This window comes from Larkinella rosea (assembly GCF_003858635.1).
GTDB classification, from domain to species: Bacteria; Bacteroidota; Bacteroidia; order Cytophagales; family Spirosomataceae; genus Larkinella; species Larkinella rosea.
Genome location: NZ_RQJO01000008.1, coordinates 1499459 through 1614801, shown reverse-complemented (window position 1 = coordinate 1614801; position 115343 = coordinate 1499459). Strand labels below are relative to the sequence as shown.

The 115343-nt window shown below is 53.3% G+C and carries 94 protein-coding genes (2 of these 94 running past the window's edge); 36 read left to right on the top strand and 58 right to left on the bottom strand.

Annotated features, from left to right (window positions below; all coding sequences use genetic code 11):
* From EHT25_RS15295 to EHT25_RS15205, 19 genes are all read right to left on the bottom strand, one after another.
* Window positions 1-202: the beginning of a DMT family transporter gene (locus tag EHT25_RS15295; protein ID WP_124875928.1), read on the bottom strand. Its footprint begins 662 nt before the window's first position; 202 of the gene's 864 nt are visible here — the first part of the coding sequence; its start codon is at window positions 200-202; the stop codon falls past the left edge of the window.
* A gap of 69 nt (window positions 203-271) precedes the next feature.
* A complete protein-coding gene (locus EHT25_RS15290) occupies window positions 272-2470 on the bottom strand; it encodes a PepSY domain-containing protein (protein WP_124875926.1) in 2199 nt (732 codons plus the stop codon).
* A 14-nt stretch (window positions 2471-2484) separates the two neighbouring features.
* On the bottom strand, window positions 2485-2976 hold the full coding sequence (locus tag EHT25_RS15285; RefSeq protein WP_124875924.1) for a DUF2271 domain-containing protein: 492 nt from the start codon (window positions 2974-2976) through the stop codon (window positions 2485-2487).
* Between the two features lies 1 nt (window position 2977).
* Window positions 2978-4450: an ankyrin repeat domain-containing protein gene (locus EHT25_RS15280; RefSeq protein ID WP_124875922.1), complete on the bottom strand. Its 1473-nt coding sequence runs from the start codon at window positions 4448-4450 to the stop codon at window positions 2978-2980.
* A gap of 273 nt (window positions 4451-4723) precedes the next feature.
* Window positions 4724-6199 (bottom strand): DUF1593 domain-containing protein, encoded by a 1476-nt coding sequence (locus EHT25_RS15275; RefSeq protein ID WP_124875920.1) that lies wholly within the window; start codon window positions 6197-6199, stop codon window positions 4724-4726.
* 291 nt (window positions 6200-6490) lie between these two features.
* The gene (locus EHT25_RS15270) at window positions 6491-8062 is read right to left on the bottom strand and encodes a DUF1593 domain-containing protein (RefSeq protein WP_229311551.1); all 1572 of its coding nucleotides are present in this window, start codon (window positions 8060-8062) and stop codon (window positions 6491-6493) included.
* The gene (locus EHT25_RS15265; RefSeq protein ID WP_124875918.1) at window positions 8007-9494 is read right to left on the bottom strand and encodes an FGGY family carbohydrate kinase; all 1488 of its coding nucleotides are present in this window, start codon (window positions 9492-9494) and stop codon (window positions 8007-8009) included. The genes EHT25_RS15270 and EHT25_RS15265 overlap by 56 nt, the downstream gene beginning before the upstream one ends.
* Window positions 9495-9498: 4 nt before the next feature.
* A complete protein-coding gene (locus EHT25_RS15260) occupies window positions 9499-10491 on the bottom strand; it encodes an ABC transporter permease (RefSeq protein WP_229311550.1) in 993 nt (330 codons plus the stop codon).
* Window positions 10491-11993, bottom strand: a complete 1503-nt coding sequence (locus EHT25_RS15255) for a sugar ABC transporter ATP-binding protein (protein ID WP_124875916.1) — start codon at window positions 11991-11993, stop codon at window positions 10491-10493. Before EHT25_RS15255 ends, EHT25_RS15260 begins: the two co-directional genes overlap by 1 nt.
* Before the next feature lie 2 nt (window positions 11994-11995).
* Window positions 11996-12610, bottom strand: coding sequence for a DUF2291 domain-containing protein (locus EHT25_RS15250; RefSeq protein WP_124875914.1), 615 nt, complete (start codon window positions 12608-12610; stop codon window positions 11996-11998).
* A gap of 1 nt (window position 12611) precedes the next feature.
* Window positions 12612-13577, bottom strand: coding sequence for a D-ribose ABC transporter substrate-binding protein (locus EHT25_RS15245; protein WP_124875912.1), 966 nt, complete (start codon window positions 13575-13577; stop codon window positions 12612-12614).
* A 47-nt stretch (window positions 13578-13624) separates the two neighbouring features.
* The gene (locus tag EHT25_RS15240; protein WP_374756163.1) at window positions 13625-14986 is read right to left on the bottom strand and encodes a nucleoside hydrolase-like domain-containing protein; all 1362 of its coding nucleotides are present in this window, start codon (window positions 14984-14986) and stop codon (window positions 13625-13627) included.
* A 68-nt stretch (window positions 14987-15054) separates the two neighbouring features.
* The gene (locus tag EHT25_RS15235; RefSeq protein WP_124875908.1) at window positions 15055-16029 is read right to left on the bottom strand and encodes a transketolase family protein; all 975 of its coding nucleotides are present in this window, start codon (window positions 16027-16029) and stop codon (window positions 15055-15057) included.
* 21 nt (window positions 16030-16050) lie between these two features.
* Entirely contained in the window at window positions 16051-16878 is an 828-nt protein-coding gene (locus EHT25_RS15230) for a transketolase (RefSeq protein ID WP_124875906.1), read from the bottom strand.
* A gap of 5 nt (window positions 16879-16883) precedes the next feature.
* On the bottom strand, window positions 16884-18302 hold the full coding sequence (locus EHT25_RS15225) for an L-fucose/L-arabinose isomerase family protein (protein WP_124875904.1): 1419 nt from the start codon (window positions 18300-18302) through the stop codon (window positions 16884-16886).
* A 6-nt stretch (window positions 18303-18308) separates the two neighbouring features.
* Window positions 18309-19073, bottom strand: coding sequence for a DeoR/GlpR family DNA-binding transcription regulator (locus EHT25_RS15220; protein WP_124875902.1), 765 nt, complete (start codon window positions 19071-19073; stop codon window positions 18309-18311).
* A gap of 521 nt (window positions 19074-19594) precedes the next feature.
* Window positions 19595-21706 carry a tetratricopeptide repeat-containing sensor histidine kinase gene (locus EHT25_RS15215; RefSeq protein WP_124875900.1) on the bottom strand — a complete coding sequence of 704 codons (2112 nt, stop codon included), beginning with the start codon at window positions 21704-21706 and terminating at the stop codon, window positions 19595-19597.
* 365 nt (window positions 21707-22071) lie between these two features.
* Window positions 22072-23133 carry a response regulator gene (locus tag EHT25_RS15210; protein ID WP_124875898.1) on the bottom strand — a complete coding sequence of 354 codons (1062 nt, stop codon included), beginning with the start codon at window positions 23131-23133 and terminating at the stop codon, window positions 22072-22074.
* Window positions 23130-23771 (bottom strand): ATP-binding protein, encoded by a 642-nt coding sequence (locus EHT25_RS15205; RefSeq protein WP_124875896.1) that lies wholly within the window; start codon window positions 23769-23771, stop codon window positions 23130-23132. Before EHT25_RS15205 ends, EHT25_RS15210 begins: the two co-directional genes overlap by 4 nt.
* 183 nt (window positions 23772-23954) lie before the next feature.
* Between EHT25_RS15205 and EHT25_RS15200 the strand changes: the two genes are divergently transcribed.
* From EHT25_RS15200 to EHT25_RS15185, 4 genes are all read left to right on the top strand, one after another.
* Window positions 23955-25121, top strand: coding sequence for a PAS domain-containing sensor histidine kinase (locus tag EHT25_RS15200; protein ID WP_124875894.1), 1167 nt, complete (start codon window positions 23955-23957; stop codon window positions 25119-25121).
* Between the two features lie 165 nt (window positions 25122-25286).
* A complete protein-coding gene (locus tag EHT25_RS15195; RefSeq protein ID WP_124875892.1) occupies window positions 25287-25844 on the top strand; it encodes a hypothetical protein in 558 nt (185 codons plus the stop codon).
* A gap of 98 nt (window positions 25845-25942) precedes the next feature.
* Window positions 25943-27337 carry a hypothetical protein gene (locus tag EHT25_RS15190; protein ID WP_124875890.1) on the top strand — a complete coding sequence of 465 codons (1395 nt, stop codon included), beginning with the start codon at window positions 25943-25945 and terminating at the stop codon, window positions 27335-27337.
* 184 nt (window positions 27338-27521) lie between these two features.
* Entirely contained in the window at window positions 27522-28769 is a 1248-nt protein-coding gene (locus tag EHT25_RS15185) for a BamA/TamA family outer membrane protein (RefSeq protein ID WP_185731374.1), read from the top strand.
* 12 nt (window positions 28770-28781) lie between these two features.
* Here the strand turns inward: EHT25_RS15185 and EHT25_RS32690 are convergent, their stop codons facing one another.
* A complete protein-coding gene (locus EHT25_RS32690; protein ID WP_185731373.1) occupies window positions 28782-28934 on the bottom strand; it encodes a hypothetical protein in 153 nt (50 codons plus the stop codon).
* Window positions 28935-28958: 24 nt separating this feature from the next.
* Window positions 28959-29999 carry an Atu2307/SP_0267 family LLM class monooxygenase gene (locus EHT25_RS15180; protein WP_124875886.1) on the bottom strand — a complete coding sequence of 347 codons (1041 nt, stop codon included), beginning with the start codon at window positions 29997-29999 and terminating at the stop codon, window positions 28959-28961.
* 243 nt (window positions 30000-30242) lie between these two features.
* Between EHT25_RS15180 and EHT25_RS15175 the strand changes: the two genes are divergently transcribed.
* The 12 genes from EHT25_RS15175 to EHT25_RS15120 all read left to right on the top strand — a co-directional run bounded on the left by EHT25_RS15175 (window position 30243) and on the right by EHT25_RS15120 (window position 47129).
* Complete coding sequence (locus tag EHT25_RS15175) at window positions 30243-30890, top strand: FadR/GntR family transcriptional regulator (RefSeq protein WP_221622280.1); 648 nt, start codon at window positions 30243-30245, stop codon at window positions 30888-30890.
* A 241-nt stretch (window positions 30891-31131) separates the two neighbouring features.
* A complete protein-coding gene (locus EHT25_RS15170) occupies window positions 31132-34488 on the top strand; it encodes a SusC/RagA family TonB-linked outer membrane protein (RefSeq protein WP_124875882.1) in 3357 nt (1118 codons plus the stop codon).
* 24 nt (window positions 34489-34512) lie between these two features.
* Window positions 34513-35949 carry a RagB/SusD family nutrient uptake outer membrane protein gene (locus tag EHT25_RS15165; protein ID WP_124875880.1) on the top strand — a complete coding sequence of 479 codons (1437 nt, stop codon included), beginning with the start codon at window positions 34513-34515 and terminating at the stop codon, window positions 35947-35949.
* A gap of 129 nt (window positions 35950-36078) precedes the next feature.
* On the top strand, window positions 36079-37278 hold the full coding sequence (locus EHT25_RS15160; RefSeq protein WP_124875878.1) for a sialidase family protein: 1200 nt from the start codon (window positions 36079-36081) through the stop codon (window positions 37276-37278).
* Window positions 37279-37325: 47 nt separating this feature from the next.
* A complete protein-coding gene (locus EHT25_RS15155) occupies window positions 37326-38408 on the top strand; it encodes a sialidase family protein (RefSeq protein ID WP_124875876.1) in 1083 nt (360 codons plus the stop codon).
* A gap of 28 nt (window positions 38409-38436) precedes the next feature.
* Window positions 38437-39384 carry a dihydrodipicolinate synthase family protein gene (locus tag EHT25_RS15150; RefSeq protein ID WP_124875874.1) on the top strand — a complete coding sequence of 316 codons (948 nt, stop codon included), beginning with the start codon at window positions 38437-38439 and terminating at the stop codon, window positions 39382-39384.
* A 12-nt stretch (window positions 39385-39396) separates the two neighbouring features.
* Window positions 39397-41976 (top strand): sodium:solute symporter family protein, encoded by a 2580-nt coding sequence (locus EHT25_RS15145; protein WP_124875872.1) that lies wholly within the window; start codon window positions 39397-39399, stop codon window positions 41974-41976.
* An 11-nt stretch (window positions 41977-41987) separates the two neighbouring features.
* Entirely contained in the window at window positions 41988-42761 is a 774-nt protein-coding gene (locus tag EHT25_RS15140) for a phytanoyl-CoA dioxygenase family protein (protein WP_124875870.1), read from the top strand.
* A complete protein-coding gene (locus EHT25_RS15135; protein WP_229311549.1) occupies window positions 42758-43753 on the top strand; it encodes a dihydrodipicolinate synthase family protein in 996 nt (331 codons plus the stop codon). Before EHT25_RS15140 ends, EHT25_RS15135 begins: the two co-directional genes overlap by 4 nt.
* Complete coding sequence (locus tag EHT25_RS15130) at window positions 43743-44696, top strand: D-2-hydroxyacid dehydrogenase (RefSeq protein ID WP_185731372.1); 954 nt, start codon at window positions 43743-43745, stop codon at window positions 44694-44696. Before EHT25_RS15135 ends, EHT25_RS15130 begins: the two co-directional genes overlap by 11 nt.
* Entirely contained in the window at window positions 44686-46002 is a 1317-nt protein-coding gene (locus EHT25_RS15125) for a sialidase family protein (RefSeq protein WP_124875866.1), read from the top strand. The genes EHT25_RS15130 and EHT25_RS15125 overlap by 11 nt, the downstream gene beginning before the upstream one ends.
* The gene (locus EHT25_RS15120; protein WP_185731371.1) at window positions 45999-47129 is read left to right on the top strand and encodes a mandelate racemase/muconate lactonizing enzyme family protein; all 1131 of its coding nucleotides are present in this window, start codon (window positions 45999-46001) and stop codon (window positions 47127-47129) included. Before EHT25_RS15125 ends, EHT25_RS15120 begins: the two co-directional genes overlap by 4 nt.
* Before the next feature lie 45 nt (window positions 47130-47174).
* Here EHT25_RS15120 and EHT25_RS15115 read toward each other — a convergent pair whose 3' ends face one another.
* Window positions 47175-47639 carry a cupin domain-containing protein gene (locus tag EHT25_RS15115; RefSeq protein ID WP_185731370.1) on the bottom strand — a complete coding sequence of 155 codons (465 nt, stop codon included), beginning with the start codon at window positions 47637-47639 and terminating at the stop codon, window positions 47175-47177.
* 213 nt (window positions 47640-47852) lie between these two features.
* On the opposite strand from EHT25_RS15115, the gene EHT25_RS15110 reads away from it, so the two are divergent.
* Both EHT25_RS15110 and EHT25_RS15105 read left to right on the top strand, forming a co-directional pair.
* Entirely contained in the window at window positions 47853-48437 is a 585-nt protein-coding gene (locus tag EHT25_RS15110; protein ID WP_124875860.1) for a TetR/AcrR family transcriptional regulator, read from the top strand.
* On the top strand, window positions 48434-49105 hold the full coding sequence (locus EHT25_RS15105) for an NAD-dependent epimerase/dehydratase family protein (protein ID WP_124875858.1): 672 nt from the start codon (window positions 48434-48436) through the stop codon (window positions 49103-49105). The genes EHT25_RS15110 and EHT25_RS15105 overlap by 4 nt, the downstream gene beginning before the upstream one ends.
* A gap of 26 nt (window positions 49106-49131) precedes the next feature.
* Here the strand turns inward: EHT25_RS15105 and EHT25_RS15100 are convergent, their stop codons facing one another.
* From EHT25_RS15100 to EHT25_RS15075, 6 genes are all read right to left on the bottom strand, one after another.
* The gene (locus tag EHT25_RS15100) at window positions 49132-50508 is read right to left on the bottom strand and encodes a sensor histidine kinase (protein ID WP_124875856.1); all 1377 of its coding nucleotides are present in this window, start codon (window positions 50506-50508) and stop codon (window positions 49132-49134) included.
* Between the two features lie 8 nt (window positions 50509-50516).
* Window positions 50517-50711: a hypothetical protein gene (locus tag EHT25_RS15095; RefSeq protein ID WP_124875854.1), complete on the bottom strand. Its 195-nt coding sequence runs from the start codon at window positions 50709-50711 to the stop codon at window positions 50517-50519.
* Window positions 50712-50822: 111 nt separating this feature from the next.
* Window positions 50823-51500, bottom strand: coding sequence for a response regulator (locus tag EHT25_RS15090; protein ID WP_124875852.1), 678 nt, complete (start codon window positions 51498-51500; stop codon window positions 50823-50825).
* Between the two features lie 74 nt (window positions 51501-51574).
* Window positions 51575-52186, bottom strand: a complete 612-nt coding sequence (locus EHT25_RS15085; protein WP_229311548.1) for an RNA polymerase sigma factor — start codon at window positions 52184-52186, stop codon at window positions 51575-51577.
* A gap of 212 nt (window positions 52187-52398) precedes the next feature.
* Window positions 52399-55848, bottom strand: a complete 3450-nt coding sequence (locus EHT25_RS15080; protein ID WP_124875850.1) for a ThuA domain-containing protein — start codon at window positions 55846-55848, stop codon at window positions 52399-52401.
* Window positions 55849-55949: 101 nt separating this feature from the next.
* The gene (locus tag EHT25_RS15075; RefSeq protein ID WP_124875848.1) at window positions 55950-56192 is read right to left on the bottom strand and encodes a hypothetical protein; all 243 of its coding nucleotides are present in this window, start codon (window positions 56190-56192) and stop codon (window positions 55950-55952) included.
* 235 nt (window positions 56193-56427) lie between these two features.
* Here EHT25_RS15075 and EHT25_RS15070 point away from each other — a divergent pair, with 235 nt between their 5' ends.
* Genes EHT25_RS15070 through gloA2 form a run of 3 tightly spaced genes read left to right on the top strand, consistent with a single transcriptional unit; the run spans window position 56428 to window position 58947 of the window.
* Entirely contained in the window at window positions 56428-58020 is a 1593-nt protein-coding gene (locus EHT25_RS15070; protein ID WP_124875846.1) for a Na+/H+ antiporter, read from the top strand.
* A gap of 35 nt (window positions 58021-58055) precedes the next feature.
* Entirely contained in the window at window positions 58056-58535 is a 480-nt protein-coding gene (locus tag EHT25_RS15065; protein WP_124875844.1) for an FKBP-type peptidyl-prolyl cis-trans isomerase, read from the top strand.
* 22 nt (window positions 58536-58557) lie between these two features.
* Window positions 58558-58947, top strand: a complete 390-nt coding sequence (gloA2, locus tag EHT25_RS15060; RefSeq protein ID WP_124875842.1) for an SMU1112c/YaeR family gloxylase I-like metalloprotein — start codon at window positions 58558-58560, stop codon at window positions 58945-58947.
* A gap of 88 nt (window positions 58948-59035) precedes the next feature.
* Here gloA2 and EHT25_RS15055 read toward each other — a convergent pair whose 3' ends face one another.
* From EHT25_RS15055 to EHT25_RS15040, 4 genes are all read right to left on the bottom strand, one after another.
* On the bottom strand, window positions 59036-60172 hold the full coding sequence (locus tag EHT25_RS15055; RefSeq protein ID WP_124875840.1) for an efflux RND transporter periplasmic adaptor subunit: 1137 nt from the start codon (window positions 60170-60172) through the stop codon (window positions 59036-59038).
* Window positions 60169-63396: an efflux RND transporter permease subunit gene (locus EHT25_RS15050; protein ID WP_124875838.1), complete on the bottom strand. Its 3228-nt coding sequence runs from the start codon at window positions 63394-63396 to the stop codon at window positions 60169-60171. Before EHT25_RS15050 ends, EHT25_RS15055 begins: the two co-directional genes overlap by 4 nt.
* 132 nt (window positions 63397-63528) lie before the next feature.
* On the bottom strand, window positions 63529-64941 hold the full coding sequence (locus EHT25_RS15045) for a TolC family protein (protein ID WP_124875836.1): 1413 nt from the start codon (window positions 64939-64941) through the stop codon (window positions 63529-63531).
* Window positions 64942-65122: 181 nt separating this feature from the next.
* Window positions 65123-65719 (bottom strand): Crp/Fnr family transcriptional regulator, encoded by a 597-nt coding sequence (locus EHT25_RS15040; RefSeq protein ID WP_124875834.1) that lies wholly within the window; start codon window positions 65717-65719, stop codon window positions 65123-65125.
* Window positions 65720-65873: 154 nt separating this feature from the next.
* Between EHT25_RS15040 and EHT25_RS15035 the strand changes: the two genes are divergently transcribed.
* The 3 genes from EHT25_RS15035 (at window position 65874) to EHT25_RS15025 (ending at window position 68533) form a co-directional block, all read left to right on the top strand.
* Window positions 65874-66290, top strand: coding sequence for an OsmC family protein (locus EHT25_RS15035; protein ID WP_124875832.1), 417 nt, complete (start codon window positions 65874-65876; stop codon window positions 66288-66290).
* Between the two features lie 294 nt (window positions 66291-66584).
* The gene (locus EHT25_RS15030) at window positions 66585-67262 is read left to right on the top strand and encodes a response regulator transcription factor (RefSeq protein WP_124875830.1); all 678 of its coding nucleotides are present in this window, start codon (window positions 66585-66587) and stop codon (window positions 67260-67262) included.
* Window positions 67259-68533 (top strand): sensor histidine kinase, encoded by a 1275-nt coding sequence (locus tag EHT25_RS15025; protein WP_124875828.1) that lies wholly within the window; start codon window positions 67259-67261, stop codon window positions 68531-68533. The genes EHT25_RS15030 and EHT25_RS15025 overlap by 4 nt, the downstream gene beginning before the upstream one ends.
* Window positions 68534-68563: 30 nt before the next feature.
* On the opposite strand, the gene EHT25_RS15020 is transcribed toward EHT25_RS15025, so the two are convergent.
* From EHT25_RS15020 to EHT25_RS14980, 9 genes are all read right to left on the bottom strand, one after another.
* Window positions 68564-70147, bottom strand: coding sequence for a Na+/H+ antiporter (locus EHT25_RS15020; protein ID WP_124875826.1), 1584 nt, complete (start codon window positions 70145-70147; stop codon window positions 68564-68566).
* Between the two features lie 214 nt (window positions 70148-70361).
* Entirely contained in the window at window positions 70362-70928 is a 567-nt protein-coding gene (locus tag EHT25_RS15015; RefSeq protein ID WP_124875824.1) for a DUF4256 domain-containing protein, read from the bottom strand.
* 18 nt (window positions 70929-70946) lie between these two features.
* Window positions 70947-71408 (bottom strand): SRPBCC family protein, encoded by a 462-nt coding sequence (locus EHT25_RS15010; RefSeq protein ID WP_124875822.1) that lies wholly within the window; start codon window positions 71406-71408, stop codon window positions 70947-70949.
* A gap of 11 nt (window positions 71409-71419) precedes the next feature.
* Entirely contained in the window at window positions 71420-71998 is a 579-nt protein-coding gene (locus EHT25_RS15005) for a YdeI/OmpD-associated family protein (protein WP_124875820.1), read from the bottom strand.
* A gap of 9 nt (window positions 71999-72007) precedes the next feature.
* Window positions 72008-72391 (bottom strand): DoxX family protein, encoded by a 384-nt coding sequence (locus EHT25_RS15000; protein WP_124875818.1) that lies wholly within the window; start codon window positions 72389-72391, stop codon window positions 72008-72010.
* Between the two features lie 7 nt (window positions 72392-72398).
* Complete coding sequence (locus EHT25_RS14995) at window positions 72399-72881, bottom strand: SRPBCC family protein (protein ID WP_124875816.1); 483 nt, start codon at window positions 72879-72881, stop codon at window positions 72399-72401.
* A 74-nt stretch (window positions 72882-72955) separates the two neighbouring features.
* Window positions 72956-73291 (bottom strand): ArsR/SmtB family transcription factor, encoded by a 336-nt coding sequence (locus EHT25_RS14990; RefSeq protein ID WP_124875814.1) that lies wholly within the window; start codon window positions 73289-73291, stop codon window positions 72956-72958.
* 242 nt (window positions 73292-73533) lie between these two features.
* The gene (locus EHT25_RS14985) at window positions 73534-74598 is read right to left on the bottom strand and encodes a winged helix DNA-binding domain-containing protein (protein WP_124875812.1); all 1065 of its coding nucleotides are present in this window, start codon (window positions 74596-74598) and stop codon (window positions 73534-73536) included.
* Window positions 74599-74694: 96 nt separating this feature from the next.
* A complete protein-coding gene (locus tag EHT25_RS14980; protein WP_124875810.1) occupies window positions 74695-75222 on the bottom strand; it encodes a DinB family protein in 528 nt (175 codons plus the stop codon).
* A 135-nt stretch (window positions 75223-75357) separates the two neighbouring features.
* Between EHT25_RS14980 and EHT25_RS14975 the strand changes: the two genes are divergently transcribed.
* From EHT25_RS14975 to EHT25_RS14965, 3 genes are all read left to right on the top strand, one after another.
* Complete coding sequence (locus tag EHT25_RS14975; RefSeq protein WP_124875808.1) at window positions 75358-76239, top strand: arylamine N-acetyltransferase family protein; 882 nt, start codon at window positions 75358-75360, stop codon at window positions 76237-76239.
* A gap of 90 nt (window positions 76240-76329) precedes the next feature.
* Window positions 76330-76851, top strand: coding sequence for a nuclear transport factor 2 family protein (locus EHT25_RS14970; protein WP_229311547.1), 522 nt, complete (start codon window positions 76330-76332; stop codon window positions 76849-76851).
* A gap of 122 nt (window positions 76852-76973) precedes the next feature.
* Entirely contained in the window at window positions 76974-77612 is a 639-nt protein-coding gene (locus EHT25_RS14965) for a carbonic anhydrase (RefSeq protein ID WP_124875806.1), read from the top strand.
* Between the two features lie 55 nt (window positions 77613-77667).
* On the opposite strand, the gene EHT25_RS14960 is transcribed toward EHT25_RS14965, so the two are convergent.
* Window positions 77668-78372 carry a hypothetical protein gene (locus EHT25_RS14960; protein WP_124875804.1) on the bottom strand — a complete coding sequence of 235 codons (705 nt, stop codon included), beginning with the start codon at window positions 78370-78372 and terminating at the stop codon, window positions 77668-77670.
* A gap of 415 nt (window positions 78373-78787) precedes the next feature.
* Between EHT25_RS14960 and EHT25_RS14955 the strand changes: the two genes are divergently transcribed.
* The 3 genes from EHT25_RS14955 to EHT25_RS14945 all read left to right on the top strand — a co-directional run bounded on the left by EHT25_RS14955 (window position 78788) and on the right by EHT25_RS14945 (window position 86994).
* Window positions 78788-83017, top strand: a complete 4230-nt coding sequence (locus EHT25_RS14955; protein WP_124875802.1) for a hybrid sensor histidine kinase/response regulator — start codon at window positions 78788-78790, stop codon at window positions 83015-83017.
* Window positions 83018-83380: 363 nt separating this feature from the next.
* The gene (locus tag EHT25_RS14950; RefSeq protein ID WP_124875800.1) at window positions 83381-85693 is read left to right on the top strand and encodes a DUF7133 domain-containing protein; all 2313 of its coding nucleotides are present in this window, start codon (window positions 83381-83383) and stop codon (window positions 85691-85693) included.
* A gap of 596 nt (window positions 85694-86289) precedes the next feature.
* Entirely contained in the window at window positions 86290-86994 is a 705-nt protein-coding gene (locus EHT25_RS14945; protein ID WP_124875798.1) for a LytR/AlgR family response regulator transcription factor, read from the top strand.
* A gap of 42 nt (window positions 86995-87036) precedes the next feature.
* On the opposite strand, the gene EHT25_RS14940 is transcribed toward EHT25_RS14945, so the two are convergent.
* On the bottom strand, window positions 87037-87921 hold the full coding sequence (locus EHT25_RS14940; protein WP_124875796.1) for a T9SS type B sorting domain-containing protein: 885 nt from the start codon (window positions 87919-87921) through the stop codon (window positions 87037-87039).
* A 148-nt stretch (window positions 87922-88069) separates the two neighbouring features.
* A complete protein-coding gene (locus EHT25_RS14935) occupies window positions 88070-88639 on the bottom strand; it encodes a hypothetical protein (protein WP_124875794.1) in 570 nt (189 codons plus the stop codon).
* A 411-nt stretch (window positions 88640-89050) separates the two neighbouring features.
* Between EHT25_RS14935 and EHT25_RS14930 the strand changes: the two genes are divergently transcribed.
* Window positions 89051-90016, top strand: a complete 966-nt coding sequence (locus EHT25_RS14930) for a ParA family protein (protein WP_124875792.1) — start codon at window positions 89051-89053, stop codon at window positions 90014-90016.
* On the top strand, window positions 90013-90918 hold the full coding sequence (locus EHT25_RS14925) for a hypothetical protein (RefSeq protein ID WP_124875790.1): 906 nt from the start codon (window positions 90013-90015) through the stop codon (window positions 90916-90918). The genes EHT25_RS14930 and EHT25_RS14925 overlap by 4 nt, the downstream gene beginning before the upstream one ends.
* A gap of 60 nt (window positions 90919-90978) precedes the next feature.
* Here the strand turns inward: EHT25_RS14925 and EHT25_RS14920 are convergent, their stop codons facing one another.
* From EHT25_RS14920 to EHT25_RS14905, 4 genes are all read right to left on the bottom strand, one after another.
* Window positions 90979-91563: a LutC/YkgG family protein gene (locus EHT25_RS14920; RefSeq protein ID WP_124875788.1), complete on the bottom strand. Its 585-nt coding sequence runs from the start codon at window positions 91561-91563 to the stop codon at window positions 90979-90981.
* Between the two features lie 31 nt (window positions 91564-91594).
* Window positions 91595-92989 carry a lactate utilization protein B gene (locus EHT25_RS14915; RefSeq protein ID WP_124875786.1) on the bottom strand — a complete coding sequence of 465 codons (1395 nt, stop codon included), beginning with the start codon at window positions 92987-92989 and terminating at the stop codon, window positions 91595-91597.
* Window positions 92989-93726: a (Fe-S)-binding protein gene (locus tag EHT25_RS14910; RefSeq protein ID WP_124875784.1), complete on the bottom strand. Its 738-nt coding sequence runs from the start codon at window positions 93724-93726 to the stop codon at window positions 92989-92991. Before EHT25_RS14910 ends, EHT25_RS14915 begins: the two co-directional genes overlap by 1 nt.
* 230 nt (window positions 93727-93956) lie before the next feature.
* Window positions 93957-96623, bottom strand: coding sequence for a PQQ-dependent sugar dehydrogenase (locus EHT25_RS14905; protein ID WP_124875782.1), 2667 nt, complete (start codon window positions 96621-96623; stop codon window positions 93957-93959).
* 265 nt (window positions 96624-96888) lie between these two features.
* Between EHT25_RS14905 and EHT25_RS14900 the strand changes: the two genes are divergently transcribed.
* Both EHT25_RS14900 and EHT25_RS14895 read left to right on the top strand, forming a co-directional pair.
* On the top strand, window positions 96889-98847 hold the full coding sequence (locus tag EHT25_RS14900; protein WP_221622279.1) for a sialate O-acetylesterase: 1959 nt from the start codon (window positions 96889-96891) through the stop codon (window positions 98845-98847).
* Window positions 98848-98885: 38 nt separating this feature from the next.
* Window positions 98886-100265: a glucuronyl esterase domain-containing protein gene (locus EHT25_RS14895; RefSeq protein WP_124875780.1), complete on the top strand. Its 1380-nt coding sequence runs from the start codon at window positions 98886-98888 to the stop codon at window positions 100263-100265.
* Between the two features lie 77 nt (window positions 100266-100342).
* On the opposite strand, the gene EHT25_RS14890 is transcribed toward EHT25_RS14895, so the two are convergent.
* The 3 genes from EHT25_RS14890 to EHT25_RS14880 form a co-directional block, all read right to left on the bottom strand.
* Window positions 100343-102367: an alpha/beta hydrolase domain-containing protein gene (locus EHT25_RS14890; protein WP_221622278.1), complete on the bottom strand. Its 2025-nt coding sequence runs from the start codon at window positions 102365-102367 to the stop codon at window positions 100343-100345.
* Between the two features lie 112 nt (window positions 102368-102479).
* Entirely contained in the window at window positions 102480-103904 is a 1425-nt protein-coding gene (locus EHT25_RS14885; protein WP_124875778.1) for a sulfatase family protein, read from the bottom strand.
* Between the two features lie 385 nt (window positions 103905-104289).
* Complete coding sequence (locus EHT25_RS14880; protein ID WP_185731368.1) at window positions 104290-104613, bottom strand: thioredoxin domain-containing protein; 324 nt, start codon at window positions 104611-104613, stop codon at window positions 104290-104292.
* A gap of 231 nt (window positions 104614-104844) precedes the next feature.
* On the opposite strand from EHT25_RS14880, the gene EHT25_RS14875 reads away from it, so the two are divergent.
* Both EHT25_RS14875 and EHT25_RS14870 read left to right on the top strand, forming a co-directional pair.
* On the top strand, window positions 104845-106062 hold the full coding sequence (locus EHT25_RS14875; RefSeq protein ID WP_124875774.1) for a PAS domain-containing sensor histidine kinase: 1218 nt from the start codon (window positions 104845-104847) through the stop codon (window positions 106060-106062).
* Window positions 106040-107095, top strand: a complete 1056-nt coding sequence (locus EHT25_RS14870) for a response regulator (RefSeq protein ID WP_124875772.1) — start codon at window positions 106040-106042, stop codon at window positions 107093-107095. The genes EHT25_RS14875 and EHT25_RS14870 overlap by 23 nt, the downstream gene beginning before the upstream one ends.
* A gap of 13 nt (window positions 107096-107108) precedes the next feature.
* On the opposite strand, the gene EHT25_RS14865 is transcribed toward EHT25_RS14870, so the two are convergent.
* The 7 genes from EHT25_RS14865 to EHT25_RS14835 form a co-directional block, all read right to left on the bottom strand.
* Window positions 107109-108017, bottom strand: a complete 909-nt coding sequence (locus EHT25_RS14865; RefSeq protein ID WP_124875770.1) for an SMP-30/gluconolactonase/LRE family protein — start codon at window positions 108015-108017, stop codon at window positions 107109-107111.
* 83 nt (window positions 108018-108100) lie between these two features.
* Window positions 108101-109213: a bile acid:sodium symporter family protein gene (locus tag EHT25_RS14860; RefSeq protein WP_185731367.1), complete on the bottom strand. Its 1113-nt coding sequence runs from the start codon at window positions 109211-109213 to the stop codon at window positions 108101-108103.
* A 149-nt stretch (window positions 109214-109362) separates the two neighbouring features.
* Window positions 109363-110643 (bottom strand): amidohydrolase/deacetylase family metallohydrolase, encoded by a 1281-nt coding sequence (locus EHT25_RS14855; protein WP_124875766.1) that lies wholly within the window; start codon window positions 110641-110643, stop codon window positions 109363-109365.
* Between the two features lie 47 nt (window positions 110644-110690).
* The gene (locus tag EHT25_RS14850; protein ID WP_124875764.1) at window positions 110691-111908 is read right to left on the bottom strand and encodes an aminotransferase class V-fold PLP-dependent enzyme; all 1218 of its coding nucleotides are present in this window, start codon (window positions 111906-111908) and stop codon (window positions 110691-110693) included.
* A 24-nt stretch (window positions 111909-111932) separates the two neighbouring features.
* Entirely contained in the window at window positions 111933-113387 is a 1455-nt protein-coding gene (locus EHT25_RS14845) for a PQQ-dependent sugar dehydrogenase (RefSeq protein ID WP_124875762.1), read from the bottom strand.
* Window positions 113384-113767 (bottom strand): c-type cytochrome, encoded by a 384-nt coding sequence (locus tag EHT25_RS14840; protein ID WP_229311545.1) that lies wholly within the window; start codon window positions 113765-113767, stop codon window positions 113384-113386. The genes EHT25_RS14845 and EHT25_RS14840 overlap by 4 nt, the downstream gene beginning before the upstream one ends.
* Before the next feature lie 274 nt (window positions 113768-114041).
* Window positions 114042-115343: the 3' portion of a PQQ-dependent sugar dehydrogenase gene (locus EHT25_RS14835; RefSeq protein WP_124875758.1), read on the bottom strand. Its footprint extends 456 nt past the window's final position; 1302 of the gene's 1758 nt are visible here — the last part of the coding sequence; its start codon lies off the right edge, out of view — the gene reads right to left on this strand; it ends in the stop codon at window positions 114042-114044.

The following is a 115343-nucleotide window of genomic DNA, read 5'->3' as shown; positions in this document are numbered from 1 at the left end:
ACGAAAACCAGACGAGCGGTTGTGAATAGATCGGATCGCCCTGCTTTAGTTGAACGAACAATACCGGTAAATACAAAAGCGTACTGGCGATGTACATCAACCAGATAAACGGCGCTTTTCCCTGTGTTTTTTTGGAAAGCAGGTTCCAGGAAGCGTGTAAAACCGCAGCGGTAAGGACCAGGGCTAAAACGTATAAACTCATTTCCGGCGATAAAGGGGCTGATTTATAGGTGGCATTCGTCGGAAGTTAGCAAAAAGTACGATCACGTCCTTAATAACAATCCATCAGAATCTGCCCGTGCGACTGGTAGAAACTGACGCTTTTGCCCAGCTTCGTCTGGCAAATGGTTTCGAGCAGCGCAATGACGTCTTTCTGCATCGAAAGCGAGCCGCAAATCATGATGACGCCCTTCGTCGCCAGCACTTTGGCGATAAAATCGGCATCGCGGGCGATCAGTTGGCTGACGTATTGCTTTTCGCCTTCGCGTGAATACGCTACGTGGAGGTTCGTGAGTTGTTGCGCCGACCGGTTTTCTTCCAGAAAAGCCCGATATAGGTCAAACGATACACTTTCCCGAAAACCGCTGTACAGATGACAAGGCGTTTTCTGCGTATTCCGGTCAATCATCCCCAGAAAGGGCGCTATGCCCGTTCCATTGGCAATCATGACCACGGTCGGGGCGGTTTTCGGGAAATGAAAATGATCGTTGTTGACGATCCGGGCCTGAATCGTTTCGCCGGGCGATTGCCGGTGTAAAAAGCCGGACCCCAGACCATTCGGGTGCAATCGGATGCTCAACTGAAGTTCGTTGTTTACAACGCCAATCGAATAGAGCCGTTCGCGGTGGTCGTTAGCCGGATAAATTGCGAGCAAATCGCCCGAGGTAACGCGCTGATTGTGACTGTTCTGTAACCGAATTAAAAACGTGCCGTCGGGCTGAGCGGTTTTAGTGGTACTGGTGACAACCAGTGTTTCAAGGTCAGGGGTTGGCGCTTTCAGCAACTCCAGCGAAACCGGCATCGGCAGATCGGTTTGCTGCGACCAGGCTTCGGCCCATAAGCCAAAATCGGTCGGCGACTTGTCATTCACCGTATGAATATCCACCAGCGGAACCGCCCACGATTGCCGCGCCAGCAACTGATTTACCTCGAAAGCGAACTTACAGAAATCAGGATAAGCATGTGATCCAAAACCGAGCACCGAAAACCGCACCGGTTGCGGCTGCGGGTATTTTTCAACCAGATCGACAAACCGGGTCGCATTCGTCGGCGCGTCGCCCAGCCCGTAGGTAGCGGTTAAGGCAATCAGATGCTCGGCTTTGGGAAAAACCGCATACTTATTCAATTCAGTCAGGAATGATTTCTCACCCAACGTAAGTAACTGTTGATGAATGAATTGCGCATACCGAAACGTGCTACCGTTCTCCGAACCAACCAGGATGATAAACCGGCTTTCGTCGGCCGAATACGTATTTTTTTTCACCCGGTTTTTCAGGCGTTTCCAGGAAATGGCAAAACCGGAATAGATGAAAAAGAGAATATTCGCGGAAGCCACGGCCAGAATGAGCGCCCAGATGGCACTCGTCCGACCGGTATGCAAATCCAGGCTCAGGTTCGTCAGCAAAACGGCGGTTGGGTAGTGGTTTTCGCTGAGAATGTCGCCCGTTAGCTGGTTCACGGTCAGTTCGCGGTCCTTGAGTTTCAGCGTGTAGTAATCCTCGACGTCTTCCGAAAACGGAAATTCGATGGTTTGTACGTCCGCCAGTCGGGTGTTCTGAAAAACCGCAAAATCGGCCAGGGTTCGTTCCGGTTTTGACCGAATGGCGTCGAAATCGATTTTAGGAGACACTTTCTCCGTTGCCACCAGTCCAAACCGGGCCAGGGAGAGGTAGGTCCCCGAAAGCGCCATGATGAAAATCGGAATCAGCGACAAGCGCCCCAGCACGACGTGGTAATACGGGGCAAAATTTTCCCGGACAATCCGGGTAAAAAACCGCTTCACACCGCGTTGACGCTGGATGATCAGCAGGGTGCCGGAAACCGTAATCAGCAGCAGCAGAAACGCCGTCAGCCCGATAAAAAACCGCCCGGCTTCGTGCAAAAACAGCGAGCGGTGCAGCGCCGTTACCCACTGAAAAAATTCAGTTTGCGGAGTGGGAACGCCCAGCATTTTACCCGTCTGCGGATCAATGTAAGCGGTCAGGTTTTTGCCGTTGGCATCGCTGCCTTTGATTTGCACAAACTGGTTGGCGTCGACGCTCAGTTCACTGATTTCTGCATCGTTTTTTTTCAAAACCGGCAGCGTCTGGGCCAGGGTAAGCTCGTTAAACTTGTCGGAACGATACGGCTGGCTTTTCTGCAATACCGGTTCAAACGCCAGAATAATTCCCGTTACCGACGCCAGTACCAATAAAAGAAAAGAAGATACCGCCAACGCCAGGTGGCTGTATCTCCATACCGAAATGGTCATAAATCCGGTTGCGATTAATTGGGGCTGAACCGTACGTACCGAATGAAACCGGTGCCTTCGCTCCTGGCGGAAAGTCCTGCCGTCGTGAGCGGAATTTCGATGTCTTTGGCGTGATCCTCTTTATCTTCCACCGCACTTTCGAACCGCAGTTTGTAATCCTTGTTGAGCTTCGCATTGTCGATCTCCAGCACGATCACGCTGCGATCACCCCCCGCCACCGACGCCCCGGAAATGGCGCTGATGTTGGGCGTTTTTTTACCCAGCGCCCTGTACCAGGCCTTGACGTCCTTGTACCATTTTTTATCGGAACCGAGTACGTACAACGTTTTCTCATAAGCGCCCTGTCCATCCATCAGCGAAACGGCGATGTATGCTTTTTCGCCCATGTAATTGGTCATCTGAATCATGCACTTGTACTGGGTAGTACCCGACTGCGCCACCGAAACCGATGATCCGAACAACGTCAGGGCCAGAACCAGCCAGCCTATTTTACGCAAACAAGTCATACTATTTCAGGAAGTTAACGGATACATTGCTTTTCGAAAGCGATTCATTTTCGCTCGCCAGATCGTAAGCGGTTTCTTTAAAGTTGGTCGCAATGTCCTTCTTGGCCCCGATGGACAACAGGTATTTCAGCATGGCATCGTCCTTCGATAGCATGGCCGCTTTGTGCAGCGCCGTAATGCCTTCCTTGTTTTTGCTGTTCACATCGATCTGGAGGGGTTCCAGCCGTTTCACCAGCGACAGGTCGTTTTTGGCAACCGCCAGATGATACAGCGTGTTGCCGTTTTTCTGCGCAGCTTTGCTATCCAGCCCTTTGTCCTGTAGCAGTTTCAATTTCGCATCAAACTCTTCGGCCCGTGCCGGATTATAGGACTGAACCAGGTAAGCGATCAGGTTATCACCGGTTTTGTCCGTCACCTTCACATCGGCTCCTTTGCTCAACAGAAACCCCACGACTTCGGGCGAATTGCCCCGAACTGCCAGCGCCAGTGCCGTTGCGCCCTTCTCGTTGCGCTGGTTGACGTTTTTCACGTTCGGTTGCAGCATTTCCAAAACAGCAAGGTCCCGGTTGGAAGCGGCCGCGTACATAAAAACCGTATTGCCTTCGTCGTCGGCCTGATTGACATCGACGCCTTTGTTCAGAAAATACCGAATGATTTCGTTCTGCTTGGGTCGGCGAACCAGCGCGTGCAGGACGTTTTCACCGGCTTTATTAACCGCCGTCGGTTTGAGTTTCAGGCTTTCCAGGTATTGAAAGAACTCGAGGCTATTCGCACCCTGGCGCCCGCCCTGGCTGGCCATGATCAGGGCATTGTCGGTAGCCGGAACGCCCCGTTGCAGCAGTGCTTTCAGGAGGTCGATGTTGCCACTCCGGGCCGCATAACTGAACGCGTTGTTGCCAACCGCATCCGTGCTTTTCAGATCCAGTCCTTTCGATATAAAATAATCGGTCAACTTGAAATCCTTGTCATTCGCAATCGCAATCAGTAAGGCATTGGCGCCGTCCGGATTGAGGTCCTTTTTCAGGTCAGCCCCGTTCCTGAGGCACAAGTCATAGACCTGCGTGTTCGGCTGACCGGCACCGGCCGCAAAATTCAGAACCGTCATGCCGTGGCTGTCGACGACGTTGGTTTTGGAGCCTTTCGCGAGCAGGTACTCCATCAGCTCCACATTGCCCCGGATGGCCGCCCAGTGCAGGTAGATCCGGCTGTCGTGGGTGATTTTGTTCACGTCATTGCCCGGTTGAGTCAGCAGATATTGGATCGTTTCGTTGGGCGCCTGAGCGTTGATCGCCATCACAACGGGATCAAAACTGGCGGGATTGAACTGCGATGGACTATTTCCCTTTTCGATTTCCGCCTTCACCTGATTCACGTCCGGTTTTCCCTGCCAGAACGACGGTTCCAGCAGCACGTTTTTCTGGGCCTGAGCGGAGACTGCGATGCCGACCAGAAGGACAATGAGTAGTTTTCTCATCCGATATTTTTGAGTTAAAATGCTGAGACAATGGGTTTCGGGTTTTCATAATCCCGAAACAGGGTGCAAATTAATAAGATTCAGTCTAAATAAGCAGCATCTGTGGTTACTAAATTTGATATTTAGCCGAATCAGTCCGGGCAATTCAATGTGCGGGAACAACTCCGGGTCGACGCAGGAGCAGCCCGGTTTGTAGTTCTGACGACAGAAACCGTCATCCGCTGGCTTCAAGTACCGGAATCGGAGCGATTTTGCCTGACCCGGTACGCGAACCTATTTCGGTGAAACCTCGACAATCACCCGTTTGTAGCGCGTCAGTGCGGGCGAGCCTTTATCAGTCACTTCCAGGATAAAATGAACGGTTTGAGGGCTGGAAACTTCCGGTGCTTTGACGGTGTGCAGGTTCGCCAGATTGGGCGAAAACGGAGCAAACGAAACCCGTTCTTTATACGTTCCGGCTTCGGGGTACTGGAACCAGTAATAACTCAGCGCATCGCCGTCGGGATCATACGTCCCCGTTGCGTTCAGACCAAAAATGTCCCCCGATTTCACTTTCAGCCCCTCCGGGTGGGCCACTTTCGGAACCGGCGGGTGGTTGGCGTTCCTGTATTCGCTCACCATCCAGTCCATCCGGGCGGCAAAATCGTGCTGAAAATCCTCCCGCCAGCGCCACAACGTCACCTGACTACTTTTGTATTTAGCGGTATCCGTCACAAAAGGCCGTCCCCAGCGCGACGCCACCAGTGGCGAATACGTATCCTCGGCATTCGTCCAGATCGGACGGGTTTCCGGGTCTGAAACCGGGCCGGTCACCAGTTGTCCACCCTGCGTCCGAACCGGGGTGGGGGCTGCCGTCGGCCGGGGTTCGGCCTTCGGCGTATACAATTCATACCGACCGCCCCAACCGCCATATTCCGGGTGTTCCGGCACATTCAAGCCATTGGGAATCAGATTCATGAACGAGGGCGTATCGCCTTCCATTCCGTAAGCGACATCCGGGTATTCCGTGCCCAGCGGCCCGTGGCCCTGCTGAATGTTCCGGGCAATCCAGTCGTTGCTATTGACCTCGTTATTGGCACCGGGAAAGTTGCGGGTAATCCCCGACCAGGTCGCATTCCGGTAGCTGCCGGGACTCACAATGAAGAAAATTCCGGGAAACGTTTTCCGAATCCACGGCCCGGAATCATCCTGATCGGAAATGGTGTACACACGCAGTTTGGCGTACAGCCGGGCGGCATCCGCAGCGGTTTTGGTTTTCTGTATTTTCCACAACGCCTGCGCCAGGCAGTTCGGACCGCCCCAAACCGGTATCCACAACGGGCGCGCATCCGGTTTTTCCAGCGTCTTGATAATCCACTCCGACCCTTCCGAATCCTGGCCTCCGCCAACACCTTCCATGCCGTAAACCGCCCGCCCTTTTTTGACTTTCGTTTTCAGTTCCGCTGCCGTTGGATAGCCTTTCGCGTGTTTCAGCAAATTGGGCTGCACTTTGCCGTACGCCGTCAGAATCCGGTGAATCGTTTCGGGCGCGACCCGGTTTCGCTGGTGCGTCGAGGTGGTGGCAATCAGTCCTTCCACCTCAAATTCGTTGGCATACGCCAGAAACCGCACCAGCGATTGCGCATCGTCGGGGTCGGCTTCGATGTCCGTCAACACCAGCACCCGAACCTTGGGCTCCGGCTGGGCCAGGAGAAATAGAGGGCTGAAAAGCAGAAGTTGCAGAGGAATCAGAAGACGCCATTTTTTCATTTCAAGTGCTAGTTTATCGTCAAATTTGGGATTCAATGACCGATGTTGGAAAAGCCGATTAAGTGCCATCGGCACGCAATGTTTGTAGCAATAATGTATTGATAGACGCGGACGGCGTGCCTTTAGGTACGCAATGAACCAACTGTTGCGTACCTAAAGGCACGCATATACCCTAAAATTCGCCTTTTCTACAAACATTCGGTCGCTACGCGACCAAACAGTCCATCGGTTTCCTATTTAATCATTGTTGTCGCTCGCGACACGCAAGCGACAACGTTCATTGAGATCGGATCACTCCGCAACCGTCGCAATCACCCGCTGGTAGCGCGTCAAACGGGGCGCTTTGGCATCCGTCACCTCCAGAATCAGGTGAATCTTGTTCCCGGATTTCGCATCTTTCGGAACCGTAAAAGCCGATTTAGCCTGATTCCCGTTCTGAATTGCCACTTTTCCCGAATACGAGCCCACTTCTTCGTACTGCCACCAGCGGTAGCTCAACGCATCACCATCCGGATCGGTGGCCGAACCGCTGAGCGTCACGTTCTGACCCGGTTTGACCCGAAGATTCGGCGCGTGATTGAGCTTCACGACGGGCGGATGATTGGCTTCGTTGTAGGGCTTGACGCACCAATCGGCGCGGGCGGCAAAATCGCTCTGCAACACCGGAATCCAGCGCGTCTGCGGGTAGGCCGCATCGGCTTTTTGGGTGTACGGATTGTAGTCGGTAACGGTTTTCCCATCCTCCCAGCGGTACGGATTCGTGGGCGATTTCACCATGCGGCCACCCCAACCGCCGTAGGCCACGTCTTCCATGCTCCGCAATCCAACGTCGATGAGGTAAAAAAAGGCGGGCGAATCGCCTTCCGAGATGAAATCATACTGGCTCAATCCGTACTTTTTAGCTTCTTCCGGGTCGCCGTGCGTGTGTTCGGGGTCGCCGGGGAGCTTCTTGCCATCACCCCACAAATAATAAGATTCCAGCAAGGGGCCGTGCCCAAACCGGATGTTTTCGGCAAACCATTTTCCGCCCAGGTACGGTTTTAGCTCCGCCGGAACCACGCGGGGCCACAGATACGCAAAGCTCCAGAACTGATCCGAATTATACAGCACCTTGATCTGCGGCCAGTTGGGAGCAATGTATTTCTGATAGGTCGCATCCTGATCCAGAACCGCATAAATGATGGCTTTGTCGGAGACTTTCTTAGCAATTTTCGCCCAGTCGGCTGAGTTTTTGTACTGATCCTCAATGGATTTCAAAGCGCGGGCGACGGTGTTCGTTCCTCCCCAGATTTGCAGATAAACCGGACTGCTGGTGTTATCTAGCAGAATCTTCTTGATGAAATCGGAACCTTCGGTATCGCGGCTCATTTCGCCCTCAAAATCAATATTTCCGACCCGTACCAGACTCTTCAGATAGTCGGGCGTCGGGTAGCCTTTGGCGTGTTTGATCAGGTTCGGATAGACGTTGGCGTATTTGTCAATGTATTCCTCCATCCAGGTGGTGCCGGGCCAGCGAAGTTCGGTGCGTTCGCCGTATCGTTTGGCCGTATTAGGCATTTCGGAGGTAAATTTGGTCCCTTTCCCATCGCCCTTGTAGTGCCACTGCGAACTGCTGTAGACCAACCCGACAATGTCGAACTCGTTGCTGTAGAGCAACATCCGGATAAACGTATCGACATCGTCCACTTCGCCATCGGTCGTCACGATGGTGCGCGGTTTGGTCGAGGGAAACTGGGCGATGGCTGATGCCGAAATTCCCAACGCCAGTACCACCAGTGACCCTGATTTTCGCATCGATTGGGATTGCTTAAGGCGTTTGAAGAGCGGTTTTCCAGCCTGCATACCCGGTTTGAACAGTGTCATTTTCCTTTTCAGGCTGGATGAATAACTTTCCTACGTTCAGGCTTTTCAGGTAATCCAGGTCGCGGTAAATACCGGCTTTTAAACCGGCAAGGTAAGCGGCACCCAATGCCGAGACGTCCGGCATGCCGCCGTTAACGACGGTTTTCCCAAGTAAATCCGCCAGAAATTGCAGGATAAAACCGTTGGCGGTCATTCCTCCGTTCACCATGAGTTCCTGTAAATTAATCCCGGTATCGCTTTCCATCGCCACGATAACATCTTTGATCTGGTACGGGATGGATTCGAGCGCGGCCCGAACGAGGTGGTTCTTACTGGACCCGAACGTTAAACCGGAGATCGTCGCCTTCCGCGACATTTGCCAGTGGGGCGCACCCAACCCGCTGAATGCCGGAACGATATACACCCCGCCGTTGTCGGAAACCGCCGTTGCCATCGCTTCGGTTTCCCAGCTTTCAGCGAATAGATTCAGCGTATTTTTCAGCCATTCGATGGTCGCTCCGCAGGTCACAATCACACCTTCCAGCGCGTAATCGACCCGGTTTTCGGTGCTCCAGCAAACGGTCGTCACCATGCCCTGCTTCGACTCTTTCAGCTCCGGACCAATGTTCATGATGATCGAGCAGCCGGTTCCCAGCGTCGCTTTGGCCGTGCCGGGCGTGAAACAGCCCTCCCCAAAAGCAGCCGCGTGCGAATCGCCGATCAGACTTGTAATTGGCAGGTTATGATCGAACAATCCGTTGAAATTCGATTCGCCAAACCCAAAAGCCGACGGCCCGGGTTGCGGCAGATTCAGCCGGGACAATCCGAAAACGGTCAGTAAATCCGGGTCCCAATCCAGCGTTTTCAGGTTGAAAAACAGCGTTCGGGATGCGTTGGTGTAATCGGTCAAATAGCGTTGTCCGTTCGTTAGCTTATACAGCAGCCACGTATCGACCGTGCCGAAATACGCCTTCCCGGCATCGACGGCCTGCCGGACTTTTTCGTTGTTTTCATACAGCCAGATCAGCTTAGTGCCGGAAAAATACGGATCGATGAACAAACCGGTTTTGGCCCTGACGACTTCTTCCAGACCGTCGGATTTGAGTCGTTCGCAAACGTCGATCGAGCGTTTACACTGCCAGACGATGGCGTTGTGGAGCGGTTTTCCGGTTTCGTCCCAGACCACGAATGTTTCGCGCTGGTTCGAAATGCCGCAGACCCGAATGGACTGAAAATCCCCGCCCTGAGCCGCAAAACCGTCCAGGCATTTTCCAACGGACGTCAACACGTTCCGGTAGATTTCGTCGGGGTCCTGCTCGACGTAACCATCACCGTAATAGCGGGTTCGAAGCGGCTCCGAAGCGCGGGCGGCAACTTCGCCTTTTTCGTCAAACAGCAGCGTTTTCGTGCTGCTCGTGCCCTGATCGATCGCCAGAATATAGGAATGTTCCATAGCGTTAGTCGTTCCGCGAACTGGATTTGTCGATAATAACCGCCAGCAGAATCACGATGCCTTTGACGACCTGCTGCCAGAACGGCGAGACATTCAATAACACCAGTCCGTTGTTCAAAACACCAATGATTACTGCACCCTGCACCGTTCCCAGAATGCTGCCCCGCCCACCCGAAAGCGAGGTTCCACCGATGACCACGGCCGCAATGGAGTCCAGTTCGTAGCTCGTTCCGGCGTTGGGCTGAGCCGAATCCAGTCGCGAAGTAACCAGCAAACCGCCCACGGCGGCCAGCCCGCCCGCTATCGTGTAGACCAGCATTTTGATGCGATTAATATTGACCCCCGAAAGCCGGGCCGCGCTTTCGCTGCCGCCAATGGCGTAGACGTACCGCCCAAACCGGGTCTGGTCCATCAGCAAAACCACCACAAGCACAATGCCGCCGGAAATCCAGACTGGCAGCGGAATGCCCAGAAACCAGCCCGTTCCGAGGAAGGTAAATGAGTCGCCCAAACCGGTGATCGGAAAGCCTTCGGTCCAGAGCATCGTCAGCCCGCGGGCGATGGTCAGCATGGCGAGTGTGGCCACAAATGGCGGTAAGTTAAACCGCGTGATGGCCCAGCCGTTGAACCCGCCCAGCACACTGCCGGTCAGCAGTCCGGCGACAATGGCCCCGAAAACCGTGAAACCGATGTAGAGATTATTGGCGGGTAACTCGATGCCGTTTCGGAGCAAACCGGCCGCAATAGCCCCGGAAAGCGCCAGCACCGATCCCACCGAGAGATCGATTCCGGCGGTGAGCACCACCAGCGTCATGCCGACGGAAATACAGACGTTGACGGAGATTTGTCGCAGCACGTTCCAGCCGTTGGCGACGGTAAAAAACTTATCGGAAAGCAGGCCGATCGCGACGCAGAGAATCAGCAGCGCAATCAGCGATTGAAATTTCAGGAGAACGGGTCGGTAGGTTTGCAACGGAATCTGCATGAATGTCGGCATTAAAGGGTTTGCGGAATAGCGGCTTTCAGAATCTCGTCTTCGGAGGCATCGACGGACAGTTCCGACGTCAGGCACCCTTCGCTCATGACCAGAATCCGGTCGGAAATGGCCAGAATTTCCGGCAGTTCCGACGAAACCACCAGAATGCCCATGCCTTCGTCGGCGAGTTGTAAAATCAGTTTATAGATTTCATTCTTGGCGTTGACGTCGATGCCGCGCGTGGGTTCGTCGAGCATCAGCAGTTTGGGATTGGTCGCCAGCCATTTCGACAGCACGATTTTCTGCTGGTTGCCGCCACTCAGGTTCCGCGCGGTCTGTTTCTCCGACGACGTCTTGATTTTCAGGTCAGCCACGTACTTTTTCGCCAGCGCGGTTTCTTTCGTTTTATTCAGAAAACCGCCCTGTTCGAGACTTCTGAGGTTGGTCAGGCTGATGTTCGTGCGAACGTCCAGCCCCAGCACCAAACCGTCTTTTTTCCGATCTTCGGGCACCAGCGCCAAACCGGCTTCGATGGCATCGGCGGGTTTGTTCACCTTTATTTTCTGCCCGTTCAGTTCAATCGTACTGCTGGTTCGTTTCGGATGCAGGCCGAAAAGCGTTTCCAGCAATTCGGTCCGGCCAGCGCCCATCAAGCCGAAAATCCCGACAATTTCACCCCGCCCGACCTGAAACGAAATGTTTTTCAGCAGGTTTTCCTGCGTCCGAACGGGGTGTTTCAAACAGAGATTTTTAACGGTTAACAGCGGTTTTACAAGTTCGGAGCCAACTTTTCGCCGAATGGCATGAACCGACCGACCGACCATTTTGCGGATGATGTCGTCGTGCGTCATGCCGCGCATGTCGCCGGATTCGATGGATTTGCCGTCGCGCAACACCACAAACCGGTCGGCCATTTTGAACAGTTCGTCCAGTTTATGCGAGATGTACACGATGGTTTTATTCGCCTTTTTCAAGTCTGCAATGATCGAAAACAGCACCTCTACTTCGCTTTCGCTGATGGCCGAGGTCGGTTCGTCCATGATGATCACCTCCGAATCGATCAGCAGCGCCTTGGCAATTTCGACGACCTGTTGCTGCCCGACTTTCAGTTCGGCTACCAGCGTCTCGGGACTCACTGTCAGCTTCAGTCGATCCAGCAACTGCTGCGTCCGCAACCGCATCGCCTTCCTGTCGAGCATTCCCCACTGGGTTGTCAGTTCGCGGCCCAGAAAAATGTTTTCGGTGATGCTCAGGTACGGAATCAGGTTGAGTTCCTGGTGAATAATAGCAATGCCGCCATCCTGAGCCTCGCGCGGGGAAGCAAACCGAACCGGTTGCCCTTTGAAAAGAATCCGGCCTTCGTAATCCGGGTAAACGCCCGAAAGAATCTTCATCAGTGTGGATTTTCCGGCCCCATTTTCACCAATAACCGCGTTCACTTTTCCGGCCTGAAATTCCAGACAGACGTTCTCCAGCGCCGTAACGCCCGCAAACCGTTTCGTTATGTTTTCCGCTATTAACATGGCTAGATACGGATCGGAATCACTTCGATGGCGTCGGTGTGCAGGTGTTCCCGATTCAATTCGACCGCTCCGATAAAGCGGATCTGCTGACCGGTTTTGGCACTGGCTTTGAACGGCGCCACCACCCGGTTTCGAATAATTTTGTTGAGTTCCGCCGACACATTGTTCAGATCCATCGTGTTGTCAAATTCCGTCAGGCTGATCAATCCCGACGCATCACGGGCGGCATTCCCGAAAACGTATTCTGTGGCAATGGTGATTTCTGAGCCGTTGGACAGCATAACCGTTACGTCGTGGTCGCCAATAGCGGTTATTTTCCCGGTTCCCCGCACCAGGAAATACCGCAGATTGCCAATGCTCAGCGCGTGGGAATGAGCCTCGAAGGCTTTGTCTTTATCGGTTTTCAACTGCTGAATCAGCGCAATCAGCTCAACGGCTTTCCCCGAATCCGGCAGCAACTTGGTTTTCCAGAACGCTTCGGCGTAGGCAGCCGCATCGAATTTTGAGGTAGCGCCCTTCGCTTTCACCTCGTCCAATTTCCTGAAATAGACGGAGTTATAAGCCACGACCGCCAGCAACAAAACCAGAACACCGTATTTCAAACCGTTCCTCTTCATTTCAATTTCGTTTGGTCAATGCGCTGTAATCGGTGATGTTGGCCTGCGAAACCAGTTCGACGGCTACCGGCATTTTCGGCGGAAAATCCCGTTTCCCCTTAAAAAATTCGTCGGCATAAATGGCAGCGGTTTTCGCCATCGTCTGGGGCGATTGCAAACCCGTTGCCATGATTTTTCCGTTACTGATCGACTCGATCACATCCTGCGCACCGTCGAAACCGTATACCTTGATTTCCTTCGCTTTTCCGGCGGCCATCACGGCCTGGTACGCACCCATCGCCATCGCATCATTCCCGCAGAAAATTCCTTCGATTTCCGGATGCGCCTGTAAAATGGACTCGACCACTTCCAGCGCCTTATTCCGGTCAAAATCCGCACTTTGCTGCGCCACCATCTTCAAATTCGGGTACAGATCGACCACACTGTGAAAACCCTTCGAGCGGTTCCAGGTGTTGTTGTCGCCCACCAGACCCAGAATTTCGACGTAGTTGATCGTTGTTCCGGCGGCTTTTTTCGGCATCGTTTGCACAAAGTATTTTCCGATGGCCACGCAACCGGCGTAGTTATCGGACAGAATCTGAGACGTGGCGGCTTTGGCCGAGTTGACTTCGCGGTCCATGCAAAAAACCGGAATACCCGCTTCTTTGGCTTTCAGAACGTTGACCACCGAACCATCGGCATCCGTCGGATTGAACAGAATGGCGTCGAAACCGGAAACGATGGCGTTCTCGAAATGGTCGGTTTCCAAAGCGGTATTGTTCTGCGAATCAAAGATTTTCGCTTCATACCCCAATGATTTGGCCTGCGCAGCCGCCGTTTCGGCCAGCACCACAAACCACGGATTGTTGAGTGTCGAAATGATAACCGCCACCTTTTTCGGGCCTTGTTCACCGGACGATTTTTGGCAACTACCGGCCATGAGCAAGCCGATCAGCAGCAGAAAAACCGGTATGATCTTGTACTTCATCAGCTTGTTCATTCGATACACAATCGGTTCAAAGATGTTGTAGAGCCCTACGGGAATACCGTGATAATCACCCGCTGGTAACGCGTCAGGGCCGGTTTTCCGTTGTCGGTCACGGCCAGAATGACGTGGATCATTTCCGGTTTTGTCACCCTGGGCGCCATGATAAAGGCGGTTTTCTGCTGTTTATCCTGCACTTCCAGTGGTCGGTTGCTGTCGTAAGTGCCCGGTTCGCGGTAATAAATCCATTCGTAGGCCAGTTCATTGCCGTCGGGATCCGTTGAGCCTTCGGCACTTAAAACCACCTTATCACCACTTTTTACCCGCAATTGATTAGCATGTTTCAGTACGGCAACGGGCGGGTGATTGGCTTCCTTATACGGTTTGATGGTCCAGTCGATGCGGGCGGCAAAATCGTGCTGATACGCCTGCCGCCACCGCCAGATCGTGGCTTTGTTGCTGGTGTGGTAATTGCCGTCGACGCCCAGCACTTCGTCTTCGGCGTCGGCCCAGAATGGGCGCGTTTCCGGGTCGTGAAACCACTTGCGCGTCCGGGGGGTATAAAACTCGTAGCGGCCACCCCAACTGCCGTAATTCGGGTGTTCCGGATCGCTCAAGCCATTGTTAATCAGGAAGAAAAACGAGGGAGTGTCGCCTTCCATCAGAAATTTGGTTTCCGGGTGTTCGGCACCCAGCGGCCCGTGGTTTTTCCGAATGTGTTCGTTGAGCCACGGATTATCGACCAGACTAAAATCGGCACCCGTAAACCGCCCGTGAAATTTATCCCCGCTGATGCCGGTCCAGGCCCCGTAATGATACGCTCCCCCGTCGTGAAAACCGGGGCTGGCGATGAAAAACAGGTTGGGGAATGTCTTGCGGAGCCACGGCCCGGCGTCGTCCTGATCCGAGATCGTATAGACGCGAATTTTAGCAATAAACCGGTCGAGTTCTTCCGGCGTGCGGGTCTGGCGGACTTTCCACAGCGCCTGCGCCAGGCAGTTGGCTCCTCCCCAAACCGGAATCCAGACCGGGCGGTCGTCTTTCCGATCCACCACGGCAATGAGGTGTTCCGAACCCTCCGAATCTTTACCGGGGCCGACTGCTTCCAGGCCGTAATTCGGGTACGAGGCTTTGATAATGCTGAGTAAATAGCTCGTTTCGGGATAGCCTTTTTCGTGCAGCAGGAGATTGTTGCGCACTTTGCCGTACGCTTCCACGATCTGCCGAATCCGTTCCGGGGCCACCCGGTTGCGCTGATGCACCGAGGTCGTCGCGATCAGTCCTTCCACATCCCACTGATTGCAATAGGTTAGAAACCGCACCATCGACTGGGCATCATCCGGCTCATTTTCAATATCGGTCAGTACCAAAACCCGTCGTTTCTGAGCGGTTTCCGGCGTTTGGCCATACATTATCGAATAAAAACCGCCCGTTAAAATCAGCGCAAAAGCCAGTTGAAAAAAGGGTTTATTTTTCATTTTTAAGCCTGTTTCTGTACCAGTTTCAACCCGGTTTCGGCAATTCCTTCTTCCGACAAACCGTAGTGATTAAGGATTTCGATTTGCGAACCGGTGACGGTGTATTCATCCGGAATCCCCATGATTTTGAACGGGTTACGAAAACCGTTCTGCAACAGGAACGACGCGCAGGCTTCGCCCAAACCGCCATAAATACTGTGTTCCTCCGCCGTGATGATGGGCGCACCGGTTTCGGCCAGTTTCGCCAGCAGTTCGTAATCCAGCGGTTTGATGGTGTGCATACTGACCACCGTCGCCCGGATTCCGTAGACGTTTTCCAGCCGATTAGCCGCCAGAACCGCCGGATAAACCGTTTCGCCCGTGCCAATGATGGCCAGATCACCGCCTTCCCGAACGACGCTTCCTTTGCCAAATTCAAACCGGCGGCTGGGATCTTCGGTCAGGTAAGGCATCGCTTTTTTGCCAAACCGGATGTAGATTGGATGATCGGTTTCAGCCGCCAGCCGGATGGCGTGTTCGGCTTCAAAATTATCGGCGGGTGCCACCACGATCAGGTTATGCACCGCCCGCAAAGCCGCAAAATCGTGCAGACTGTGGTGCGTCGAACCCAGCGCGCCGTAGCTCACCCCCGCACTGATGCCGATGAGTTTCACCGGATTATCCGAATACGCCACATCGGTTTTGATCTGTTCGAACGAACGGGCTGTTAGAAAACAGGCGGGCGAAACCGCAAAAACTTTCTTGCCCGTCGACGCCAGACCGGCCGCGACGCCCACCAGATTTTGTTCGGCAATCCCAATTTCAACGATTTGAGCGGGGTATTTCTGACCGAAAGGCACCAGTTTCCCGGAGCCCCGCGAGTCGCTGGTCACCACCAGAATCGTGCGGTCGGTACTGGCCAGGTCCTGAAGTGTCCCGGAAAAAACGTCGAGATTCGCTTTGTACGTAGCGCGTTCGTTTTGCGTCATTTCTGCCATAATTGTGTCACCTTTCGTTTTTCAGCGGAGGACTGCCGTAGCCTCCTCCAACTCTTCCAAAGCCTGGGCATACTGCTCGGCATTTGGAACGCCGTGGTGCCACTTTAATTGATTTTCCATGTAGCTGATACCCCGACCTTTGACGGTGTGGGCAATGATCAGGCTCGGTTTTCCGGGCGCAAACGGCAAAGCCGCAAAGGCCTCTTTTAACGCACCGAAATCGTGCCCGTCCACGTGCCGGACTTCCCAGCCGAATGCTTCAAATTTGCGGTCGAGCGGATCGGTGTTGCACACGTCGGTAGTTGGCCCTGAAATCTGCAACCCATTTTTATCGACAATGGCGCACAGGTTATCCAGTTGATAATGAGACGCCAATAACGCTCCTTCCCAGTTCGAGCCTTCGGGCAGTTCGCCGTCGCCCAGCAGTGTAAAGACTCGGTACGCCAGCCCATCCAGCTTGGCGGCCAGTGCGGTTCCAACGCTGAGCGACATCCCATGTCCGAGCGATCCGGTATTCTGTTCAATGCCGTTGACCTTTTTCGTCGGGTGACCGATGTAGTGCGAACCGTATTTACAGAGCGTCAGCAAATCCGATTCCGGGAAAAAACCCTGGTCGGCCAGCACCACGTACAGAGCCTCCACCGTATGGCCTTTGCTCTGAATATACCGGTCGCGTACCGGCGATCTGAAGTTCTCCGGGCTGACATTCATCACGTGGTTATACAGCACATTCAGAATGTCTACGCACGACAGACTGCCGCCCGTATGCCCGGCTTTGGCCTCGACAATGTACTTCAGAATTTTCCTGCGATACTCGACCGACTTCAATGCTAACTCCTTATCAGTCATAACTTTTAATGTTCGTAGACTTCCCAGCCCATGTAATTTCCGAGCGCTTCTTTCAGAATCCCGGCGGTTTTCGAAGCGTTCATTACGACGTGGTGTTCAAACCCGTTGCGGCAAACATATTGCATCAGGCCCTGCAAATTCGGGATGTCGGCCACCGCCCGGTTTCCGAACGTATTCAACGCATCGTCGGTCAAGCGGCCTTCGCCGACGTACGCTTTGATAATGCCTTTGGAATCGTCGGTGCTGATGCGTCCGTACGTCAGCGGAGACGCCGGGGTTCGGCCCGACAACGCTCCGTACGTGTTTTCCTCCCCGACGGTGGTGCCCAGAATGGGCGCGGTGCTGATTTCGATGTCCGGCAAAAACGACTTCGCCCAGTTGCCACAGTGAAACAGCACGCACTTGTTTTCGTCGTCGGCGTAATTGTTGTTCCAGTCGACCAGTGCACTCGGGGAGCCCGAGGCCAGTTGCATGGCGTACATGCTCAGCGTACCGGTTACATCGACCTCGCACGCGCTCGGCAGCATGTTTTCGCTCATCATGCTCATGCTCGTACAGACGTTGCAGCCGTAATTCTGCTGAATTGAGGTCCAGCACTGAATGGCGGTGGCATCGAGCGAATTTTGTTCCACGAAGTCGTTCAACACCACATCGAGTTTGGCAATCTGCACCAGCTTATCGTCCGGCGTGCGGCCCGTCGGCGTATACGCTTTGATGGCTTCCAGCCGGGCTTTCACGCTGGCGTCGTCTTTGGTCAGTTTGTCAGCATTGCCCAGAATTTCGGATAAGTCGATGGTGACCACCGAGATCCCGTTGCGCTGCAGAATTTTTTCGCTGTACCGAACCGTATTAAAACCGCCCGGCCGCGCGCCCACCGCGCCAATTCGAACCTTCCGCAAACCGCGCACCACCCGGCAGACGCCGATGAAATTCAGCAGATCCTGCGTAAAGCTGGCGTCGGTCGGATGCACCACGTGCTTCGTCGTCAGCGAGTATTTGATGCCAAACTGGTAGAGGTTATTGCTGACCGAAATCTTGCCACACCACGAATCGCGTCGGCGGGCGACGTCCAGTTTGTTCAGGTCATCGGGGTACGCCTGGATCAAAACCGGCACTTCCAGACCGGCCAGTTTCAGCGTTTCGGCCACGCCACGTTCATCGCCAAAATTGGGCAGAACCACCAGAATGCCACTGATTTCATCGCGGTGGTTCCGGAACAGATCCGCACATTTTCGCGCGTCCTGAAATGTTTCCACTCCGCCCAGCTTGGTATCTTCCGTGCCTAACAGAATCGGATTAATATTGTGTTTTTTCAGAATATCGATGATTTCGACCCGTGATTCCGCCACCAGCCGGTCCGGAAAAAAGTCACGGTTTCCAATAATGACACCCAGACTGATGGGCGCGCTTTCTTTTCTGGTCATAGTGAGTCAACTGGCAATGAGTAATTCAATTTCGTTGTCGTGAAAAACCTGTTTATCTTTTTCTTCGATTCCGGCATCGGTGATGATGTAATCGATCAGCGACAAAGCACCCAGGCTAGCGAACGCGCTCTTCCCGATTTTGGTCGAATCGGCCACCAGATAGGTCGTGTCGGCGGCATCGATCATGGCTTTTTTGACGACCAGGTCGCTGATGCTTGGGTAGGTCAGCCCGGATTTCAGCGAAATACCGGCGGTGGCCAGAAACAGCTTTTGCACATTCAGCCCCTTGAAAAAGTCGGCGGCTTTCTGGCCGGTGAGTGAGAGCGTCGGCGGTTTGAATTCGCCACCGGTCATGATCACCTCGATGCCCGGTTCGGCGCCCAGAATCAGGGCGATATTCAGGGCGTTGGTGATGACAGTCAGGTTTTTAATACCGATTAATTTCCGGGCTATTTCGGTCGTGGTCGAACCCGAATCCAGAATAATGGTGTCGCCACTTTCGATGTATTCCAGGCATTTGGCCGCAATCCGTTCTTTTTTGTCGATGTTTTCCTGGTTCCCCAGCGAAAACGTGCGCACCTGATTTTCCACGTTTTTCAGAAAAGCGCCCCCGTGTTCTTTGGTCACCAGCCCGTCTTTTTCCAGCTTTTCCAGATCCTGACGAATCGTTACTTCGGTTACCTTAAAGAGTTTTGCCAGATCGATCACTTTGGCCGAACCGTCTTCCTTGAGCAATTCCAGTATTTTATCCCGGCGCCGATTGGCTAGCATTTTCCGTAAAACTTCTTATTATTTTTACTTTTCAGAATAAATACCAAAACAAACGAAAGCTGAAAACCGCCTTGCTTTTGGACAGAACGCATATAAAGCGGACTAGCTGGTGGCTTATCTGGAAATAATACCAAATAAATCAAAATAAATACTGACCAAAAGTAGGCAATATTCGATAAAAAGAAAACAAAAGAAATAAATAGTAAAAAATAGTTAATTTTTCCAGAGTTGGTAGTATCGAAAATAGAAAAACCGGTCAGCAGGTTTCGCCAACCTGCTGACCGGTTTTTGCATAAGGTGAGGACCGAATTAAGATTATACCATTTATCAGCCCACTGCTTTAGCTGTGGGTAAAACGAAAAGAAACCGATTGGGAATAACCGTTTTAACGGTTTCTACGTCCAGAAAACCGTTAAAACGGTTCCTCGTCATCAGCTGTTTTTTCCCTAACCCACAGCTAAAGCAGTGGGCTGATAAATGCCGACTTCGTCGATTTTTAGCATGGCTGGCGGATTAATTGTTCAGGCATCGGCCAAATCGCCCGAATACGTCAGCGGTAGCGTAATGTGGGCTTGCGTGCCGCTCCCGTTGCCCGACTCCATCCAAAACCGCGCACCAATCGTTTCGGCCCGCTCCCGAATGTTGTGCAGCCCCATTCCCATGCTTGCCGACTGGGTCAGGCCCACGCCGTCGTCGTTCAGCTCCACCGCCAGGGCGTCGCCGAGCCGAACCAGATTGATGTGGGCGCGCCGGGCGTGGGCGTGGCGCAAAATGTTGGTGCAAAGTTCCAGGCAAATAACGTACAGATTGAACTTCGCTTCCTGCGTGAGCGGAAAATTGTCTTCGGGTTCGTAGGTAATCGAAAACACGGTTTTTCCCGTCAGATTCAATTTAGCGACCAGACTTTTGAGTGACACCACCAGATCCTGCTGCAACAACTGATCCGGAACGAGATTGCGCGATAGCTGACGGACCTGCGTGGCGGCATCGTCGAGCAGATTCAGGCTGTTTTCGTAGAGTTTCTTGTTGCGCGGAGACAAAATATTTGCATCCATCGTCTGGAACGTCATTTTGGTCGCGCCGAGCAAACTGCTCACCCGGTCGTGCAGTTCGGTCGCAACGCGTTTGCGTTCAATTGTCTGCCCTTTGATCAGCGCCATTTCGATCTCCCGGTTTTTGGTCCGCAACGCGCTATTCGTGCGCTGGAGCCGTAAACTGTAATACAGCAGCAGCAGTCCCAGCAAACTGATGATGGCAATCCCGATAAACAACTGATCCCGCAACCCTTTTTGCGCCGACAACCCCAGCCGCAGCTGTTCGATGTGGAGTTGCTTGATGGTGGCCTGCTGCCGGGCCTGTTTCTGGGCCGATGCGTTTCTAAGCTGCTGGGTTTCGAGTTGGTGTTTCAGATTGGTCCGCAGGATTTCTTCCGTCTTGTATTTATTGCTGAGTCGGTCGATTTCCGCCTGCTTGGCCAGGGTCTGGTAGCGTTGATTCTGGAGCAACTGTTCCTGTCGGTAAGCGGTTTCCAGCCGTTCGCGGTCAAATTTTGCCTTGATTCGCAGGCTTTCGGTTTGGTTGATGGATTTCTGATGCTCCTCTCTTTTAGCGTTGTAGAGCCGTTGATAAGCAAAGGCATTTTTCCAGTCCTGCTGGTGTTCGTAAGCCCGGATCAACACGGCATACGCCGTCAGCATGGGCGCGTAATATTTCTGATTTTTGGCTAATGCTTCTTTGGCGCTGGCAATGGCTTCGGCATTTCGGCCCAGACCAAGGTACGACTCCGCCAGATCAGCCAGCGCGTCGGCCTGCGGCAGGGGCGATTTGAGTTGTTCCCAATACGCCACCGATTGTTTCAGATACGGAATCGCCTGGGCAAACTTCTGCTGGCTGTTAAACAAAACCCCGATGTCGTTGGTCAGAAAGGCCTTGTTCGAGATTGCTGCGTTGTTCCGGTCCAGAATATCCCAGGCCAGCATATACTGCGCTTCGGCCTTCTGCAAGTCGTTTTGTCCTTTGTAGGCTTCAGCCAGGTACTGGTGCAGGCTGGCCAGGTGAATCGGCTCAATTTTCCTGTCTTTTCCAAACCAGGTAATACTTTTCTGCAGATACGAAACGGCCTCGCCATACTCCCCTACGATGGTGCTGATCTTACCGAGATTCCGGTAAATCCGCCACAAATACATCCCGTACAAATCGGGCGATGTATCGATCAGCGCCAACAACTGGTAGTTCAGTTTAATGGACTGCGGGTAATCGGTTTTGAAATCCCGGTAATAACGTTCGCTCAGCAGCAGTCCTTTGATCTGGTATTTGACGTTCTTTTTTCGTTCCGCCAGCCGGATGAGTTGATTCGCCACCAGCAGCGCACTGTCGCGATGCACCATCCCGTTGTAATGCACGGAAGCCATAAAGTGCATGTATTCCATCCGGGCCGTATCGGTCGTGGGTTTCACCGGCAGCGTAGCAATTCGGGCCAAACGGGTCCGGGCCAACCGCAGCAAACTGTCGACATAGGCCCGGTCCATGCCCCGGTCGAAGTTGAACGGTGGCGTTTCGTAACTTTGGGCCTGCAGCGCGATACTGATACTCAGCCAGCCCAGAAGCAGCATTCCTCTTCGTAAAAAATTCATGGCATTCACTAAACGGTTTGAACCATTTCTGTCTATCTACAGACGCGTATCTGGAAAAATCACGGAATTCAGTGACCTAAAATCACGGATTTCGGTGATTCTTTTTTCTGGGGGAAGTGTGTCCTTTGTGCTGTTATCCTCTGAAAGGGAAGCGAAAGATACGACCGGTTTTTCAAGGAACCGAGGGTTGCCTTCCACCACTTACTGAACGGTTATACGTACCCGGTTTTTATGGCCGGCTACAGGACTTATTCATACCCTGGTTAATACCGGTTTTAGCCAGTCATCACCCGGTTCAGAAAAAAACAATGAATAGGAAATAGGACGAATGAAAACGGTTTCACTAGTCAGCGCATCTTCCCTCCTCACCATTTCAGCCGTTCGAGTCTGGCCGGATCGGCCACGACGATTTTGCCGTCGCGTAAGTCAATGACACCCTCCTCCCGAAAATCCCCCAGTGTGCGGATCAACGATTCGGTGGCGGTGCCGGAGAGCATGCCCAGTTCTTCGCGGGTGAGCGAAACCGTCAGGGCGGTGCCGGATTCGGCCTGAAACCGCCGGACGTACTTCAGCAAACCGCTGGCGACGCGTTTCCGCAGTGAATTATAAGCCAATCCGAGCAGTTGCCGCTCCTGATCGGCAATGGTGTTGGCGAGGAGTTTGATGAATGACCGTGCCACATCGGCGTGGCAAAACAGCAGATTCAGAAAATCGTCTTTGGGAATGTAACACAGCATCGAATCTTCCAGGGCCAGCGCGGTGTCTTCGTACGACCGGTTTTCGAGCAGCGCGGTATACCCGAAAAAATCACCGGGGCCGTACAATCCCGTGACCAGTTCCTTGCCCTCGGCGTTTTCGCGTTGCGTGCGGACCTTGCCACTTTGAACAAAATAAATCTTCGTCGGATCGTCGCCTTCGGCATAAATGACTTTCCGGCGCTTGATCGGATGCGTGACGCGGTTGGCCGCCAGCGAAGCCAGCCCGTCGCGGTGCTGAACATCATTCAGAAAATCGCCCAGCGTATGAGAAGTGTTGACCAATGACCGCCGTTGATCGGCCAGCCGCAGCCGGGTTTCGATGGCGCCGATCAGTTCCGCTTCGCCAAACGGTTTAGTCAAATAATCATCGGCGCCGAGTTCCATGCCTTTCCGGAGGTCGGCGCGCTCGGCTTTGGCGGTCAGAAAAATAAACGGAATGTTCATCAGATCCGGGTGATGACTGAAAATCTGCAGCACGCCGTAGCCGTCCATGCCGGGCATCATCACGTCGCACAACACCAGATCCGGTTTGTCGGTCAGCGCCAGTTGTACGCCTTCCTTGCCCGACCCAGCGGTTTGCACCTGATAGCCCGAGAGTTCGAGCAGATCGGCGGTATTGAGCCGCAGTTGGGGTTCGTCTTCGATCAGCAATAGTTTTCGGGCGGTCATCCGTTCGTATTTTTTAAGCCATTGGCGGTTTCGTGAACCTCGCGGGCACTCAGTTTTTCCCCGTGCAAGGCTTGTTGTAACAAGGTATCGAGCAGTTCGGTCAGGTGCTGAATCTGAGCCTGAATGACCAGACTCTGTTCTTGCTGTTTTTGTAAATTACCAAGCCGGGGCAGCAGGGCCACCGCCGTTTGCATGATGGCCAGGGGCGTCCGAAACTCGTGCGAAATCGCCGAGATAAACTCCGATTTCCGGTGGCTCAACGCGTACTCCTGATCCAGTAAAGTTGCCAGAATCAGGAGGTAACCTGGGTCGTCAGCTTCGTCGATCATCATTCGCGTCCAGACCCAGAACACCTCGCCCGTCGTATGCCGTCGCCACTCGACCCGCCCCCGCCAGCTTCCCTCCCGCCAGAGCGATTCGAAGCGGTCCGAAAGTTGATCCAGCCAAAAACCGTCTTTCAAAAAACCGCTGGGATAAAAAGTTTGATAATCCGCCAGCGAATTAAGATCGAGCAGGGCCAGACCCGCCGGATTGATCCGCAGCGGCTGCAGTGTGGCCCGGTCAAAAATCCCGAAAAACGAGTCGGAATCGTTGGTAAACAGGGTGAACAGACGGCCGAGGGTAGCATCGGTTAACATGGCGTAGCGAATTTGGCATACGCAAAAATAGGCAGGATTGGCGGGCGAATTACTGACGGTGGTCAGTACTATTTTCTATTTCGCATCATTAAAAGTACCGCTCGGTCCACCAGCTGCCACGGCCGCGTTGATTTTGGCGTATGAGCGTTGTAAGTTACCTTGTAATGCCGTAGTTTGTCAACCATGAAACCGTCTTCGCCCCCGCCGGTTACTGCCGATCTGTTCCAGCAACTCGAACCAGTTGTGCTGCAGGATTTGTACCATTATGCGCCGGTTGGGTATCATTCGCTGGACGCCGACGGCCGGTTTTTGCTCATCAACGAAACCGAACTCCGGTGGCTGGGGTATTCGCGCGAGGAAGTGATTGGCCGCCGTTTCTTTTCCGAACTGCTCGCTCCTGACCAGCGGGCTTTTTTTACGGAACAATTTGAACTGTTCAAGAAAACCGGGGTGGTGAAAGACCTTCGGTTTACGCTCGAACGGCAGGACGGTAGCCATTTCCCGATTCTGCTCAACGATACGGCCATTTACGACGAAGACGGCCGGTTTCTGATGACCCGCACGGTGGTGCTCGATCTGACCGTGCAACAGGCGCTGGAAGACCAGATTTTCCAGAAAAACGAAGAGTTGAATTCTCTTAACGAACAGCTTTTTGCGCTCAATCAAACCAAAAACCGCTTCATCGGGGTCGTTGCGCACGACCTGCAAAACCCCATTACCAACCTCCGCATGCTGGCGGCCAAGTTCCGCAAAACTGCTGAAACGCTGACAACCCGCCAGGCTCAGTGGGTGGAAGAAATGGACGAAACCGCTCGGCACATGGGCGAACTGATCCAACAAACGCTGGACGTCAACCGCATCGAGCGCAATGCCAATGCGCCCCAGTTCGCCGACGTGGATGTGTTGCCCCTGCTGGCCGAACTCCTCAACCGGTTTACGTACCTGGCCGAGCGCAAGGCCATCCGCCTGCGGCTTTTGAGCGAACAGTCCGAAGGGCGCGCGTTTACCGACCCGGCCTACCTCACCGAAATTGTGGAAAACCTGATTTCCAACGCCATCAAGTTTTCGCCCGGCGGCAAAACGGTGCGGCTGACGGTGCATTCGGACGCGCACGCGCTCCAAATCGACGTTGCCGACGAAGGTCCCGGTATTCCCGCCGACGAACAAACCCGGCTTTTCGGGCGGTTTACGGTGTTGAGCCCCCGGCCCACGGCGGGCGAATCGTCATCCGGTTTGGGGTTGTCCATCGCCAAAGAATACGCCGACCAACTCGGCGCCAGCCTCCACTACGAAGGCCGCCCCAACGCCGGAGCCACCTTCATCCTCCGCCTTCCCATCCGCCCCCGCTAAATTCACAAACCCGCTTTACCACCCAACCGGCGGAAAAATACCTCTGCCCGCAAACCCTGACCACAATCAGTAAAAACCCCTGCCGACGGGCAGGCTGCGGGGAATCGCCTGCGCCGACCTTTGTTTCAGTCAACCAATCGTCACCCATTTAATTCTTGAACAACCATGAAAACGTTAAGTATTGCCCTGCTACTCACCGGCTTGTCACTTGGAGCCACTCAGGCACAAAGCCCCCTGGAAGATCAATCCGTCACCATCACCCACGTCAAGAAAGGCGAAGAACCGCAGCAAGTGATGGATGCAGTCAAAGCCGATTTCCCCAACTCGATTGTTACGGATGTGGCCTTTCTGCCGCACGCGCTCTATGGCCACGAATGGGCGGTCAGTGAACACAAAAACACGGACGAAAACGTCGATATTCTGTATTACCGGGTGGCCGCCAACAGCCCAACCCTGAACTACACCGCCGTTTACAACAAAGATGGCAAACTACTCAGTTTCAAGGAAATCGTTAAACAGGCGCTTCTGCCGGATGCCGTTACCAAAACCATCAGCAATCAGTTTGCGAACTGGAAAATCGTGGGCGATCAGGAACGAATCCAGTACGGTAAATCGACCTCCAACTATTACCGCGTTGAATTGGCGAAGGGCCGGGCGCGGGAAAAGGTGTTTTTCGACAACAACGGAACGGTTTTGCGCAAAGTCAAAAAAATCAGAGTCTAAGTGAATTTGTGTTCAACCCGCCATTTGGCCACATAACACCGGCGGAATGGCGGGTTCAGGATGCCCGTTTCCGTACCCGGTTTTAATTCCTTCATGCCATGAAAACGAATCTGAATTTCCCCACCACCGCCCCTCATGCAGTCGATCCGGTCGTGTCGTCACTAAAAAGCGGGCTGTTGCGCGGTCCGTTGTCACGGGCTTTGCTCGTATTTAGCCTTCTGTTTAGTGTATTCCAACCGGCGGTTTTTGCCCAAACCGGTCGCGATCAATCCGTTGCCGCATCGATTGCCCCGTATAGCGCGACGGTTCGTCAGGCAATTTTGTCGGCCAGTCAATATCCCGAAATCCTGAGTCAGCTTCAGCAAAACCGCACCCAGACGCAACAGGCGTTTCAAAATCTGGTCGGCGGTTTTAACCAGACCAAACAAGGCTGGTTTTACGAACTGACCCGGTACCCCGACGTGCTGCACACGCTGGCCAGCGAACCAACGAATCTGAGTACCGCAGCGGTGGAAAACCTGTTACCCAAAAGTGCTACGGACGAATTGAAAACCGCAGCCTGGAAGCTGTACCACAACCACCATGCGGATCTGGTGCAGGCCGATCAGCTCAATCAACAGGCCGGGCAAACGTTTGAGCAGGTCATTCAGCCGCTCGATGCGCCGGTGCAGGATGCCTTTCGCCAGTTGATCAGCCTGCCCGATGTGATGACCTTGCTGACCGATCAACTCGATCTGACCCGGCAGCTGGGCGATCAATACCGGGCCGAAGGCCCGGCGCTGGTGCAGCAACTGACCGCTTTGCACGACAGCCTGTCCGTTCAGGATCAGTACGAAGTGTCGGCATTCCAGCAGGAACTCGCGGACAATCCGCAGGCCGGGCAGGAACTGAATCAGGCGGCTCAGGATTACGCCAAAAGCAACGGCTACATCATTCCGCCCGTGCCCGCCGACAACACGCCCACGACGACCTACAGTTATAATTATTTCGCCAATCCGTATTCCTACTGGTTCGGGTATCCGGGCTGGTACGGTTCTCCGCTGTGGTATCCGGGGGCGTATTGGGCCGGTTTCGGGTTTGGCTTCGGCCTGGGTACGTACGGCTTGTACGGTTTCCCGACCTACGGGTTTTCAAACTGGTTTTTCAACCGCGGCTACTACCGCAGCTACCCGCACCTCTACCGCCAGTTCGGCAGTTATTACCAGCATAACGTCGCCCAAAACCGGGTGCTGGGGTCGGTCAACAGCGGTTTTATGCGGGTGGCTCAGCGTCACTACAACCCCAATGCGAGCGGTCGGCTCAACTTCCTGACCTCGCCCGGGGCATTCAGCCGCCCGGCCGGAATCCAGAATCAGGCCGGGGCGCGGGTAAGTACCTTCAGCCATCCGAACGCCAATGTGTACCACGCCCAGGGATGGGGCGGATTCAGCAACCACGGATTTACCAGTGGCGGTTTTCGGGGAGGTGGTTTTCACGGCGGTGGCCGTCGATAAGAAACTAACGTAAATCACGACCGGTTTTGTAGCTGATGGGTTGTCTACAAAACCGGTCGTGATTTTACCTGATTCATTCACACGTTTCGATACGAAAACCGCTCGGTTTTCGTATTTACGGTATAAACCAGTTCGTTCGCGTCTGTCCGAAATGTACTTTTGGAAATTGGCTAAATACGTTCTTATGGTGATACCGCTGGGGTTATCCGGCGGCCTGAGCCAATCCATTGCCCAAACCGCCGGGACCGGCTCCACCCAAACCGATGCTACTGCATCGACCGATCGGCCCGCGGTTCCCGAGCGCGACATACTGGATCTGGTGCGGGCGGTTTTTCCAGGCCGTTTTTTGAAAGAACGCGACACGACAAAATTGCAGGCCGGGCGGCCGCTGGTCTGGATTATTCCGCAAATCGGTTACACGATCCAAACCAGTTTTCAGGCGCAGGTGCTGGGAAATATCGCCATCCGACGGGCATCGGCCAATGTGTCGACCCTGGTTTCGTCGGTCATCTATACGGCCAACAACCAGCAGTTGCTGACCAGCACCCTGAATTACTGGTTTCCGCACAACACCTGGAATCTCACCTCCGATCTTCGGGTGATGCACTACCCGCAGGCTTCCTACGGTTTAGGCATGAATACCAGCACCGACCACGTGATCGACATGGATTACAACTACCTGCGGGCACACGCGACGCTGCTTCGGCGCCTGGCTCCAAATTTATACGGTGGGCTGGGGCTGCAACTCGACTTGCACTGGAACATTCGGTCCTGGGACGCCGGACACGAACAGGTCAGTATTTCGGGGTATACAAACGGCATTTCGGGCCGCTCGGTTTCGTCCGGCCCGATCCTCAACCTGCTGTACGACAACCGCCCCAACTCAATTAGCCCGCTCGGGGGTGAATACATCAGCGTCCTTTTTCGGGATAACGTCACCTGGCTCGGCAGCGATACGCATTATCAGTCGCTGCTGCTCGATCTGCGAAAGTACGTATCCGTATCCAATCATAAACCGGAAAACGTTCTGGCTTTCTGGTCATACAACGCATTGACAATCAACGGAAATCCGCCTTTTCTGGATCTACCGGCCACGGCCTGGGATACCTACGGCAACATGGGACGCGGGTATATTCAGGGCCGTTACCGGGGGAAGGATTTGTTGTATGCCGAAACGGAATTTCGGTTTGGCATCACGGCCAACCGGTTGTTGGGCGGGGTCGTTTTTGCCAATTCGCAAACCGTCAGCAATACGAATCCGGGCACCGCTTCGACCGAACATAAGCTCCAGTTCGGTCGCATGGCTCCGGCTACCGGTTTGGGTCTGCGGTTTCGGATGAACAAGCTGTCGCGCACGAACCTGGCCCTCGACTACAGCCTCGGCACACACGGTTCGCGGGGGATTTATTTTAACCTGGGCGAAGTGTTTTAACCGTCCCGACCGTCACCAACCTCCCTTCAAATACAGCCCCAGCCACTGAAAAATGGCTTTCTGGTTGAATTCACGGTCGAAGATCGGGCCGGAATGCGGAGCGTTCGGTCCAATACCGACCCGGTTTTTAACTTTTCCGTTGTCGCTGCGTGTCGCGAGCGACAACGGAGGTCCATGGGTAAAGATTCCTTATTTCTTCGATGCTAATTCCTTCCGAACCACCGGCGCCACCTTGGTTCCAAACAACTCAATGGCGTGCAGCACTTTAGCGTGCGGAAGCTGATGACTGCCAATCAATTGGGCCAGATACCGGGTATTGTTGAACAGTTCGTGAAAATGTAAAATCTTGTCGATGGCCTGCTGCGGACTGCCCACCAGCAGCGGCCCGGATTGGCGCATGTACTCAAAATGCTCGCGGCCAATGGGCGACCAACCGCGTTCGCGGCCGATGCGGTTCATCATCTGTTCGTACGACGGAAAGAGCTCATCCGAAGCCTGCTGGGCATTATCGGCGATGTAAAAATGCGAATTGATCGCCAGCGGTAGTTTCGAAACATCGTGCCCGGCTTTCTGGGCCGACTGCCGGAACAGATTCACAAACGGCACAAACCGGTCGGGTGAACCGCCCAGCATCGCCAGCGTCATCGGCAGATTCATCGTTCCGGCCCGAACCGCCGATGCGGGGGTCCCACCGACGGCGAGCCAGATCGGGAGTTCCGATTGGTACGGACGCGGATAAACGCCCAGATCATGGATAGCCGCCCGAAATTTCCCCTGCCAGGTTACGCGCTCGCTTTTGTTGATGGCAACGAGTAAATCCAGCTTTTCGGTAAACAGCTCATCGTAATCTTTCAGGTTGTAACCAAACAGCGGAAACGATTCGATGAACGAACCGCGCCCGGCCATGATTTCGGCGCGGCCGCTGGAAATCAGGTCCAGCGAAGCAAAATTCTGAAACACCCGAACCGGATCGGCGGAACTCAGCACAGTCACCGAACTCGACAAGCGGATCTTTTTAGTGATGGCAGCCGCAGCCGCCAGAATCACCTCCGGGGCCGACACCATAAAATCCGGGCGGTGGTGTTCGCCCAGCGCAAAAACGTCCAGCCCAACTTCGTCGGCCAGCTTGATTTCGGCCAGCAACTGCTGCATGCGTACGTGCGCGTTGACGGCTTTTCCGGCGACGCCATCCGGCAAAACTTCACCGAAACTGCTAATACCTAACTCCATTTTTAATTGCGTTTAAATGTCTTCTGAAAGCGGTTTTCCTACTTTCAGAACTGGAATGATGCTTGTATTACTTTCAAAGCTGCCGATTAGTTCATTGCCGGACCAAACAGCCGATTCAGATATGTACTACTTATCTATTTATCAAGTATCTTTGCTAAGAATCCAATCAGCGTTTTTTATCCGTAAGCTTACATGACCGTATCGAATGCGTTTCCTGAGATAGAGCCAATTCTGTCGACCACAATGGCGGATGTTGTTGAGGAGAAATTACGAACCTATTTTCGGGATAAAGGTTTTTCGCCCGGCGACGCATTGCCCAAAGAAGTCGAACTGGCTGAAGCCCTTCAGGTGAGCCGGAACGTCGTGCGGGAAGCCCTGAGTCGGCTGCGCATGCTGGGCATGATTGAAACCAGGAAGCGCCGGGGCATGATTCTGGCCGAGCCCGACGTGCTGAGCGGTCTGGAACGGTTGCTGGACCCGCAATTACTGGGAAAAGACGTCATGAAACAGCTTTTCGAACTCCGGCTGGTCCTGGAAATCGGCATGGGTGATTTGCTCTTTATGCGCCGTAAAGAAACGGATTTGCAGATTCTCCAGCAAATTGTGGAAGATGAATTGAAGGCTACTTCACACGTCGAACGGGTCGAGTGCGACATTCGGTTTCACGGCACGCTCTACCGCATGACGGGCAACGAAACGCTTGGGCGGTTTCAGAAACTGCTGGTTCCGATGTTTCAGTACATCATCGAAAACGAAGCCGGTCCCGATGGCCAAACCGCCGTTGGTGCCGTCTCCCACGCGGGTTTGCTGGCAATCCTCCGCCATGGCGATCCCACCAGTTTTCGGGAAGCCATGAAGAAACACCTCGATCCGCATTTCCTGTTTCTCTGATTTCGTCAAAAAACTATTTCACCGAATAATACAAAACTCCACACCTAAAAACTGTAGGGTTTTAGTATAGTATGAAGTATATATCCGGATGCCTGATGAGGGCATCTTTTTTTATTTCTATTCGTAATGTAATTATTCAACCATAGAGTATAAAAAAATTCACGCAAATGCTTGACAGGAGGAAAAGAAACAAGTAATTATGTACTACATATTTACATTCCCTCTAAATCCAGAACCCTAAATGATTACAGGACTACACAAAAACCGGGTAGGTGTCTTTACCTTCTGGTTCCTGTTCCTTGTGGTGGCCAGCCCGAGCGTGTTTAGCCAAACTTCGCAGACCGTTCAGGGCAAAGTCACGTCGGATGCGGGTGAAGCGCTGCCCGGCGTCAGCATCCTGCTGAAAGGCACCAACAAAGGAACCACTACGGATGTCAATGGCCAGTACAGCCTTCCGGTGCCGGACCGCAACAGCACGCTGGTGATCTCCTTCATCGGTTACATCAGCCAGGAACTCGCCGTTGGCGACCGATCGCAGCTGGACATCAAGCTCCTCACCGATTCCAAATCGCTCAACGAAGTTGTGGTGGTGGGGTACGCTGAACAATCCCGCGCGAAAACAACGGCTTCAGTCACCAAACTAGACTCCAAAGAACTGCGCAACATTCCATCGACCAGCCCCGTTCAGGCGCTGCAAGGCAAGATGGCGGGGGTTTCGGTACCGGTTTTGTCGGGGCAACCGGGCGCCAGTGCCAGCATCGTGATCCGGGGTGGAACCACCCTGAATCCCTACGGAACGGGAAGCCCGAACAGCGCTGGCAAAGAAGTGCAAAACCGGGAGGATAGCGGCCCGCTGGTCATTGTGGACGGTGTTTTCCGGCGGTTCAACGACGTCAATCCCGACGATATCGAGTCGCTACAGGTGCTGAAAGATGCCGCTTCGACGGCGGTTTACGGCGCGCGGGGCGCTAATGGCGTTATCGTGATCAAGACCAAATCCGGGAAAGGATCGACCGGCAAAGCCAACGTGACCTTTCGCTACCAGCACGGTTTTGAAACGCAGGCGCGGAAATACAACTACCTCAGTGCCCGGGACTATTTAGTACTGGCACGGAAAACCTGGGCGCGGGGCATCGACAATTTCGACATCAATCAGCGGTTGTATGTAGCCGGGAATTCCGCAACGGTGCCGACCTACACGGCCGCCGGGCAGTACGGTTATGCCAAGTGGACGCCCGCGTACGTGGACAATCTGGTGGCCGTGGAAGGGCAACCCTACGTGGACAATCTGATGAAAAACGGCTGGGAAACCATCGACGATCCGGTCAATCCCGGCAAAACGATTATTTTCAAAGACACACACTATCAGGACGTTCTGTGGAATACGGCCCAAACCAAAAACTACAACGTGAGTGTGGATGGTGGCACCGAACGGGCCAACTATAATCTGTCGTTCGGTTACGTCGATCAGGGCGGGGTATTTCTCGGAACCGGTTACAAACGGCTCAGCGGCTTGCTGAACGCGGGTTACAAAGTAAGCGAGAAGTTTAGGCTCGACCTGAATATGTCCTACCTCTGGAACGACAACAAATACATCGACAACTCGCAGGCAACGCTGACCCGCTCGACCCGGATTCCGGACCTGCTCCGGCTGTATAACGACGATGGAAAACCGCAATTCGGTGAAAACCTGACCGTTCGGAACCGCCTGCACGAGCTGTATTACCAGGATCGGAAGGCAAATACCGACCAGACCACCATTCGCGTGGCGGGGGATTACGAAATCATTCCGGGCTTGCACTACCGGCCTTCGGCGTCCATTTATTTTGATAATTCGCAGAACCTGTACTTCGAAAAGTTCTTCGCGCAGCAGGCCCGGCCGCGGGATAAAAGTGAAGCGCTGAACAACAACCGGCAGATCATGACGGACCATATTCTGCAGTTCGACCGCACCTTCGCCACGCGCCACAACCTGACGGTTTTGGCCGGTTTCAACTTCACCCGAAACACCTATTTAAACCTGACCGGCGCGGGGCAACGGTCGGCGACGGACTACCTGTTCACTTTCACCGGCGATCCGATCAGTACGATTATCAACGGCACGGTTCAGCCGAATCAGAGTGTGAGTTCTTCGCTCAATGAATCCAAAACCGCCAGCTATTTTGGTCAGGTCAACTACGATTTCGACGGAAAATACCTGCTGGGTGCGTCCCTGCGTTACGACGGTTTTTCCAACTTCGCACCCAACAACCAGTACGCCCTGTTTCCGTCGGTTTCGGCGGGCTGGAATCTCCACCGGGAAGATTTCTGGAAGGTCAAGTTCGTCAATCAGTTTAAAATCCGGGGCAGTTACGGGCAGGCGGGGTTGAATAGTCTGGGCTATACCGATACGTATGGCGGCTATGGATCAACGGCTTACGCCACTGGTGCTGGTATTTTGCGGAGCAATCTGGCCAACCCGAACCTGTTGTGGGAAACCACCGAAACCGTCGATGGCGGGGTCGACATCGGGCTGTTCAACGGTCGGCTCAATCTGCTGGTGGACGTCTATAATAAACTGACCCGAAACCGCCTGGATAATCTGCCGCTGGCGGCCGAATCGGGATTCACGAGCATCAAGTACAACATCGGCCAGTTGCGAAACCGGGGGCTGGAAGTTGAGCTGAACGCGACGGTTTTGAAAATCGGGAAGTTTAGCTGGAACACGAATTTTTCCTTTGCCTTCAACCGAACCACGGTGGTGAAACTGCCGACCAACGGCCGGGCGAAAAACCGCATCAACGGCGGACTCGTCTTCGATCCGGCGACCGGCAAGGAGATGGAAGTCGGCGGGTATGCCGAAGGCGAGCGCCCGCTGGGGCTGTGGGCTTGGCAGTCGAACGGCATCTTTGCCACCGACGAAGCCGCCAAAGGCGCACCCAACGACCTGCAGGTAACGGCGGGGAACCTGAACAAGCCCAAGCACGGTGGTGATGTGAACTGGGCCGACCTGAACGGGGATAAAATTATCGACAACAAAGACCTCGTTTTCATGGGATATCGCGTGCCGGACAAAATTGGCGGCATGCAGAATACCTTCTCGTTCAAAGGCTTAACGCTTCGGTTTACGATGGACTACGCGATGGGGCACGTCATCAGCAACGGGGCACTGGCGCGGGCGATGGGCCAGGGTCGGGCCTTTAACGAAGGTGCTCCGGCCGAAGCCCTCGGCCCCGATGTCTGGATGAATTCGGGCGATGCGGGGAAATTGTATCCGCGGTTCAGCATGGGCGATGCCGATGTGGGGTATAAAAACCACCTTCGCTTTGTGACCGGGTATACCGGCGTCGGACTGGATGACTCCTACGGCGTGGATAACTCGATTTACTATTCCAAAGGCGATTTTCTGGCCTTCCGCGAACTGTCGCTGTCGTATCAGGTGCCGCAGTTGATCAGCCGCAAAATTTCCGCCGGTTCGATTCAGTTGAATGCGGGCGTGTATAACCTGGGCTATCTGACGGCTTACAAGGGTCTGAATCCGGAAGTGTACAAAGGGTTCGATGAAGGCGCATTCCCACGCCCCCGCCAGTTCACACTCGGTGCTACCATCCGGTTCTGATTGTTCATCCACTATCCGACATTTATGAAAAAGATAAATTTAACCATCCCCTTGCTGGCTCTGTTGATGGGCATTGGCTCTTCCTGTAAGGAAATTCTGGAAGTAACGCCCCGCTCGCAAATCACCAATCAGGTATTCTGGCAGAGTGAAGACGATTATGCGGCCTATCTGAATGGCGTTTACAGCAGTTTCCGCACGCAGATGAACGATCTGTCGTTTGGCGAAGACCGCAGCGAATCGTTCGTATCGGGTGTCAATTCCCGGCTATCGGTCTACTGGGCGCAGGTGCTCACGCCCGAAAACGCCCGCGACTGGACGTCGTATTACGGCACCATCGGCCACATTAACCTGCTGCTGAGCCAGATCGAGGGATTCACTTTTGCGACGCCCGCGACGAAAAACCGCATCAAAGCCGAAGCGCTGGCACTGCGGGCGGCCATGTATTTTTACATGGCCAAAATCTGGGGCGATCTGCCTCTGATGCTGACGCCAATCGTGGACGAAAATGTGCCGCTCATTGCCCGTTCGCCGGTGGCCGACGTGTTCAAGCAAATTAACGCGGATATTGATCAGTCGATTTCGCTTTTTCCCGAAGCCGGGTTTATCAGCAAAAACCGCCTGTCCAAACCGGCGGTGAATGCGCTCAAAGCCGATGTCAAACTGTGGTCGGCGAAGGTGCTGGCCGGGGGCGAACCGGATTTTACGGCGGCTCTGGCGGCCATTGCCGAAGTCGAAAAATCCGGCGTCACGCTGCTGGCCAATTTCCGCGACATTACCGTTCGACTGAATAACGAGATCATTTTTTCACTATATTTCAACCGCAGCGAAACACCCAACATGTACGCGTTTGCTTCGCTGCCGCTGAATACGTATTCGGCCAAGGCCGACAACGCGGCTGATCTGCCACTGAGCAACGATCCTCTTTATGCTCAGGCGGGTTACGCCACCAGTCCGGCGGTGAAGGCACTGTTTGCGGCCAATCCGCAGGACAAACGCATTCCGGCGACGTACATCGATGAATTGCAGGGGGGTAAAGTGATTTACACCTGGCCCAATAAATTCCGGGGCACCAAATATTCCGACGACCGCGTGGCCGACGACGACCTGATTGTCTACCGTTTTGCCGACATCATTCTGTTGAAAGCCGAAGCCCTGGCCGCCCTCGGTCGGTCGGCGGATGCGCTGGTGGAACTGAACAAAATCCGCAAACGGGCCGGGATTCCCGACGTAACGATTACGGAAAAAACCGCCCTCGAAAAAGCCATTCTCGACGAACGCGGCCGCGAACTCTTCGACGAATCCAAACGCTGGTGGGATCTGGTGCGCTTCCACAAAGGCGGCACGATCGATGTGTATCAGGTTGTTCCGAATCTCAAAGGCAAAACCGTTCCGCTCTACTGGCCGGTTGCCACGCGGGTATTGTCACTCAATAATCAGATCAAACAAACGCAGGGATACTGAACCGCTGACGTACCCACGGACTTTAGTCCGTGTTTTATTTCCATTAATGAGTTAACAGATTTCGTCAGGAAAGGTAAAAACACGGACTAAAGTCCGTGGGTACGTCGGGCACCAAAAACCGCAAAACTTATGAAAAACAGACACTTCTTCCTTTACCCCCTGCTCAGCCTGCTAACCGCGTTTTCAGTATTTGCGCAATCGACACCGGAGCAAATACCGGTTTTTGATCCCGGCACGACCTACGCAACCACCCGAATTCCGGCTTTGGTTTGTACCAAAAAAGGAACTTTGCTGGCGTTCTGCGAAGCCCGCGTCACGGGTGCCGGCGACTGGGCCGACATCGATCTGCTGATGCGCCGGAGTGCCGATGGTGGCAAAACCTGGGAAGAACCGGTGGTGATCGCGCCCCGCGAAGCCAAGCGGCCCACCAGCAACATTACGCCGATTGTCGACCGCGACGGCAAAACCATTCACCTGCTCTACCAGCGGAATTACGCCAATGCGTATTACATCAAATCCACCGACGAAGGCAAAACCTGGACGGAACCGAAGGACATCACCTACGCTTTTGAGCAATTCCGGCCCGAATACAACTGGAAAGTGCTGGCGCCCGGCCCCGGTCACGCCATTCAGCTCGAAAAAGGCAAAAACAAAGGGCGAATCGTGATTCCGATCTGGCTCTGCGAACCGAATCCGAAAATCCCGGGCGGTGATCACCGGCCGTCGTGCGTGGCCACGGTTTACAGTGACGATGCGGGCAAAACCTGGAAGCGGGGGGCCATCGTGGTCAATAACTCGCCCGAAATGGTCAATCCGAGCGAAAATGTGGCTGTGGAGCTGACGGACGGGCGCGTGATGCTCAACATCCGCAGCGAATCGGCCCCGCACCAGCGACTGGTGGCCTACAGCCCCGACGGCATTTCCAACTGGACCAAACCGGTTTTTGACGACGAACTGTTCGACCCGGTTTGCATGGCCAGCCTGATCCGGATTCCCGGCGACCGCACCCACAAAACCGCCCTGCTGTTTGTCAACCCCGACAGCCAGGCCGATCCTTCGATGCTGAATGTGGCCAATAATTTCCGTAAACGACAGAATCTGATGGCGAAAGTCAGCTTCGACGAGGGCCAAAGCTGGTCAATCAAAAAAGTGCTGGAACCAGAATCGGCGGGTTATTCGGACCTGGCCGTTGGTCCCGACGGAACCATCTATTGCCTCTACGAAACGAACCAGAACTCGGGCGGAACCTGGAAATACCGCGTCGTGCTCAAAAAATTCAACATGGCCTGGCTGATGGACGGGCAGGCCGAAGCGAAAAAAATACACTGATTAAAAGTATGCAAGCTGACCCAAAAATGTTGAAAAAAAGAGTGGTAATGGCTGCGCTTACTGCCTGTCTCTTCGTAGCGGCTAAAGCACAAACGTATCAGCCGAATTTGCCGATTCTCGATGTGTCGAGCGAGAAAAACCGGCATATCGTGATCGCCAGAGGGACGGAAGAAACCTATCAGGGCCATCCAACCACGGTTTTGATGCCGGATGGCAAAACCCTATTTTGTGTGTGGTCATTTGATCATGGTGGAAAATGCGGCCCGTTGGCAAAAAGTACGGACGGCGGGTTGAAATGGGAAGCGATTTCGACGCCTGCCGATTGGAGCACGGCTTTTAACTGCCCCAGTATTTATAACCTGGAAGACAAGAACGGAAAGTCTCGCCTGATGGTGTTTGCCGCCCGTCCGGGCATGTCACAAACCTGGAGTGAGGATGGCGGAAAAACCTGGACACCGATCAAAAGCCTGGGCAAACCGTGCGTGATGGCTTTTTCAAGCATTGTGAAGTTGCAAAATGGCGACTACCTGGGCTTATACCACCGGGGGCCGGATGACAAAGACCGCTCACCTTTAAAAATCTGGCAGTCGATTTCAAAGGATGGCGGAGTTACCTGGGGAGAATCCGTTATGGTGGGAGAAATGGAAGGTCGTTCGCCGTGTGAACCCGCCGTATTTCGCTCACCAAACGGCAAAGAGCTCCTGTGTATCATGCGTGAAAACCAGCGGAAAGGCCGGTCCCTGATGATGGTTTCGAATGATGAAGGTACAACGTGGTCGAAGCCGGTGGAAGCACCCTGGGGCCTGACTGGTGATCGGCATATGGTGCGCTATATGCCGGATGGACGAATTGTTTCGGTTTTCCGGGATATGGCTCCCAACAGTCCAACAAAAGGCCATTTTGTGGCTTGGGTAGGCACTTATTCGGATATCATAAATGGGTTGTCCGGTCAATACCGCGTCAAGTTACTACATAGTTTTGCGGGTCCGGATTGTGGATATCCGGGTTTGGAATTACTGCCGGATGGCACGCTGGTGGCTACCACCTACATTAAATATGAACCAGGTAAGAAAAAGCATTCCGTTGTCTCCGTGCGTTTTAAGCTCGAAGAGTTTGACAAAATGCTTTAGTAGAATAATACTATCTCCATAATCGACCATGAATTTTAAAAAAACTGAGGGCCTTTTAACGGCTCCGTTTACCCCTTTTCACACGGACGGGTCACTGAACCTGCACTTGATTCCAGCCTTGGTTGACAAAATGATTGCGGATGGCGTCACCGGCGCGTTTGTCTGCGGTAGCAACGGCGAGGGGCCAAACATGACGTCAGAAGAGCGCAAAGCCGTGGCCGAAGCTTTCGTTCGGGCATCGGCAGGGCGACTGCGTATATGGGTACACGTTGGACATTCCAGCATCCGCGAGTCCCAGGATTTAATGCGCCACGCCCGCGACATTGGCGCTGATGCCGCGTCGTCGGTGGCGGCTTTTTACTTCAAACCGTCGTCGGTCCAGAATCTGGTGGATTGCATGAGCGAAATTGCGTCGGCCGCGCCGGATTTTCCGTTTTATTACTACCATATTCCCACCCTCACGGGCGTCGGCATGGACATGACGGAGTTTCTGCGGCTGGGCGAAGCGGTTATTCCGAATTTGCAGGGCATCAAATACACCGCCACAACCATCTGGGAATACCAGGCGTGCCTGAACTACGCGCAGGGGCGGTTTGACGTGTTGTACGGTTTTGACGAAATGCTGCTCCCTGCCCTGAGCGTCGGGGCGAAAGCAGCCATCGGCAGCACCTACAATTTTGCGGCTCCGCTCTACCTCGACGTCATGGCGGCCTACCGCTCGGGCCAGCAGGAACGGGCGCAGCAATTGATGATCAATCTGGTCAATATGGTCCGGGTTTTTGTAAAATTCCCGCCGATTCCGGCGCAACGGGCCATCATGCACATGCTCGGTTTTGACCTCGGTCCCTGCCGCCTGCCGCTGACGCAACTTACCAACGGGCAATACACGCAGCTTAAAACGGAGCTGGAGCAGATTGGTTTTCTCCAGTCGTTAACCACGCAGCGGCCAACGGCGGTGCTGGGTGCCAACTCTTAACCGGATTCGTTCATGCGAACACCCTGGCTATTCCTAACCCTCCTTTTCCTGACTTCGATGAGCCTCGCTCAACCTAACTCGTTCAATTGGAGTCAGCTTCCCGCGCTGCCCGACCCGGTCGGTTTTGCCGGTTCCTACGCGGGCGTCAGCAACGGCGCGTTGCTGGTGGCCGGTGGTGCCAATTTCCCCGACAACGTGGGGCCGTGGGGAACCACCAAAAAGACCTGGTACGACGCCATTTACGCCCTCGACAAACCCGATGGCCAATGGAAAAAAGTGGGCAAACTGCCGCGCCCGATGGGTTACGGCGTTTCGCTGACCACACCGGAAGGCATTCTGTTCATCGGCGGAGCCGACGGCGACCGGCATTATGACGACGTTTTTTTGCTGAATTACGCGAACGGAACCGTCACCAAAAAGCTATTCCCTTCCCTCCCAACACCGCTGGCGAACGCATCCGGAGCAGTTCTGAACGGTTCGGTGTACATCGCCGGCGGCATCGAAACGCCGACGGACACAACCGCCGAGAAGCTCTTTTTCCGGCTGGATTTTTCCAAACCGAATGCCCAATGGCAACGGCTGGAAAGCTGGCCGGGACCCGGCCGGATGCTGGCCGTTGCCGGGGCGCAGGACGGGAAATTCTTCCTGTTCAGCGGCACGGAAGTCGCTCAAGATTCGAAAACAGGCGGTATCCGACGGACGTATCTGGCTGATGCTTACGCCTATAATCCAATGAAAAACACCTGGTCGAAGCTGGCGGATCTGCCCCATCCGGCGGTGGCGGCTCCGTCACCTGCTTTTGCTGCCGGCCAATCGCACCTGCTCGTGATGGGCGGTGACGACGGCAGCAAAGCCGCCGAGAACCTGATTCTGAAAGAAAACCACCCCGGTTTTCGGAACGAAATCTTGGCCTATCACACCCTGACCAACACCTGGGCGGAAGTGGGGCAGGTTTCGGTGGATAAAAAACCGGATGCCGTTGCCAACCCGTCCGCCAGCACGTGGGCCCCCGTCACCACCCCGCTGGTGGTCTGGCACGGTCAGGTCGTTCTGCCCGGTGGTGAGGTGCGGCCCGGCGTGCGGACGAACCGGATTTTAACGGCGGAACCGACGCAGCGCAGCGGAACGTTTGGCGGTTTCGACTGGGGCGTCGTCGGGCTCTATTTCCTGCTCGTCGTGGGCATCAGCACCTACGTAGCCAGCAAAATGAAAGCGTCCACCGACGATTTTTTTCTGGGCGGACGCAACATTCCGTGGTGGGCCGCCGGACTCAGCATTTTCGGTTCCAAACTGAGCGCACTGACCTTCATTGCCATTCCCGCCAAATCCTACGCGACCGACTGGACCTACATTCTGGCGAATGTGTGTATCGTATTGGTAGCGCCGGTGGTGGTGTATTTTTTCCTGCCGTATTACCGAAAAATCCGGATCACCAGCGTCTACGAATTTCTGGAACGGCGGTTTGACATACGCGTCAAGCTGTTGGGCAGTCTGACGTTTGTCCTGTTTCAAATCGGGCGGCTCGGCATCGTCATTTATCTGCCCGCATTGGTTCTCAGTACGGTAACAGGCATCAATTTACTGCTTTGCATTGGCTTAATCAGTTTGATCACAACGGCTTACACTATTTCGGGCGGCATCGAAGCCGTCGTCTGGACGGAAGTCATGCAGGTCGTGGTGTTGATGGGTGGAGCGTTTTTCAGCCTCTATTTCATGGCCAGTTCGGTCGGGGGTTTTGGCCCGATGATCGAAGAAGCCAGTCAGGCCGGAAAATTTAACCTGATCAACTCCGGTTTTGCCATGACCGAACCGGTTTTGTGGGTGGTGCTGGTCGGGAATTTCCTGTCGCAGCTCACCACCTATTCGTCCGATCAGGTGGTGGTGCAACGTTACCTGACCACGGCAACCGAAGCCGAAGCCCGGCAGTCGATCTGGACCAACGCACTCCTGGCGATTCCCGCAACGCTGATGTTTTTCATGGCCGGAACCGCCCTCTGGGTCTTCTTCAGCCACAATCCCGGGCAGCTCAACGTCAATGGCCGCACCGACGACATCTTTCCGTTCTATATCTCCACGCAGTTACCCGCCGGTTTGCGGGGCCTTGTCATTGCCGGTTTATTTGCCGCCACGATGTCCACCATTTCGTCGAGCATGAATTCCATCGCGACGGTGTTGACGACGGATTTTTACCAGTTCGCCCGACCGAAAGCCACGGACGGACAGCGGTTCCGGTTCGCCCGGTTTTCGACGCTAGGGCTGGGTCTGGCGGGCGTCGGCATTGCGGTCTGGCTGGTGTATTTGCAGAACAATTCGATCTGGGACCAGTACCTGAAATTGACCGGCATGTTCGGTGGTTGTCTGGCGGGGATGTTTATCGCGGGCATTTTCTTCCGGCAAATCACGAGTGGCGGTCTGTTGACCGGTTTTCTGCTGAGTGCGGTTTTGCTCTATTTCGTTCAGACCAATAGCTGGGTTCACTTCTTTCTGTACCCCGGTATCGGCATCGTCGGCTGCGTGGTGTTCGGCTTACTGTTCAGCCCGGTTTTTCCCGAGAAACAACCCCAACGAAAGCCGGTTTCGGCCATTGAATAACGACAAAAAGTATGGAATCAATTACCGAAAAAGAAATCCTCTGCCAGGCTTTCCGGCGGGATGGCTTCGTGTTTTTACCTGGTTTTTTATCGCCCGAGGAGGTGAACGACGTCAATGCGCAACTGGAAAAACTGATTCGGGAAGTGGTGCCAACCATGCCGCCCGAACACGCGTTTTACGAAAACCGGGATGATCCTTCGACGCTTAAGCAGTTGCAGACGCTGTTCAGTTACGACCCGTTTTTTCACCAAATGATGTTCGGAAGCCGGTTTGAAAATCTGGCAGCGGTTTTACTGGACGATGCCGTAACGGGGCAGAATATGCAGTATTTCAACAAACCGCCAAAAATCGGTAAGCCGACACCCGCCCATCAGGACGGCTATTATTTCATGCTGGAACCGAACGAAGCCGTCACGATGTGGATGGCGCTGGAACCGGTGGACGAAGAAAACGGCTGCGTTCGCTACGTGCGGGGCTCGCATCTTCGGGGTTTGCGCCCACACGGCCGGACCGGCGTGCTGGGCTTCTCGCAGGGCATGACCGACTTCGGAACGCCGGACGATCTGGCCAATGAAGTATACTTCCCGACCCAACCCGGCGACCTGCTCGTGCATCACTCCCTGACCATTCACCGCGCCGACGGCAATGCGAGCGAAAACCGCACCCGCAAGGCATTAGGCTTTATTTACTACGCCGAGCGGGCGAAAGAAGATATGACTCGCAAACAGGCTTACCAGATGCAATTAGCCGCCGAACTGCGCGCTAGAACCGATACAACTGCATGATAATGGAAAAACCCGCCCGAAATCGGATCGCTGGAAAACCGCTCGAAGCCGCCGACATCCGGGGCAATTGGGCGACGCTCATGCTCCCCATCGACGACGATGAAAGCATCCATTTTGCGCGACTGGCGGACGAAATCGACGCGCTGATCGGTTTTGGCGTCGACGGTATTTATTCCAATGGTACGGCGGGCGAGTTTTATAACCAGACCGAAACCGAGTTCGATCGGATTCATGAATTGCTCGCGCAGAAGTGCCACGCGGCCGGAATGCCGTTTCAGATTGGCGTCAGTCACATGAGTCCGGTGCTGTCGCTCGAACGGCTGAAACGGAGTTTAAAGTGGGAACCGGGCGCCGTGCAGGTCATTCTGCCCGACTGGTTTCCGACCATCGAAGCCGAACAGATCGCGTTTCTGCGCAAAATGGCGGCTGTTTCGGAAACCGTGCGGCTGGTGCTTTACAATCCGCCCCACGCCAAAGTCCGTTTGACGCCCGAAGAATTTGGTCGGCTGAAAGACGCTGTTCCGCAATTGGTCGGCGTAAAAGTACCCGGCGGATCGGCCGATTGGTATGCTCAAATGCGGCAATACATGATTAAATTATCGGTTTTTGTTCCGGGTCATGTTCTGGCGACGGGTGTGCGGGAAGGAGCGCACGGAGCGTATTCGAACGTGGCTTGTCTGCATCCCCAAGTCGCTCAGGACTGGTACAACCTAATGCAAACCGATCTGGAAACTGCGCTGGAATGGGAAGCTCGCATTCAGCAATTCATGAATGAGTTCATCGCTCCCTACATCACCGAACATCGGTATCCGAATCCGGCCTGCGACAAGCTGCTGGCGGTCGTTGGAGGCTGGGCAACTGTCGGGAGTCGGCTGCGCTGGCCGTACCGGTTTATTCCGGAAACCGAAGCCGGGCGCGTTCGGGAAGCAGCCCAACGCCTGATCCCGGAGTTTTTTCCCACGAATGAAAACCGCTCCCCGTATGTCGCCTAGACGTATTCTCATTGCCATCGATGACTTCAGTGCCAGTCACCTCGACCACCTCCGAAAAACCGTGGACGACCGGGCCGAGTTGGTCGTTATTCCGCAAAATGCCCCCGAACCGAAATACCGGGCAGCGTTGCTCCACGCCGATGTCGTTGTCGGCTGGCCGAAAGCCGAGTGGTTATTGAAAACGCCGGTGAAATTCCTGCAAATTGGTTCGTCGGGTTGGGACGATTACCAGAACAAGGGCTTGCCAGAACACGGGATTACGCTCTGCAACGGCCGGGGTATTTATTCAGTGGGTGTGGCCGAACACGCAATCGGGATGATGATGGCATTGGTTCGGCGCATTCCAACGCACGTTCACGATAAAGACGAACGAAAATTCCGGCGCCATCTCCCCTATCCCACTGAAATAACCGGATCGACGGCGCTCATCGTTGGTCTGGGGGACATTGGCACCGAACTGGCGAAGCGGTGCAAAGGACTGGAAATGAAGGTCATTGCCGTTGTCCGGCGACCTGCTAATCAATCCGATTGGGTAGACGAATGGGTACTGCTGCCCGATCTGAAAACCGGTTTGCAGCAGGCCGATCATGTTTTCTTAACGATGCCCGGTAGTGCCGAAAACCTCAATCTGTTCAGCCGGGATGTATTGGCGTGGATGAAACCGTCGGCTTATCTGTACAATCTTTCACGCGGGACAACCGTCGATGAACAGGCCCTTTTTGAATTTCTGCGGGATGGTAAACTCGCCGGAGCCGGTCTGGACGTAACGACGGTTGAACCCTTACCCGAAAACAATCCATTGTGGACGCTCGGCGACCATGTACTAATTACCGGACATTCAGCCGGCTTATCTTCGAATCATACCGAGCGGTTTTGCCAATTGACAAGTCGAAACTTAAACCACTATTTAACCGAACAACCCCTTGAAAACCGTGTCCTCTAAACTCAACCGGATCGGCTGTTTGCTGATGTTGACAACGGCGGTTCTGCCCGCAGCCGCCCAGTCGCCCGATACGCTGGCGCACACGATCAACCTGGCGGGCCGCGATTTTGCGATCGCGCAATTGCCAAAACCGCTCACCGTGCGAGCCGAACTGGGCATTGCCACCACCCTCCCTTCGCTGCAGGGACAGATTATTCATCGCGCCCGAAACCGGCAGGGCGGTTTGTACGAAACGCGGGCAACCGTCACCCCAAACGGCGACTACCTGCTCATGTTTCCCGACGGCGGACATTACGGTCACGGTAAGACCAAAACGAACGATATGCTGGCGTATCGTTCCAAAGACAAGGGCAAAACGTGGCAGGGGCCGACCGTCGCTTTTGACATCGACTACAACCAGCACGGCTTTATCCCATTCATTCCCAGAGGTTCCAAACGGATTTACGCGTTCGGAACGCAACCTGTCTGGGGAACCTACAGCCGGGAGGATGGGCTTCAGGAAAACGCCCCGATCGGCTACCGGTATTCCGACAATGACGGCCTGACCTGGTCGGAAGTCCGGCTGATTCGGCCCAAAAATGATCCGGGTTACCTCGGCATGTCGGTGATGCGGATGACCGAAACCGCCAACGGAACCTGGCTTTTGGGCACGCACGAGGGCGACTGGTCGTACAAACCGCTCATGACGCGGCTGTATTTACTGCGGTCGGACGACAAGGGTCAAACCTGGACGTTGCTACCGGGAAAACGACACGGCGGCTGGCACGCGAAAGGCTTTAACCGCATGGACGAAGGCCGCCCGATTGCGCTCGGTGGCAACAACGTGCTGTTTATGATGCGCACCGCCGAAGGTCACCTGTGGAGCAGTCGCAGCACCGACGACGGGTTAACCTGGCCGTATCCCAAACCGACCCCGCTCGTTCACCCCGATGCTCCGCCGATGCTGTTTCATTTGTCGGACAACAAAACACTCATCGCGTTCCACCACAACCGGCACAGCGACCCGAATAATCCCGAACTGAGTGGTAGCAACAAAAAACAGATGCAGGATCGCTCGGAAGTCTGGTTTTCCACTTCTACTGATGAAGGCGTAACCTGGAGTGAATCGCGGTTGCTGTTCGTCAACGCGCTGGGCGAAGGGTTTGCGGCTCCGTTTCGCAATTACCAGTGTTCCTACATCGACCTGTTTGTCGACAATGGTCAGTTACATCTGTTCGTGCCCCATCGCTGGGAGCGGGTTTTGTACCTGCGCGTGCCGGAAGCAGATTTAGGCAAATGCCCCACCAAAGCCCAATTAAAGTTATGATTATTACCGAGATTACGACCCACCTGATTCGCCAGTCGTCGGAGCTTTGGTATGGTTCCGGGAAAATTCCACCCGGCTATCCGCCCCATTTCGACTTTCCACTGACGATTCTCCACACCGACCAGCCGGGACTGGAAGGTTACACGATGGACTACTGCCCGCTGGGTCAGGGCCGGGCGTCGGCCTACGCCGTGCACGACATTTATTACCATGATCTGGTCGGGAAAGACCCGCTGAACCACGAAGCGATCTGGCAATGTTTCCGGCAAAAGCAGCGGCATTTGTACAATTTCCGCGAAGCGATCTGGGGAAATCTGGATGTGGCGTTGTGGGATATCAAAGGAAAAGTGGCCGGTTTGCCGATTGCGAAATTACTGGGTCAATACCGCGACAAAGTACCGGCGTATTCGACCTGTCCGCCCCAAACCATTACGACGGTGGAGGAAGTGGCCGAACAGGTGCGGCTCAAAAAGGAACACGGTTTTCGGGGCATCAAACTGCAACTGTCCGGTGGCTCGGCGCTCGACATTCCGCGGCTGCGCATGGCCCGCGACATCGTTGGGTCGGACTTTCCGCTGATGGTGGATTCGTCGGCGGTTTTGTCGTTCGAAGATGCGCTGAAAATTGGCTACGAACTCGACGAACTACATTACGAGTGGTTTGAAGAACCCTTTCCCGATGCCCACATTCTGCAATTAAAGAAACTGGCCGAAGCCATTCGGACCCCGGTTCTGGCCGCCGAAACTGTTGGGTTGTTCGAACTGCCGCACTACATGACCGAAGGGGCCATTGACATTGTCCGGGGCGACGTTCACCACAAAAGCGGGATTACCGGCATTCTGAAAGCGCTCGGCATGTGCGAAATGATGGGTTTTGAACTGGAACTTCATACCGCAGCCGCCCCCCTGCTCGACGTGGCCAACCTGCACGTCGGATGCGCCACGCGCCTGTCGCGGTTTGTCGAAAGCCACCACCCGATGTTCCGGTTTGGGTTGAAAAATGATCCGCTGGAGGTTGGTTCGGATGGTTACCAGCACTGCCCGACCGGGCCGGGGCTGGGCGTCGAACTGGATTGGGAGTGGCTCGACAAGCACACCGTCGAGGTCATCAAAGGCCGCAGTTATTGAAAACCCGGGTGTTTGGCAACGGCCTGACACCCGGTTTTAGTTGACTTACACGTACCGGATTCCGTAGCGCGCCGACGTTTCCAGAATCACGTTCATAACTTCAGCCGGGGGCGGCCCCTGCGGCAAAACCGCTTCCGAAACCTCTTCACTCAGTTCGTAAAAGAACCCTTCAAAATAACCGGGGGTCAGATACAACAGCACTTTGGCAGTCGGTGTCAACACCTCGAAAGCGTGCGGAATCATCCGGGGCAGGAAAATGGTATCGCCCGGTTTGGCGTCGATTGTCTGCTCGCCCAGCGTGAAACGCATGTTGCCTTCCTGAATGTAAAAAAGCTCATCCTCGCGTTCGTGAATGTGTTTTGGCGGTTCAAACCCCCGCCGGAGTTCCGCTTCGATCAATGAAAATGTACCGTTGGTTTGTTCAGTCGTAACGCGAAAATTCATCAAATGTCCGTGGTGCATCCGAACATCGCCGGCCTGAACACCGGTTTTTGTCTGTGAAGTTGTCATGGTAAAAAGTAAGTGTGAATAACGGCTGCAAAGTTGGGCGACACCCGCAAAAGGGCCGGGGACGACCGGGGCAAAACGGTAGAAAAAAGGCCTGAAACCGGGAAGTGGTTCCATGAAACGGAATTGATATATAATTGATCAAAAACCGCCAATGCCCGTTGAATGGTCGGATTTTCAGGTTATCTTTATGGAGTGATCAGTCAATCCTACCGAATGGATAAGTTTGATAAACCCGAAAGAATACTGGCAACTGCGCTCCAACTCTTCGTCGAATACGGTTTTCACGGAACGCCAACGAGCAAAATTGCCAGTGAAGCCGGGGTTTCCAACGGAACGCTTTTTCATTATTTCAAGACGAAAGACGAACTGGTCGTATCGCTATATACCTCCCTTAAAAGTGAGCTGAATCAGTATCTGGCGCTAAAAATCAACGAAAAGGACAGCATTAAAGAGAAATTCAGGAGTCTGTTCACGTATTCCGTGGCCTGGGCGTTGGAAAACCGGGATGCCTTTTACTTCCTTCAGCAGTTTCATTTTTCACCGCATCTGGAACTGGTGCCCGCCGGAGTCATTCAGCAACAAAGCGAGTTGTCAATGAATTTGCTTCAGGAAGCACAGTCGGCGAAGGTGTTGAAACCATTACCCCTGGAGTTGATTGCTTCGCTTTTTGTCCAACAGATCAATGGATTGTATCAGTATCTGACTACCCACACCGAACCGGTCGAGAAGCAACAAAAATGGATCAACGACGTCTTTGAATTATCCTGGACACTGATCGCAAACTCCGAAGCCCAATGACATCGAACAAAATCAGAGCTATTATCACCGGAACGACCGGCATGGTCGGTGAAGGCGTATTGCACGAATGCCTGCAACATCCCGACGTCGAAGCCGTCCTGATCATCAATCGAAAACCGTATGGCCTAAAACACCCCAAGTTGACGGAAATCATCCATAAAGACTTTTTCAACTTTTCGGCCATTGAAAACCAGCTGGTTGGCTATAACGCGTGCTTTTTCTGCCTCGGTGTTTCGTCGGTGGGCATGAAAGAACCGGAATATTATAAGCTCACGTATACACTGACCATGCACGTCGCAACGACGCTGAGCAAACTGAACCCCGATATGACCTTCTGTTACGTGTCGGGGGGCGGCACCGACAGTACGGAAAAAGGCCGGTCGATGTGGGCCCGGGTAAAAGGCAAAACCGAGAACGATTTGACGAAACTGCCTTTCAAACAGGAATATAACTTCCGGCCCGGCTTTATTAAGCCCACTGAAGGCTTGAAAAATACGCTGAAAATGTACCGCTATCTTCTGTGGCTCTACCCCATCGGCCGGGCGCTGTATCCCAACGGTTTTTGTACGCTGAAAGAGATCGGCCTGGCCATGATCAACACGGTGACGAAGGGATACGAAAAGAATATTCTGGAAGGGAAAGAGATAATCGAACTGGCAAAGAGATAACGAAACCGCTGATATCCTTCTCAGCATCAGCGACTAAATTCCCGCACCAGCTCCAGTTGGAAAACCGTCGGCTGGCCTTCGTCCGAGGTAACGGTTATGGTTCCCTGGTGAAGCTGGACAATGCGTTTCACCAGCGACAGGCCAACGCCATTTCCCCGGACTTCGGCGGTTTGCCGACCCCGGTAAAAAGGTTCGAAAATGTAGGGTAGTTCGTCGGCCGGAATGGGGCTGCCGACGTTTTGAATGCTAATCCGGACGGCGGTTTTGCTGAAACTGACCTGAATGAGCGCATTACCGTCGCTGGAAAATTTACAGGCGTTTTCGGTCAGGTTTTTCAGGGCGGTTCGGAGCAGGGCGGTATTTCCCGGCACGGTTACCTGATTGAAATCGTCGGGTAATTCCTCAAAATGAACAATAACATCGTAATGGGGATTTGTTTCGCTGACATCTTCCCAAACGTCCCATACCACTTCGTCCAGCCGCACCGAATCCGTTAACAAACCCACCGCCGATTCCTGATTAACCTGCGAAAGTTGCAGCAATTCGCGCGTCAGCGTTGATAATTCGTGGACATCGTCCAGTACGGAACGAATGGTTTCCTGGTAGGTCGTCGATTCCCGGCGATTGAGCAGGGCCACTTCCAGTTGGGAGCTGATCTGGGTCAGCGGATTTTTCAGTTCGTGCGAAACATTGGCCACGAACATGCGCTGCAGCCGAAACGACTCGTCGATCCGGTCGAGCAGGCGGTTGATGGTGATGGACAGTCGGCTGATTTCGTCGTTTTCCGTGCTGACCGGCAGCCGCTCCGGCAGGGTATTCGGAAAAATATGGTTCAGTTGCTGCTCCATGCGCTGCATCGGCCGAAGCGCTTCGCCCGCATAAAGCCAGCCCGAAAAGGCCACAATCCCGACAATTCCCCCGAACAAACCGATCAGAACGCCCAACATCCGGAGCAGAAACTGGTCGCCATAGCGGTTCTCGGCGCTGGCGAGCACGATGTATTGCCCATTGGCCGTGGCATATTGAATACCGGTGACAAAGGCTGCCCCTTGCCGGAATTTCCGGTTTTTCCGGCTCCGGATTTCGTCCAGCACCTTCGTGGAAACGGCCAGCGGTATTTGCTCATTGGTAATAAAAACCGGGCTATTTTTACCGTCGTAAACCGCTATTTTCTGCGCCGGCAGCTGGTCTTTGCGCAGTCGGCTGAATTGCCCCAGTAACTGCGGAGACATGCGCTGATGGATCAGGAATTCGCCGACGGTATCCGCTTTTCGCTCGAGCCGACGGTAAAAATCCGACGAAATAAAGTAGGAGCAAAACGCATAGAGACAGGCAAAAGCCAACGCCAGAATGGCCGAAACCAAACCCGTGAAGCGGAGAGTCAGTCGGGTGCGAATGGTCATAAACCGGATTAGCGCAACAGGGCGGGAATATCGACCAGCCAGGCTATCAGCAATGTCAACACAAAAAAGCTAATCATTAAAATCATCAGCCAGTCGGGCTGTCGGGGTTCGCGCCGATTCGGTGATCGCAAACTCCGTTTTGGTCCGTTCAACGGCCCCGAATCCGGTTCAAAGGTGTGGCGGTATCGCAAGTTAGTGGTCATATTCAGGTACTGGAAAACAGGCCATGTCCACAAAGCTGGAGCGGTTTTCTTAAATCGAATTAAGTAATTGCTTAGAATTTACTTAGAAAACCGCTTCTTCCGGCAACAGCTCTACTCTTCTTTCAGTACATACCCCATCCCAAACTGCGTGTGAATGAGCTTCTTCGGAAAATCTTTATCGATTTTCTTCCGTAAATAATTGATATACACTTCCACCACATTGGTCCCGGCATCAAAATTCAGCCCCCAGACGCGTTCCGCAATATCGACTTTTGAGAGTACCCGACCCTGGTTTCGCAACAGGTATTCGAGCAGGGCAAACTCGCGGGCCGTCAAATCGACCGGTTGCCCGTTGCGATGAACCGTTTTAGCATCCAGATTCATTTCAATACCGGCAAACCGAAGCATCTGGGCCGTCATGGCCACCTGCGAACTGCGTTTGGTCAACGACCGAACCCGCGCCAGCAATTCGGCAAACTGGAACGGTTTGGTCAGGTATTGGTCCGTACCGGCATCAAATCCCATCACTTTATCGCTGGATTCGCCCAGGGCCGTCAGCAGCAAAATCGGCGTGGTGATGCCCTGCGCCCGCAATTGGCGAATCAGTTCAAACCCATTCAGACCCGGAATGATCACATCCGTAATGATGGCCGCATACGAATTCTTCAATGCTAATCGCTTGGCAATCAGCCCATCATACGCAATATCAACTTCATACTGGGTTTCTTCCAGCCCCTGTCGGATGGCGTTCAGGGTTTTGGGTTCGTCTTCAACGACTAAAATTTTCATACGCAGGGAAATCGGGTACTATGGAAGAACCACCGACACCTGGGATTGTTCCGGAAAACCGCTGGCTCGGTTCGTTACTGTAAAAAGCACAGCACCACCAGCCAATACTTGAAAAATGAAACCTGATTTTTGAGAGCAGACAACGCTTTGTAGAGCAGATTGGCGACAGACTGGCGGTTGATATCCATCAATTCCGCAATCTGTTCATTTTCCAATCCTTTGTAGAATTTCAGAAAAACCACTTCCTGCTGCCGTTTGGGGAGCGAATCGATGGCCTGACGGACCTTGCGCTGGTTTTCCGACTCGACCTCATTTTTCTCGATGGCGGTTTCCACCGTTTCCCAATCCGACAGGTGATTTATTTCCTGAAAGTAGGGAACCGAAACCGCATTTTTGTTCCGGCGAAATTCCTGCAAAAGCTGATTCCGGAGCGATTTGAACAGATAAATGGAGACAACCTGGATCGTTAGGGTCTGGCGTTTCTCCCAGATGTTGATGAAAATTTCCTGAATGGAATCTTTAATAAATTCGCGATCGGTCGTAAAGTTGGTCGCATAACTGAACAGCGAACGGTATTGCAGCTCGGCCAATTGGCAAAAAGCCACCTTCTCTCCGGCCTTTGATCGCTGCCAGAGTTCCAGTAAGTAGGTGTTCTCCTCGATTATGCGCTGCCGGTGGTCCAACATACCCGATTGTTATCGAATGGTAAAATAACAGCATTAATCGTTAATACATAAATAAAAAACGGACGATTTGCGATATATACAAGTAAAAACCGTTTAAATGCCAAATAGTCGAAATAAAATTGCGCAGCAAGGTTTACGGTGGCTGACGCAAGCTGATTTACATTTGAGCTTGAAGGCGTCAGCCACCGTAAACGGAATACCGTAAACCGATATCACTCCTGAAACTGAATCGTCACAAACTTGAGAATGGCGTCGTTGGGTTTGGTACGCTTTATCGCATAAAAGTAAACGTCGTGTTTACCACTCACCGGTTTATTGATCGTACCGGTAACTTCCTTGTTCGTATTCCAGGCACCCGTTGGCTGGTACGCCGTGGTGCTAATGATCGGACCCGCCTGGGAGTCGATCCGGACCTGAATTTCGCCGGGCTGATCCAGTGACGCGTACTCGTACGTAAATTGTTTGATGTGGGTTAAGTCGATGTTTTTCAGCAGCACATACGCCTTGTGGCCGCCCTGCGATAGATTGACGCCAAACCGGGGAAAACCGGACTGGGCATCCGTGTAAACCGCCCTCACTTTGGCATTGCGCAGCGAAACCGCATCCGTACCCGTCAACGGCCCAACCACCTGCCCGCCCTTGTCGGTATACGAAGCCAGAAGCGTGTATTGCCCCCGCAACTCGTCTTTCTGGTGATCGTTCAACGTCAGCGAACCTTGCAGCGGTACGGTTTTCTGGGCGCGCGGTTTGTCGGTTAATGAGAAAATATAACGCACCATTTCCTGCGCATCGGTAACCGAAACCTGCGGGTGGGCACTCATCACATGCACCGTTCCCCAGTTGCCACCACCGCCGGTGATGATTTTCGTCGCCAACTGGTCCAGCGCCCCGGTCTGGGTTTTGTATTTTTGCGCGACTGACAACAGCGACGGCCCCACCGACACCTTGTCAACCGTGTGACAGGCTTTGCAATCGCTGGCGTCCATCAGCATTTTGCCCGGCGGATTGCTCACCAGCACGGATGTGGGCGACTTCGGCGCGTTCGGATCGGCAGTGCTGGGCTGCGGATTGTACGCATAAAGCACTTTGATTCGCTTCGGATCGACGTTCCCATCTTCCTGATCCTGCACCTTCACCGAATACGTGAACGGTTTTCCTTCCCAGAAAAAAGTTTTGTTGTCGGTACTCGCAATCGTTACCGACGGTTTGCTATTGCCAACTTGAACGATAACCGTATCGCGACTCGTCAGGCCCGCCCGGTCGGTTACTTTCAGAATGGCTTTGTAGATCCCCGGTTTGGTATACGTATAGTTGGCGTTCAGCGTTTTAGCTCCCACGTTTTTCCCATCGAACAGCCATTCGTACCGCACTTCATCGTCGTCGTCGAGGTCGCGCGACCCCCGGCCCATGAACGCAACTGACAGCGGGGCTCGTCCGGCGGCTTCGCGCAAAATCGGGAAATTCCGGCGTTCGGACGTTAGGAAAACCGTTCGGTCGAGGTGGTTTTCCACTGCCGTATCGGCCACGCTCGCCATCGCAATCGGTGCCCGGTTTCCGGTATTGTATTCAATCTTTACCAGACGCGCATCTTCGTTATCAGCTCCGTAAACTGAACCGTATTCCAGCATGTACATGGCGCCATCGGGTCCAAAATCCAGATCGATCGGGCGTCGAAAGTCACCATTGCTCGCCATAAACGGCTCATTGCGAACGTAATTCTCGTTTTGGTCGAAGGTGAGCGCCAGCACCCAGTTGCGCATCCAGTCGAAGACGAATAGCTTGCCATCATAATATTCGGGGAATTTATTGGCAGACTTTGAATTCTTATCAAAGGTGTAAAATTTACCCGCCATCGCACTGCGGCCACCCTGCCCCAGTTCCGGAAACTCCTCCGAAGCCGCGTAGGGATACCAGATTATTGGGGGCGTCGCCGGGGGCAATTGGTTCAAACCGGTATTGTTCGGCGAATTGTTGATGGGCGCGGCCGGGTCAAATTTCGGACCGGCGGTTTTGGTCGCAAAATCCCATTTCACATACGGATAATTGTTGCCGACAAAATACGGCCAGCCGAAATAACCGGCTTTTTTTGCCTGATTGAATTCGTCGTAACCACGCGGCCCCTGCACCCCCTCCTTGCCCGCATCGGGACCGATTTCGCCCCAATACAAAACCGATGTTTTCGGATTCACGGCAATGCGGTACGGATTCCGGCAGCCCATCGTGTAGATTTCCGGCCGGGTTTTGGCAGATCCTTTCGGGAATAAATTACCGGTCGGAATCGTGTAGGTGCCGTCCGGTTCCGGGTGAATCCGCAGTACTTTCCCCTTCAGGTCGTTCGTGTTGGCCGCCGACCGCTGCGCATCCAAACTATAAAACTCTTTCCCCGGACGCTCGTCCATCGGCGAATAACCGTCTGATGGAAAGGGGCTTGAACTGTCGCCGGTCGACAAATACAGATTACCATCTTTGTCCCAGGCTAATGAGCCACCGTGGTGTGAACCGCTGTTTTTCTCGACCGGTACTTTCAGCAGAATTTTCTCCGACTTCAGATCGAGCGTATTATTGGCCTTGACCGTGAAGCGCGAAAGCTGAAAAATAATCGGTTCTTCGGTTTGTCCGGCTGGCGTATAATAAACGTAGAGTTGCTGGGTTTTCGAAAAATTCGGGTCAATCGTCAAGCCGATCAGACCGGTTCCGCCCACGTACGTAATCGGGAACTTGTGCACCAGTGCATTTTTGCGTGTTTTGGGATCATAAACCGACAGGTTGCCCTGGATTTCGGAGAAAAACACCCGTCCGTCGGGTGCCACCGCCAGTTCCATTGGTGAAGCCAGGTCGTTGACCAGAATGGTTTTTGTAAAGCGGTTTTGCTCCGGCGTCACTTTGGCGTACGATTTCTGGTAATCCAGCGGTTTGGCGTCGCCAATGGCGTATTGGATACCACCCAGTAAGTGACTGAGAAACAGCGGCTGGCTGTAACTCTCGTCGGTGTGCCCGTTGCCGGTGTAGAACGCCCGCCCACCGTCGAATTCGTGGTACCAGCTGATGGGGTGATTGGCGCCGTTGATCCCGCCTTCGTAGGAGTTTTCGTCGAGATTGGCCAGCACTTTGATGCCCGAATAGAACGAGCGGTAATTGTACCATTCGTCCGTACGCTCCCAATGGTCGGGTAACATAGTGGTCGAAACATGCGATTTATCGGTAACATCAACGGTCGCCTTGCGGACGTTGGAATTGTGCGGATGGCTGGCAAAATGGGCTCCCATCAGCTTGCCGTACCACGGCCAGTCGTATTCCGTATCGGCCGCTGCGTGAATACCGACGTAGCCTCCACCCGCCTGAATGTAGCGTTCGAATGCCGCCTGTTGCTCGCCGTTCAGGACGTTGCCGGTGGTATTGTTGAAGATCACCGTCGCGTATTTTTTCAGATTTTCATCCGTGAACGCACTGGCATCTTTCGTCGTATCCACGAGGAAATTATTCTCGCGACCGAGTTTCTGAATAGCCGCAATTCCAAACGGAATCGAGCTGTGTTTCCAGCCCTTGGTTTTTGAAAACACCAGAATGCGGGCCGGATCGACCATCCGGATTGTCATGCTCGAATGCAGCAGGAACGCGACACCGACAATAACAAGGGAACTGATTCTAATTAGTAGTGACATAACTAGCTAGGTTGGGGGTTTGTAATTCCGGATTCGAAACCGGTTCTATGGGGTATCGAATGAGTTGCAGCACGACCGACAGCGGTTTCGGCCATCGTTGTTTACAGCGAACGCAAAAACCGCCCGAATGCTTTTTCAGGGCAGTTGGCCATCCTTTTTTGGATGAACGTTTGTACATTGAGGGCTTTCATGCCCGGTGAAGCGGTCTGGAGCCGAAGGGTATCGATGGTTTCGGTCGGTACAGCGTCTGGATTGGAGGCTAAGAAAACCGGTCTGGCGGTTATTGGGGTGACACTCCAGCCAGAGGGTATCGGCCCGTTTTTACGTGCGAGTCTGCGATTCATCCGTGAGATTGGTTCATCATAGTGAGCGGTTTTCCGGAAATCACGACCCGGTTTATTCCGAAAAACCAGCTTCTGAATACCTAAAGCAAATTGTTCAATAAATCTGCTTTATCGTTATAAAAAATGTTTGAAATAGCCGCTCAAAACCCGTTGGAAGCGCCCTTTGAACAATGTAATTTGGACGTTCAAACTCCGGAGCGGCTCATTCCGCTTTTCACAAATTAACTTCGCAAACATGCGTGAACTGGTTTTGCTGGGATTAACCCTGCTGTTGGGCATGGCGCTGCTGGCGACGCTGGCCCATCGGCTGCGCATCCCGACTCCGATTTTTCTGGTCATCGGCGGTTTGATCACCAGCCTCATTCCGGGCGTTCCTCACCTGAATGTCGAACCGGACCTTATTTTTCTGGTGTTTCTCCCCCCGCTGCTTTACGAAGCCGCCTGGTTCATGTCCTGGCGCGAACTCTGGCGCTGGCGACGCATAGTCCTGGTGCTGGCCTTCGGGCTGGTGATGCTGACGGCAACGGCGGTAGGTTATGCGTCGGCCGCTTTCATCCCCGGTTTTACACTGGCAACCGGTTTTTTGCTAGGCGGAATTATATCACCCCCGGATGCCGTGGCGGCAACCTCGGTGCTCAAAGGCGTTAACATTCCCAAAAGTACCATTAGCATTCTGGAAGGCGAAAGCCTGATCAACGATGCAGCCAGCCTGATCGTCTTTCAGTTTGCCATGTCCACCATTATTTCGGGCAACTTTATCTGGCAGGACGTTGCGCTCAGTTTCGTACTGGTTACCATCATGGGAGCGGGCATCGGGTTGGCAGTGGCTGGTTTATTCTACGCCATTCATCGCTGGTTGCCCATTCAGCCGCGCATCAGTATTCTGCTGACGTTTATCGCGCCCTATATCATGTATTTAACCGCCGAGGAGTTTCATTTTTCGGGGGTCATTGCCGTCGTCAGCGGGGGGGTATTTCTGTCCAAACACAGTTCCCAATTGCTCAATCACACCGAGCGGGTGCAGGGACTGTCGATGTGGGCTACGGTAATTTTCATTATCAACGGGTTGGTATTTGTCCTGATTGGCCTTGAATTACCCGTTGTGGTAGAAGGCCTGGACGGTCATTCGCTGATGAGTTCCATCGGATACGGTCTGGCTATTTCCGCGCTGGTGATCCTGGTTCGGGTTGCGTTTGCCTTGTTTTCTTCGGCGTTTACGGATTTTGCGGGGCGTTTTATAACGGTAGCCGTGCGAAATGTGGGCTGGCGGGGGCCGGTTGTAATCGGTTGGGCCGGAATGCGGGGCGTGGTTTCGCTGGCGGCCGCGCTGTCGGTTCCGCTGGCTCTGCCCGATAGACAACCTTTCCCCCAACGATCGCTGATTTTATTCATCACGTTTGTGGTCATTCTGGTTACGCTGGTGCTCCAGGGATTGACGCTGCCGCTGATTATTCGTTTGGTGCATCCCAACGAACTGTTTCCACGTTTACCCGAAAAGCAACAGGAGGCCGCTATCAATCGGCAGATGCAGGAAGCGGCTTTGCTTGAACTGAACCAGAATCTTACGAACCAGTTGGGTGACAACGATTTGCTGACGAACCTGAAAAACCGGCTGGAAGGCGGGTTACTACTCAACCAGCTCACGACGTCCGACGAAGATGGAGAACGTCTGGCGCGTTACAACCAAACATTGGCCCAACTCCACCGGATCAAACGCCGGGAATTGGAGCGGCTTCGGCATCAGGAAGAATTTGACGAGGAAGTGATTCGAAAAATAGAGGCCCAATTGGATCTCGAAGAAGAAAAAACCGACCACGCCATTCGATAAAATTGAGTAGCTTGCCTGTTAATGTTCTTCATTCAATGAAAAAATACGGATTTATTCTATTGGTTGGCGTGCTTCTGATGGGCGGTTGTCTATCGAATACCGAGCAAACACCCTGCGATCCAGCCCCAATCAGCGTCAAAGCCCCACAAGCTGAAGTGACGGCTCTAAAACAGTTTATCGACAGCAACCGCATTGCGGCCTCCGCCGATGATCGCGGTTTTTATTACAGCATCAAAGCGCCGGGTTCGGGGTCCAAGCCAACGGTTTGCTCGACCGTGACGGTCAATTACACCGGCAAATTAACCAATGGCAGCACCTTTGACAGTGGCAGCGGAGTTACTTTTGGCCTGAACCAGCTTATTCTCGGCTGGCAGGAAGGCATTCCGCTGGTGGCGCCCGGTGGCAGCATTACCTTGTATCTTCCCCCGAGTCTGGCTTACGGCCAACAGGCGCTTAGTGGAATCCCGGCGAATTCCATCCTGATCTTCACCATTGATCTGGTCGGGGTTAATTAACGGTCGGCAATCAGCACACATCATGCTACACCTCACCTTCGTTCACCACATTGCCATTATCTGTTCGGATTATGAACGATCGAAGCGGTTTTACACCGAAATCCTGGGGTTAAAAATCATTCGGGAAGTATACCGTGCCGAGCGTGATTCGTACAAACTGGATCTGGAACTGAACGGCCAGTACATCATCGAACTGTTTTCTTTTCCAAATCCACCCGCTCGATTATCGCGGCCCGAAGCCCTCGGCTTGCGCCACCTGGCGTTTGCGGTTTCGGATGTTGAGGAAGGTAAAAAAAACCTGGAAGCCGCCGGAATCGAAGCCGAACCCATCCGAATCGATGCACATACCGGGCGACGGTTTACGTTTTTCAGCGACCCGGACGGGCTGCCGCTGGAGTTGTATGAAACCTAAAGGGGAATGATGACTTATAAATGACGGATGATGAATGGAAAGTGCCCAAGTACGTTACTATTCATCATCCGTCATTTATAAGTCATCCTTATTTTCTTACCACCGCCTGCCCATCGCGGATTTCTTCCGACGCGATCCGCACAATCGGTTCTCCGGCCTGAAGACCACCAAATACTTCGACCAGACTGTCGAGCGTGTTGCCTTTTTCGACCGAAACCCACTGCGCATGGTTGTCACGCACCCGAATCACGAACGTTTTTTCGCTGGAACTGACCACGGCGGTTTTCGGCACAAACAGCGTTGGGGCCGTTCGCTCCACCGGCAGCCGCACCTCGGCGTACATCCCGGATTTGAGCAGGTGCGACGTGTTGTCCACGTCAAATTCGGCCAGCATCGACCGGTTTGCCTCCACCAGACTCTGGGCGCTCCGGGACAGTTTCGCCTTGAACTGCTGCTCCGGCATGGCGCCTACGGTGAATGAAACCGCACTCTTGGTGGGCAACTGATTCGCAAACGTCTCCGGAACCGCCACCGTCAGGCGTAGTGTCCGGCTGTCTTCCAACACAAACAACGGTTTGGAATTGCTGTCGCCCGCGCCAACCAGCGCCCCGGCACTGACGTTCCGCTCGGTGATTACACCATCGAAGGGTGCCACAATCGTCAGGTATTGCCGCAATTCTTTTTTCGTCTGGTAATTCGAGCGGCTGGCCTGAATATTTCCCGTAGCCACAGCCACCATCGCGCTGTCGGCCAGCATCCTTGCCTGCGCCTGATCGAGTTCGTGCAGCGAAACCGCCCCTTCTACCTTGCTGGTTTGCGTCAAGCGATTATACGTCAGCCGACTGGCGCGAAACCGGGCGGCCTGTTCCTGCAAAACCGCTTCCTGGGCCTGCAATTGCGCCTGCGCCTGACTCAGTTCCGAGAGCACTTCCGGCGCGTCGAGAATCGCCAGCACCTGCCCTTTCCGGACCACGGAGCCCCGATCCACCCGGATTTCGCGGAGGAAGCCTTTCACCTTGGCATACAGGCTCACGCGGTTCCAGGGTTTCAGTTCGCCCGGCAACACGATCTGTTTGCTGGGACGCATCGTTTTCACTTCCGTCGTAGCAACCTGCTGGACTTCAGGTTCTTTGACGGTTTTCTTTTCTTCACTGGCAGCGCTTGTGCAAGCCGCCATACCGGCTGCGGCCACCACGGGCCAAACGAGGTTTAAAAGCGGTTTCATGCGACAGAAGTCAGGGATTGTTGGTAAAATTTGCTATCCGGATCTTCCGGATCGAGGGATACCGATTGAAGCGTTGCTTTGGTCTGGAACTGCGTAAAGACGCAGGGCAGAATCAGCAACGCAGCCAGGGTGGAGGCAATCAGGCCACCGATAACCGCCTGGCCGAGCGGGGCAATCTGGTCACCGCCTTCGCCAAAACCCGACGCCATCGGCACCATCCCGGCAATCATGGCGATACTCGTCATCAGAATCGGGCGGATCCGGCTGTTGGCTGCCAGCACCACGGCTTTGCGCGTATCGCCGATTTCCAGCCGCAGATTTTCGGCATTGGTGACCATCAGAATGGCATTCGCCACCGACACGCCCACGGACATGATCAGGCCCATGTACGATTGCAGGTTCAGTGTGGCCCCGCAGGCCAGCAGCATCAGCAGCGCCCCGGCCACCACCGCCGGAATAGCCGCCAGAATCACGAGCGACAGCTTAAATGACTGGTAATTAGCCGCCAGCAACAGGAAGATGATCACAATGGCGACGAGCAGACCGGTTTGCAAACTGCTCAGTGTGTCGGTCAGCAGACTGGTTTGTCCGCCCAGTTCGACCAGGACGCCCCGGGGCGGATCACCCGCGTCTTTAATTGCTTTCTCCACGGCTTTCTGCGCCGAACCCAGGTCTTTTTTCTGCAAATTGGCGGTGATCGTCACCAGCCGGTTCGGACCCGCGCGGTCATATTCGCCGGGGGCGGTTCCTTCCGAAAAAGTTGCCACATCCGACAACAGCGGGCGCATTTCGCCACTCTTCAGTGGAATGTTACCAATATCGCTGGCACTGCTCATTTTGTATTCCGGAATCTGCACCTGCACCTGATACGCTAAGCCTTTCGATTCGTCGAGCCAGAGGTTTTTGTCCGTAAACCGGCTGGACGAGGTCGCGGCCACCATCGATCGGGCGACCTGCGTCGACGTCACGCCCAGTTGCCCGGCGCGTTCGCGGTTCATCGTCACGTTCAGAATCGGGTATTGCAGCGGTTGCGCAATCTGGACGTCGCGGAGGAAATCGATTTTCGTCATTTCCGCCTTAATCTTGTTGGCAAACCGCCCGGCTTCATTCAGGTCTTTGGCGGCCACCGTCACTTCAATCGGCGTCGAAGCACCCTGGCTCATGATTTTCTCGGTCAACTCGATCGGTTCGAAGGAAATGCTGGCCGTCGGCAGGGCTTTGGCAATCCGTTGCCGCAATTCCTCTTTCAGGTCATCCATTTTCACGGGATGTTCTTCGCTCAGCGAAACCTGCAAAACCGCTTCGTGCGGACCGCTGTTGAAGACGAAAATGTTGGACGTTCCGTAGCTCGACGGCACCGTACCGACGTAAGCCGACGAAATTTCAACGTTCTCCGCGCCCACCGATTCTTTGATGATATCCAGCACTTTCAGCGTCGCCATTTCCGTCCGTTCCACCCGCGTTCCGTCGGGAATCCGCAGACGCATCTGGAACTGGTGGCTGTTGCCGTGGGGCAGAATATCCGTTCCGATAAACAGGAAACACGCAACGATAATCGCCAGACTTCCAACCAGGTAACCACCCACGACCAGACCGCGCCGGTTCAGGATTTTCTCGAGTGATTTGGAATACCGCTGCTTGAATTTATCAAAACCGGTCGGATCTTTGGCCGGATGAGCCGCTTCGTCCAGAATCGCGTGACGTTCATTGGCATCCAGTGCCAGCGTTGGCGCTTCGTGTTCAGGATGGCTCTTCAGCAGCCAGTTGGCCAACACCGGCACGAACGTTTGCGAGAGCAGGAACGACGCAATCATGGCAAAACCGACCGACAGCGACAGCGGCAGAAACATCGAGCGCGGCACCCCACTCATCACGAAAGCCGGAGCAAAAACCGCCAGAATCGCCATCAGAATCAGGAATTCGGGGAAAACGATTTCCTTGCAGGCATCCCAGATCGCAACGGCTTTCGGTTTGCCCATTTCGAGGTGCTGGTGAATGTTTTCAATTGTCACCGTGGCCTGGTCCACCAGAATCCCGATGGCCAGCGCCAGGCCCGACAGCGTCATGATGTTGATGGTTTGCCCGAACAGGTTAAGCATGATCACCGCCGACAGAATCGAGATCGGGATCGTCACCACCACAATGATCACACTGCGCCAGTCGCGCAGGAAGAGTAACACCATCAAACCGGTCAAAACCGCTCCCAGAATCCCTTCCGTGACCAGGCTTTTCAGGGCGTTGGTCACGTACACCGACTGGTCGAATTCGTACGAAATCTTGACGTCTTCCGGCACGGCCGCCCGGAGTTCGGGCAAGGCTTTGCGGATGTTGTTCACCACATCGAGCGTCGAGGCATCCGATTTTTTGACGACCGGAATGTACACCGCCCGGCGTCCGTTGACGAGTGCGTAACTCACCGTTACGTCGGCACCGTCTTCCACCGTGCCAATGTCCCGCACAAAAACCGTCGGTCCGGCACCCACCCGAATCGGGATGTTCAGAAAGTCTTCCGGTCTTTTGACCAGCGAATTCACCGGCGTCATCAACGCTTTGTCGCCGATCCGGATGTTCCCGGCGGGCGAGGGCTGGTTGTTGATCACAATCGATTTGATAACCTCTTCCGGGGTCAGCTGATAGCTGCGCACCCGCTGCGGATCGACTTTGATAATGACCGTCCGCTGATTTCCCCCGAACGGCGGAGGACTCGAAACGCCCGGAATCCGGGAGAACATCGGCCGCACCCGCGACGAAGCAAAGTCCTGAATTTCGTTCAGCGAACGGCTCTGGCTTTCGAACACCAACTGCCCCACCGGCACCGAACTGGCATCGAACCGTACCACCTGGGGCGGCACGGTTCCTTCCGGCATGTAGGCCTTGGCCCTCGAAACATTGTTGGCGACCTCGGCAGCCGCCTGGGCCATGTCGGTACCCGGATAAAATGCGAGCTTGATGAGCGACAAGCCCTGGATGGTTTTCACGTCGATGTCGCGAATCCCGGAAACGTACAGAAAGTGGTCCTGGTAGCGGGTGGCGATAAAACCGTCCATCTGGTCGGGAGCCATCCCGCCGTAGGGCTGCACCACGTAAATCGTCGGCAAATCCAGGTTCGGGAAAATATCCACCGGAATTGTCACCAGCGACAGCCCCGAAAAGAACAGAATCCCGAGCACCAGCACCACCACCGAAATGGGTTTCCGCAACGCGGAACGAATGAGTTGATACATAATCTTACGGTTTTCGGTTTTCGGTACGTACCCACGGACTTTAGTCCGTGTTTTTTGAGTTTATTCCATCTGATTGGTCATATTAACTCACACGGACTAAAGTCCGTGGGTACGTACCGAAAACCGTATACATTACTTCAATTGATTCATAAACAGCGACAAATCTCCCTCGGCGGCCGCTTTCAGGAGGAGAAAACGCCAGACGTTGCTGGTGGCGACGTAGCCGTCGGTTTCAGCCCGGTTGAGGGTGACGAAACTTTGCAGCAGCGTGGGCAGGTCGGCCAGACCGTTCTGGTAACGGGCCTGCGCCTGGCTGTAGGCCTGCCGGGCGGCCCGGAGTTGGACGGGGGCCTGCCGGGCCTGTTCCAGACCGAGCACGAGCTGCGTTTCAGCTTCCCGGTTTTGCCGGGTGATCCGCAGTTGCTGGTCGTTGTAGAGGTACCGGAACCGCTCGACCTGAAATTGTTCCGCGCGGTAGTCGTGTTTGAGCCGCAGCGTGTTGGTCAGGTTCCAGCGGGCCACGACACCGAACAGATAGTTATACGCCTGATAACCAAGGCCCTGATTAAAATCCATGCGAAACGAATCGTCGGCATTGGTAAAACCGGAGCCCCGCGCCCAGCCCGCGCCCACCAGCGAAATCGACGGCAGCATGGACCGTTGCAGCGCGACGGACCGGGCGGACGACAGATTAATCTGGGATTGGAAAAACCGCAAAACGGGGTTTTTCGGCGAAAGGGAATCCGACTGAAAACTGGTTTGGGGCAAGGTGTTATAAAACCGCATGCTATCGACCCGGATGCCGGGCTGCACTTTCCCGACCAGTTCCGACAACCGCAGTCGCTGCACCTGTTCACGTTGCTCGCTCTCCAGCAGTTGCAGCCGGGCCCGAACGGCTTCGGCGGTCGCCAGTGAGCTATCGACGCCCGCCCGCATGCCCGACCGAACGCCCGCATCGACCACGTTTTTGAACGTTTGCGCCCGTTGCAGGTTCGCGCGCTGCACATCCACCAGTTTCTGGTTGACGAGCAACGTCAGGTACGCATCGACAATCCGGATCTGGTGCTGAAACAGCTCGTTTTCATAATCGGTTTGCGAACGATTCAGGTCGGCTTCGGCGGCTTTAACGCTGGCTTTCACGCGCCCGAAATTGACGATCCGCCAGTCGATGACGGCACTGGCGAAACTGCCGGTCGTGCCCCGGTAAATATTATCGGGCCGAATGCCGCCGGAGGTTGAAATGGAGGTTCCTTCGTTGGGAAAAAACGACCCGTTCAGGGCGTTGCTGGTCGCGTAGGTATACTGATCCTGCACAATTAGGCTGGGTAGAAACTCGGTCCGGCTGGATTGTACCCTTTTCTCCGCGCTGTGGATTTCGGCCTGTTTGGATTTCAGGAACGGATACGCCTGCGTGCCCTGCTCGATGGCCTGCGCCAGCGTCAGGGTTTGCGCCTGACCGGTGCCAGACCCCAGCAACAAAGCACCGGTTGTGGCCGTTAGTAAACCGATTCGGGATCGGCGGAACCAAAAAGTTGACTGTTTCATGGGCAACTAGCTTAGCGGTGATGGTGACAATACCGCGGTAAGTGCCTGCAAAACAAAGGGGCAATTCTGGAAACATTTGGGAAGTTGGAGAGGAGAGAAAAGTTGTTTCGCAAAGTTTAGCGGAGAAAATCAGAGCTTAGCAGAGAAATTCTCCGCTAAACTCTGCGAAATAGTATTCTTTTCACCGCTTGGCGGCAACCTGCGCGCGGATGCGGCTGAGGGAAGGGCCTTTGATGCCGAGATACGACGAAATATGCCCCAGCGATACCCGGTTGAGGATGTCCGGGAAGTTGTTCAGCAGATCGACGTAACGGTCTTCGGCGGTTTGGGTGAGCAGGCTTTCCGAACGCATCTGGTTGAACAGGAAATACTGTTCGGCCAACAAGCGGCCAAACCGCTCCCATCCGTGGGACTGCGCGTACAGCTGCTGCAAATGATCGCGGTCAATCACCAGCAACTCGGCATCTTCCAGGGCTTCAATGAGATACGGGCAGGTCGTTTGCGTCAGCAGTCCTTTCAGCGAGGTCAGAAAGGCGTGTTCGGGGATGAAATAGAGATTGTGTTCCAACTCGGTTTTTGGATCGATGTAATACACCCGAAACAACCCTTTCAGAATAAAACCGACCTGCCGACAGACCGAATTCCGGAAGTTAAAATAATCGTGTTTCGGCATGGCCCGAACGTGCCAGAATGGATTACCCAATTGCCAATCCTCTTCGGAAAGCTGGGCAAACTGGTGCAAATGATCGTGTAAAACCGTGTGTTGGGGGAGTGTCATTCGTTTTATGAACTGCTTTTAAAACCGGTTTTCTGTTGCCGGAATTTTTGATGCAACCGACGCTTTTTAACATAGGTGAAAAAATCTCAAAAAACCGCCCGCTACCTTTGAGCCATCAAAAAACAAATCACAAACACCTTCAATAAAGTTCACCATGAAAATCACACGCAAAGCTTCTGCACACTGGGCCGGAACCGGCAAAGACGGAAAAGGAACCCTGACAACCGCCAGTACGGTTCTGAATCAGACGCAATATTCGTTCAACACCCGGTTTGCCGACGGCATCGGCACCAACCCGGAAGAACTCGTGGCGGCCGCCCACGCGGGCTGTTTTGCCATGCAACTGGCGTTCAACATTCAGCAGGCCGGTTTTGCCGCCGATTCGCTGGATGTGAGTTGCGCCATCACGCTGGAAGACAGCGGCATCACCAGTTCCAAACTGACGCTGACCGCCAGCGTACCGGGTTTGGATCAGGCCAAATTTGACGAGCTGGTGGACCACGCCGAACACAATTGTCCGATCTCGAAGCTGTTCAATACGACGATCAGCGTGGACGCAACGCTGGCGTAAGTAATGCCCTATTAAAAAATAATTACCAGCCCACGGTTTTAACCGTGGGTTTTTGTGTATTTGATACCCGTTACTCAATAACCGTTTTAACGGTTTCAGGATTTCAAAACCGTTAAAACGGTTTCCCCATTTTCCAATCACCATTCCAGTTTCCCACGGTTCAAACCGTGGGCTGGTAATTGACTGTCACATACGCCATTATTCCTGTTGCAAAATTCCGGTTTGGCAAAACTTCCCAAATCTTTCCAACATTGTCCAATACCTTTGGCGTTTATAGAGACGAACTGTGGAACGATGAAAGTACTGGTAGTAGAAGATGAAAAAGGCCTGGCCGAAAGCATCAGCGACTATATGAACAAGGAGGGATATATTTGCGAAACAGCGGCCACGTTTCGGGAAGCCGACGAGCGGATTTACCTCTACGATTACGATTGTGTGATCGTGGACCTGACGCTGCCCGACGGCAACGGGTTTCAGTTGATCGAGACGCTGAAAAAGCTGTTGGCGACCACCGGCGTGATCATCATTTCGGCCCGAAATGCGTTGGAAGACAAGATTCGGGGGCTGGAAATTGGCTCGGACGATTACCTGACCAAACCGTTTCACCTGTCAGAACTGAACGCCCGCGTTAAATCGCTGATCCGTCGGCGGAATTTTGGCGGCCATACCGAAATCCGGTTTCGGGAAATCCGGGTGAATCCGTCGTCGCGGAAGGTGTATGTCAACGGCCAGCTGACGGTCATTTCCCGGAAAGAATACGATTTATTGCTGTATTTTCTGTCGAATATCGACGTTGTGCTGACCAAAGTGTCTATTGCCGAACATTTGTGGGGCGACAACATCGACTCCGCCGATTCGCTGGATATGGTGTATTCGCACATCAAAAACCTGCGCCGGAAATTGCTCGAAAAAGGCGGTTCGGATTATGTGCGCTCGGTGTACGGAATTGGGTACAAATTTGGGGAACCGTGAAACTTCTCGCCAAAACCAATCAAATTTATCTGGCTTTTTCGCTGGTCATTTACCTCTTCGCCGGGCTGGCCTTTTACCAGGTGGTCCGGATTATGATTTACCGGGAAGTCGAAAGCCGGTTGCGGGTCGAACGGCTGGATTTTGAAGCGTATATCCGCCTGCACAAAGTCTGGTCGGACAGCACGTACTTCGTTGAAAACAAGATTGACGTTGACCCGGTCGGCGCTCATACACCGCAAACGGAATCCTTTACGGATACCCTGATCCGCAACCGCTACGACAACGAGCTGATGCCGTTCCGGCAGTTCACGTTTTATGTACCCATTCAGGGCATCACACACCGGGTTTCGATCCGGAAATCGCTGATTCAATCGTACCAGCTCATGGAGGTCATTACAGCGACAATGGCGGCTTGTCTGGGGCTCTTGTTGTTGGGCACGTTCTGGTTTCAGGGGAAACTCTCGGGGCGGCTGTGGCATCCGTTTTACGAAACGCTGTCGCGCATCAAGCGGTTTAATCTGGCGAACGCAACGCCCCTGCAACTCGACAAACCGGAGATCAATGAGTTCCGGGAATTGAACGAAGTGCTGCGCAAAATGGGCGACAAGATGCAGCAGGATTACCGCAGCCTGAAAGAATTTACCGAAAATGCGTCCCACGAAATTCAAACTCCGCTGGCGCTGATCAACGCGAAAGTCGAGCAACTGATTCAGTCGGAAAAACTGACCGAAACGCAGGGGCGCTGGATCGAGGCCATTTACCAGGCGTCCCGGCGCATGGCCCGGCTCAATCAAGGGTTGTTGCTGCTGGCGAAGATTGAAAATCACCAGTTTACGGACAACCAAACAATCGATCTGACGGCCCTCCTGACCGAGAAACTCGAAGACATGGACGAAGTTCTTCAGCACAAAAAAATCGCCGTCGATATCCGCAATAGTGAGCCGTTTGTAGTCCCGTTACCCGCTGCACTGGCCGAAAGCCTGGTGACGAATCTGGTCAACAACGCGATCAAACACAACCATCCCGAAGGACGCGTGGAACTGCTTTCCCACGCCGATAAACTCTGGTTCAGCAATACCGGCAGTTCGCTGACGACGGACCCGGAACGCCTGTTCGAACGGTTTAAAAAAGAAGGAGGCAGCCCCGACTCAGTTGGTTTGGGGCTGGCCATTATCAAGGAAATCTGCGACAATTACGGGTTGCAGGTGCACTACCAGGAAACCAATAGCTGGCACCGGTTTTGCATTTCTCCAAAACCGGAAACCGCGTAATCGGCCCTAAAACCGCTCTTTGTGTGCAGCCTAAATGATTTTCAGCCGTTCTTCTTCCAGATCGATCTGGTATAACTGCTGGCGGATGATTTCTTCGTCGATTGTTGGGTCTTTGTTGAGTTCGGTCAGGTATTGCCGTTGGATTTCGAGCACTTCCACAAAAATCACCTTGGTCTTTTTATTCATCCAGCTGTCGTCGGTGGCTTTGGCCCGCTCTTCCCATTGCTTCAGGAACTTCTCCATACCGACGTGACCATTCAGTTCATTTTCGTATTTACTTTTCAGAAACTCGTAGACGTGCTGTTTCAGCCCTCGTTTCATTTTTTGTCTGGTCAGTGCTTCGGATTCTTCATCCAGTACACCATCGTATAATTTCGTCCGGGTGATGAAAGCAGGAAGCGTCAGTCCCTGCACCAGCAGGGTGAGCAGAATCACGACAAACGTGACGAACAGGATGTGGTTTCGCTGCGGGAAAGCTACGCCATTATCCAACGTAATGGGGATCGCTAAAGCCGCAGCCAGCGACACGACACCCCGCATTCCCGTCCAGCCCAGGAGCAGGGGCATCAGCCAGCGCATTCGGTTGGAACGGGCCCGGGGCAAAACGCTGGGTCGAAAGATCAGTGTCGCCAGCATGGCGGTGTAGGAGCTAATCATCCGGGCGGCAATCAATACCCCGGTTATCAAAACACCGTGACCAATGGCGGTGCGCAACGGAATGCCCTGCGTGTGCAGCCCTTCCACAATTTCGGGAAGCTCCAGACCGATGATCAGAAAGACAATCCCGTTCAGGATATACACAAAACTTTCCCAGACGCTAAAGCCCTGAATCCGGCTGGCGCTGTTCAGAAAAACCAGCCGTCTGGCCGACATGTACAAACCGCCCGTTACGACCGCCAGCACGCCCGAACAATGAACCTGTTCTGCCACCCAATACAAAAAATACGGTTCGATGAGTGTCAGGGTGATGTTTGATTGCGCATCGAGCGGAAGACGTTTGTGCGTTTCCACAAAAATCCAGGCCAGCGCCAGGCCAATGCCCGCACCGCCCAGCACCATCCACACAAAACTCAACGCCACATCCTGCCAGATGAACTGCCCCGTCCCGACGGCAACCAGCGCAAACCGGAAAATGATCAGTGATGATGCATCGTTCAGCAGGCTTTCGCCTTCCAAAACGGCCGATGTGGAGTTGGGGATTTTCACAAATTTGGTGATCGCTCCGGTACTGACTGCATCCGGTGGCGACACGATTCCGCCCAATAAAAACCCCAGGGCTAGCGTAAACCCCGGAATGAAATGGTGCGCGACCACCGCAACCGACAGGGCAGTGAAAAACACGACGAGAAAGGCGAAACTGCCAATGATGCGCCACCACTTTTTCATTTCCTTGAACGAGATCGTCCAGGATGCCTCAAACAGCAGGGGCGGCAGAAAAATGAAAAAGATCAGATCGGGATTGATCCGAACCATGGGTAATCCCGGAATAAAACTAATCAGCAACCCGGCAACTACCAGCAGAATCGGATACGCAATTTTAAGTTTATTGGCCCACATGTTCAACAGCACGATGGCCGCGATCATGGCGAGCAGAAAAGGTAAAAGGCTATGCATTGTGTTTATCTTTCTAAAAAATAGTCGCTTATGGATTCTCGGCCAACTCGCCTATCCATCCCGTTTCTTCCCCTAATATATCAAGGATTCCGAAGTTAGTTGCCAACCCTGACTCGTTTGGCAAAATAGGGATTTTCAATACACGATCGGTTCGCTGTCGTGTTGCGTCTATTTTTTAAGAACAGCAGGAAAACCGCTGACCGCCCGCGCCAGTTTAAACCCGGAGCAAACCCCGGAATCCCCGGGCGGCATAGTAGGATTCGGCCCCGTTGTGGTACAGAAAAACCGTGTTGTACCGGCGATCACAGAAGAGCGCGCCACCGAGTTTCCGGATCTCAGCGGGCGTTTGCACCCAGCTCGAGGTTTTTGCATCGAACGCGCCCAGTTGCTGCAAGGCCCGGTATTGTTCTTCGGATAACAGTTCAACGCCCATTTCGGCAGCCATATCCAGGGCGTTATCGTGTGGTTTATTTTCCTTCCGCGAATCCAGCGCTTCCCGGTCGAAGCAGACACTCCGGCGGCCCTTCGGACTTTCCGCCGAACAATCACAGAAGAGGTAGTCGCCCGTTTCCGGATCGTGGCCAATCACATCCGGTTCCCCACCGGTTTCTTCCATGATGCTGAGCGACCACAATTTATCCGAACGGGCTTCCAGTTTTTCCAGCACGGCCGGCCATTCCAGACCGGTATGGCGGTTTTTATGTTTCTCAAACCGGGTTTTCAGGGTCTTGAGCAGTTCTTCCCGCTGCTCCGGCGACAACTCGTTTTTAGGATTATTCATGTATTGATTGGTTTAGGCTTACGACATTTTCGCCAACTCATTTTCCAGTCGGTCCATATTTTCCTCATTTTTCTCCGGGACAAACTTTCGGAGTTTATTGCATTCTTCCTCCGTTTCGAATTGCTGCTTAAACGTGACCCGGGTTTCCTTTTCGGCGATTTCGTCAAAAAGGACTTCCACCTGAAACAGCGGTTTGGATTGACGGTTCCAGACCAGCCGTTCCGGTTCGCGGATGACCAAAAACGTGCATTCGTTGGGGTAGTTGCCTTTTTCGGGGCCATGCATCGTAAAAAGCCACCGCCCGCCCACCCGGAAGTCGAACAGGTGAAAGGTGTTGGTAAAACCGTTAGGCCCCCACCAGTTTTTGAGATGCTCCGGTTCGGTCCAGGCCCGGTAAACGAGCTGGCGCGGAAAGGCCAATACGCGGGTGGTTACAATCTCGCATTCCGGCGACGTGCGCAGGATTTCCGGTGTTTCCATGGGTAGTTGTGTTAGTCTTCCAATCCTTTTCCATTCAGGATGGCGGGCATCCATTTCTCAATCCGCGACGCCCGGGTTTTCGCCTGTTTCGCTTGCGAAAAATGCAGCAGATAAGCCCGTTGCCGGCCCGGCGTCAGGGCGTCAAAAGCGGTTTTCAACGCCGGGATTTCGTCCAATTTATGCTGAAATTCGTCCGGCATGGTAAATTCCGGCGTCTTTTTTAATGCCACCTTCAAACCGGCTTCTTCCACCTCCACGGCTTCATAAAGATAGGCTTCCAGTACGGATTTGAGATCGTGGATTTCGTCCACACTCGTAAACCGGATCTGCCGTGCCGACTGCACATTTTCCGTTTGCTGGATCAGGATGCCGCTGGGGTCTTTCAACAAAGCCCCTTTGTGAAACAGAAGCGCGCAGTATTCCTTAAATCCGTGGATCAACACAACGTTCTTTTTCTCAAACGTGTAGCAGGGAACGCCCCACTTCAATTCTTCGGTCAGGTGGCAACCGAGAACAATCGTTCGCAAAAGCCGGTATTCCTCCTGCCACGTTTTGGCCTTGTCAAAATAGAAATCAACCCTGGGATTCATGCGCTTCAGTTAATAGGTTACGGGAATCAATTTTCGATCCATCGGGCGGAAATACCACGAAACCGCTGTCAGGACGAGCAATAAAACCGGTCCGAAATTCTCCCTGGCGTCATCTCCGCTGATGACGTGCGAAAAAACCGCCCCCGACATGGCAAAGAAAAAACCGGCATACGCCCATTCTTTCAGCAACGGAAATTTAGGAATCAGCACGGCAATCACCCCCAGAATTTTCCAGACACCCAGCAGGGTCAGGAGATAAATCGGGTAACCCAGACGTGTAAACAAATCAACTTCTTCGTTCATTTTGATCAGTTGAACAATCGCCGTGGATACCATTCCGAGGGACAACCAGAGCGTGGCTACCCAATAGATGATTTTGTTCCTTTTTGACATGATGCGGTTATTTTAAGTTGTTGACGACGTCCTGCAAGCGGTTATGGGCCATGTTAATGCCCTGCGCAAAAGGCAATTGCAGCATCCGATTCCGGTCGGCCACCGATCGGTACACGATTTGCATGCTGAGTTTGCTGCGGTTGTCCGCCAGGGATTCGAATTCCAGAAACTCAAGCTGAACCGGAAATCGGGTCGCCGAATCGGGCGCATTTTCCATTTCGAACGTCCGGATGATTTTCTGATTCGGGACAAACGCATGAATCGTTCCGTTGGCCCGCATCACCACGTTTCCGTGCGCATCGCTGGTTTCGAACTGCCAGCTGCCATGCTTCTTATTCTCGAGTTTCAGCACCTTCGTATTCATCCATTGCGCCACAATTTCGGGTTCCTCGTACGCTTTAAACAGCAGTTCCAACGGCAAATCGAATTCCCGCGTGATCAGCAGGTCCTGTTTGCCGTCCTCGGCGTTGATCTTGGTTTTGCGCTCCATGCTATTTTTTGGATTTGTATAATAGACCGTTAGACAAGAGAGGAAAGACTTCGTTGATTTTATTAATCTCTTGTCTATTCTCTTTCTTCTTTTTTCTGCGTATAATTTTTCATGATGGCTTCCAGCTTGTTAAACCGGTCGTCCCACAGGTTGCGGAATGGCTCAATAAAATCGGCTATCTCTTTCATTTTCTGTCCGTTGAGGTGATAATAAATTTCCCGACCGGTTTGCTCCTGCTTCAATAGTTCGCATTCGGTCAGGATCTGGAGGTGCCTGGAAACCGTCGGGCGGGCCGTGTCGAAATTAGCGGCAATGGCCCCGGCTGTCATGGCGTGGGAAGTCACCAGCAGCAGGATCGCCCGTCGGGTCGGGTCGGCGATGGCCTGGAATACGTCGCGTCGTAAGTTCATCGTGTAGCTATTTGACTACAAATATATGTGTAGCCATTTAACTACGCAAATTTTCGGCGACGTTTGGGAAAAGATTTTCCGGCAAGAATCCTGGGAGAGTATAATCAGGTAGACGTTCGGTTTTGAACCCCGAACGAAAGAGCAACCGCAAGCAGCTAATCAACGAATTGCAAAGGTTCGGATAGGGTTGTTCAGCCTGACAGTCAATTATACCGCCAGGGCTGAAACCCATTCTACTGGCCTCAGGCCAAGGCTAAAAACCGGATGTATCGCTCTTTCGCATCCGATAACGCTTGCTGCTGCTCCTCGTTGAGCGTCGTAAAAAGAGTGGTTTCGATCAAAACCGTATTCTTTTTCAGCTTCCGTTTCCAGGTGCCGACAATCCGACCGTCCACCAGAATTACCGGACTGAAAATACCATTGCCCGAAGCCGTAATCTGTTCAGGGTTCAGTCCCGCAAACGGAGCGGTTCGGTCTTTGTAAGCCACTACATATTCATCATAAACTGGTAAAAAATGGGCCGTTACCGCCGGTTGGGCTGGTGCCGGGATCGACCGCGGCATCCAGTACGTCTGGCCCTCAACAACTTCTGACACAAATCCGGATTTGATCAATTCCAGACCGGACCGGGCCTCGGTCAGCGTCAGGCTCGACCACCAGCTAAAATCCACCACTGTAGCCGGGCCGTGGCTGGTAAAAAACCGCTTCGTTAGCTCGGCCAGGGCCTCGTCGCGTAACAGACTTTTGGTTTTGGGAGCCCATTCGTCGAGCAGTGCGAACGTAAATTCGTTTTGGCTACGGCCACTATGGCAAATCAGGCGGTCGTAAGAAGCGCGACCGAGCAGAATGCCCAGGCGGTTTTCGTCTGTCGAAATCCCGGCTTCCTGCAACCGACTTTTCAACTCACTGCGTTTTAACTGTTTCCCGCCCTCCAGCGCGTTGGTCATCACGCCGTAGCATTTCGTAATCACGGATTCGTCCAGTTCGAGTCGGCGCAAGTAATTGGCGTACAGCGCCTGCGAACGGGGATGAAGCAGTTCCAGAATCCAGCGAATATCCGCAGCCGCCACAAAATGGAGCGTGCCGCGCATCGGCCAGGTGCGGATAAGGATTCGATCGGCGATGGCCCGCTCGATGTCGGCATCCGTCAAACCGGGCAGCCGACTGCCAATGGCCCATTTGCTGGCGGCATAGTCCTGTCCCTGAACCGCCCCAAACCACGCGACGACCTCGCCGGGTGTCGTCAGCGTTTGCTGCGTCAGTTGCTGATTGTGCAGCCGGTATTTTGTAATATCGGAATGGGTCATTTTCGAATGCGAAATAGGAACACGGATTGAAGGGATGCAACAGATTAAAACTGATGATGTCCGTTAAAATCCGTTGCATCCGTTCAATCCGTGCTCCTATCCCACCAAAAAATAAAAACTATAATCAGTCATTGGCGCGTCGGTCAGGCCAATATTCCGGCCGATGGTTACGACCTGCCCGCGGTGGTAGGTGCTGTGGTTCAGGCAGTGCTGAATAAATTCGATGCGCGAACGCACTCCCGCGACCCAGGGCGTGGTCAGCGTCACCTCTTCCTGCAAATCCGACTCGTTCAGCGACCGGATGTAATCGGCCAGTTCGGCCGACTGTTCCACAATTCCTTCAAAAGCCTCTCCGACAGTGCCATCAAATCCCAACAATCGGAACGAAGGCGGGGCCGGAACTTGTTGCAACACCGAAAGCCAGAACCGCTGCGTATCCCAGATGTGGACCAGGGTTTCTTTCAAACTCGGGAAACTCGAAGGTACGGTTTTTTCCATTAGTTCAACCGGTTTGGTTTTCAGCCATTCGACCAGCGTCTGATTGGCCCATTGGTTGTAAATTGCCAGGTCGGTCAGGAATGATGCCAGCGTCAGTTCCGTTTTTTCTGCGATTGCGTGTTCCATGATGAGGTTGTTTTTGTATGGATCAAATGTACAACCGACTTGTGACAGCCCTATGTCAGCAGTGAAAACCCCATGTTCGATTATCTGAAAATTTTTCCCATATTTTTTTTCTACACCCTCCCTACCTTTGTACGCATGAACACCACGACGAGTCAGGAAACCGAAGCGATCCGGGCCACCACCGAAATTGACTTAGACGCTTACCTTCAGCGCATTGGTTACACGGGAGAACGCACGCCCACGCTGGAAACACTCCGGTCCATTCAGCGCCTGCACGTCGAAACCTTCCCGTTCGAAAACCTCAATCCGTTGCTGGGCATTCCGGTTTTGCTCGACATCGACGCGCTGCAACGGAAAATGATTTACGGCGGCCGGGGCGGTTATTGTTTCGAGCAAAACCGGTTGTTAAGCTTTGTCCTGAAAGCCCTCGGGTTTCGGGTGCGCGGACTGGCCGCCCGCGTTCTCTGGAACGTTCCCGAAGGCGAAACCAAACCCATCACCCACCAGGTGCTGCGCGTGGAAGTGGGTGACGAGTCGTACCTCGTCGATGTAGGTTTTGGCGGTTTATCGCCCACGGGGCCACTCCGGCTTGCGCTGCATACCGTACAGACCACGCCCCACGAACCGTTCCGGCTGATCGAACTGGACGATGAACTGGTGATTCAGGCCTACGTAAAAGAGGAGTGGAAATCGCTGTATCGCCTGACCCTTCGGGAGTTTCGGCTACCTGATTATCAAATGTTCAGCTGGTATTTGTGCACCTATCCGGGTTCTTATTTTACCAGCAGTCTGGCCGTTGCCCGCACCATCCCCGACCGGCGCTACGGCCTCCGGAACACCCTGCTGACCATTCATCACCTGGGGGGAGCCTCCGAGCAGCGGGAGCTGACCAGTGTAGCCGAATTTCGTACCGTTCTCAAAGACATCTTCCAGATCCAATTGCCCGAGGCTCCCAACCTTGATCCGACCCTGCAACGGCTGATCGACGAAGCCGCGGCCGCAAAGATAACCGCCTGACGCCCCAGTTTTTCTGTCGTAAACGGGTAAGTAGTTGTCGTTTTCGGGTACAATTTGCCCGGTTTCGGCCCGGTACCTTTGTCAAAAAAAATGAGAACAATCACACTTGCTTTGATTATGGCCATCAACGGCTTCGGAATTGTCCCGATCGTTCGCGGGAAAAAGGCAGAACCGGGGCACCGGATCATAATCGGGCAGCAAAAACCAGAAAAGATGGAAAAAGGAGCCGCAAAAGTGGTCAGTGATTTTCTGACTGCCGTTAAAAAAGGGGATAATGCAACGGTAGCCGCCAGTCTGCACCCGAACGTTGAATGGAATCAACCGGGCAACAACCGGTTTTCGGGCACGAAAAAGTCGAGTACGGAAGTTTTTCAGATGGTGGGCGGCATGCTGGAAGTGTCGGCCCATACGCTGGAATTAACCGATGTAACCGTAACCGCCGTCAACGGCAATACCGTCGCCTGTCTCGTCCACTGGAAAGCCGTAAAACCCACCGGCGCGGTGCTGGACGTGGACAACATCGATGTGTATTCCGTTGAAAACGATCAAATTGTCAACGCGAAAGTCTATTCGGCTGATTTGGCGCAGGAAGACGGTTTCTGGCAGCGGTAAGTCCGGGTAACCAGACCGAAGAATACCATTTTGCCCCGGTCCGCTACAGGATCGGGGCTTTTGCTTTTTGAAAGTAAAGAATAATTTAGCGAACTTGGGCTTTCCACGTTAACTTCCTATTCATGAAAATCGAAACAGTATTTCAAAATAACGAGAAATGGATTGCCGACAAACTGGCCGCTAATGAAAACTACTTCAGCGACTTGTCGAAAGGGCAACAACCTGAATTTCTCTATATTGGTTGCTCCGACAGCCGCGTTACCGCCGAAGACCTGATGGGTATTAAACCGGGCGAAGCATTCGTTCACCGCAACATTGCCAACCTGGTCAACAACATCGATCTGAATGTCATGTCGGTGGTGAATTATGCCGTTCGGCATTTAAAAGTGAATCACGTGGTGGTGTGTGGCCACTACAATTGCGGGGGTGTCAAAGCGGCCATGCAAGCGGTCGATCTGGGACTTCTGAATCCGTGGCTGCGCAACATTCGGGATGTATATCGGCTACACAAGGACGAATTAAACGCCATTGAAGACACCGAACTCCGTTATAAGCGGCTGGTGGAACTGAATGTGGAGGAACAATGCATGAACCTCATCAAAACCGCTGCTGTTCAGGAAGCCTACCGCGACCGGGGCGTCCGCGTACACGGCTGGGTTTTCGATATTCATTCCGGACGACTGATCGACCTTAAAATCGATTTTGACCAGAAAATGAAGAGCATCCGGGAGATTTACAATCTCTACCCAGTGGAAGAATAAAACCGCTGATTGTCATAAAACCGGGGTAGTTCAGTGGATGAACTACCCCGGTTTTTTATTCCTGAGCGCCGTACGGAATCAGCCGAAAGCGGTAGCGAATCGTGAAATTCTGCTGCACGTCGGCTGGCAGCAACTCATCCTGCTGCCCGGGAGCAGGCGCCGTCCAACCCGACCAGTCCGTCGATTGCTGGGGACGTCGGGGTATGTTCAGCATAAAATCGACCGGTTTATTCCGAACAAATACCCGCACTTCCCATTTATTGGCTTCCAGGGGCGTGGTGTCCCACGGTAGAATGACAAACTCTCCCTCCTCCCGGATGCGGTCCGGATGCGGCTCATCCAGATCCTGCCCGATGTACTGAAATTCGATGAGTGAATCGATGGCGGCTCCTTTCAGAAATGATTTTGTCAGACGGGCTTCGACGCTCAAAACCGCCCGGCGGTCGGAATAATCCAGCGTATAAGGCTGATCGGATGTCCAGCTCAGGTAAAGGACAAGCCAGGCAACCAGCGCCATTCCATCGTAAATCTGGATATAGCGCAGGTAATTTTCGACCAGAAAGTACCGGGCCAGAAACCAGACAACGAAAAAACCGGCAAAAGCAGCCAGAAAACCGCCCCAGGTGCCGAGGTAGGCCACGGCCAAACCACTGTCGCCGGTGAGTCCTTTATTCGACACGAAGACTAGGCCGGAGACCAGAAAATAAAACAAGGGTGCCGTACAAACGCTGGCGACCAGCAGGCTGATAAATCGTTCCATGATGGGCCAAAGTAACGGATGAATGAGCCGGTATTTACGCCGGAATCAATACCGGGTAGGGTTGGGTAAACAGCCGCGCCGAAAATGCCCATACCTGACGAAGTGGTTGCGACCCGTTGCTCCGGTTGAAAGCGGGAATGAAGAGCCCGATTTTCCGGGACTCCTGCAGATTGAGAAGGCAAGGTGGCACGAAAAATTATTGAAAACCGGGCGCTTTTTTATACCTCACCGGAATGGAATGATTCAAAAATCCGCTATTTTTCAACGAATCAATACCGTAAAACGCCTATTCCCGTCATCCGGAATTAAAGTAGAAATTTACGCACGGTTTTTGTTGGAATATTCAAATTGCCAGACATATTTATAATTTATCAAGAAAAAGTTATTTTAATAAAAATAACTCAACGGGCTTATTATGAAAGTATTATATACTATACTATTGCTCTTACTATCGCTAACACAGCCATTTAACGCCCACTCGAATCCGATACGTTTCAAGCATATCACCACGAATGAAGGTCTTTCACAAAGTAATGTAACCTGCATTCTGCAGGACAAAAAAGGGTTCATGTGGTTTGGTACGCAGGACGGATTAAACCGGTACGACGGTTATTCGTTCACGGTGTATCGCAATGATCCGAAAAACCCCACCAGCTTAAGTCATAATTATATCCGGGCGCTTTATGAAGACCGGAAAGGCCGCCTGTGGGTGGGCACCGAAGACGGCGGTTTGTGCCTGTTTAACCGGGAAGCCAATAATTTTATCACCTACCAGCGGACGTCCGACAACCTCAACAGCTTGAGTCACAATCAGGTGATGGCCATACGGGAAGACCGGCAGGGGCATTTGTGGGTCGGAACGTACGGCGGAGGAGTAAACCGATTCGATCCAACCGTCAACTCTTTTATCCATTTTACCCACGATTCGACGAAAACCGGTAGCCTGAGCAACGATTTCATCTACGATATTTTAGTCGATTCCAAAGGGCGTATCTGGATGGCTACGGGCGGGGGCGGGCTCGATCTGTTCGATGTTAAAAGCCAGACATTCAGCCACTTCACTAATAACCCTGCCGATCCGACTTCACTGAGCAACAACAACCTCACGGCACTGCTGGAGGATTCGCAGAAGCGGATCTGGGTAGCGACCGAGGGCGGTGGGCTGAATCTGCTCAATGCCGATCAGAAAACGTTTACGCACTTTTTCAACAACCCGGCCAACGCCAACTCCCTCAGTCACAATGATGTTATTTCACTGGAAGAAAGTCGGGCGGGGAGCCTGTGGATTGGTACCCGGAACGGCGGTATCAGTGTCCTCAGCAGGGACCTGAACCAGATTACCCGCTATGCCTACAACGAAACCGACGATCATGGCTTGAACAATGGGTCGATTTATGCGATTTGCCGCGACCGGAAAGGCGATATGTGGATTGGGACTTACAGTGGAGGAATCAATTTTTACGACCGCGAACCACGCAAATTTGAGCTTTACGAAAACGACAAATACAACCCCAACAGCCTGAGTAATAACAATGTCTTATCGGTGATTGAAGATTCGCAGGGCATCGTCTGGATGGGAACGGACGGCGGTGGGCTGAACCGGTTTGTACGCAAAACCAACCAGTTTACCCGTTTCACCCACCATTCCGATACTCCCAACAGCATTGGCAGCGATTTTGTCATGTGCGTATACGAAGACCGTGATCACGACATCTGGACGGGGAATTACAAGGGCGGACTGAGCTTGCTGAAAAAAGGAACCCGTGATTTCATCAATTTTCCCAAAACCGGCAGAGCAGATGGTGTCAGTCACGAAAGCATCTGCGCTATTGCCGAAGACAAAGCCGGAAATCTGTGGCTGGGAACGCTGGGCGCCGGAGTAAGCCGATATGATAAAAAAACCGGAACATTTACCCACTTCCGGCCCAACCTGACGGTGGCCGGCAGCATCAACCGCGCGGTGATCCGGTCGTTGTATTGCGATCGCAGCGGTACGATCTGGGTGGGAACGGAAGGAGGTGGCCTCAACCGGTTCGATCCCCAGAGCAACACGTTCATGGCCTATCGCTACAACCGAAAAGTGCCGGAAAGTTTGAGCAACAACCTGGTCAATAGCATTTTTGAAGATTCCAGCGGCCGATTATGGATCGGTACCGACAGCGGTCTCAATCTGTTCAATCCCAAAACGCAATCGTTTACAGCCTACCATCAGCAGGAAGGTTTGCCCAATAACGTGATTCAGAGTATCGCCGAAGACAGCCACCGCAATCTCTGGATCAGCACGAACAAAGGGCTTTCCCGGTTTAACCCCCGCAACGGAACGTTTCGTAACTACGAAATCAGCGACGGTTTGCAGGGCAACTCGTTCAACCGGCGAGCGGTTTTCAAAGATGCTTCCGGCGAGTTGTTTTTTGGAGGAACCAATGGTTTGAACACGTTTTATCCCGACAGTTTGCGGGACAATCCCACCATTCCGCCTGTATTCATTACCGACTTTCAGCTTTTCAACAAACCGGTTGCGATTGGCGTACCGGATTCCCCACTACAGAAAAGCATCGATGAAACCACAGAAATCACGCTGGCCTATTGGCAGTCGATGTTCTCGGTGACGTTTGCTGCCCTGAACTACAGCCTGCCCGAAAAAAATCAGTATGCATACAGGTTGGAAGGTTTCGACCAGAACTGGAACCAGGTCGGTAATCACCGCTCGGCAACCTATACCAATCTGGACCCCGGCGAGTATGTTTTCCGGGTAAGAGCGTCCAACAACGACGGCGTCTGGAACAACCAGGGAAGGTCGCTGCGAATTATCATTACCCCGCCCTACTGGAAAACCTGGTGGTTTCGGACCGGTCTGGTGCTGGTGTTGCTCGTGGGTGCCTATGCGCTCTACCGCTGGCGGGTGAAGGCCATCGAAGCCAAGAAAAATGAGCTGGAAAAAGTCGTTGGTGAGCGCACGGCCGAGGTACTTTACCAGAGCGAGGAACTCCAGACCCAGTCGGAACATTTACAGGTGCTGGTGGAAGAAATTCACGAACAGCGGATTCAGGAGAAACTGGCCCGGGAAGACGCTGAAAAGGCCAACCAGGCAAAAAGTGTGTTTCTGGCCACGATGAGCCACGAGATCCGAACTCCGATGAACGGCGTGCTGGGCATGACCTATCTGCTGCAGGAAACGGAATTATCGGAAGAGCAGCACGAATACGTCGATACGATTCACCAGTGCGGCACCAATCTGCTGGGTGTGATCAACGACATTCTCGATTTTTCCAAGATCGAATCCGGGAGTCTGGAACTGGAATTGCAGGATGTCGATTTGCGGCATTGCATCGAAGACGTACTTGATCTTTTTGCGAGCAAAGCCGCCGAAATGGAGTTGGATCTGGTCTATGAAATTGAACATCAGGTGCCGACCCAAATCATCGGCGACAGCCTGCGTTTGCGGCAGATTCTGATCAACCTTGTCGGCAATGCCATCAAGTTTACCGAACGGGGCGAAGTTTTTGTCAGCATTGGACTTCACCAACGGCTCAGTGATCAGGACCTGGAACTGGTTTTTCGGGTTCGGGATACCGGAATCGGGATTCCAACCGACAAACTGCAGCGGCTTTTCAAAGCATTCTCACAAGTGGATTCGTCGATGACCCGGCGCTACGGCGGCACCGGCCTCGGTCTGGCCATCAGCGAGCGGCTGGTTCACCTCATGGGCGGAACCATTACGGTCGATAGTGAGGTGGGGATCGGAACGACGTTCACGTTTACGATTCAGTGCCAGATCAGCCAGCAGGTCCAGCGGCAGTATGTTTTTTTCAATACCGGCGAAAACGACGGCAAGCGGATTTTGCTCGTTGATGACAACCCCACCAATCTCACCATTCTGAAAGCGCACCTCGAGCACTGGCGGCTGGTGGTGGTTGCGGCCGGTTCGGGCAAACAGGCGCTGGCGCTGATGACGCAGGAATCGCCTTTTCAACTGGTGATCACCGACATGCAAATGCCCGAAATGAACGGCGTTCAGTTCGCGAAAGCCATCCGGGGGCGAAATCTGTCGGTCCCGATCATCCTGTTGAGTTCCATTGGCGAAGAAACCCGGAAGTCGTCCCCCGATCTTTTTTCGGCGGTTCTGACCAAACCCGTCAAGCAGCAGCAGCTCTTCGATCTGGTACAAAAACAATTAAAACAATCGGGCGAGTTGCAGGCCGTTTCGACCAAACCTACGCATCATGCGCTGTCAGAGAGTTTTTCCATAGAATATCCGCTTCAGATTTTAGTGGCGGAAGACTATCCGGCCAATCAGAAACTGGCCCTCAACATCCTGAGTAAACTGGGCTACCAGGCCCATCTGGCCCAAAATGGCAGCGAAGTATTGGATCTGTTTCAGCGCCGGTTTTATGACGTCATTCTGATGGATGTACAGATGCCGGAAATGAACGGTCTGGAAGCCACCATCCGGATCCGCCAGCAGTCCGGCGCGCAGCCGACCATTATCGCCATGACCGCCAACGCCATGGCCGACGATCGGGAAGCGTGTTTGCAGGCCGGAATGGATGATTACATCGCTAAACCCATCGTGATCGAAGAATTGAAGTCGGCGCTGCAACAGGCCGCTCTCCAGCGTCAGGCCCAATCCGCATCGGAAGAATAGGCTCCCCCGACCGCCAATCGGCTGGCTCTGGTAAAACGGTAGCGGCTTTCCGACTCGTTCGCATTCTCCCAAAAAACCGGAGGTCGTTTTTGGTTTCCGGTTTTGTCTACAATCCCCCAAAGACTACGTACCGCATGCTGGAGTTTTTTTTCAGGATGCAGAACGCCAGTCTCCTTGCCGCAATTCACAGCAAGTTTCCTTCCTTTTGGTTTTCATGGAAATTTAATGGTTAGATCGCCGAACCGGGTGACTTATGCTTCTGGTTTTAAATCGGATTCCCGGTGTGGATCGTTATGGTATTAAAAACTAAATTTGTGAGGCAGTTCATCCTGCCGCTATACAACCCTGAACGTAGTCATTTGAATGAAAAGCTTTCGTTATCTGATCCTTCTCACCCTGGTTTCGTTGTCGTTGCTGTATTGCAAAACCAGTCAACAGGCGGGTTCTTCTTCCACTTCAACGACCGCTGTTCAGTCTGCTCCGGACGAAACGGTCGATTTTACGAAATCGCCCTTTCTGACTCCCGAAGCGTCGATGAAACGGGTTCGGCTGGAAGACGGTTTTGAGCTGAAACTCGTAGCGGCCGAGCCCCTGGTCAGCACGCCCGTCGCGATGCTATTCGACGACAAAGCCCGGATGTGGGTGGTCGAAATGCCCGGATACATGCCCGACACCATCGGAACCGGGGAAGATCAGCCGAATGGAAAGGTGGTTTTGCTGGAAGACAAAAACCGGGACGGTGTATACGACGATCGTAAAGTAATGATCGATTCGCTCGTTTTACCCAGAGCCATCTGTCTGATCGACAATGGCATTCTGGTTGCCGAACCCACAAACTTGTGGTTTTATACGTTGCGGAACGGCAAAGTGGTTGGTCGCGAACTGGTCGATGCAAAATACACGGTTGGCGGAAATGTCGAACACCAGCCCAACGGTTTGCTGCGCGGACTGGATAACTGGATTTACAACGCAAAATCCGATAAACGCTACCGAAAAAAAGGCGACAAATGGCTGATCGAACATACCCATTTCCGCGGGCAATGGGGCATCAGTCAGGATGATTACGGGCGGTTATACTACAACAATAATTCCCAGAACCTGCTCGGCGATTATTTCTCACCCGGTTTTGGTGCCTGGAATAAAAACCAGCGGGGCGTAGCGGGTTTCAATGAAAAGTCGGTGGCCGACAATAAAGTGTATCCAATCCGGCCCACTCCCGGCGTAAATCGGGGCTATATGAAGGGCGTTTTAAACGACAGCCTGAAACTCAATGAATTCACGGCAGCTTCTGCTCCGGTGATTTACCGCGGTGCGCTTTTCGGGAGCGGTTATTCGTGGAACGCGTTCGTTCCGGAACCTTCGGCCAACCTCATCAAACGGAATATTCTCTCGGAAAACGGCTACGTTGTCAAAGGAACCCAGGCGTATCAGGGCCGCGAATTTCTGGCGAGTACGGATGAGCGGTTTCGCCCGGTCAGCCTCTATAACGCCCCCGACGGAGCCTTGTACATCGTGGACATGTACCGGGGCATTATCCAGCATAAAACCTATGCAACCCCTTATCTAAAGAATGAAATCAAAAAAAGGGCGCTTACACAGCCGTTGTCGGCCGGTCGTATTTACAAAGTAGTTCCTAAAAACAAACCTTCTTCGGTGGTGGCCCTGCCGGATGTTCCCGACCAACTGGTCAGCCTGCTGGGCCACGCGAACGGGTGGGTACGGGATAAAGCGCAACAGACCATCATCGACCGGAAATACCTTCAACTGGTTCCGGCCCTGCAAACGGCCGCCCAATCCGGCCACACCTTGTTGGCGATCCACGCTCTCTGGACACTGGAAGGGTTGGAAAAACTCACTTCGGAAGACGTTCTTACTGCCCTGGAAAAACCGGTCTGGCCTATCCGGATGCAGGCACTCAGCGCCGTTCCTTCGGTGATCACAGCGACCAGCGAGCCTAAATTAACGGCGTCGTTGACGAAACTACTGGACTCAAAAGACACGTTATCCGCCCCTTACATCGGTTTCCTGGCCCATTCAATTGCGGAGTTTAACCCGTCAGCTGCGCGCCAGCTCCTGACGCGACTTTCGGCGGTTTATCCGCAAAACCGCTACGTGGCCGACGCCGTGACGAGCAATCTTCAGGATCAGGAAGTCCAGTTTGAGCAGGAGCTTACGGCCTCGGTCAGTGATCAGAATGCGACCATTTACCGACAACTGCGACGGGCCACGGCTACGGCGAAAAACACGCTGGCGAATCGTAATCCGGAAGTACTGAAAAAACAGTTTCCCAAAGGCGAAGCGTTGTTTACATCCGTTTGCCAGACCTGTCACGGTGCCGACGGAAACGGTATCAAATCGCTGGGGCCGCCGTTGAATCAGTCGGAATGGGTAACCGGAAACAAAGACAAGCTGATTTCCATCGTTCTCTTCGGATTGACGGGACCGGTAAAAGTAAACGGCCACATCTACCAAACGCCCGAGGTCAGTGGAGACATGCCGGGCATTGGCTATGACAAAGATATGCCCAGTGAAGACATTGCTCAATTGCTCAGTTACATCCGAAAATCGTGGCGGAATAACGCCGAAACCGTCACCACGGACGAAGTGGCCCAGAAACGCGCTAAATTATCTGGCCGCCAGAAAGCCTTTACCGAATCCGAACTCAGCGGACTCTAAGTCATCACAGCTATTCCGGAGCCATTTTCCGGAATAGCTGAAAACGCCCGGCTGGTTGAGGGCAAAAAACTACCCAAATTCTTCTTCCCCATCTGCTCGTTCAGACAGTCAGCGGTTCAAAACCGCTCTTCTTCCCGTTTAAAAACCCCTGCCTCTCCATTTCCTTTTTTCTACGTAGAATCCAAAAATTAGTTCGCCAAAAGCCTTTTTTTCCGCGTTTGGCAGGATTACCTCAGTGTTTTGGCAGGATTCTCATGTTTTCCTATCCGTTCTTTGCTTAGGAAATCTTCGATGATTTATCGGAGTGATGACTACCATTTACGCTTAAAATCAATCATTATTTTTTAAGAAACGTATACCATGAATACGCAACTGGTTTTCTTCAAATGGGAGATTTCCCGTCTACCCTTATCACTCTTTCACCGGGCCCATTATCACCCATTTCTGTTTTCCGGCAAATTCGAATCGCCTGCCGGTTCTCAGAATGATTTAAAAATTGAGTAAGCCGGATACCGTGAATGAACGGCTACAGGAGTGACATTTTTAATGCGTACCAATTCTCTGTCCTTCAACCAAAGTAATCTGACCTTTTTATCATGGCACCAAAGCAGTGTCTTATCATTGGCGATTCAAACACGACTGAGTTGAGTAATTACCTCAACCAATTGCCGCTTTTTTCTGCGGCCGATGTATGCACTTCCTTAACGGAAGCCTGGAAAATGCTCCGGCAAAAATCATACAACCTGGTATGGCTGGATATGCACAAGCCCGACCAGACCGGGCTTGACATGATTCGTTCGTTTCCCAAACACATACCGGTTATTGTAACGTCGACCCATGCGGATTTTGCCGTTGATAGTTTCGATCTGGGTGTCGTGGATTATCTGCTAAAACCGTTTACTTTTCTACGGTTTACACGCGCCATCAACCGGGCGTTAAGCGCTCAGCTCACTACTGGCAATGCAACGAAACATCCATTTATTTTCCTCAAAATGGGCTATTCGTTTCAACGGTTTGACTATCAGGATATCGATTACGTACAGGCCTATGGGATTTATTCCAAGATTATCAGGCGTCAGAAGGTGGATGCCGTCAATGACACTATTTCCAATCTGGAACAGGGGCTTCCTAATGAGCAATTTTTACGGGTTCACAAATCATACATCGTCAATCTGGCGAAGATGACCAGCTATTCCAGTCGAACAATTTCCATCGGCGACCACCAAATTCCGCTCGGAGCGGCTTACCGGGAGCGGTTTCAGGGCTTTCTAAGTTTGCTGAACAACAAAAGGGAGGATTAGCGAAAAAATGAGCCCGTCGGCAAATTCCGAACGGGCTCATTTTCATCGGGAAAGCGTCAATGATCGGGTGAATTTCCGGCCATCACTTAAGCGAATACTGTAGAAATACGTGCCAACGGGCAAATCTTTGTTGCGATCCCGGCCATCCCAGTCGTTCTGATAGTCTTTCGCTTCAAAAATGACAGTTCCGTTGCGGTCGAAGATGGTCACATCGGCCGTTAACTTCCCCAAATTTCGGATAACAAACCGATCATTCGTGCCATCGTTATTGGGCGAAAACCCTTCTGGTATGGCCAGTTCGCCCGCAGCTTCCGGATTGGAACCGGAACACATCTCGGCCACGGATTTTATAGTCAAATCTTCAAATACCCCACCGGCTTTGGCAATGTAGGTATCATAGTCGAATTCGGACGCATTTTTCTTCAATACTACTTCACTAAGTCCCGTCACCGGGAAGGACTTGTCGTCGTTCCATTCAATCAGGGTACCGGTTTTGTCGCGGACATTGACCAGATCAAACTGAATCGTGGCAATGGGAAGCCAGCTCGTCGTTACCTGAGCGGCACTTTGCTCCGAGCCACTGTACAGAATATTGAGGGAAACAATGCCTTTCGTGCTACGCTCTGCCGATCCATTCAACGAGAGAGGATTGTAGTTAAGGCTTCCTTTCGCTCCTTCGCTGGTAAAATTCTGCTGATCGACAATCGTCGGCGTTTTGATCACCCGGGCGTCGTACGAAAAACGAAAATTAGCGTTTCCCATCAAAAATGAACTGCTTTCATCATGCGCTTTGACTTCGACAGCGACGTACAATTTCTGATTGGCACAGTCTACTTTATTTAGTTGCAAACGCACATCGAAACGACCATTTTGCGCTTCGGCAAAAAATGAAACACAGACCGCTACTAAAAAGAGAAACCGTTTCATAGACCTTATTTTTCGTTAAACCCCATTCAAACTGTTGCAGATAACCGCCGGTTCAATGGCAGAGCGCATCGAACCGGCGGTTTCCATCAATGTGGTACTTTGGAATAGCGGCCGTTGTTTTTCTTCCACAACACGCTGTCGGAGAAGTTCACGTCGGCGTCCATGTTAAAGTCACCGTACCGGTATTGATCAAAGATGCCGCTCTCGTCCTTCCACAATTTGGAAAATCAGTTGGTTTATCGGTGTGCCATACAATCGGAAAGCAATTATTCTGAATTAACTGGGTATTGACAATGTCGAACTGAATCGTGGAAACCGTCATCCAGTCGGTGCCAACGGGAGCGGCACCGGTTCCGGAGCCACCGTAGGTCGTATTCAGGGAAACGGTCCCTTTAGTGGGTCCAAACGTACTCCCGTTCAGGTTCTGCACACCATAACGTACGTCGCTGGCGGGTGCCTGGCTGGAAAAGTTCACCTGAGACAGGATGGTCGGATTATTGATAATTCGCGGATCATAATCGAACCGGTAATTGGCATCACCCATCAAAAACGTACTATCGGCGACACTGGCCTTCACCTGTACGTTGATAACCGCTTTCCCGGTATTACAATTAATAGCCTGGACCAGAAAGCGGACGTGGAATCTACCTTTTTGTGCGAAAGAGGTACCCGCAACAAACAGGAAAAGACCCACCAGGAGGTAGATTTTTTTTTTCATAGTGTATCTAGCTACATACAAAGATTTTAGGTACTCCCGGAACATTTTCTCAAAAAAAGAACCTGTTTCTGGTCATTCCGCAAGGCTGCTTTACCCGTAAAAATGCCCTTAATCCAGTTATTAGGGCATTATTGACAAAGACTTTGCTTATATAGACTGGCCTCCCGCAAAAAAGTCACACGAATCCGAAATTGATCACAAAAATTGATCAGGTACCCGGATCGGCCCTGCCAGCGAGCGGTTTTGTACGGAATGGCTTTCACGGAAAACCGGTCCTTATCCCGGTATTTTTACTAATTATCCCCAACCCGTTGGAAGCCCAAACCTCTGCTTTGGGTATCTTTTCATACCAAAAAACCGGTCCATCAAAAAAATGGGTATACATTTAGGGCGACAATAATCCGGCTGTTTATGATTACACACCAAGAAGTGTACGCTTTTCTTAAAAAGAAACCGACGCTCTCCTACGCGGGTCTTACGAAAGAAGCCGGGTTGCCAACCGGTACGCTGGCGAAAGCAATGAGTGGGCAGCGCACCCTGACGGACACCCACCTGCGGGCCCTGGAACCGGTTTTGGTTCAGTACGGCTTCGAGGAGTTTCGCAACCGACGGGCTATCGTGCTGGCCGTGGTTAATCACAAAGGTGGAGTGGGCAAAACCACGACAACGATTAATCTGGGCAAAGGATTGGTGAACCGCGATCAGTCCGTGTTGATGATCGATATGGATTCGCAGGGCAATCTTTCCCAAAGCCTGGGCATTCATAACCCGGAAAATCAGTTGCTACAGGCACTGACCCGGAACGCGCCACTGCCCGTTATGACGCTTTCGGATCGATACGACGTGGTGCCGAGTGACCTGGAACTGGCGAGAGCCGAAGCCGAACTGATCAAAACACCCAGTGGCGTTCTGCGTTTCCGGAACGCCCTCGCTCCTTTCCGGGCCCAGTACGATTACATTCTGATCGACTGTCCGCCTTCGCTCAATATCTTTACGTATTCGGCACTGGTGGCTTCAACGGCCGCGCTGGTGGTGCTCGAACCGGAAGCTTCCGCCGTTAAGGGAATGTATAATTTGCTGGAGTTGATTTTTGACATAAAGGAATCGTTCAATCCCCGGCTGAAGGTGGAAGGCATCGTCATGGCGCAGGTGAATCCGCAGTTGGTGCTCCACCGCGAATTAATGTCGAAAGTCCGGGGCGATTTAAAGGGACAGCCCTTTTTCAAAACAGAAATCCGGCAAAATATCGCCATCGCGGAATCCCAATACGTCGGTAAAACTATTTTTGATTACAAAGCCAACTCAGCAGGATCGGTTGATTATCAGTCGCTTGCCGATGAAGTACTGGCCAAAAATGATTCCTTTTCTTTCGCATGAAACGATTCGCAACGGCTTCCGGCGACGCCCCGGTTCTCCACCGAAATACCGCCAATTTAATGCAGAATGTGCTGGACGAAGTCAAGAAGAGTATTACGGTTTTGCCCGAGCTCCAATCGCTGATTCCCGCGCTGCAAACCGCTGAATATGAGCAATTAGAAGCCAATATTCGCAAGGATGGCTGCCGGGAAGCACTGCTGATCTGGCAAACGACGCAGGGCGTAATCGACAATTCGGACAACGATTCTCCCCTGAATGTGTTGATCGACGGACACAATCGGTATGCGATCTGCACCCAACACGGCATTGATTTTAAGGTCATGCTTCGTGAGTTTCCAACGCTTCAGGCCGTTCGCGAATTCATGATCGAAAACCAGTTGGGTCGCCGGAATCTGACGCCCGAACAAATGTCGTACCTGCGCGGACTCAAATACCGGAATGAACGACAGGCCGCCGGGCGACCGGTTCAGGAGGAGGACGCGGAAACGAAAACCGGTCAGCGAACGCAGGATCGGCTGGCGAAGGAGTTCAATGTCTCTCCGCGTACCATTCACCGCGACCGGGAATTCTCGGAAGGCATCGACAAGTTGACGCCTGAACTGAAACAGGATGTGCTGCGGGGAAATCAAAAAATAGCGAAGGACGTCATCCGGGCGCTTGGACGATCGGCTCAACCGATCGCTTCGCCCCTTTCCCTGGCCGATTTAGTAGCCTTTCAGGAACCGGATCAGCCTGAAATCGCGAAACCCACCGGGAATAAAGCGAAGGTAAACCGAATGGTAACCGAAATCGCGAATACGGTTTCCAAACTGGATCCGGAAGCGCCAACGTTTGCAGCGGTCTGCGACCGAATTATCCAGCTGGTTCAGGAAGCGAAAGAAATGATGAGTCGAAAAAAATAATGTTGCCAGATTGGCAACATTATTCAGCAAATCGTTAATTAACTAATTATTAACAGATTATCAGACCAATATAAAAACCGTCATCGTAATCGGACCGTGCGCCCCCATCACGAGAGCCTGTTCAATGTCAGCGGTTTTGGAAGGTCCGCCGATGAAAGCCGCAAAACCGTAATCTCCCGCTCCGATCTGCGCATAAGCTTCGTGAAGCGTCGGAACAATGATTTCGGCCGGAACCACAACAGCCAGATGCTGACAGATGTAAGGTATGATCCGCTGCCCCATGTGCTGTTCCGGTAACCAGACCGCCCCATTTTCCGCCACGGCCAATTGGGCATCAATCACGGCCAGTTCCACGTCATCGAATGTGCGCGGATCTGCCGTCGCGGACATCAACTCGACATAACCGGCCATCGCTGGCAAAGTTGTAATGATGCGTTTCGTTGGATCGAAATTCGCCCGAATCCGGTCGTTGATTTCGGCGAAACTATTGACAACATGGACGATTCCGCCGATGCTGGTAAAAACCGCCTGGTAGTTGTCGACAACGTCCTGACGACTGCCCTTAAACGCGGAGATGTCGGGTAGCGGGCTCGCGGGTGGCTGGTTTTTCAAAACCGCAGCCAGAATACTTTCTCGGGTGTTCATTCCGGTTTTCAGTTACAGTGATCAGCGGTTTTTATTTTTTATCGGAACCGTTTTCCTTCTGGTTCCTGGCATACCATTCCCCAAAGGACTCCTTCGGCCCGTCCGGCATTTCGCGTTGTTTATACCAGGGATTGAGCTTATTATTGATGGCAAACGGAATGTTGTTCAACACCCACCGACCGGCCCGCCCCATGCGCGCATACGAGCCCGGCGACGACAACGTCCAGGCCATTGCTTTCATACCCAACACCTTGGTATTGGCCGCAAACCCCTCTTTCACAATGACCTGCCGCCACTGATACAGCTGATCATGAATAGTAATTTTTACCGGGCAGACATTGGAACAGGAACCGCAGAGGGTTGAGGCAAAGGGCAGATCGGCGTGCCGTTTCATATCCAGATTCGGGGCCAGAATGGCCCCAATTGGCCCGGAAATGGTGTTATGATAACTTAGGCCGCCACTTTTCCGGTAGACCGGGCAGGTATTCATGCAAGCCCCGCATTTGATACATTTCAATGATTCCCGAAACTCGGGCCGGCCCAGCTGGCGGGTTCGTCCGAGATCGACCAGAATCAGGTGCATTTCCTGCCCTTCGCGCGGTTTTTTAAAATGGCTGGAGTAAATGGTGATCGGCTGGCCGGTCGCACTGCGGGCCAGTAGCCGTAAAAATATACCCAGATGCTTCTTCTGCGGAACGATCTTTTCGATGCCCATCGAGGCAATCTGCACGTCTGACAAATGCGCACCCATGTCGGCATTTCCTTCGTTGGTGCAAACGACGTACTCACCGGTTTCGGCCACGGCAAAATTAACACCGGTCAGGGCCGCGCGACGGGTAATGAAGGCATTGCGAAGGTGCCGTCGGGCAAACCGGGTCAGTGTGGTCGGGTCCGAAACACCTTTTTCGGTGCCGAGGTGTTCGTGAAAAATCTCGCCAATTTCCTCCTTCCGTTTGTGAATGCAGGGCAAGACAATGTGGCTGGGTGGCTCATTATCAAGCTGTTGAATGTATTCACCCAGATCGGAATTGATGACGTCGATGCCGCGTTCGGCCAGGTATTCGTTCAGGTGGCATTCTTCGGTGAGCATCGATTTGCTCTTGATCATCTGGTTGATCTCCTTCGCTTTCAGAATCGAATACACAATGCGGTTGTGCTCTTCCGCGTCGGACGCCCAGTGAACGGTGATGCCGTTTTTGATCAGATTGGCTTCAAACTGCAACAGGTAATCGTGCAGATTCGACAACACGTTGCTTTTTATTTGGGAAGCGGCTTCGCGCAGGGCTTCCCATTCCGGGATTTGTTTCGACGCAATATCCCGTTTTTGGCGAATCCACCAAAGCGCCCCGTCGTGCCAGTTGACGTGTTCCTCGTCTTTGATAAACGCTTCCGCCAGCGCGGCATGATCTTTCGTTTTGGTTTCCATCACATGGTCGAATTTAAAATTTCTGCAATGTGTACGGCTTTTACGGCGCTCTTGTTCCGGTGCAGAATGCCTTCGAGGTGCATCAGGCACGAAAGATCGACGGACGTAATGTATTCGGCCCCGTTTTTCACGTGGTCAGTCACCCGGTCCCGGCCCATTTTAACCGAAACCGCTTCTTCGGCCACACAAAATGTACCCCCAAAACCGCAGCATTCGTCGGGCCGGTCCAGATCGACCAGCTCCAGCCCTTCCACCATGTTTAATAGCTGAACCGGTTTGGAAAACGGCACTGCGTTGAGTTCACTCATTTGCGCCAGATACAGGCCCCGCAAACCGTGGCAACTCTGGTGAATCCCGACTTTGTGCGGAAACCGTGCTTTCAAAGCATCGATTTTCAGCACATCGGTCAGAAACTCGACCAATTCGTAAACACTCGACCGAGTACGATCCGCCAGTGCCTGATCCTCAGTCGAATGCAAGTGCTGTTTAACGTGCAGTACGCAACTGGCCGAGGGCGCAACGATGTAATCGAAGCGGGCAAAATTCTCCAGAAAAAGATCATTGCATTCCTGCGTCAGGTGTTCAAACCCGGAATTGGCCATCGGCTGTCCGCAACACGTCTGCCGGGGCGGATACACCACATCGACCCCCAGTTTCTGCAGCAGTTGAAGCGTGGCAATGGCTGCCTGTGGGTAAAACTGGTTTACGTAACAAGGGATGAACAGTCCGACGGTCATAGAGCAGAGTGGCTTAGGCGCTTTTCCTACCTAAAGCAGTCAGACCGATGGATTTACTAAAAATTATGGGTTAAATCCAATAATAGGTTTACGGTATTCGGTTTTCAGTTTACGCCGGGCTGCCGGAGCGGTGCAGTTCCCCCGCCGGGACTGACACGTTCCGAAAGCGTGCGTCAGCTACCGTAGCGATGGTCCGGCGTAAACCGAATACCAAAAACCGTAAACTGTACTTACTTTTTCTGCTGCGACAAAAACGTGATCAGCGAGGCAAATTCTTCGTACGAGAGCGCATTGGCCAAACCGGTCGGCATCATGGATGTTTCCAGTTCTTTCCGCGAAAGAATGTCGCTGGCTTTGATCGTAGAAACCTGCCCCGTAATATCCCGCAGCACCACGCGGCTGGAGCTTTCTTCCGTGACAAAGCCCAGGTACGTTTTGTTACCTTTGGCCGTGATCTGTACCGTTGCAAACCCCTGCGAAATCGACGCATTGGGCTTCAGAATCGATTCGGCGATCTGTTCCCGGTTCATGATCGAACCGATTTGTCCCATAAATGGGCCTTTCATTGTCTCGGTTTTGCTCAGGCTGTGGCAGGCAATGCAGCCTTGTTGGGTAAACAACGTTTTGCCCAACGCCGGATCGCCCGGGATTTTCGCCATTGCCAGCATCACATCCTCAATCGACGCTTTCCCAACCTGCCCCTTCTGGTTTCTGATTTTCTCGAGATCGACTTTCGTTTCTTCCTTCGCAGCCACGACTTCTTCGCCCCCAAACTCGGTAATTTCCATGCGGTGCCGACCGTTCAGATCCGCATAAAATTGCTTACCGGTTTCGTCGGCTTTCGACCATTCCTGCGTCAGAAAATCCTTGATTACCGGCGACGACGCCCACGTAACTCCTTTGTAATAAGGACCGTGTGTATCGGGGCGCGTGCTCCACCACCAGGAACCGTCGTAATCGGCTTCCTTTTTATACAACCGCGACAACGTAATCAGAATTTGTTTTTTCAAGGTTTCATCCTTCGACTTTTGATAAGCCGCAATCAACCCGGTGACGGCTTTCGGGTCGTGCATATACCGCAACGCCCAGAGGGCAATCGTCGAATTTTCGGTCCCAATGGCGTTCACACACGCATCGACCGCATTCAGGCTCACCAGCGTCCGCACCGCAATGTGCGCCGGAACCAGGGCCGCGTTAGGCGTCGCATGCGGACCTTCCGTTCCCTTGGCCGGGGCCACAAACGACGCCGGAACTTTCACCTGCAACAAGGCCGGAGCCGCTTCGATCCGTCCCAAACGGCCTAAACCGATGGTAGCCGCGAGTCGAACGCGCTCCGAAGGATCTTTTAGTCCCTGTAGAAAGGGCTCGATGGGTACGGTTTTGAGATACGGTTTTCGATCGGCCAGGGCCCGCAAGGCAAATTCCCGGAAATCGTTCTCCGTTGTCAGTTTCACCAGATTCGGAACGCCTTCTTCACCCGCAAGCTGCGCGTAGGTATACATACCCGCCACGCGGGCAGACAGCGACAGGCTTTTGTCGGCGGCAATTTTCCAGGCGGCAGGAGCGGCATTTTTAGCGGGGCGGGTCAACAATTCCTGCTGGGCTGCCAGACGGGCCACGGCACTACCGGATTTCAACAAGACACTTAACTGATTGACAGAGGCTTTTTTAACGTTTTCAAAAGGCTCGTATTTCCAGTTGACGGGTACGGCCCGCTCCACGAATCCCTTAGCCGGATTTCCGGAGTACCCTGCGCCATCCCAGGCCGACAGATACATCCGACCCGACGCGTCGACATCCACATCGGTGATCTGCGCCAGTTTAATAAATTCCTCTTCTTTCTGCGTGTAACTTGGTCCATCCGGCGTCACGCGGTGGATATACAACTGGCTACGCCCCCAGTCGGCCATCATCGGAACGCGATTGTATTTTTCCGGCCAGGTCGGGTCGTCCAGAAACAGCGAACCCGTACCGGAACCACCACCCACATCGACCAAAGCAGGAATAATTTCATCCGTAAAGCCCTTGAACAGAACCGGATAACCGTATTCGCCCGATTGAATCTGGTGGCTGAAACGAATATTCCATCCCCCGCCGTCATTGGTATTATCCCGGGTGAACGTGTTCATCAATGGGTCAATGGCAACGTCGTAAATATTCCGCATCCCGTGCGTATATACTTCCATTTCGGTGCCGTCCGGCCGAACACGCACGATGCCTCCGCCGAGTTGCGTCATCTTTTTACCGGAACGATCCACGGCATCGTGGAACCCAAAATCGCCAACGGCGATGTAAATCCAGCCGTCGATGCCCATCCGGATTCCGTTGGTCGCGTGGTCGGTACCCCGGCTTTGCAGGAATTTTGGTGAACTGATGTTTTGAATGAGCGGTTTCGACGGTCCATCGGCCACGCCATCCTGGTTTTTATCTTCGAAAACCACCAGATCCATGCCGCTGGCTTTGCCGGTTTCGGCCGAAAACGTCGTGTGGAGAACAAACAGCTGATCGCCGTTGGCGATGATCCCGCGCGGATTATCGACCATCGCGTACCGGGTGTGCTGATCAACCTTGCCGTCGTTGTTGCTGTCAACCAGTTTGATCACATATCCTTTGCCCGGCGTTTTCCCCAGCGATCCGATCATATCCACGCCCACGTAAACCTCACCGGTAGGCGCCACGGCCAGGCAGGCCGGGCTGGGGGTCAGATCGGGGCCGGCAAAGGTGGTCAGCACAATATCGTCGGGCCCGCTCGTCTGGGGCTGAACTCTGGGTTTGGGCTGCGATGCAGCGGCCTGATAATCAATATTTTTGAGCGATTTTTCCGATGTCCCGAATTTCCCTACCAGGGCGATCAGGATCAGAAAAACATACACCAGACTGAGGGAAATTTTTAACATGGTTTTTCGGAGTAAAAGCTCTTTGTGGGTCGCGAGTAATCGAACACGAAGTAAGTCTACTTTCGGGATAAATAAAAATGCCCGGGCGGGGCGGTTGCCTGCCAGTAGCCCGGTTTTTTCGGAGTAGGTTCAAAACGCGTGGGATTCGATTATTTTTTCCGGCCATTGGGAACAGGCGGCTTTTTTAGTCAGAAAACTTCCGATATTGCCGGGGTGGGTTTCTGTTAAACCACGAACGGATTGCTCGTCTTCCCAAAGGGAATTTATGAAAACCGGGTTCATCGTCTTACGCGTTTCTGCCCTCCAAATTGGGTTTGTCTGGCTGCTGGTGATGAGCAGTCAGGCGGTTTTTGGTCAGGTTCGGCTTCCGCGTCTGATCAGCGATGGGATGGTTTTGCAACGCGATATCCCCATCAACGTCTGGGGCTGGGCCAAAGCCGGGGAAACCGTCGGAGTGACCTTAAATGGGAAAACCGGTAAAGCCCAAACCGGCTCCGACGGCAAATGGAAGCTCCAACTGCCCGCCATGAAAGCGGGAGGGCCTTATCAACTTACCGTTCAGGGCAGTAATCAGTTGAAAGTCAACGATATACTGATCGGCGATGTCTGGGTTTGCTCCGGGCAGTCGAACATGGTGTTACCGATGGAACGGGTCAAGGAGCGCTATCCGAACGAAATTGCGCAGGCGAAGAATCCGGCCATCCGGCATTTTTTCCTGCCGACCCGCTACAACTTTCAACAGCCGCAGGACGATGTGCCGCCGGGACGTTGGGAAGCCGCAACTCCTCAGAACGTATTGCGGTTTTCGGCGGTCGGCTATTTTTTCGCCCGCGATCTTTACGAAAAATACCGCGTTCCGATTGGCCTCATCAACGCCAGCGTGGGTGGTTCTCCGGCCGAAGCCTGGCTGAGCGAAGACGCTCTGAAACGTTTCCCAAATCATCTGGCAACGGCCGAGAAAGTAAAAGACAGCGCGTATGTAGCCGGAGTTCAGCAAAGCGAAAAAACCGCTATTGGCTTGTGGTACAACAATTTACGTAAAAATGATAAAGGCTGGCAGGGCGAGAAAAACTGGACCGATCCAACCTACGACGCATCGGACTGGCCGACCATGCAACTACCCGGTTTTTGGGAAGATGCGGGCGTACCAAAAGGCAACGGCGTGGTCTGGTTTCGGAAAGAGATCGAGGTTCCGGCCGAAATGACGAATAAACCCGCCAAACTCTTTCTGGGTCGGATTGTCGACAGCGATTCGGTTTTTATCAACGGCACATTCGCCGGTTCGATCGGTTACCAATACCCGCCCCGGCGGTATGAACTACCCGCCAATCTGCTGAAAACCGGCAAAAATACGCTGGTCGTTCGGGTGATCAATACAGCCGAAAAGGGCGGTTTTATTCCCGACAAACCGTATCAGCTGGTGGCTAACGGGCAAATGATTGACCTCAAGGGAAGCTGGCAGTATCAGGTTGGGGCGGTGTCGGGACCGATGCCCGGCACGACGTTTTTCCAGTATAAACCGGAAGGTCTGTTCAACGCCCTGATTGCGCCCCTGCTGAATTACGCGATCAAAGGAGTTATCTGGTACCAGGGCGAAGCCAACACAGAAAATGCGAGCGAATACCGCCGGTCGTTTCCGGCGCTGATCGCCGACTGGCGGAACCACTGGCAGCAAGGTCAGTTTCCGTTTTTGTTCGTTCAGCTGGCTAATTACCTCCCGGCAAAAAACCAGCCTTCCGAAAGCCAGTGGGCCGAATTACGCGACGCACAGTTCAAAACCTTATCCGTTCCGAAAACCGCCATGGTGGTTGCAACGGATGTGGGCGAGTGGAACGATATTCATCCGTTGAACAAAGAAACCGTCGGCAAACGACTGGCCCTGGCCGCCGAACACCTGGCCTATGGCGGTAAAACCGTCGTTTATTCCGGCCCGGTTTACCAATCGATGAAGCGGGAAGGTTCGAAAATCAGGCTCACGTTTTCCCAAACGGGCAGCGGGTTGGTGGCTAAAGGCGGTGGTGCATTGAAGCATTTCGCCATTGCGGGTGCCGACCACCGGTTTGTCTGGGCAAGTGCCAAAATCGAAGGCAATCAGGTTGTTGTCTGGAACGATCAGGTGCCGAATCCGGTGACGGTGCGCTACGCCTGGGCCGACAATCCGGAAGGAGCTAATCTGTCTAATCGGGAGGGGTTACCGGCTTCTCCCTTTACCACCAGTCACTAACGTTTTCTGTCTATTCCTAACCAGCAACTGAATCGCTCATGAAAAGTAGTATTTATTTTCTTACAGCCCTCGTCCTGACCGCATTAACGGCCAGAGCGCAGGAGCCGGATTCGACCCGAAAAGCGTTTCTGGCGGCCCAGGCAATCATCAAAGAGCAGTCGGAAAAGGATCATAAACAGATGTTGGAGCAGTTGCACATCACCGCGCTCCGGCCCGGTCCGTCGGGCAATCCGGAAGCGCCCAATGCCGCCAACGTCGACGAATCGCAGGCTAGTCCATATACCCGTTTACCCGATCCGTTGGTGTTGAAAAATGGCAAAAAAGTAACGACGGCGAAACAATGGTGGCAACAGCGACGCCCGGAAATTGTGGAGGATTTTGATCGGGAAATTTACGGACGCGTGCCGAAAAACCTGCCGAAAGTGACCTGGGAAGTGATCAGCGAGAAGAAAGAAATGAACGGCGATTTTCCGGTAATTACCAAAACGCTACAAGGCCACGTCGACAATTCATCCTACCCGGCCATCAAGGTTGACATTGAACTAACCCTCTCGACGCCAGCCAATTCGACCAGCCCGGTACCGGTCATGATGAGCTACGGTTTTCGGTTTCCACCCGGTTTTCGAATGCCCAATCCGCCCGCTACTACGCTACCGGCCAAGCCCGAACCGACCTGGCAGCAGCAACTGCTGGCCAAGGGCTGGGGCTATGCGGTCATTTATCCCACCAGTTACCAGGCCGACAACGGCGCGGGTTTGACGAAGGGCATCATTGGTCTGGTCAACAAAGGGCAGCCCCGGAAGCCCGACGATTGGGGGGCCTTGCGGGCCTGGGCCTGGGGAGCCAGCCGGGCGCTCGATTACTTTGAAACCGACAAAGCCGTCGACGCCAGGAAAGTAGGTATCGAAGGGCTTTCGCGCTACGGCAAGGCAACTGCCGTTACGATGGCGTATGAACCCCGGTTTGCCATTGCCTTTGTGGGGTCGTCGGGCGAAGGCGGAGTCAAAATTCACCGGCGTAAATTCGGTGAGCAGGTCGAAAATGTGGCGGCATCCGGCGAATACCACTGGATGGCGGGCAATTTCATCAAATACGCCGGACCACTGACACCCAACGATTTACCTGTCGATGCGCACGAACTGGTGGCCCTTTGCGCCCCGCGACCGGTTTTCATCAGCTCCGGTTCGCCCAAAGTGGAGGGCAACTGGGTCGATGCCAAGGGAATGTTTCTGGGGGGCGCGTATGCCGGACCGGTTTATAAACTACTGGGCAGAAAAGACATGGGAACGATGGAATTTCCGCCCATCGAAACCGCCCTGGTCGACGGCGACGTGGCTTTTCGGCAGCACAGCGGGGGTCATACCACCGGCCCGAACTGGCCCACGTTCCTGCTTTTTGCCGATCGGTATTTCAACTAAGTGACAGGCAGGTTTCGGCTTGTCAATCGAGCACGGAGCTCCGGCGGCAGATACCCTAGAGAAAGCGGTTATGCCGACTACTTCAATACGTCGCTGGCTTCGGCGGTTCGGATGTATTTTTGAACGTCTTCCTCCAGCAACAGACGCCGTTTCGCCAGATCCTGAGCAACTTTCCGAACCGCTTCGACGTAGTTTGCGTGCGTTTGGTAGCGTTCCTGCAACGACAAACGCGGATCGTGAACCGACAGCCGTTCGGCTTTCGTGGTTTTAAACGGAATGTACTGTCCGGAACCCTCACAACCTTCGTTTTCGCCAAAACCGCTCCGGCGCAGCGCCCAGCCGGTGGTCGTTGCCACCGGAACTGCAACGGGCGGCAACCGAATACCGGCCACTTCATTGCCGTCCGGATCGACTTTCGATACAAAAGTCACATAAACCGGTCGATCGGTTACTGTCGGTGGGTAGTTGCCAATCGTTCCCCGCGCAAAATCCGGCCCGAAATCGAGTTGGTAGCGGGTGGTAATCAGCCCGGTATAGGCCACCCCCGGAATTGTGGGCCAGCCCAGATCAGCCTGCGGAACCAGACCGGTTTGACTACCGGGTTGAGGAATCGCCACGGCGGCCGTGCCATCGGATCGGCGCGGAACTGCGCTCTCGGGCGGTTGGGTGCCTTTCGTCACCCATTCATCCAGCGCAACGAAAAGCGCCCGCAACAGCGGTTCGGCGTTGGTCGGATTCTGCAATTGCTGACACATCCCCTGGGATGTCGCGTTTCCCGTACCGTGTTGTGCACCCGATACCAGAAAAAACCGCACGTTTTCGGGATCGGGCAGGTCGTTTCCTTTCGGGTCGGTATGCAGCAGCGACGCGGCCTTTACCCAATATTCGTTGGCCGAATTGATCTCAAAAACCTTCGGGCAGGTATTGGTAGCGGAACAGGCCGCACCTCGACCTGCGGTTTTCCCGGATAACGGGTCGGTCAAAACCGGGTAAGCAAATGGGAAAACACCTTCGGGGTACAGGTGATTCTGCCGGTTGCGTTCCGTGCGCGACGGTTGGGCAAAGCGAACGTTCAGGCCGATGCCGTTGCCACCGCCCAGCCAGTTTTCCATGCCATCGATCACGCGCCGGTTTTGTTCATCGGCATTGAAACCGAGTGTCTGAAAATCGTTCAGATACCGGGCGGGCTGCGAAAGGGCGTACGAAAACGTATATTGAACATCGTCCGCCAGTGGATTGGGGTGACCAACATCATCGGTTTTGGCGTAGCGCAGAAACGATACAAAATCCCGGGTGGCGGCAAAACCAATACCCGCAACGATGGGATCACGGGCGGTATAGGCAAACTCATACACCGCACTTTGCCGAAACGTTGTTCCGGCGGGCAGCAACCGGATGGTCCGGTCGTTGACGTATTCCCAGCCGTCGGCCGGAACCGGGGTTGCGGTATCCTGCAACCGATTACGAACCGTCAAAACCGCCCTGGATTTGTCGAGATTGGCCGCCGGATACGCCAGGCTGTACGAAGCCGAAGTCGCGTTATCGAAGGAAATGTATTCGTACGAAGGCCCCATAATCGCAGAACCGTCGGTCTGTCTGGCAACAGGAACGCTGATGGTCAGGTTGTTATTGGTAGCAGCGGCCGAAGGGTCCCAGCCGTTCCAGACGAGCGTGTAGCCCCGGTTCATCAGAAAGCTTTCTCCGGCCTGGGCGGCCGTTGTGGGGTCATTACCACCCATGCTGTTATTCAATCCGCCGAAGAGCTTGCCGCCCCGGTTGTTGACTTCCAGAAAGAGTCTGTGGTTCCCGGTTTTCAGGTCAATCGGTTTCAGGATATAAATATCCATCACGTATTCGACCATGCCCCGGGCGTTACGGGGCGCCAACCGAAGATCGGTGATCACGGCATTCTGCGGCCGATTCGGATCGAGTTCACCGTAGGCTTTTCCACGCAGCTTTTCGTAGGCGCCTACCGACCCGAACACGCGCCCCTCAAACGCGGGTGACTGACGACTGCCGATCTCGATCCGGACAATCCGGGCCTGCCCGGATTGCGCGATAATCACCAGAAACAGAAGCAATTGACTTAAGCGAAGGGTCACAGCAGGGGATGGTTACGGTCAAACGAAACTGTCAACTAAAGACGTCCTTCGCCTGATCATACCCATGGGTTTGCCGATCGTTTCTGAATTAATTCCGGCGGTTTCGGCCTGGCTATTTGACGGTTTCCTTCAAAACCGCATACCGCTTCCGCAGTTCGTTCAGTTTTTGGGTATAAACCGGATCGCTGGCCCGGTTTTTCGTTTCGTGCGGATCGGCCGCGATACTGTACAGCTCTTCGTAACCGTGTTCGATAAACTTCATGTATTTATAATCCCGCGTCACAACGCCCTCTACTTTCGGCAACCGTGGGCTACCCATAAACGTGTGTTCGTAAAAGAAATCGGTTCGGGCCGTGTTCTTCATTAAATCCATTCCCTGCATCGTTTTCGGGATTTCGATTCCGGCAAAAGCCAGCAGAGTTGGGGCAATATCGATGTTCAGGGCTATTTTGGCCGGTTTTGTCCCTTTTTGGCTCGCGGGCAGCGATGGGTCATAGATGATCAGTGGCACCCGAATGGACTCTTCATGCCCAAACCACTTGCCTTCCATGCCGTGTTCGCCCAGGTAAAACCCGTTGTCGCCCATGAACACGATGATCGTATTTTTATCCAGCTTCCGTTGCTTGAGCTGCGCCACCAGATTGCCCACCACTTCATCGACGCCCGTGATCAGGCGGTAATAATCCTTGACGGTTTTCTGGTGCAGCTCCGGCGTTGAAAACAGCGGTTTCCAGCGTTCCCGGCCAATATTCTGGTCGGTTCGGAAAAAATCCGGAAAACTGTTCCAATACACGGGATCGGCGGTTTCGGGCGTTGGAACGGTAACGTTTTTGTATAAATCCCGAAACCGCTCCTGAATCGGATACGTAGGCGGATTGCCGTCCAGCTCGTGGGGTGCCTTGAAACTAACCGACAAACAGAAGGGTTCTTTTCCGGCAAAATCGGTCAGAAACCGGCTGATGGCGTGGCCGACACTATCGGTGTGGTGGATCGGTTTTCCGTTTGCATTGGTAAGCGCATACGGCGGCTGGCCTTTTCGATTACAGGCCCAGAAATCGTACTGGGTATCGGGCGGATTTTCGCCCACGCCGTATTTTCCAACAAATCCAATTTGATAACCGGCCTTTTTGAGCAGCAACGGATAGGTATTGGCAACCGCTTCCGGCGAAAAATCCGTTGCGAAATCGTTGATCTTATGCCGGGATTCGTACTGCCCGCTCAACAGACTGGCCCGGCTGACACAGCAGATGGCCGTCGTAACATACGCGTTCGGGAATAACAAACCGCCTTTCGCCAGCGCATCCAGATTGGGAGTTTTAATGATCGGATTACCCATTGCGCCGAGCGCATCCCAGCGGTGGTCGTCCGTCAACAGGAAAATGAGGTTTGGTTTTCCGGGCGACATCGCTTTTTCAGGCAGATCAACCAGGCGGATTGCCCCGAATAGAACGAAGGTGGTGAGTCCCAGCAATCCGGCCATTCGGATTCCGGCTTTTGGTTTCGAGCGTGTTCGGCTACCTGGTTTACGACTTGTCATTCGGCGGTTTTTACCCTAAAAGTCGATAAAACGACGGAGGAGCCCAAGCAATCGCCCGTAAATTCGTCGTCATTTACGTTAAATCGGGAAGGGGTATGCCGGCGGAGTACATCCGGGGCATTCTAAGCCAATTCTAAGTTTTTATTAAGCTCCTTCTTACTTTCCTTCATCAATTTGCGAACCGATCCTGCTGAGAATCCCGCCTGTTCGGATTCCGGATCGTTATGGTTGAGCGCGTTTTGAGTAAGATGGTAGCTAAAAACCCTGCCGGAGCGGTTTAGACTCTGACAGGGTTTTATTTCAACTGCACTCCTTTTTACGTTTCCGAACAGCAAGTCAGGATTACTTCAACTTTATTAAAACACACTTTTGCATTCTGTTCTTTTCACCCTTTTGCTTCTTCCTGCAATTGGGTTGTCAAATGCCCGATCAACTCCTCTGCGTCGGGCAAACCGTTGTAGCGCCAGATTTCGATCCCGTGTTTCAGCAACACAAACGACGGAAGCCGCTGAATTCCAAAACTTAAGACGACTTCGGGATGAATAATGCCATCGACGCGCGTAATCCGGATGCTTTCACCTAATTCCTTTCCAACCTGCTCCAGCGCCTGATTGACCGCTGCCTGCTGCTTAATCGAGTTAGGCACAAATACCAGCAGAACCGCAGTTTTGGCGGGAACAATGAGCGGCCGAAAAAGAGTCGAGTTCATAAAATCAAATTGTGGTTTCTGGTTCATCGTTTACGAGAACGGAGCTAACTGAGCCAGTGACTTATTCACGTGTCAACAGCGCACTGTAAAATTGCCACCTTTACGGGGCTTGAAACATGAGATCGGTTGGCTGGGCAACTGATCCTTGTCAGCCTTTTCCTTTTTTTTCCGACTTATCTTGCAACAAATTCCGGGATACGGTTTTCTTTGCAACCTACCGGACCGAACCGTATGATTACCGACCTGTTTTCTGCCGTTTTTGCCAATGCCACCATCGGCATTATTCTCTCCGACAACCACGGGCGCATGATTTCGGTGAGTCACTTTGCCCAGAAACTCTTTGGGTATACCGAAGCCGAAATGGTTGGCCAAACCATTGAATTGCTGGTACCGGACTCCCTGGTCAACCTTCACAAAAATCTTCGGAAATCGTTCAACGCGCACCCGGAAGTACGACCGATGGGCCACGGACGCGATTTGTACGTCAAACGGAAGAACGGTTCGCTGTTTCCCGCCGAAATCAGCCTGAGCTATTTTTACCAGGACGAACAATTGTACATTGTGGCTTACATCATCGATACGACTTATAAAAAAGAAGCAGAACAGTCGCTCATCGAACAGAAAAACCGCATCGAGCAATTGAATGCCGAACTGGAGCAAAAAGTAGCCGACCGAACCAATGCGCTCATGGTGACGCTACACCAGCTGGAGCTATCGAAAGACGAACTTTCCAAGGCGCTGGCGACCGAGCGCGAACTGGGCGAGCTGAAATCGCGGTTTGTTACGATGGCGTCGCACGAGTTCCGGACCCCCCTGAGCGCCATTCTTACCTCCGCCGATTTGCTGAATAAATACACAACTTCCGAGCAGCAGGACAAACGAAACCGCCACATCCAGCGCATCAAAGCATCGGTGAATCACCTCAACGACATTCTGGAGGAGTTTCTGTCGGTTGGCAAACTGGAAGAAGGCAAAATTGAAGCGTCGTATTCCCTGTTTGATCTTAACGACCTGGTAACCAACATTGTCGCAGACATACAGGGTTTATTGAAAGCCGGACAAACCATTCAGATCGAGCACGATTGTGCCTCCAGCGTCTGGCTGGATAAGTCGCTGGTTCGCAAAATGATGGTGAATCTGCTGTCGAATGCCATTAAATATTCCGGCGAAAACAAGGTGATCCGCATTCACCTCTGGTGCCGCGACGGCCGGGTTCGCATTTCGATTCAGGATGAGGGCATCGGCATGTCGGACGAAGACCAGAAGCATTTGTTCGAGCGGTTTTACCGGGCCAAAAACGTCACCGCCATTCAGGGAACCGGGTTGGGGCTGCACATCGTCGCCCAGTATTTAACCTTGCTGAACGGCACCATCAATTTCCAGAGTAAGCCTAACGACGGAACCACCGTAACCTTATCCTTTAGTCATGAAGACGATCCTGCTCATTGAAGACAACGACGACATTCGGGAAAATACCGCCGAAATTCTGGAACTAGCCAGCTACCACGTTCTGATGGCCGAAAACGGCAAGATCGGCGTGGAAAAAGCGTTGGCGACCCGGCCCGATCTGGTCATTTGCGATATTATGATGCCGGTTTTGGACGGCTTTGGCGTGCTGCATATTTTCAACAAAAACCCGGATCTGTCGGGCATACCGTTCATTTTTCTGACCGCCAAAACCGAGCGGGCCGACTTCCGCCGGGGCATGGAAATGGGCGCGGATGATTACCTGACCAAACCCTTCGACGAAATTGAATTGCTGAGCGCGGTGGAAGGACGGCTGAAACGGTTCGACCAGATGCGGCCCGCCTACGAACCGACCAAAGACGGTTTGGGGCAATTTCTGGACGACGCCCACACCCTGACCGGCATCGACTCGCTGACGGTGGATCGGAAAGGGCATTTTGTCAAGAAAAAGCAGTTTGTTTATTCGGAAGGCGACGAACCGACGCGGCTTTATTTCGTGCAGGCGGGTCGGATAAAAACGTTCAAAACCAATGCCGACGGCAAGGAATTCATCACCGGTTTGTATCAAGCGGGCGATTTTTTCGGGTATGTCAATCTGCTGGAGCAATCCGATCATACGGATTCGGCCGTGACGCTCGAAGATTCCGAACTGGTGTACATTCCGAAGGAAATCTTCATCGATCTGCTTTCGCGCGACGGCGAAGTGGCCCGGCGGTTTGTTCAGTTACTGGCCAACCGGGTTACCGACCGCGAACAACAATTGCTGAACATGGCGTACAGTTCGCTGCGTCGGCGGGTAGCCGATACGTTGCTTCGGCTACACTCGAATCTTCAGGCCACTGATAACGAACCGGTTATTCAATTTTCACGGGATGACCTGGCCGCCATGGTCGGAACGGCAACGGAATCACTCATCCGAACGCTGAGCGAATTTAAATCCGACGGTTTGATTGACATCAACGGCACCAACATCCGCGTGCTCCAGCCCGAAAAGCTGAAACGGTCACGCTGGTAAGGAGACGGCGGTTTTACTTCTTGCGCATTGCCCACTCCCGGCCCGGTTTGTCGACCCGGAAACTTTCCAGATTGCCCTGATCCTGGAGCGTGACGTAGGCCGTACGGCCGTCTTTTCCACCGAAACAGATGTTCGTGGGGCGTTTGCCGACCAACTGGATTTCCTGCACCACTTTGCCGTCCGGAGACACTTTGGCGACGGTTCCTTTGCCAAACCGGGCGATGTATAAATTACCGTCGGCGTCGCAGCGCATGCCATCCATGCCGAAATCCGGAAACTCGATCAGCAGCCGTTTGTTGCTCACCTGACCACTCGCCGACAAATCGTACACCCAGACTTTTCGCTGGTTCGACTCGTTGACGTACAGCCTTTTATCATCGGGGCTCACCTCGATGCCATTGGTGGTGCCCATGTTTTCTTCCAGCGCGGTCACCTTGCCGTCCGTGTCGATTCGCCAGATGTTTCCGGTATTGTTTTTCCAGCTCGGATCGCTCGCGTAAAGCCGGTCCTTGCTGTCGATCGCAATGTCGTTGGGCTGGTTCATACGCGGTTCGTTGGCAAACACACTGACGGTTTTCGTGCCGGCCGCCACTTTCAGGATGTTGTGTTTGGGATAATCAGCGATGAACATATCGCCTTTCCTGCTGAACCGGATGCCGTTACCGATGCTGCCTTCGGGTAATTCAACGAATACGCTGGCTTCACCGCCCGCCGTAACCTGTCCGATCGTGCCCTGCTTGCCAAAATTGACCGCGTAAACCGTCCCGGATTTATCCACCGCCGGACCTTCGACGCCGGACGTAAAACCGTTCACCGGTGTAAAAACCGTCGATTTGAACAAGTCCTCAGCGGTTTTCGCCGAAACGAATAATAGGCCAAGCCCGGCAAACGTGGCCGCTGCAACAAGCGATACTTTTTTCATCAAAAAAGGTTGGTTAGTTTATGGTTTAGTGTCTATGGTTGGAAGTAATATCTATCAACACAAAACCATAAACGGATTAAAAGCTACAAACTCCGGTGCCCGTGCACCATTTCCTGCGGGGCTTCCCGCTCTTCTTTGGGCATCCGGCGGTGCCACCACGACGCCAGAATGGAGCCGGTAATGTTCATCAACGGCCCAAAAATGGCCGGAGCCAGACCAACGGTGGCCATTTTGCCCATTTGATTGGCAATGCCCGACGCCAGACCGCCGTTTTGCATACCCACTTCAATGGCGATGGTACGGCAGTCGCGCTCGCTCATCCGGAACAAACGCCCCGACCAATAGCCCAGAAAATATCCGGACAGGTTGTGAATCAGGACCAGACCGAGCAGAATCGGGCCAATCGAAAGCAGGCTATTGCGCCCCGCCGAGGTAATAATGACAATGATAAAGGTGATGCCAAACATCGACACATACGGCATGGCATCGTCCAGCCACTTGGCTTTTCCGCTCAAAAAGTGATTGAACAGCAGACCTGCGCCAATCGGCAGAATCACCATTTTGGTAATGTCCCACATCATCGCCAGCGTATCGATTTCGACGAAAGCCCCGGCCAACGTCCGCATTAGAATCGGTGTCACAAAAGGAGCCATCATGGTGGAAATGGCCGTAATCGTAATGGATAAGGCTAAGTTGGCTTTGGCCAGGTATGAAATCACGTTGGAAGCCATGCCGTTGGGCGAACAGCCGATCAGGATAATACCGGCAGCAATTTCGGGCGGCAAACCACTGATGCTCGCCAGTGTAAACCCAATGGAAGGCATGATGATGAAGTGACTGACGACACCGATCAATACCCCGCGCGGCATTTTAACCACGCCCACAAAATCGTTGAGACTCATCGACGTACCCATCCCGAACATGATCAGCTGAATCAATGGCGTAATTAATGTGCTGAATTTAAAGCCGTTGTAGGAAACAAAATACGTCGGATAAAACAAAGCCGTGGTGACCGCGGCAAAAATCATGACCGTGTACGAAAACCCTTTCAAATTTTCGAAACCCCGAAAACCGATAGCAACGGCCAAAAAGAAGGCAATCAGAAAAGGTCCGGCCATCGGGAGATTTCCGGAAATCATCAATCCAAGCGCGACCAGCAGGCTGATGCCCGCCAAACCCAGAATCAGTTTATACATGGTAATTTTTCAAAGGTTTAGGAAAAACATCCAAATATAACAGTTTACGGTGATGTACCCACGGACTTTAGTCCGTGAGCCCAAGCTATTCCAGATGATGCTGAAAAACCGGAGAATGTCACGGACTGAAGTCCGTGGGTACGTCAACGTCACTGCGCCCGCGGCTGAACCACAATCGGGTCGGCAATGCCGTTCAGGTCGTAGACGATCCGGCCTTTGCGGATGGTCATTTCGCAAGTCAGCTTTTGTTTGCCTTCAATTTTGTGACCAGTGTAATCGAAGAAACCAAAATAACCGGTGTCACGAACCGCAAATTTACCGTCCTGCAAGTCCAGAATGGCGACGTCCGCTTCCGAGCCTTCGCTCAGGCTACCGAGTTCGGGGTGTTTGATCGCCAGCGCCGGGCTGTACGTGCTGGCTTTGATGACGCTTTTCAGGTCCATGCCCATCGCCAGAAATTTCGACATCACGTTCAGCATGTCTTTCATCGCGTTGTTCATGCTGCCGGTGTGAATATCGGTGCTGATCGTGTTCGGAAAAAAACCGCTTTTCAGGGCCGGAATGGCTTGTGAGAAGGCAAAACTAATGCCGCCGTAGCCGACGTCGAAAATAATTCCTTTCTTCTGCGCTTCCCAAACGAACGGTTTTATCTTGTTGGTCGTCACGTCCAGAATCGGTTCGCGGGTGCCCAACTGCCCGAAACAGTGGGTGAATATGTCGCCCGGACGCAGGTGTTGCAGGTACAATTCTTCGATGGAAAGCGTCGGTTTACTACCGCCAAAGTCGATCATCACCGGTTTGTTCGCTAATTTTCCGGCTTCCACGGCGCGGTCGGTGGGCGTCCAGTCGTGGCCGTTGAAGTGCGCCAGTTTAACGCCAACCACCAGATCCGGGTATTTCTGGGCCATTTCCGCCGTCGCTTTGGAATCCATATCCTCGATGTTCTGCTCGAACTTGCCGCCCCGCATGCCGCTGCCGACAATGTTGAGCAACGCCAGCACCCGCGTCTGAGACTTATCAATGGTCTGTTTCTTGAACGTTTCAAAATCACGCCAGCCCGAACAACCCGCATCGACGATGGTCGTCACGCCGTTCCGAAACGTAAAACCGTCGGGCGGCAGCGCATTCGGACCGTTGCTGTAGGTCTGATCCATATTCGTTCCGAAAAAAACGTGCGTGTGGATGTCGATCAAACCGGGCGTAACGTATAAGCCTTTGGCTTTCACCACCTGCCGGGCGCCGGTTGCGTCGATGTCCTTGGCTACTTTTGCAATTTTGCCGTCCAGAATCGCCACATCCATGATGCCGTTGAGGTTATTTTTGGGGTCGATGACGTGGCCACCCTTGATCACAACGTGATACGGCTGCGCCCAGGCGAGCTGACCGATGGCAATCAAGCCGGTCAGGACGAAAAGAAACGGTTTTTTCATGGGGAATAGTTTAGGGTAGAAATAACAAATCCGACTCGTTACCGGCCTCAAACCGCCTTCGAAAGTTCCTCTTTGATCCGTTTCGCGACGATTTTTTCCTGACCCGGTTTCAGCATCCAGACCGTCACGCCGATGCTGCTGGGACCACCTCCGCCCACTTCAATGGACGGATCGCCCGCCCGCAACGCTTCCTGAACCTGTTTTCCGGTCACTTTCAAAACCGCCGGATCCCAGGAAATGCGCAGTGACGGGGTATGGTTGCCCAACGGATTCACGCGGACTTCGGTTTTCACACCGTTAACGGTTTTCACCGTGCTTTCCACGTGCGCAACACCTTCTTCCCAGCCTTTCCAGGTTTTGGCAAAATCCTGCGCCAGAAACTTCTCGACCGCGACATACATCCCCAGAATTTCCTCCTTGTTCACCTTCATCCCGCGACCGATGTTGTAGCCGCGCGGGGGCATGTGTTGCCGGGCAGCCGCAATGATGTCTTTTTTACCCATCAGCAAACCGGCACTTTGCGGTCCGCGCATCGCTTTTCCACCCGATACAACCACAAAACTGAAACCCATATCGTTGAATTTATACAGGTTTTCGACCGGCGGCACGTCGGCGGCAATGTCGATGGAAGTCGGGATGTTGTGTTTTTTGCCCAGCGCCACCCACTCCTCGTGCATGATCTTGCCCTTGTCCGACTGGATGTGCAGAAAATGCAGCAGGGCGGTTTTTTCGTTAATGGCCTTTTCCAGTTCCTCGACGGTTTCGATGTAGACCATCTTGCAGCCGGTATTGATCAGCGCGTGGTTGTAAACGATTTCGTGGCCTTTCTGACAAATCACTTCGGATTTCATGCCGGTGCCTTCCAGGTGCGGCAACGCTTCGATTTTTTTCTGGTCCATGCCCGTCAGAATCCCGGCCAGGCCCAGCGTCATCCCGGAGAACGCGCCCGACGTCACGACGGCGGCTTCTGAATGCACCAGTTTGGCGATCTTCTCCCCGACCTTGTCCTCCAGTTCGTCGAGCAGACAGAACTCTTTCGAGGCATAATTGATGGCTTCGAGCACTTCGTCGTGCATCAGCGAGCCCGTCATGTAAGTCAGTGTTCCGGCGGCATTGATGAACGTCCGAACACCGAGTTCTTTGAACAGATCGCGCTTGGGAGCCGACATTGCAGCGGCTTCGGACGATAAGGGCAGTCCGCCAACCAATCCGCCCAAAAGAGGGACACTCGACAGGCGTTTGATGAGTTTTCTTCTGCTTAACATACGGTTTTTAATCGATTGGTTTGACTACTTACGTTTCTTCTTCGTGGCTTTCGGATCGGCGGGTAACGTAATCTTCCAGATGTTGCCGCCCTTGCCGCCGTATTCAATAATATAGACAGTATTATCCACCAGTAACGCATCCGTTGGCTCCGTAAAACCGTCGACAATTCGGGTGGTTTTGACCGTATAATTATCCGTGCTTTTGTTGTAAGCTAAATCAAGATGTAATAAGTCCCGGCCCTGTTTTTTGAGCGGGTTGATGAGGGTTGAACCGCGTCGCGGACCGGCGTAGCGAATGACAAAACCATCGCCTTTAAATTCATCGGCCAGCACTTTTTTGGTATCAAAAAACAAAGCCAGCGGTGAGCTGTGCGCATTAAAGGTTCCAACGCCAACGCCCGTTGAATCACCGTCCATGACGACACCGGTTTTCAGTTCCCGGTATTCGTTGGCATCGGGGCCCATATTCAAAACCGGGCCGGTAAACTTGACACCCGCCGGTTTTTTCGGAAAATCGGGGTCGTTCCGGAAATACCGCATCAGCCATGCGTGGGCGAACTTGCTCATAAACGGATCTTTTTCCGGGTCGGGCTGCCAGTCGGGATTTTGCTGCGGATTATCGATGCCGCCCATCACCCACGGAAAACCGTAATGATGCCCCTGCCGGATCCAGAACATGTCTTCGGCGTGGTCGTAATCGCCCGAATTGGAAACCGCAAACAGCTTTCCATCCGCGTCAAAAGCCATGTCGTACGCATTCCGGATTCCTTCGGCGTAAACGTATCCGGCCGCCCGTAGTTTGGCTTCATCATTCGCCAGCTCCAGGTTTTTCGCATCGACCGGAAACCGGAAAATGCGGGCTGTCAGGGCATTATCCCGCGCATTCGGATACACGCCACCATTGTCCTGCACCTCACCGTGATCGGTCCGCGCGCCGGTATTGACGTAAATGTATTTCCCATCCGGGCTTACCTCGAGCGCATTCCAGCCGTGATCAAAGGTAGTTTTGTTCGTGCCGTATTCAACGGTGTTGAACACGACCGTCATCTCCGGTTTTTCGCCCGACGCCAGGTCGTAGCGGACCATCCGGCCCTTCGTTCCCTTGTTGTTGTTGACGCTGATGTTACCGGCCAGAAACAGCGTATTTTTCAGAAATGCTGCTCCCTGCAAGCGCGTAATGCCGTGATCTTCCGCCGAAAAAACCTTCTCCGCCACCGGCGGCTGCCCCTCTGCCGTCTTGATTCGGAACACATCACCGGTAAACGTGGTGTAATACATTTCACCGGAAACCGGATGTTGAATCAGCCGCACGGCTTCGGGACCGACGGCCATGTAGTGTTCCACCTTGATATCCGGCCGCAGGGCCATCGGCGGAACCGGTGGTTTTGCATCCGGGCTTTGCGCAACGGCTAAAACCGGGCAGCAAATCACGATAAGCAACCGGTTTATTTTTCCAAAAAATGCGTTTAACGGGTTCATTTCGTATCGGTCTTCGTTGTATTTAATTTGCGCAGAAAGGCGACCAGCTGCCAGCGTTGTTCTTCCGAAAAAACGTCTTTAAAAGGCGGCATATTTCCGCGCCCGTTCGACAGTTTCCAGAACAAAGCTCCATCCGTTTGCTTCGTTACTTCGGGGTCATGGAAGTTGGCCGGTTTTGATCCCAGTGAACGACCCGCAGCACCGTCGCCAAAACCGGTTTCGCCGTGGCAGGACGAACAATATTCCATGAATAATTCTTCGCCCTGCGCCAGCGTCAGCGGCTCCGTCGGGAAGTGGCTTTTCAGCGTATCGGCCCAAACCGGGGCTTTCCATCTTTCCGGTTTGGGGTCATCGGTTTTGAGGTTATGAGTAAAACCCATAATGCCAATCAAACCCAGGATTAAAAGACCGACAGGATATCGTCTAAACAAATGCATAAATTGAAACTAAAAATAATAGGCTGTTTATTTTAAATTAATAGCCCACGGTTTAAACCGTGGGTTTCAAATGAAATAAGTACCCGAAACTCCTGAAACCGTTTTAACGGTTTTCGGCAATCAAAACCGTTAAAACGGTTGGAATGATCCGGTGTTTTCCGCGAACCCACGGTTGAAACCGTGGGCTGGTAATTTTCCGTACCGATCTTTTTTCTGTTTATTTCTTCTTTTTAACCGTCTTCCGAACGGCACCCACCTCATCCGCCGTAATGGCAGTGGCTGAATTGCCGAAGTTTTGCCGGACAAACGTCAGCACCTCCGCGATGTCTTCGTTCTTCAGAAAGTCGTGTTGCGGCATCACGTTGTTGTACGACTGGCCTTTCACTTCAATCGGTCCGTCGAGTCCTTTTAAAAGCACTTCGATCAGGCGGTTTTTGTCGCCCAAAACCCATTCGGAATCGGCCAGGGGTGGAAACCGCTGCGAGTCGCCCCGACCGTTGCGCTGGTGGCAGGCGGCACAATACACGGCGTAGACTTTACTGCCCATCACCGGTTTGTCCTTGTCCAGGTTGTCGGCAATTTGGTCCGGCGTCCGGATGGTCGACATCGTCTTCCGTTTTTCCATCTGCGCCAGTTGCGCCGATCCAAATTTCGACTTATCGCCTTTGTACGTAATCTTCCAGATTTTGCCTTTTTCGGTTTCGGCGATATACAGCGACCCATCGGGTCCCATTGCAATCCCCATCGGCCGATACACCGCATCGCTTACGTTCACGACGGGATCGACCCCCGCAAAACCGTCGGCAAACACCTCCCAATCGGTGGATGGTGAGCCGTTTTTGTCGGGAACAAAACCGATGAAATAACCGGCCTGCGGATAAGGTGCGCGGTTGGTCGAACCGTGGAAAGCAATGAAAGCGCCGTTTTTGTAATGCGCCGGAAAACCGTTTTTGGCACCGGTTCCCTGGTAAAACACGAGGTCGTTGGGTGCCCAGTGCGCCGGAAAACCGATGATGGGCTGCTCATACTCAGCGCCTTTGCCCTGCTTTTTGCCATCGCCACCGTATTCGGGATTCAGGAGCTTTTTCTTCTGAATCTGGTCGTAGTAATAATACGGCCAGCCCGCGTCCATCCCTTCTTTCACCCGCAAAAACTCTTCGGAGGGCAACACGGCGCTTTGCCAGGGTGTGTACAAATGCGACCATAACATCAGAAAATCGTCGCGGCCGTGTCCGACGGTATAGAGCGTTTGATCGACCGGATTCCAGTCCAGCGCCACAATGCTTCGCAATCCGGTGGCAAATAGCTTCCCGTCTTTTTGGGTCTGCCCCGCTTTGTTGGCATCGAACCGCCAGATGCCGCCGTGGTCGGCGAGCAAGCCGCAGGGATTCAGACCCGGCGAACTCGGAATGCGGTTTTTCTCCTGACACGCGTTGGAACCGGCCCCGAACGGCACATACATGTAGCCTTTGTTGTCGAACGCAACCGGTTTGGTGATGTGCTCGTGCATGCCGTGGGC

Bases quoted from the DNA above. Each gene is read 5' to 3' on its own strand.
- EHT25_RS15290 (WP_124875926.1), bottom strand. From the start codon at position 2,470: ATGACCATTTCGGTATGGAGATACAGCCACCTGGCGTTGGCGGTATCT.
- EHT25_RS15285 (WP_124875924.1), bottom strand. From the start codon at position 2,976: ATGACTTGTTTGCGTAAAATAGGCTGGCTGGTTCTGGCCCTGACGTTG.
- EHT25_RS15280 (WP_124875922.1), bottom strand. From the start codon at position 4,450: ATGAGAAAACTACTCATTGTCCTTCTGGTCGGCATCGCAGTCTCCGCT.
- EHT25_RS15275 (WP_124875920.1), bottom strand. From the start codon at position 6,199: ATGAAAAAATGGCGTCTTCTGATTCCTCTGCAACTTCTGCTTTTCAGC.
- EHT25_RS15270 (WP_229311551.1), bottom strand. From the start codon at position 8,062: ATGACACTGTTCAAACCGGGTATGCAGGCTGGAAAACCGCTCTTCAAA.
- EHT25_RS15265 (WP_124875918.1), bottom strand. From the start codon at position 9,494: ATGGAACATTCCTATATTCTGGCGATCGATCAGGGCACGAGCAGCACG.
- EHT25_RS15260 (WP_229311550.1), bottom strand. From the start codon at position 10,491: ATGCCGACATTCATGCAGATTCCGTTGCAAACCTACCGACCCGTTCTC.
- EHT25_RS15255 (WP_124875916.1), bottom strand. From the start codon at position 11,993: ATGTTAATAGCGGAAAACATAACGAAACGGTTTGCGGGCGTTACGGCG.
- EHT25_RS15250 (WP_124875914.1), bottom strand. From the start codon at position 12,610: ATGAAGAGGAACGGTTTGAAATACGGTGTTCTGGTTTTGTTGCTGGCG.
- EHT25_RS15245 (WP_124875912.1), bottom strand. From the start codon at position 13,577: ATGAAGTACAAGATCATACCGGTTTTTCTGCTGCTGATCGGCTTGCTC.
- EHT25_RS15240 (WP_374756163.1), bottom strand. From the start codon at position 14,986: ATGTATGGCCAAACGCCGGAAACCGCTCAGAAACGACGGGTTTTGGTA.
- EHT25_RS15235 (WP_124875908.1), bottom strand. From the start codon at position 16,029: ATGGCAGAAATGACGCAAAACGAACGCGCTACGTACAAAGCGAATCTC.
- EHT25_RS15230 (WP_124875906.1), bottom strand. From the start codon at position 16,878: ATGACTGATAAGGAGTTAGCATTGAAGTCGGTCGAGTATCGCAGGAAA.
- EHT25_RS15225 (WP_124875904.1), bottom strand. From the start codon at position 18,302: ATGACCAGAAAAGAAAGCGCGCCCATCAGTCTGGGTGTCATTATTGGA.
- EHT25_RS15220 (WP_124875902.1), bottom strand. From the start codon at position 19,073: ATGCTAGCCAATCGGCGCCGGGATAAAATACTGGAATTGCTCAAGGAA.
- EHT25_RS15215 (WP_124875900.1), bottom strand. From the start codon at position 21,706: ATGAATTTTTTACGAAGAGGAATGCTGCTTCTGGGCTGGCTGAGTATC.
- EHT25_RS15210 (WP_124875898.1), bottom strand. From the start codon at position 23,133: ATGACCGCCCGAAAACTATTGCTGATCGAAGACGAACCCCAACTGCGG.
- EHT25_RS15205 (WP_124875896.1), bottom strand. From the start codon at position 23,771: ATGTTAACCGATGCTACCCTCGGCCGTCTGTTCACCCTGTTTACCAAC.
- EHT25_RS15200 (WP_124875894.1), top strand. From the start codon at position 23,955: ATGAAACCGTCTTCGCCCCCGCCGGTTACTGCCGATCTGTTCCAGCAA.
- EHT25_RS15195 (WP_124875892.1), top strand. From the start codon at position 25,287: ATGAAAACGTTAAGTATTGCCCTGCTACTCACCGGCTTGTCACTTGGA.
- EHT25_RS15190 (WP_124875890.1), top strand. From the start codon at position 25,943: ATGAAAACGAATCTGAATTTCCCCACCACCGCCCCTCATGCAGTCGAT.
- EHT25_RS15185 (WP_185731374.1), top strand. From the start codon at position 27,522: ATGGTGATACCGCTGGGGTTATCCGGCGGCCTGAGCCAATCCATTGCC.
- EHT25_RS15180 (WP_124875886.1), bottom strand. From the start codon at position 29,999: ATGGAGTTAGGTATTAGCAGTTTCGGTGAAGTTTTGCCGGATGGCGTC.
- EHT25_RS15175 (WP_221622280.1), top strand. From the start codon at position 30,243: ATGGCGGATGTTGTTGAGGAGAAATTACGAACCTATTTTCGGGATAAA.
- EHT25_RS15170 (WP_124875882.1), top strand. From the start codon at position 31,132: ATGATTACAGGACTACACAAAAACCGGGTAGGTGTCTTTACCTTCTGG.
- EHT25_RS15165 (WP_124875880.1), top strand. From the start codon at position 34,513: ATGAAAAAGATAAATTTAACCATCCCCTTGCTGGCTCTGTTGATGGGC.
- EHT25_RS15160 (WP_124875878.1), top strand. From the start codon at position 36,079: ATGAAAAACAGACACTTCTTCCTTTACCCCCTGCTCAGCCTGCTAACC.
- EHT25_RS15155 (WP_124875876.1), top strand. From the start codon at position 37,326: ATGGCTGCGCTTACTGCCTGTCTCTTCGTAGCGGCTAAAGCACAAACG.
- EHT25_RS15150 (WP_124875874.1), top strand. From the start codon at position 38,437: ATGAATTTTAAAAAAACTGAGGGCCTTTTAACGGCTCCGTTTACCCCT.
- EHT25_RS15145 (WP_124875872.1), top strand. From the start codon at position 39,397: ATGCGAACACCCTGGCTATTCCTAACCCTCCTTTTCCTGACTTCGATG.
- EHT25_RS15140 (WP_124875870.1), top strand. From the start codon at position 41,988: ATGGAATCAATTACCGAAAAAGAAATCCTCTGCCAGGCTTTCCGGCGG.
- EHT25_RS15135 (WP_229311549.1), top strand. From the start codon at position 42,758: ATGATAATGGAAAAACCCGCCCGAAATCGGATCGCTGGAAAACCGCTC.
- EHT25_RS15130 (WP_185731372.1), top strand. From the start codon at position 43,743: ATGTCGCCTAGACGTATTCTCATTGCCATCGATGACTTCAGTGCCAGT.
- EHT25_RS15120 (WP_185731371.1), top strand. From the start codon at position 45,999: ATGATTATTACCGAGATTACGACCCACCTGATTCGCCAGTCGTCGGAG.
- EHT25_RS15115 (WP_185731370.1), bottom strand. From the start codon at position 47,639: ATGACAACTTCACAGACAAAAACCGGTGTTCAGGCCGGCGATGTTCGG.
- EHT25_RS15110 (WP_124875860.1), top strand. From the start codon at position 47,853: ATGGATAAGTTTGATAAACCCGAAAGAATACTGGCAACTGCGCTCCAA.
- EHT25_RS15105 (WP_124875858.1), top strand. From the start codon at position 48,434: ATGACATCGAACAAAATCAGAGCTATTATCACCGGAACGACCGGCATG.
- EHT25_RS15100 (WP_124875856.1), bottom strand. From the start codon at position 50,508: ATGACCATTCGCACCCGACTGACTCTCCGCTTCACGGGTTTGGTTTCG.
- EHT25_RS15095 (WP_124875854.1), bottom strand. From the start codon at position 50,711: ATGACCACTAACTTGCGATACCGCCACACCTTTGAACCGGATTCGGGG.
- EHT25_RS15090 (WP_124875852.1), bottom strand. From the start codon at position 51,500: ATGAAAATTTTAGTCGTTGAAGACGAACCCAAAACCCTGAACGCCATC.
- EHT25_RS15085 (WP_229311548.1), bottom strand. From the start codon at position 52,186: ATGTTGGACCACCGGCAGCGCATAATCGAGGAGAACACCTACTTACTG.
- EHT25_RS15080 (WP_124875850.1), bottom strand. From the start codon at position 55,848: ATGTCACTACTAATTAGAATCAGTTCCCTTGTTATTGTCGGTGTCGCG.
- EHT25_RS15075 (WP_124875848.1), bottom strand. From the start codon at position 56,192: ATGAATCGCAGACTCGCACGTAAAAACGGGCCGATACCCTCTGGCTGG.
- EHT25_RS15070 (WP_124875846.1), top strand. From the start codon at position 56,428: ATGCGTGAACTGGTTTTGCTGGGATTAACCCTGCTGTTGGGCATGGCG.
- EHT25_RS15065 (WP_124875844.1), top strand. From the start codon at position 58,056: ATGAAAAAATACGGATTTATTCTATTGGTTGGCGTGCTTCTGATGGGC.
- gloA2 (WP_124875842.1), top strand. From the start codon at position 58,558: ATGCTACACCTCACCTTCGTTCACCACATTGCCATTATCTGTTCGGAT.
- EHT25_RS15055 (WP_124875840.1), bottom strand. From the start codon at position 60,172: ATGAAACCGCTTTTAAACCTCGTTTGGCCCGTGGTGGCCGCAGCCGGT.
- EHT25_RS15050 (WP_124875838.1), bottom strand. From the start codon at position 63,396: ATGTATCAACTCATTCGTTCCGCGTTGCGGAAACCCATTTCGGTGGTG.
- EHT25_RS15045 (WP_124875836.1), bottom strand. From the start codon at position 64,941: ATGAAACAGTCAACTTTTTGGTTCCGCCGATCCCGAATCGGTTTACTA.
- EHT25_RS15040 (WP_124875834.1), bottom strand. From the start codon at position 65,719: ATGACACTCCCCCAACACACGGTTTTACACGATCATTTGCACCAGTTT.
- EHT25_RS15035 (WP_124875832.1), top strand. From the start codon at position 65,874: ATGAAAATCACACGCAAAGCTTCTGCACACTGGGCCGGAACCGGCAAA.
- EHT25_RS15030 (WP_124875830.1), top strand. From the start codon at position 66,585: ATGAAAGTACTGGTAGTAGAAGATGAAAAAGGCCTGGCCGAAAGCATC.
- EHT25_RS15020 (WP_124875826.1), bottom strand. From the start codon at position 70,147: ATGCATAGCCTTTTACCTTTTCTGCTCGCCATGATCGCGGCCATCGTG.
- EHT25_RS15015 (WP_124875824.1), bottom strand. From the start codon at position 70,928: ATGAATAATCCTAAAAACGAGTTGTCGCCGGAGCAGCGGGAAGAACTG.
- EHT25_RS15010 (WP_124875822.1), bottom strand. From the start codon at position 71,408: ATGGAAACACCGGAAATCCTGCGCACGTCGCCGGAATGCGAGATTGTA.
- EHT25_RS15005 (WP_124875820.1), bottom strand. From the start codon at position 71,998: ATGAATCCCAGGGTTGATTTCTATTTTGACAAGGCCAAAACGTGGCAG.
- EHT25_RS15000 (WP_124875818.1), bottom strand. From the start codon at position 72,391: ATGTCAAAAAGGAACAAAATCATCTATTGGGTAGCCACGCTCTGGTTG.
- EHT25_RS14995 (WP_124875816.1), bottom strand. From the start codon at position 72,881: ATGGAGCGCAAAACCAAGATCAACGCCGAGGACGGCAAACAGGACCTG.
- EHT25_RS14990 (WP_124875814.1), bottom strand. From the start codon at position 73,291: ATGAACTTACGACGCGACGTATTCCAGGCCATCGCCGACCCGACCCGA.
- EHT25_RS14985 (WP_124875812.1), bottom strand. From the start codon at position 74,598: ATGACCCATTCCGATATTACAAAATACCGGCTGCACAATCAGCAACTG.
- EHT25_RS14980 (WP_124875810.1), bottom strand. From the start codon at position 75,222: ATGGAACACGCAATCGCAGAAAAAACGGAACTGACGCTGGCATCATTC.
- EHT25_RS14975 (WP_124875808.1), top strand. From the start codon at position 75,358: ATGAACACCACGACGAGTCAGGAAACCGAAGCGATCCGGGCCACCACC.
- EHT25_RS14970 (WP_229311547.1), top strand. From the start codon at position 76,330: ATGAGAACAATCACACTTGCTTTGATTATGGCCATCAACGGCTTCGGA.
- EHT25_RS14965 (WP_124875806.1), top strand. From the start codon at position 76,974: ATGAAAATCGAAACAGTATTTCAAAATAACGAGAAATGGATTGCCGAC.
- EHT25_RS14960 (WP_124875804.1), bottom strand. From the start codon at position 78,372: ATGGAACGATTTATCAGCCTGCTGGTCGCCAGCGTTTGTACGGCACCC.
- EHT25_RS14955 (WP_124875802.1), top strand. From the start codon at position 78,788: ATGAAAGTATTATATACTATACTATTGCTCTTACTATCGCTAACACAG.
- EHT25_RS14950 (WP_124875800.1), top strand. From the start codon at position 83,381: ATGAAAAGCTTTCGTTATCTGATCCTTCTCACCCTGGTTTCGTTGTCG.
- EHT25_RS14945 (WP_124875798.1), top strand. From the start codon at position 86,290: ATGGCACCAAAGCAGTGTCTTATCATTGGCGATTCAAACACGACTGAG.
- EHT25_RS14940 (WP_124875796.1), bottom strand. From the start codon at position 87,921: ATGAAACGGTTTCTCTTTTTAGTAGCGGTCTGTGTTTCATTTTTTGCC.
- EHT25_RS14935 (WP_124875794.1), bottom strand. From the start codon at position 88,639: ATGAAAAAAAAAATCTACCTCCTGGTGGGTCTTTTCCTGTTTGTTGCG.
- EHT25_RS14930 (WP_124875792.1), top strand. From the start codon at position 89,051: ATGATTACACACCAAGAAGTGTACGCTTTTCTTAAAAAGAAACCGACG.
- EHT25_RS14925 (WP_124875790.1), top strand. From the start codon at position 90,013: ATGAAACGATTCGCAACGGCTTCCGGCGACGCCCCGGTTCTCCACCGA.
- EHT25_RS14920 (WP_124875788.1), bottom strand. From the start codon at position 91,563: ATGAACACCCGAGAAAGTATTCTGGCTGCGGTTTTGAAAAACCAGCCA.
- EHT25_RS14915 (WP_124875786.1), bottom strand. From the start codon at position 92,989: ATGGAAACCAAAACGAAAGATCATGCCGCGCTGGCGGAAGCGTTTATC.
- EHT25_RS14910 (WP_124875784.1), bottom strand. From the start codon at position 93,726: ATGACCGTCGGACTGTTCATCCCTTGTTACGTAAACCAGTTTTACCCA.
- EHT25_RS14905 (WP_124875782.1), bottom strand. From the start codon at position 96,623: ATGTTAAAAATTTCCCTCAGTCTGGTGTATGTTTTTCTGATCCTGATC.
- EHT25_RS14900 (WP_221622279.1), top strand. From the start codon at position 96,889: ATGAAAACCGGGTTCATCGTCTTACGCGTTTCTGCCCTCCAAATTGGG.
- EHT25_RS14895 (WP_124875780.1), top strand. From the start codon at position 98,886: ATGAAAAGTAGTATTTATTTTCTTACAGCCCTCGTCCTGACCGCATTA.
- EHT25_RS14885 (WP_124875778.1), bottom strand. From the start codon at position 103,904: ATGACAAGTCGTAAACCAGGTAGCCGAACACGCTCGAAACCAAAAGCC.
- EHT25_RS14880 (WP_185731368.1), bottom strand. From the start codon at position 104,613: ATGAACTCGACTCTTTTTCGGCCGCTCATTGTTCCCGCCAAAACTGCG.
- EHT25_RS14875 (WP_124875774.1), top strand. From the start codon at position 104,845: ATGATTACCGACCTGTTTTCTGCCGTTTTTGCCAATGCCACCATCGGC.
- EHT25_RS14870 (WP_124875772.1), top strand. From the start codon at position 106,040: ATGAAGACGATCCTGCTCATTGAAGACAACGACGACATTCGGGAAAAT.
- EHT25_RS14865 (WP_124875770.1), bottom strand. From the start codon at position 108,017: ATGAAAAAAGTATCGCTTGTTGCAGCGGCCACGTTTGCCGGGCTTGGC.
- EHT25_RS14860 (WP_185731367.1), bottom strand. From the start codon at position 109,213: ATGTATAAACTGATTCTGGGTTTGGCGGGCATCAGCCTGCTGGTCGCG.
- EHT25_RS14855 (WP_124875766.1), bottom strand. From the start codon at position 110,643: ATGAAAAAACCGTTTCTTTTCGTCCTGACCGGCTTGATTGCCATCGGT.
- EHT25_RS14850 (WP_124875764.1), bottom strand. From the start codon at position 111,908: ATGTTAAGCAGAAGAAAACTCATCAAACGCCTGTCGAGTGTCCCTCTT.
- EHT25_RS14845 (WP_124875762.1), bottom strand. From the start codon at position 113,387: ATGAACCCGTTAAACGCATTTTTTGGAAAAATAAACCGGTTGCTTATC.
- EHT25_RS14840 (WP_229311545.1), bottom strand. From the start codon at position 113,767: ATGGGTTTTACTCATAACCTCAAAACCGATGACCCCAAACCGGAAAGA.